Here is a 115343-nt window from a genome sequence, read left to right as displayed (position 1 = left end):
ATCACGCGGAACAGGACCAATTTCACGCCACTGCTCGTGGTATTTCTGAAGAATATTGAAGGCTTTAATCACCGAGGGCTCAACCAGCAACTCCTCTGCTTTTTCGCAAATCGTTATTTTGGCTTCCATGTTTTTCTTCAAATCAAGATCTCTCAACTCCTTGTTGATCTTGATGTAATCGTAGAAATTCTCAACATGGTGATGGTAGGTTTCCCACAAATCTTTCAGCTTCGCTTGTGGCACCAAACCGGTATCGCGCCACTTCTGCTGCAAATCACGAAACTCCTGGAACGTTTTATTGATCGACTCGTCTCGATTGACAAGCGACTTAATATCTTCAATAATCTGGTATTTTATCTCAAGATTTTGCTCCTTCTCTTCCTCCATTTCTTTCGCCCGATCACCTCTCAACTGGCGATATTCGCGGAGAAGATTTTTCAGGTCATCTTCATATGGAGCGTTTCCGGGCTCAAAGTCTTCTTCTTTTCCACCATCGGCCAGGTAAGCTGCTTTCTCAGTCTCAACATTTGCCCGGTGCTTTTTAAAGAAGTTTATTTTGATACGATCAACCTCGTCTTTGATGTCTTCGTCGGTAGTCTCGGCTAACAAATCGCGCAGCGCATTGATCAGTTCAACCTCGGTGTATGAAGAATAGTCAATCTTTCCGGAAGCGATTACAGCATTCGCTGTTTCCTCGTCCATCTCCTCCTCTTCTTCATCTTCGGAATCGGATTCATCCTCCTGATCTTCTTCCTCTTCTGACTGTTCTACTTCATCGCCCGAATCCGTCTCCGACACGACTTCTTCAACAGGTTCTTCCGACGCTTCTTCCTTAGAAACCGGTTCTTCCGGCTGCGAATTCGTTTCTGCAATCTCTTCCTCAGGGACATTTTTCACAGAATCCTGGCTCTCTACTGGCGTAGCTGCATCGCCGGTCGCTTCCGGGTTTGCATTTAACTCATCATTTGAGTTTTTCAGATCTTTAGGCTCCATACACTTTAACGGTATTAAAATTACTGAGTAATTTTCAGATATTTAGGTCTCTTTATTGTACTACGAAAATATAATTTTCATAACGAATACTCAAGCAAATACCCGACTATTTCTACAAATCACGAGGATAAGTTACAAAAAAAGCCGCATCCTCGACGAATGCGGCTTAGTGTTTTAATAATCCTTTAAAATTAAGCAATTTCAATATTTTTGACCACCGGCTTCTGTTCTTCTTTCTTGGCAATCGTCAGAATCAAGATACCGTTCGAGAAATTTGCCTGCACCTTTTCAGCGTCCAATTCATGGTTCAATTTAAACTTCTTCTCAAAATCTGAAACTTTAAATTCAACTCTCGAATAGTTGACTTCTTCTTTTTCCTCTTTTGCCATTTCTCCCTTCACGATCAACACGTCGTTGTCGAGGGTGATTTTGACCTGTTCTTTGCTGAATCCCGGGATTTGCATTTCAATTTTCACAAATTCGTTGTAATCGAAAATGTTTGTTGCGGGTTGAACCTTGATTTCATTCTTCGCATAACGGTCATTCTTCAAACCTTCCTGAAAAAAGTCGTTCAACAAACGATCAACTGCATTAAAGCTGTAAGCCGGATTTACTTTTACTAATTTCATGTTTTATGTCCTCCTTAAATTTTTATTTCTGATGTTTTGTTTTCTATTCTGACTTTCCTCTAGCCAAGTTCCGTTCCAACTCACTTTTCGCGACAAAAAAGCTCAATCAAACGCTCACGAGGCTGTCATTATTTCCGAATCAACGCAAAACGTAAGCCACATCGTCATCTTATCTAATTTCCTGGATGTGTTTTTAGCCTGAAAAATATCGTCCGGCATTCACGATTCTTGTTACTTTTGCAGAAAATTTTCAAATTATGCGTATCGATATTCTTACCGTTGTACCCGAATTGCTGGAAAGTCCGTTCAAGCATTCTATTTTGAAACGCGCCCAGGACAACGGCGTGGTTGAAATTCACGTGCACAACATCCGCGATTTTTCAACCGACAAACACCGGAAAGTTGACGACTACGCATTTAGTGGTGGCGCTGGCATGGTGATGACCATCCAACCGATTGAGGACGCGATCAATCATTTGAAGTCGCAGCGCGATTACGACGAAGTGATTTACACCAGCCCTGACGGAGAAGTGTTCAACCAACGGATTGCCAACCAGTGCTCGCTTTATAAAAACATCATCATCCTTTGCGGACACTACAAAGGAGTTGATCAACGCGTGCGCGACTACCTGATTACCCGCGAAATTTCAATAGGCGACTACGTACTAACGGGAGGAGAAATGGCGGCCGCCGTTATGGTCGACGCGATCGTGCGCCTGATTCCGGGAGCCATGTCAGATGAAACTTCCGCTTTAACAGATTCATTTCAGGACAACTTACTGAGCCCACCGGTTTACACACGCCCGGCTGACTACAAAGGCTGGAAAGTGCCGGATGTTCTACTGAGCGGAAATGACCGGCAAGTGGACGAATGGAAAGAAAAGCAAGCGTGGGAGCGCACCAAGCGACTTCGCCCCGACCTGTTGGAAGGACACGAATAAACCGGATTCATACGCGACGACAAATCACATTGTAGGGACAACTCTCACATTTTCGTTTTTTGGTTGTCTGATCGAAACAGTTATCCGGACTGAAGATTTCCTGAAGCAATTCCTGCAGACTCTCGACAAAAGGCTCCGAGATCAGATCGTAAGTCAGCGACTGCCCTCTCATTTTCACCGTTGGATCGAAATCACCAGTGAAGAACGTGTCAATTTTATAGATTGATGGCTGAATCGCCGTTGTTCCGTTCATGCGGCGGTAGATTTCAGAATAAACGAGCGTTTGAAAGATTTCCTTGGGTCGGTTATCTGCATCGCGGCGATAAAAATCTTCAAAATTATTGAAGGCCAACACTAAGCTTCTTCCGGTTTTGTAGTCAATAATTCGCAAACCGTCTTTGGTCTGATCAATCCGGTCGACAATACCGCCCAGCTTAATTCGCTTTTCACCGGCTTCAGTCTCTATTTTAAATTCAGCCTCGCAGTTTCCTTCCAACTCAACAATTTTGAAAGGTGCAAATTCCTTATCATTCTCCAGCATTCGCGTCAGATAAGTGTGCAGGTTTTCCGCAATCAGAATATTCTTCCCGGTAATCTTCACCTCTTTCAGAGCCTTATCCTTATAATATTCCCGCACAAAAGCGTCGTGTATCGCTTTCCGGATCAGCACATCGTTTTTGAGCATCGCATCCAAATCCTCTTTTTGAACCTGCTTACCAACAAAATTGCTGTAAATCAACTCCGATGCAAAGTGAAAAAGGTTACCAAACAGACGCGGATCGACTTCTTCCAGCAGTTCATCTGTCTCTTTGATGCCCGCAATGTATTTGAAATAGAATTTCAACTTGCAGTCCAAATAGGCGTTCAACGCACTCGGACTTAGCTTGCGTTCGGAATAGCGATTCAATAAAACATCACGGTGCTTTTGGGTTGAAGCAATGGCGATCGGCTCCGCCTCTGTCGATTTAAAATCGAAGTTCAGCTGAAACACTTCCGGCTTTACAGGCGAGTCGTACAACAATTGAAACAGGTATCGACTCATTTCTCCGGAGTTCATCCCGTCGCCCGACGAATCGTAAACCATCACCACCTCCTCTGCCCGATTAATCAGCCGGTAGAAATAGTAGGCATACATAGCATCGTGCTCCTCGTAAGCCGGAAGACCAAATGCCTTTCGCAAATTGTACGGAATGAAAGAGTGCGTTGCCGAACTATTGGGCAAACGTCCCTCGTTGACCGAAAACATGAATAGTCGCTTGAAATCGAGATTCCGGGTTTCGAGCACCCCCATCACCTGCAGGCCGGAGAGAGGCTCCCCTTCAAACGGAATGCTGATGCGTTGCAAGTGCTGCAACAAAATCCGGAAGAAAAGCGCCAACGAAATTTGCGCAGGATGATGCTCCCGCAGGGTTGCCTGCAAACGCTGAATGGCCAAATAAACCTGGTACAAATACTCCGCTTCCAAAGCAGGGTCTGCTTCATTTTCGGCAGTAATCGCCAACCTTCGGGCCAACTGCTCAATCACCGTCATCAAATAATCGGCTGCTTGCTCCCACGAGCTGAGCTTGCTAAAAATCACTTTCAACAGGTCATCCTGAGCCAAATCGCTCACCCGAACATAGATTTTGTTCTCGCGATGAATGCTGCGCACAATTTCCTTGGTCACCGGATTAGCCAGTAACTGGTGATTCAGCAAAGCCAGCACCGGTTTGTAATAAAACGAATCTTCGTTACCATAATAGCGGTAATTCTTCTGCAGCTCAATCAGCAAGTTGATAAAACTGTAAACTGGCGTATTTTGAATGGGGTAGCCCATTGTGATGTTGATTCTGTTGTATTGCGCTCCCGCCGCCGAAACCAAAGGCACCAACAAGCCCTCGTCGGCCAGCACCATCGCGGTTTCATCAAAGCGGGGCTTGGCTCCGCTTGCTCCGGCAAACTTCGGATGGTTGAGCACCTGTGTCTGCGCCACTTGCCCGGGCACCGAAACGATAGTCATCTTCCGAAGCGCTGAATCTCCACCAGTCAGTTCAAAACCTTCAGGCATCGGAAACTTGACAAGATTCCGGCGAATGAAAACGCCCGCCTCGTGCTGAACGTCGTCCAGAAATGCCGGATCATAATCCCAAAAGAATTGTCCTTTCCCGGATTTCTTGAAATAGCTCAAAAGCTTTTCTTCTGCCGCATTCAACGCGTTAAAGCCAACGAACAAATATCGTTCAGCCTCGAGTAGTTTTTCAGTTTCCTCGCGCCAGTTTTCAACCAGATCACGATAAAGCATCCCGGTGTAAGCCAATCCTTCCTTTTTCAGTTCATCCCGGAAACGATTATAAACCGAAGCCAGTTTATTCCAGATCTGCATAAACTTCTCGCGATTCACAGAAGCGCCGGCCTTCCCGATGGTTCCCCAGAATTTTTCAATCGCCTCTTTCTGCTCCGCGCTCAAATACTCAAAACGCCGTTCAATATCCTTCAAATCTGAAATATTCCGAAACAAGTCGTTGGCATCCAGCAAATACTTATCGATATCATTGAAATCGTTCAACAAAATCTCACCCCAGAAAAAGAAGTCATCGAGACTTTCATCATGTCCGGTTTCGGCTTTGTAAATTTGATGGAGCGTCAGAATCTGGCTGATGTGGTCTGATATTTGCACCCCGGAGAGTTTCGAAACAAGTTCATTGATCGTAATAGCTTGAGGGCCCAAAATCGGTTTCTCAATCAACTCGTTCAAATAGGCATTGAAGAAAACCCCCGAACGACGGCTCGGAAACACGACCGTCACACGATCGATTTTTTCATGCTGAGATTGGTACAAATGACGAGCAACTTGCTTCAGAAAAGGCTCCATGAAAATTGTTTTTTGCTAAAGATAAGAGATAAATCAGGCTTGCGGGAAGACTTTTATTAACAAGAAAGAACAACCCACTAAAAATGAAGAAATTAAAATTTAAATTTTGAACCATGAAAACAATCTACGCACTACTGGCATTTTTGCTGATCAGCCCTTTTGTAAAGGCGCAAACAACCGTTAATCCACTCGAGTCGACACCTTACATTGAAGTTACCGGCGACGGAGAAATGGAAGTCATCCCGGATGAAATTTACCTCCAATTCACTTTGCAGGAGCGCTATGAAGGACGCAGCAAATCGGATCTGAACAAGCTGGAGAGCGAATTAAAAAAGAAACTTTCGGCCGCCGGGTTCGACATCAAGAACCTGTCGTTGGCCGACGCGAGTTCGGACTACGTGACCATCAAACGCAAGCAAAAGGATGTTTTAGCCTCGAAAGATTACCAAATGAAGATTGCGACAACCGATGAATTGGCGCGGCTTTGGGATATTCTGGATAACGTGAAAGCTGAAAATGCTTTCATTAGCCGGGTTGACCACAGCCAGATGGAAGAGCTTAAAAAGGAAGTAAAAATTATGGCCGTGAAAAATGCGAAAGAAAAAGCCGACTACCTGCTTGGTGCACTTGATGAGCAGACCGGTAAAATTTTATTTCTTCAGGAACGCGAGAGCTACGTTCAACCTTACGTGCGCAAAACTATGGCAACAATGACAATGATGGACGAAAGCGCCGATACAGCACCTATGAAAGAGCCTGAAATTGGTTTTCAAAAAATCAAACTGAATTACAAAGTGTTTGCTCGTTTCGCCATTCAATAAATTACTGAATGAAAAAAAAAGGTGCTTTGCCACGACTAATAAGTCAGCAGCAAAGCACCTTTTTTTTTATCGGGCAGCCTGCACTTCTTCCGCCGTCACCGACTCCAGCTCATTGCCAAAATTAGAACGAACGTACGAAATCACATCTGCAATTTCCTGATTCGTCAAATGGCTGTGCGGCGTCATCAACCCGTTGTAAGTTTCACCGTCAACTTCAATCTTACCCTTCATTCCATGCAGCACAATGTCAATCATCTTCTGCTTATCCTTGATAAACTCGTTCGGTGAAAGCGGCGGAAAAATTGAAGCAACGCCCATTCCGTTAGTCTGGTGGCAGGCTTTGCAATATTTCGTATAAACTTTCTTCCCCGGATGTTCTGCACCTTGCTGACTTTGCGGGGCAGGCGCTTTTTCGTCCAATTCTGACGTACTCAATGCCTTTGGTTTCTCAGTGGGAGATCCACAAGCGGAAAGAACGACAACTGCCGTCGCGAAGAGCAGTTTCTTCAAATTTTCAGTTTTCATCTTTTGTTTGTTTGGCTTTTAAATCCGGGGCACACAATCAAAACGTCCCGGAATAACTTCTTGCATTATTTTCACCATTTCAACATGCAAATACAGTGTAAAGTTGTGCTAAATCTGCGGCGATTAAATCTTTTTTCATAAGATTGCTGTTTCAATTATGAAAATTAAAGTCTTACTTTAGTAAACAGTATCTCCGTTACCAAACAGGCAGCATGGGTGAAAAGAGAAAGGTCATACGAAAGAAAAAATTACGTCGGATTATTACCCTAATTTTAGCAGTAATTGCTGTGGTTTCGGTATGGCTGGCGCTTGCTGCTCCCGGCTACATTCACCGACACATTAACGAATACGTACTTGAATCCACAAACGGAGAATACGAACTTTATTTCTCCGACATTCGTGCCAATCTTTACACACAAACCGTGCGGATTGACTCGCTAAGACTGATTCCGCAAAAGACCGATGAAGACCATTATTCAATCTCTGCGACTCAATTAACTGCATCCGGGATTTCTGTTTTTGATTTCTTCCTGCACAAAGAATTACGAATCCAGTTGCTTCGGATTCAAAAGCCTGAATTTGAAATCTACGGACGCGACGGTCAAAAGCGGGATGCCCTGGACAAACAGGCACTGTTTGCCAAGTTAAAACCATTCTTCAGCAAGCAACTGAAACTGGTCACTATTGATGAAATCAGCCTCGAACAGGCGCACTTCGACCACTACCGTCTCGACGAGCAAGTCAAAACGTTGAGTTCTATCAAAGACTTGGATGTTGGAATCCAAAATTTCACCATGGACTCGGATATTCTAAGCAGCGAGAATGAGTTCTTCAATGCTGACGACATTTATATCAAAATCAAAGATTTTAACCGGGCATTGGGCGACAGTATCCACCGGTTGCAGGTAGCAGAATTGACCTATTCGATCGAGAAAAACAGCATCACCGGGAAAAACATGAGCCTGGCTCCGGTAGATACCACAAACCGAAAATCCAGCCTTTACTGGATTAATATTCCTGAAATAAAATTAAGCTCCGAAAAGCTCCGGACGATCCTCGGCAACGATTCGGTCAATATTGATTCGGTGCTGATTAAAGATGCCGACATTCGGGTGAAGCCCGGCACAGAAATCAAACGGATCAACTTTCGCGAACTCAAAAAATATGATCTGTTCGAACTGGTCAAACACGACTTCAACTTTGTTCGCGTTGGCCAACTCGACCTCGAAGCGAAACGCCTTTTCTTCGAACCCAAATCAGCGGAGGTTGACAATTCCCAGCTCTACGAAGGCGTTGAAGTCAAAGCAGCCAATTTTCAACTCGACTCGATCGACAATACCCGGCTCGAGAAAGTACTTTATTCCGACAATTTTGAGCTTTCAATTCAATCCTATTCACTGAAACTGAATGATAAAGTCCACTTATTTCAGGCTGAGAACATTCTGGTGTCAAGCAGCGATAGTCTGATGAAAGCAGAGTCGATCAGTCTTAAACCTCAGGAAAACAGTCCGACAATTCCGGTAACCGTCCAACTGAACTGTGACAGCCTGGTAATGCAGAAGGTTGATCTCCCCCGACTTTTTCATTTTCGTGAACTGCCGCTCAACCTGCTATCGGTGTACCACCCGCAGATTACGGTTAATCAAAAAATCGACAAAGACGACGACGAGGACATCGACGAGCAAAGTATGCTCTACAACTTTATTCGCGATTACATTAAAGGTGTTTATGCGAACCTGATTGCCATCGACAGCGGGCACATTGAATTTAACGACCTGCGCAAGAAAGTCGATGAAGGGCATATTTCCACTGATTTTGATTTCCGGCTAACGGATTTTTCGCTCGATTCAATCAGTGCGCGACAAACCGACAAATTGTTTTTCGCCACCAATCTGGAGCTTAATTTTTCGAACTACCAAATGAAACTGGCCGACCAGCTGCACATCTTAAATGTTGGGAAAATAGAAGTTTCGAGCTTAAAACAGTCGGCAACAATCAGTCAACTAAGACTTTCACCTGATAAAAAACAGAATCTGGAACGAGCACTGAAACGCCTGAATCGCTCTGAATTGTATGATATTCGGATTCCCCGGTTAACCTTACTGAACACCGACATTCATCATGCGTTTTTCAGGAAAAAACTCAACATCAACAAATTCAATATTCTTAAGCCTAAAATCTACCTGGAGGTTTTTGCACACAATCGCACTCAGAATAAAAAGCTCAATATTGACGAATTCTACGACCTGGTCAGCGACTACATCACGGATATCCGGATTGAAAATTTCAATGTGGATGACGGCGATTTCCAATTCGTCAATCACAGTCGGAAAGGGAAAACCATCAACCTGACCAACCGTTTCAGTTTGAACCTGGATCATTTTTTACTGAACGCAGCAGAGCTTCACTCGAAACGAATGCTCTTCTCCGATAATTTCGAGCTGAAAATTAAAGATCACTTGTTCAAGCTGTCGGATAACGTGCATTATCTGAAGGCGAGTGAGATCAGTTTCTCGTCCAAAAACTCGACAGGGACAATCAAGAACGCACTGCTGTACCCTGAAATCACCAGCGAAGCTTACAGCTCTTTGCCCTGGCACCTTCAAATTAGTATCCCGCAAATCAACCTGAAACAGGTGAACCTTGAAAAAGCGATTTTCAACGAAACGCTCAACGTGGGAGCTGTTGAAGTGGAATCGCCGTTGATGAAATTTTACAAGAACAAAAAGGAACAAAACAAATTCAACTTCAAGGACCTGAGCATTCCGCTGCCTGAGGAGCTCAAAGAGTTGAGTCTGGGTAAACTGACCCTTCGAAATGGCAAATTGGTCATCAATAATGTTGTTGCTAATAAAGATGAACAACTTGCCGAAGCTTCTGTCGATTTTGAATTGGAGCAGGTGAATCTGAAACGCTCAGAGAATAACAAAACGGCTCGTTTCTCATCAGGAGCGATTGAAACAAATTTCAGCGATATCCGAATTTCACCAAAGAAAATCCCGTACACCATCGGGATTAAGCGCATCCGGTATTCGTCAGTGGATCAGTTGCTGGATTTAACGGATCTGAACATTAAAAACGAACAAAACACAGCCGCCCAAATTCAGTCGATTTCGATGCCACGCTTGAAATTTGAAAAGCTGAATGCAACTGATGCCTTCGACCACAACCGCTTCCATGCATCCAAACTAATTGTCACCAACCCGGTATTTACCCTCAAGAAAACAGAACGCGACCAATCCAGAAACCCGTTTTACATCAGGCTTTCTGACGACTTGAGCGCCGTTATGGACGAACTGTCTGCTGAGGAAGTACTGGTTGAAAATGCGACCTTGAACCTGATCGGCAAGAAGCGAACAACCAAATTCGATCAGGTCGATATTACCATGAGCGACGTCAAACTGGACAGCATTCAATCGACGACACCGCTGGGAGCAAAAGACCTTTCGATCGTTCGCCGGAACATTCAATACACCGATAAGCAAAAACTCTACGATCTGCTGATCGACCAGTTTGCCTACTCAACGCAGGACAAAAACATTGTACTGAAAGGGCTACACGTTATTCCGCGCTACGGCCCCGACAAGTTCCAACAGTTTATTGATTTCCAGCAGGATTACTATTCGGGCGATATTAACCAAGTGAAATTTGAAAAGATTGACATCGACCGATGGTTTGAGGAGAAAGAATTTACGGGCACCGTTATTGACATCGACCGTTTGAACCTTTTGATATTTCGCGATAAACGACTTCCGTTTAACATGGATCGTTATCCGCCGATGCCGCAAAATCTGATTCGAAGTATTGATTTGCCGTTTTTCTTCGACACCTTGAAAATAAGCAATTCAAACTTTATTTACACTGAACAACTTGATGAAATTCCCGAGCCCGGACGGGTTAGTTTTGAACGATTAAACGCCAAATTGTACCCATTTACGAACCTGGAAACGGTTTTCGCGCAACACCCCGACCTGCGGTTGAAAGCGTCAACATACCTGATGGGTGTCAGCCAAATGGATGTACAGGTGAAATTCAACATGCAGTCGCCGGCCAATCGTTTCGAAGCGAAAGGATCACTGAGTCCGTTTGATCTGACAACCATGAACCCGATCACAGAGAATGCGGCGTCAATTTCGATCCGATCCGGACAACTGAACCGCTTTGAGTTTGAATTTGAAGGAGATTCAACGGTGGCAAACGGCAAGCTTCGTTTTGCCTACGACGATCTAAAGATCACCATCCTGGCGCACAAAAACGGGAATACCAAGGAAGCCAAATTCCTGAGTTTCCTGGCCAATAGCTTGATGGTAAAATCGAAACATCCGCGAACCCGCATTCTGCTTCCGGACGATATTCATTACTACCGCGATCCGAATAAATCGACGTTGAACTATCTGTGGAAATCCGTTTTCAGCGGGGCGAAAAATACCTTCGGCGTCAAAGAAGACTCGGATTAAAGAATGTCAGATACCCGGATGCCGGATAAGCAGATGCACGCACATTTGTATTTCAACTACGAACACAAACGCCAACCTCTGAGTCCACGAACTCTCGACTCAACAATTCAACGCGTCAACAATTCAACAACTATCCCACAGTTGTCACCTTGCGAATGCGGTAGGGTTTCTTTTGTTGTGATTCAAAGTAAGTACGCATCAGCATTTCGGCAATAATACCGGTCGTGATGAACTGAATACCGGCAACCAGCAAAATCAGACCAAGCACCAACAGGGGTTTCCCCCAAATATCGTGACCAAAAATCTTCAAAATCAACAAGTAGAAATTGATAAGTGCACCGATTCCGAAAGTCACCAATCCTAACTTTCCGAAAAAGTGCATCGGGCGCTGCAAATATTTGCGCAGGAAGAGCATCAGCACCAAATCACTGAATACACGGGTGGTGCGGCTCAAGTTATATTTTGAACGGCCAAACTCGCGGGCACGGTGGTTTACATCGACCTGGGTCAGGCGTGTTGAACCTTCGAATGCCAGCAACACCGGGATGAAGCGGTGAAGTTCGCCGTAAATATGAATGCTTTTTACAGCCTCGGCGGTGAAAACCTTGAGGGTACAGCCCAAATCACGCATTTGCGTTCCGGTGGATTCGCGAATGATGTAATTGGCAATCTTACTTGGGATTTTGCGCAAAAAAGCACCATCCTTCCGATTTGCACGTACTCCGGCAACCATGTCCCACTCGCCGTCTTTCAGCATTTTCAGCATCATCGGGATATCAGCCGGGTCGTTTTGCAAATCGCCGTCAATCAGGGCAACATATTCACCGGCAGCCTGATCAATACCTGCCTGAAGCGCCGAACTTTGCCCGTAATTACGTTTCAGTTCCACCAATAAAAAGTGTTCATCGGCGATTGCACGAATCTCGTCGCGGGTGCGGTCGGTGCTTCCGTCGTCAACGAAAAGGACTTCGTAATTAATACCTGCCAAGGCAGCTTTAATCTGCTCGCTAAGTGGCTTAATATTCTGCTCTTCGTTGTAGACGCAAACAACCAGACTTAATTCTTTCATCTTCTTGTAATTGTTTCTTTTTGCCAAAATGCGGTACGAATTTATAAAAAAGAAGCATAGCCGACAGACTTTCGATCCCAATATCAGTTCCAAATGAATGACGGCTAACATAATATCATATTCCAGATGCCAAAACACTCTCAGAATCCACTCATTTCGAGAAGCTTCAGGCCGAACATAAGACCAGAACGATCGGATTAATTTTCAACCACAATTCCAATAGTTTTCAATTAATCCGGAAATCACGCGTCGCCATTATTTTACATTTGCCCTCGTTTTAAACAATGGAATGCTGTAAATTAGAAACGATGTTGATTAACGTAAGTAAATGGAAATATTTACCACTACTGGTATTTGCTCTTGCCTGGGCACTCTATCTGGCCAATAGCGGCGGCGTGAATATTTACATTCTCGACGAAGCAAAAAATGCCGAGTGCGCTCGCGAAATGTTCGAGCGATCCGATTTAATTGTGCCCACCTTCAACCAGGTGCTACGCACCGATAAACCTCCGTTGCATTACTTTTTCATGATGCTCAGTTACTCCGTTTATGGCGTAAATCCGTTTGCAGCGCGATTTTTCTCAGCTCTGTTCGGCGCGCTCACCGTACTAACCACTTTCCTCTTTGCCCGGAAATATGCCGGATCGAAAACGGCGCTGCTGACAGCCATGGTACTTTTAGCCTCGGTGCATCTGAGTATTCAGTTTCACCTGGCAGTGCCCGACCCCTACCTGGTGTTTTTTATGACAGCAGCCATTTTCTCGTTCTATCTTTTTTTAAAAGAAGAAAAAGCACTGTACGGCTGGACACTTTATGCCGCTTTGGGTTTTGGAACACTGGCCAAAGGTCCGGTAGCCATTGCCCTGCCGGGACTGATTTTCTTGCTTTACCTTATTTTCAGCAAGCAATTCAAGTGGGCGATCATCGGAAAACTTCATCCTTTTGCAGGAGCTTTGCTGGTTTTAGCAATTGCGCTCCCCTGGTTTCTTTGGGTACACATAAAAACTAACGGCGCCTGGACTGAAGGCTTTTTCCTGAAACACAACCTCGGACGTTTCACCGAGGAAATGGAAGGACACGGCGGCACGTTCATGGCTACCATTCTGTTTGTGCTGGTAGGACTATTCCCGTTTTCGGTGTACATGCCGCAGGCCATTGTAAAAGCTTTCAAAAAAAGGCATAACGAATTTGTTCTTTTCAACCTCATCGTCGGATTAACGATCATCGGCTTTTTCATGCTCTCGAAAACCCGTTTGCCCAATTACACAGTTCCGGCACTGCCCTACCTGGCTGTTTTAACCGCTTTGTTTTTGAATGAAAAGCTGCTTGAACAAAAGGCGCTTCGTACTGGTTTGTGGGTGGCAGCAGGGATTTCCCTAATTCTTGTTCCGGCTCTTTTAATCGCACTACAAACCGACCCGGCGCTGTATGAAGTGAAGAATGTTGGTTGGTACTTTTTGCTTTTCCCAATACTGATGCTGGCCGCAGTCGTTTTCCTCTACCAACAGAAAACCGAAACAGCTTTAAGCCTGATGCTGGCGGGTGGAATTTCGGTTGCCCTAGTCTTCTTCGGAATGGCTTTCCCTAAAATTGACAGCCAAAACCCGGTTGCCAAAAGCATTCATTTATTGGAAGGAAAAGAAGTCCGTTATTTCCAGAAGTTCAACGCATCCTATTCCTTCAACCTGAAAAGGGAAATTAAGGAAATTGAGGCAGAAGAAATGGCTGCATTTTTTGACGAGTATCCGGACGGGGTGATCATCTCGACAAAAAAGAAAATCAGTGCCATTGACCTTCCGGAAACGGCCGAAGTTAGCTTTTCGGCGCAGGATACCTTCGAATCGCCGGTAACGGTACTGATTACCAGAAAAAAGTAGAAAAACTGCGACGCAGTTGGTAAACGAGGAAAGGGTGATCGAACACTCGGCGGGAACGAAGCTTCACAATATAATCGCCCAACCAAATCGTGGTAAAGGTGCAAGCTATTCCCAACAGCGACCCCACAAAAACATCGACAAAAAAGTGTTGCAGCAGGTAAATGCGGGTCAACCCAACAATAACAGCTACGTAGACGGAAAGTACTCCGGCATATTTTTTACCGGCAAAATAGGCCAGCAGACTCATCATGGCAAAAATAGTCATGGAGTGCCCCGAAGGAAAACTATGAAGCAGGTTATAATCAAACAGGCGCACCATACGATGAAAAACCTCCGGGTCGAAATATTTCAGTGGACGAACCACATTGGGGAAAAGCAGGTTCTTGCAAATCCCGGTGACGATACCCACCAAGGCTAAGTTAAAAAGAATCATCAAGGTATAGCGCAACTTGTAAAGTGCAAATCCCAAAGCAACGATCACCGCTGTGCTGCCCAATCCAATCCGGGTAATCCAGTCAACCGCCCTGTCCCACTCCATCCGCGAAAATTGGTTGATGTACAACACCACATCACCGTAGTTCGTAGTTGCCAGCACGAATAAACCTGCAATCAGAAAAAAGATATAGGAGAGAAGAAACCAGCGTAAACCGTTATTTTCGAGAAAGTGAAACGTTTTGTTTGAGCCTTCCATGATTTTGAATTTTGGGGAATATCTTAACTCCCCCAAAGCTACGAAGCTCAGATTACAGTCTGACTAACATGCTTTTACGTTTCATTGAAGTTTGCCGGGAAGAATTTAGTGGTCAATTAATCAACTTAATCGGCTTGCAACCAAACTTAACCGTTTTGTTAACGGCTAATCCCACTGCCAACAGTAAGCAAAAGTAAACTTGGTGTAAGTCCAGTCGCGCAGGCCATAAGTCAGCTGAAAACGAAGGGCGTCCCGTTTGAGCTGTCTTTTCAGCTCGAAATTATAAACCATCGGTTGATCACGCTGATTTTTGTAACCGTTGTAACCAGCCAGCGAATTGGAGAAATTCCATTTCCCCTTCGCCAAATCAAAACCGGCACTGTACATCCAGGCATCATTTTGCCAGTTCATATCATCGTTGGTCTGCCACGAGTAGAAGCCAAGCGAGCCGAATGGCAAAAGCACCCAACCATTATTTAAATTCGCAAAACGCTTGGAAAAACTCAGATCGAAAAAATAGCCGGGACTATCCGTGTAGCGCGCTGCATCCAGCGCTCCGCCCGACGCTGTCTTCATGGTAACCCGAAGTAAAGCATCCGGAAATTTGCGGTCCTTCCACAACTGCAGCTGGGTGCTGAAATACAAATCGCCGATCGTGGTTCCTTTACCATCTTTGTCGCGGGCCGCACGTTCATCACGCACTTCTTCGGAAAAAGCATAGCGTTCAAACATCACCCCGTAAACCTCAACGGCAATCTTGTTACCGGCAAACGGATAATAAAATCGTCCGGATACATCCTGCGTATTATCGCCTTTTCGCAAATGAACATTCCCCGCAATTTCAACCTGCTTTTTGCCCTCCACAAATCCTTTTTTCACCTCCGGAACGGGCAAAGCATTCGGCCCCAAGTAACCGGGACTGATGGTCAAAAAGGTTCGCCAACTGGGCATCCCCGGTTCCCAACCGTTAATTTCATTCCACCAGGTCCAATCCTCTTCCTGGGCAAAAGTCCCAACAGTCAGCATCGAAAAAACAAACAACAAGAAGATCGATCTCATCTTTCAGGCAATAATCAAGCTTTTGATAAACAAACCAAAGAGGTCATAAAAAAACCTCCTAAAAAAGGAGGCTTGCATTTCTTATAAATTGAGCTTTTCGCGAATGGCTTTCGGAATAGCGTCTTTGTGCACCATAATGCTGATGGTTTTATACTCCACATAAGGTTTCGAAGCATAAAAGAGACCATCATATTTATTGTAATCGCCCCAGGAGTTTTTCACCTTGTAGTACAAATTACCGTCCTGGTCTTTTGCTGTTCCAACGATCAGCATACCGTGGTCATCAGTCGTTTCATAGTCGTCGAAACCAACCTGACGCATCAGCTGCGTAATTTCTTTTTCTTTTCCGGGCTTGTCCAATTTGTAAAGCTCGGCGCTTTTCTCTTTATCCGACAGGCTTTCCCATTTGGCAATCTCCGCGTCCGACATTTCGGCTTTGTCAACATCCGGCACAACAGCCACTCCCTGACGTGAAGTGCTGAAACCTTTTTCGCTCACATCAGCCCCCCAGGCAACGGTGTAGCCGGTGTTGATTGCGTTGTCGATCACTTCCATGAACTCGTCCAGCGGCAGGTTATAAACTTCTCCCCACATCCAGTTATCCGGAATTTCGATCACAAACTTGTCGTAAAACGGATGATGTGTAAACGAACTCAATTCCACGTAATCATCCATATTCAAGCCAACGTAATCTTTGGCAAAACTCTGTGGCGTATATGTTTTTCCTTCTACTACAAACTCTTTCTTTTTATTTTCCGGAGCTTGCTTAAAAGCCAATTGTTTTTCGGGTTCAGCATAATTGAATTCATCAGGCAGCTCTCCCAAATATGCGTTCAGCGTTCCTTTGATGCTTTCCGTCCAGGCAGAACTCAGCTTTTTATTGCCGTTCTCGACCACCGATTTCACCTGCTCCAACAGCATCCGGTCAAGTTCAGCGTGAACATGTTTCTCTTCGCCGTAATTCAATCCGTCATAAACCGATTCGGGCACAATACCATATTCTTTAATCATCTGCGTTACATCGTGAAAAGCACCACCCGCCGCAAAGTTGATGTTTCCATGCAGGCGAACATACTTCACGGCCTTTTCCATATAAGTATGCCAAACAATGTACATCTCCGATAAATCGGTAGCGGGTTTGCCCATCCGCAACATCTCCGATTCCAAAAAAGCTATTGTTGAAAAAGACCAGCAAGTACCTGAACGATTTTGATCTTTTACAGGTGTGTATGGTAATTCGATTAGATCGGTAAAATGATAGCCATTTTCAACCTGAACCGAATCATTCTGAGCCCAGGCTACCGAGTTAAAAATGAAAATACTAACCAGCAGAAATGCTAGTTTTTTAAAATTCTCCATAACTACAAATATTAATAATTCCCCCTTTATTAATGCCGAAGATAATAATAATGTTTTAACCGTTTTAGGAATCTGATTTGGAATACCCTAACTTAAAATTAATCCAGATTACACCTTCAGCACACTGAATACGCTATCAGTCATTCCGATCTCAAATTCATTACAACATGATCTGATTTTTTGAGACAAAAAATGAAATGATTCATCCATTCGCGGTCTGCCGAAACGGAAGAATTCCCGGTCCAGCCATGTCTGAAATGTTTCTATTTGGGGGAGCTTTTGTAAAATGGCTGTGGTTTGAAACGCTTTATCCTTGCGGTCATCAGGGAGTTTTCTATTTTCAACACCGAGTGTAAAACAGCTCCCAACAAGTTGGTTGCTCACACGACTTTTTGTACTTTTAACAGTTGCTTTTACGAGCCGACAAACCTGATTAAACAATGAAGAGACTTACTCCGCTACTGATGCTTTTGGTATCCGTTCTGGCCATTCAATCCTGCTGCAAGCAGGTTCAGCCAGTGCGCGAAACGGAAAAGATTACCCGCAATTGGAAATTCATTTTAGATGATCAACCCGATTTTAAAAATCCGGATTTTGATGATGCTGACTGGCGAACTTTAAATGTTCCGCACGATTGGAGCATCGAGGGCGAATTCAGCGAAGACAATCCGGCATCACCGGGAGGCGGCGCTTTACCTGGCGGAACCGGTTGGTATCGCAAATCAATTTATCTCGATCAAGCCGATGCCAACAAGCAAATCTTCATCGATTTTGACGGGGTTTATATGAATAGCGAGGTTTACATCAACGGCCATTTATTAGGCAAGCGGCCTTTCGGATACATCTCGTTCCGTTACGAGCTAACCCCCTGGATTAAATTTGGCACAGAAAACACCATCGCTGTCCGGGTCGACAACTCGCAACAGCCCAACTCGCGCTGGTACTCGGGTTCCGGCATTTACCGCAATGTTTGGTTGGTTAAAACCAAGCCCTTGCACGTGGCACATTGGGGAACTTACATCACAACACCCCATGTGAGTAAAGAAAAAGCCACAGTAAATGTTGAAACGACAATCGAAAATAACTATCCGGAACAGAAGAACGCCGAACTCAAAACCCGCTTGGTTGATGCGGACGGAAATTCCGTTGCTGAATCGACGGTACCCTTCCTACTCGAGTCCGGCATAGACACAACGTTGAGCCAAAAGCTGGAGGTGACAACTCCGCAGCTTTGGTCAACCACAACACCTCATTTATACACGGCTGTCAGCGAAGTTTATGTAGACGGACGATTGGTTGACAACTACAAAACAACCGTTGGCATCCGTTCATTCCGCTTCGATGCCGAAAAAGGTTTCTTCCTGAATGACGAGCATCTGAAAATCTTAGGCGTTTGCAACCACCACGACTTGGGTTGCCTGGGAGCAGCCATCAATACCCGCGCACTGGAGCGTCAACTGGAGATACTGAAGGCGATGGGCTGCAATTCCATCCGCACATCGCACAATCCGCCGGCTCCGGAACTGCTCCAGCTCTGCGACAAAATGGGCTTCATTGTGCAGGACGAAACCTTCGACATGTGGCGCAAGCGCAAAACGACTTACGATTACTCGCAGTATTTTCCGGATTGGTACGAAAAAGACTTGACTGATCACATCCTTCGCGATCGGAACCACGCTTCGGTGATGATGTGGAGCATTGGCAACGAAGTCTTGGAACAATGGACCGACGCCGGTGCCGATACGCTGAACGCCCAGGAAGCAAACCTGCTGCTGAATTTTCAGCGCGATCCATCGAGCCTCGCCAGTGGCGATGAGATGAGCGTCAATTCGATGCTGACAAAAAAACTGGCAGACATCGTTCATACGTTGGACCCAACACGCCCTGTAACAACCGGCAACAACGAACCCAATCCGAACAACCATATTTATAAATCCAACGCGCTCGATCTGATTGGCTACAACTATCACGAGAGCTGGTTTTTGGACGTTCCCAAGAACTTTCCGGGCAAACCGTTCATTGTCACCGAAAGTACGTCGGCACTGATGACCCGCGGCTACTACCGCATGCCGAGCGACAGCATTTACAAATGGCCAGTGCGCTGGGATGTTCCGTTCAGCGATCCATCCTATAAATGTTCGTCTTACGACAACTGCCACGCCCCTTGGGGAAGCACACATGAAGATGTGTGGCGCATGGTGCGCGACAACGACTTCATTAGCGGACTATACGTGTGGACCGGCTTCGACTATCTGGGCGAACCAACGCCCTACTGGTGGCCGGCACGCAGCTCTTATTTCGGCATTATCGACCTGGCAGGTTTCCCGAAAGACATTTATTACCTGTACCAAAGCGAATGGACTGATAAAGACGTTCTGCACTTGTTCCCACACTGGAACTGGGAGCCGGGTCAAACGATTGACCTCTGGGCCTACTACAACAACGCCGACGAAGTGGAACTCTTCGTCAATGGTGTTTCGCAAGGGGTGAAAAAGAAAGAAAACGGCGCCATGCATGTGATGTGGCGAGTCAAATTCGAGCCAGGTACAATCAAAGCTGTTTCCCGCAAGGACGGGAAAGTGGTCCTCGAAAAAGAAATTCATACGGCCGGCGACCCCACGCAAATCCGCCTGACTGCCGACCGAAATCAAATCGCTGCCGACGGATACGACCTCTCATTTGTTACCGTGGAGGTGCTGGATGCTGACGGAAACCTGTGCCCCAACGCCATGAATCAAATTCAATTAAAACTGGAAGGCGACGGCTTCATTGCCGGTGTGGACAACGGCGATCAAACCAGCCACGAACCTATGAAAGGCTCTACAATTAAAGCCTTCTACGGCAAATGCCTCGCTATTGTGCAGGCCAACGAAAATCCGGGCACTTTAAGCTTAACTGCTTCTTCTGCGGGATTGACCGATGCAACCATTCAAATCGAAATAAAATAACACCAATAAAAAAATGAAAACACGCATTCTAATCATTCTTCTGGCCTTTGCAAGCCAAATTACATCTGCTCAACTCCTGTCGAAAGACCAGGAAATGGAGCAAAAAATAGATCAAATCCTCAGCCAGTTGACGCTGAAAGAAAAAGTAGCGATGTGCCACGCGCAATCCAAGTTCAGCTCGCCGGGTGTTCCGCGCCTGGGTATTCCCGAAATCTGGATGTCGGATGGCCCGCACGGTGTTCGCGGCGAAATTAACTGGGACAACTGGGGCTATGCCGGCTGGACCAACGACTCTATCACCGCATTCCCGGCACTCACTGCTTTGGCAGCCACCTTCAACCCCGAACTGGCACACGAGTACGGTGTTGCCATTGGCGAAGAAGCCCGCTACCGCCGCAAAGACATTCTGCTGGGGCCAGGCGTCAACATTTACCGCACGCCTTTGAATGGACGTAACTTCGAGTACATGGGCGAAGATCCATACCTGGCGTCCAAAATGGTGGTGCCTTACATTCATGGCGTTCAGGAAAACGGCGTTTCAGCCTGCGTGAAACATTACGCGCTGAACAACCAGGAAGAATGGCGCGGACACATCGACGTGCATGTTGACGACCGTACGCTTCATGAAATTTACCTGCCCGCTTTCAAAGCTGCTGTTGAAGAAGGTGGCGTTTGGTCGCTGATGGGTGCCTACAACAAATACAACGGTCAACACGCCACAACCAACAAGGTATTGATGAACGATATTCTGAAAGGCGACTGGGATTTCGACGGCGTTGTGGTTAGCGACTGGGGAAGTGCTCATGACACGGATGAATCGGCACTCTATGGCCTCGACATTGAGATGGGTAGCTGGACAAACGGGCTGACAGCATCAAAAGACTTCGCCTACAACGATTACTACCTGGCCGACGCTTTCTACGAAAAACTGAAAAGCGGCGAAATCGACGAGTCGGTTGTGAACGACAAAGTGCGCCGGATTCTGCGCCTGATGTTCCGCACCACCATGAGTGACAATCGTCCGTTGGGCCGAATGAACAACCAGGAACACCATGATGTTGCCCGTAAAATTGCGACAGAGGGAATTGTGTTGCTGAAAAACGACAACAACTTCTTCCCCATCAACCCAAATGAAAAACTGACGATTGCTGTAATTGGCGAAAATGCCACCAAGTCGATGACTGTTGGTGGTGGTTCATCGGAGCTGAAAGCTCAATACGAAATATCACCGTTGGAAGGGATTCAAAAACGCTACCCCAATGCAACGATTTTATACAGCATGGGCTATTCATCCGGTCCTTCAGCCTACGGACGTGTGATTCCACCCAAAGAAGATCAGGACAGCCTGCAACAAGCTGCTATTGAAACGGCCAAAAAAGCGGATATTGTTCTGTTCGTTGGTGGCCTCAACAAAAACCACCACCAGGACTGTGAAGGTGGTGACCGCTTGTCGTACGATTTGCCCTATAATCAGGACGCCTTGCTGGACGGTATTATTGCTGCCAACCCGAATGTCGGTGTTATTTTGGTGAGCGGAAATGCCGTTGCCATGCCTTGGCTAAACAAGGTGAAAGGATTGATGCAGGCCTGGTACCTCGGCAGTGATGCCGGTTACGCTTTAGCCGATGTCATCAGCGGCGATGTCAATCCTTCGGGGAAATTGCCATTCAGCTTCCCGGTAAAACTGGAAGACAACGCAGCACATTCGTTTGGCGAATTGTCCTACCCGGGCGACAGCATCAACCAATATTACAAGGAAGGAATTCTGGTAGGCTACCGCTGGTTCGACACTAAAAAGATTAAGCCGCAGTTCCCGTTCGGATTTGGTTTGTCGTACACAACATTTGAGTACAGCGATCTGAAAACCAATAAAACAGAATACGCAAAAGACGACAGCATCACCGTCAGCTTCACCCTAAAAAATACAGGGAAAGTGGCTGGTGCCGAAACAGCCCAACTGTACGTTTCCGACCCGAAATGTTCGGTTATGCGCCCTGCCAAAGAGCTGAAAGGCTTTGACAAAGTGCTCTTGCAAGCCGGCGAATCGAAAGAGGTATCGATTACTGTTCCGGTTAGCTGCTTTGCTTTTTATTCAGAAGAAGGCAAAAACTGGGTTGTTGAACCGGGCGACTTTGTGTTGCAGGTGAACAGCTCATCGGCCGACAACAAGCTCAAACAAAAGATTAAAGTGGAATAGCCAGCGCCATCCGTCATTGCGAGCGGAGCGAAGCAATCTCTTCAACCTTAGATTGCTTCGTCGTACCTCCTCGCAATGACGAGTCCTCTGGAATTTCGAAAAACTTAACCTATAAAAATAAACCCAAACAGTATATACCATGCATCTATCAAACCCAACAAGCGCATGGAAGACAAAAATGCTTGCACTGGCCTTCGTGGCCGGTGCAGGCATTTTTTCTTCGCAAGCACAGGTCCCCTACGCTTCGGGGCCGGCAAACCAGTACCTGCTCAATCAGCCGATTGACATCAGTGAAGACTTTACGAACTTCACCAACACCTACTTTGTAGCCGACTCGCTCGACAGTTTCGACCCGGCAACCGGCAAGGGATCGCTGAACTACAAACGCCACGTCTACCAGACGCGGCAAGCTTTCAACAACATGCTTGCCTTTTTGCAACCTGTCGGCGGAAACGAATTCCCGACAACCGAGTACGAAGCCAACCCGACGATGCCATTTTCAATCCAGTTTGTTTCGCCCAGGTCATTCCGCATCCGTATGGCCAGCAGCACCATTGAAAAGCCCGACGAGCCTTCATTGATGCTGGTCGACGGTTTTGCACCGCAGGATAAAAACGACTGGAAATACAGCAAGATTGACGGCGGCTATCAGTACCAAAGTGAATTTGGAAAGTTGATCATTCGCGAGCATCCGTGGCGGCTCGAAATCTACGACGAAGACGGGAAACTGCTGACGCAAACCATCAACCGCAAGGATAATGATGAGACTTACACGCCGCTGATGCCTTTCAGCTACGTGCGCCGTTCATCGGATTACTCGCGAAGCTTCTCTGCTTCGTTCCGCCTGTCGCCGGGAGAAAAGATCTTTGGCTGTGGCGAGAGCTTCAAAGCTTTGGACAAACGCGGGCAAAAAGTGATTTTATGGACCGACGACGCAAACGGTACTCAAAACGAAACGATGTACAAACCGATTCCTTTCTTTATGAGCAGTCGCGGTTACGGGATGTTTATGCACACGTCGAGCCCCATTACCTGCGATTTCGGGAAGTACTACAGCGCCGAAACCAATTTGATGATCGGTGACGAATCGCTCGACCTGTTTGTCTTCCTGGGAGAACCCAAAGACATCTTGGACGAATACACCAATCTGACCGGAAAGTCCAGCATGCCTCCGCTCTGGTCGTTCGGATTGTGGATGAGCCGCATCACTTATTTCTCGGAGGCTGACGGCCGTCGCGTGGCTAAAGAGCTTCGCGAAAACAAAATCCCCAGCGATGTGATCCACTTCGACACTGGCTGGTTCGAAACCGACTGGCGTTGCAACTACGAGTTCTCCCCTTCACGCTTCGACGATCCTGAGCAGATGATTGCCGACCTGAAAGACGAAGGTTTCAGAACCTGCTTGTGGCAACTGCCCTACTTCACGCCAAAGAACACGCTCTTCAACGAAATTATCGACAAAGGGCTATATGTGAAAAATGCCAAAGGCAACCTGCCTTACGAAGATGCCACACTCGACTTTTCGAATCCGAACACAGTAGAATGGTACCAAGGAAAAATTGCCGGCCTGTTGAAACAGGGCGTGAGTGTCATTAAAGTTGACTTTGGCGAAGCAGCTCCGGCGAGCGGTATTTTTGCGTCGGGCAAAACCGGCTTCTACGAGCACAACCTCTACCCCTTGCGCTACAACAAAGCGGTGGCCGACATTACCAAGGAAGTAACCGGCGATGCCATCATCTGGGCCCGTGCAGCCTGGGCCGGCAGTCAGCGCTACCCACTGCATTGGGGCGGCGACGCGGCCAATACCAACGTGGCTATGGAAGGAACGTTGCATGCCGGTTTGAGCATGGGTCTGTCGGGCTTTTCGTTCTGGAGCCACGACATTGGCGGCTTTGTGCTGCAAACACCCAAAGAACTGTATCGCCGCTGGACGCCTTTCGGCATGCTGACCTCGCAAAGTCGTTGCCACGGAGCGCCACCGAAAGAGCCCTGGGAATACGGCAAGGAATTCCAGGATGAATTCCGCAAAAGCGTTGATCTGAAATACGAGCTGATGCCCTACATTTTGGAGCAGGCCAAGGAGTGCACTGAAAAAGGATTGCCGATGATGCGCGCCCTGTTTGTCGAGTATCCAAATGATCCGGGATCCTGGCTCATCGATAACGAATACCTGTTTGGACGCGACATCCTGGTGGCACCGCTGTTCGAGGAGATTGCGCCGCGAGCGGTTTACCTGCCCGGCGGAGAGTGGATCGACTACCAAAGTGGCAAAACCTACAGCGCCGGCTGGCACACTATTGCTCCGGGCGAAATCCCAATTGTGATGTTGGTACGTAAAGGAGCTGTAATTCCACACATTAAACTGGCACAGAGCACCCAGTTTATGGACTGGTCGGAGTTGGAGTTGATAGTATTCGGAAAAACCGGCAAGAACACAACGGCAGAAATCTATTTACCCAACGACAGCGAGCGACAAAGAGTTCAACTTATTTGGGATGGAAAGAAATACGTGGTTGAAAATAATCCTTATCAAAAAACTATTTTTAAGGTAACAGTAATCGAATAATAGACAAGAGGGAATTGGCACTTATTTTATTTCCAATTCCCTCTTTTTATGCCTATTAATTTTTGTTAAAACATAGATACATTATGAAACATGAACAAAAAAATCATAATTTCACCTCAAAAACCGTAAAACAATAACGATGAAAAGAGTCCTGATTTGCCTGTTGTTTTTAGCAGCTGGTTTCGCTGTCCAAGCCCAGGAGAGTGAAAAAATTCACGAGGTTGGTCTTTATTTTCAAAACGTTGACCAGTTTGGTCTTCGATATAAAGTCGGTCACGACGATATTCGATACCGTTTTACAACGACCGCATTGAGCTTCAACAAATCCGACTATCCCGACAGTCAGGAACAGAATTCAAACAGCCATTGGGGAGTTCAGCTTGGTGCCGGTCTTGAAAAACACAAACCGTTAGCCGATAATTTTGGATTCTACTATGGTCCGGAAATTAATTTACTGTACACTAGGGACAAAAACAAAACGGAGGTTCCTGCGAACGAGACTATTCAAAACCAACACGGTATAGGCTTGGGAGCTATTATTGGCTTTCGCTACCAATTGGCAGAAACGTTGTCACTGTCTGCTGAATTTGTACCAAATATTTACTACCAAAAAACGACTGGGAGCAGCGAATCTGACTATTGGAATTTTTACCTGAACACCAACCAGGTTGGTCTAACACTAGCCTACCAATTTTAACAACTAACCACAGCACCAGTATGAATTCAAAAAATATCGTTCTTATACTAATTCTCATCGGCTGTAGCTTCCCTTTAAGCATATTAGCTCAAGACACCCAAAAACACAACGAAGTAGGTTTGCGTTTTAGCAATCTCGACAATTTCGGATTAACCTATAAATTTGGAAACCAAGAACTACGCTACAGACTATCGGGCATAAGAGTTAAGCACACCAACGCAAACATAAACGACACCTATGAATACAAAATGAATAGTTGGGGAGCCGGTTTGGCATTTGGTATTGAAAAACCGGTAACAATCAACCAGCAACTCGATTTTTACTATGGACTCGAGTTAGAGGGCATATACGACAAGTACAAGTATGACAATGAGCCGTATGCCTCTGGAGAAGTCAAAAACTACTGGGCTTACTTCAATTTCATTGCGGGACTTTCGTACCGTATTTCAGACCAGATAAAGTTCTCCGCAGAATTAACACCTGCTTTCTATTACAATAAAAGCGATACCTATGACGATGAACAAACAAGAGAATCATTCGGATTTGGATTGTCAAACGATGCAGCAGTATTAACACTTAGCTATTGCTTTTAATCTAAAAATATTTGTTTACCGGGTGGCTTGAAGTCACCCGGTAAATTCAGTTGATCAACGTATTATCATTTGTGCGCACATATTCCTTCACATTTTGCTGAAATTCCTGCGGCGTTTGACGGGTTAGTTGTTTGAAGAACCGGCTGAAGTACGAGCTGTCTTTAAATCCCAGGTTGAAGGCAATTTCCTTAATGGTATTTTCGCTGTGAATAATTTGCCGCTTGGCTTCCAGCACCACCCGGTCGTGAATCAGTTGCACCGCTGTTTTATCCAGTTTCTCCTTCAATATTTGATTGAGTCGCTTGGCACTGATTCCCAATTTATCCGCATAAAAATCAGCCGTGCGTTCGTTCAGGTAATTCATTTCGAGCAGGAGCATAAACTCGTAAATGCGTTTCTCGTTGATGTCCTGCCGGGTAAAATGCTCCTCTTTCAACTGAATCAATTTCAGTAGAAAGACCTTCAGCAAAGCTTTTATCATCACGAGCTGCATTTCCTTCTTTTCATATTCTTCCAGCAACAACCGGAAAACAGAAGCCAGCCCCGCGGAAGTTTGCTCGTTCAACTGCAAACAGGAAAATTCGCCCTGGATGTTAAAGATGCGAAACACATCGAGCAGGAACTCCTTCAAGTCCCCTTCAACCAGTTCACGTTTAAACGAAATAAGCACTCCCTTTTTGCCGGCTTTATTGAGCTGGTGCACCCGGTAAGGTGGGATCAGGTAGATCCAATCGCCGCGTAAAGTTTGAAACGAATGCTGCGGTACATGCAAAGCCTCTTCGTCGCGCAACCAAACAATCTCGAAAAACTCTCTTCGGGCCGGATCTTCCAAATACGAAGGCGGACAATTATCCAAATTACGGATGTATAAAACCTGGTTCCCTAACATCTTTTCCTCCATTCTTTTTTGCGGAGAAATTACCGCATTTCCAAAATGTACCACAAAAGTACCAGATATCACCATGAGCTGTATCGTTATGGGCAAATTATACCAGACATCTGTCAAATAGTGTACCTACAGGTCCTTTTTTGCCACCTAATTTTGCTTCGTAAACAAATGAATGCAATGGAACACACAGAAACACTTACAGAAACAGCTGCCATCCACGAAGCACTGGAGATGATTCTTTCCGAACATCAACAGCTGTTCAGTCAGCTTCAGTTTGAAGAAGTACCGGGCATTGTGAAAGCAATCCGCGAAGCAAACGCAATCTTCCTGTTGGGCGCTGGTCGTACCGGCTTCATGATTAAAGCCGCAGCCATGCGTTTGATGCATCTGGGCTACAAGGTACATGTGGTAGGCGAAACAACCACCCCGGCCATTGGCGAGGGCGACTTACTGATTGCCGGATCTGGATCGGGCACAACGGGCAATATTGTGAAAGCCGCCGAAACCGCTCGCAAGTGCGGCGCTGCGATCGTTTGCTTTACGACGAACCCGGCATCGCCGCTGGCACAATTGGCCAATCACTGTGTTACCATTCCGGCGGCCGGAAAGCAGCAACAAAACGAAACGGTTTCGCAGCAGTATGCGGGCAGCCTGTTCGAGCAATCCTTCCTGCTGCTTTTCGATGCCATTATTCAGCATTTGTGGCAGGGATCGGGCGTGAGCCGCGACGAGTTATGGAAACGTCACACCAACCTGGAATAGCAAATAGAATTCAATATTATAAACAATTAAACAACGATTATTATGGCAAAATTACAAGTAGCAATCGACTTGCTGAATACAGAAGACGCAATTGCATTAGCGACAAAAGTGGCTCCTTACATCGACATCATCGAGCTGGGTACACCGCTGATTAAAAGTGAAGGACTGCGTGCAATCACCGCTATGAAAGCCGCCTTCCCGGACAAAAAAGTATTTGCTGATTTTAAAACAGCTGATGCCGGTGCGCTGGAAGCAGAAATGGCGTTTAAAGCCGGAGCGGATTACATCACCATCCTCGGATCGGTAGATGATGCCACCATTGTCGGAGCTGTTGCCAAAGCAAAAGAATACAACTGTGGCGTTGTCGTAGATACCATCGGGATTGCCGATCGTGTAAAACGTGCACAGGAAGTCATTAAACTGGGGGTTGAATTTGTAGAACTGCACGCCGGATTGGACGAACAAGCAAAAGAAGGTTACTCGATCCAGGTACTAATTGACGAAGCTGCCAGAGCTGGCGTACCCGTCTCAATTGCCGGAGGTGTAAACCTGAACAGCATTGAAGGCGTGAAAAACTCAGGAGCTGTTGTTGCCGTAGCCGGAGGGGCTATTTACGGTGCAGAAGATCCTGCTGCTGCTGCCAAGGCTTTGAAAGAAGCGTTGATCTCAGCGAACTAAAACTTGCACTCCCGCGAGAAGCAAGGAAAGCCTGGAGAATCTCCGGGCTTTTTTCGTTAAAGGATCGATCCGATGGCGTTAATTTATTCGCAAATGCCTGCAGTAAATTTCGTCAATTTAAAATTTGAGCGTTAATCGCTGACAGGATCTTTGCCGGTTTCTTTCAGTTCCTTGTTCATCCTCAGGTATAAAATGAAACCAACGACGAGGGTCCCCAACGAAACCGGCAACAGCATCCAACCGATGATGACCAGTGACTCGTCGGCCGAAAACAACTTGATAAAGGTAATGCCGGTGGCGAAAACCATAATGGCTGTGCGGACAAAAGCCAGGAAAGTACGCAGGTTGGCCAGCCTTGTCCGATCCTCTGCTAATTGATCACTTCTACTCACAATCTTTTCTTTTAGTCTAACAAAGCTAAAGGTACCACTTTTCAACCAGCACAATTAATCTTTTTTAAATCCCAGCCTGTCAACAAATCAGATCACCCACCTGTTTCAATACCAAACAACTAAATCGATAAGTTATGGCAAAAGTAAGTGTTTACCTCAACTTCGACGGCCAGGCCGAAGAAGCGTTCGAATTCTATAAATCAGTCTTTAAAACAGAATACTCGTTCGGGTTTTCCCGTTTTTCAGATGTCCCGCCATCCGAAAACATGCCTCCCCTTTCCGATGAAGATAAGAAACTGATTATGCACGTCTCATTACCAATCATGGGCGACTTCGTCCTGATGGGCTGCGACATGCCCAAATCAATGGGGTTGAAAGTTAACATGGGCAACAACGTGAACCTCAATCTCGAGCCCGACTCCCGCGAGGAAGCCGACCGCCTGTTTACTGCTTTATCCGACGGTGGGAAAGTACATATGCCCATGGCTGATATGTTTTGGGGCGCCTATTTTGGCAGCTTTTCCGATAAGTACGGAATCCAGTGGATGGTGAATTATACGACAAACGCTTAAATCATGGGAACACAACAAACCATAATTACGGTGCAAACCAAAGTGAATGTACCGGTAGAGAAGGCTTGGTTTTATTTCACAACACCAAGCGCGGTTACGCGCTGGAATCATGCATCGGACGATTGGCATTGTCCGGCAGCCACAAGCGAACTAAAACCGGGCGGCAAATTTTGCTACACCATGGCTTCCAAAGACGGGAGTATGAGCTTCGATTTTGAAGGCACCTACACCGAAGTTATTCCTCACAAAAGCCTGAAATACGAAATTGCTGACGGAAGAAAAGTTTCCGTGCTTTTTAAGGAGACAAACGGGGAAACGGAGGTTCTAACAACATTTGACGCTGAAAACCAAAACCCGGCGGACATGCAACAAGCGGGCTGGCAAGCCATTCTGGATTCGTTTAAAGCGTTTGCAGAGAAATCGTACGGTAGAGGGTAAAAAATGATGTAATGAACGTCCGCATCGGCTAATTGTGGCAGGAATTTTGTTGTATTTAACGCAACGTTTTTAAACAGTTTGCATCGATCTAATACAGGCCAACCGAAACAATTATGAAATATTTCAATTTTCTCTTTGTCATTCTTCTCGTTACACTTTGGGCGTGTGATGAAGATACACCCGAATCGACCAGCATTAAAGGAGATAGCGGAATTACGTACGACGAAAGCTTCAGCCGCTGGGAAAATCTGAAATTAAAAAATGGAACATCATATGTCTATTCCGTCACTTCTGAATCGTGGACGGGATACCGCTCGGTGACAACCTTAACGGTTACAGATGGGACCGTTAGCCAACGATCATACCAGGCTTTTTCAATGAATAATCCGGAAAATGAAGAAGTTGTTTACGAGGAGTGGACTGAAACAGGCGACAGTCTCGGAAGTCATACAGCCGGTGTGCCTTTATTTACCATTGATGATTTGTACGAAACCTGTGTAAAAGATTACCTGGTTGTTGATGAGTCGAACAATAGCCTGTATTTCGACACCGATGCCTCGGGAGTAATAAGTTTATGCGGCTACACACCCGACAACTGCGCCGACGATTGTTATGTCGGCATCAATATTCAAGCGTTTAGTTGGGTAAAAGACGAATAGTAACGCTATTCGTGCACATGTAACGAAAACTGATCGGGATTCTTTCCGCGAACATCTTTGTAAATATCACTCAACTGGGCAATCACTGCGTTAAAATCGGACGTATCGTGAATCACTTTTACAACACCCATTTCTTTTTTTTCGTAGTCGAGCGTGGTTACAACAATCGGCACCTTGGCTTTCTGAGCCATATACAGAAAACCTTTATTCCACTTTGTTCTACGCGTAATCCAACCTTCGGGCGAAATAACGGCGTGCAATTCATCGGCCTTTTCAAACATTTCAACGATCTGAAAGATCGCATTCTGTCCCTTGACACCACGAACCGGGACAGCACCAAGTGCCCTCATGATGTAACTCATTGGGAAAAAGAACATCTCCTTTTTCGTCAACAGTTTAAACTTAATTCCCAAACTAGTAAAACCAAGCTTTCCGTAGTAAAAATCAACATGGGCCGTGTGTGGTGCAAAAACGGTAACCGATTTCTTTAGTCCGTTATAATCTCCAACAACCTTCCAACCTTGCTTTTCCAGGACCTTCCCGGCTATTTTCCGCATCATAAAATTGAAATTGAGCGGGCGAAGATAGGGATAAAAATTTGATCGCTAAAAATAAAATAACCAAGGCGTTACTGCATTTCAGCAAAAATTTAAAAACTATGTTTTACTTGCTATTCCCCGGTCGCCAACTCTCCCACAAAACAGCAACAGTCAAAACAAAATTAGACGTGGAACGCAACAAAAGAAATCCTGTAGAATTATGATTAAAATTAGCTTCATAAAAACAAGACAAATCATCATTAACATCTTGATCTCTATATTAAAATAGCAACAGTAATAAATAAAGACTACAACCTGTTTTCATTCTATTTTGATAAGGATAAAAATATCGATTGTTAAGTAATAATTAAATAGATCCAAAAGTGCTATATCTCTAAATCTTTTAGCGTTTTACGACTGTTACTGTTCAATATTTTTTCTAAAAGCAAGTTTAACCCCTGGTACCTTCTAACTATGACTATTGACGACAATCTTTTAAGTATTTACGACGAGGTTTTCCAAAGCAATAGCGAACTGGAACACGGAATAATTAAAAACCACATCATGAAGATCAAGGAAATGGATGAATTTATGCCCCCCAGCCTTTCATTCTTTATTCTTACAAACACCACCCTCAGTCATTTTCCTTTTGTGAGTAAGAACTTCAGTTTAAACCTGGGCCTGGATCCTCAACTGATGAAAACAGTCGGTGCCGAATATTGGCTAAGTCATTTTCACCCGGAAGACCTGCCTGTTTGGATTGGCGTTTTAAACGATCTCATGGTATTTACAATGACGGAAGTTGAGCCTGAAAAACGCATGCACCTCTCATACACCTGGAATTTCAGGGTTCGCACGGCAAAGGGAAATTATGTCAACATATTCGAACACCAGTCGCCGCTACTGCTCGATGATATCGGCAAACCAGTCATTGGTCTAGGACACCTCACCATCATCGGACAGGGTGAAGCACTCCCTATAAAGGCAACCGTCAAATGTTTGAACGAGGAAAAGGAGTACGAAACCCTATACAGCCAAAACTATTCTCAACGCGCAATATCCAACGGGTTGTCGAACAGGGAAAATGATATTATCCGTTTCCTCTCGATGAAGAAAACCAGCAAAGAAATTGGAAACATTCTTCATATCAGTTCACACACGGTAGATACCCACCGTCGAAATATTCTGAAGAAACTGAATCTCGGCTCAACCGGGGAATTGATTGCATACGTTCGAAGCCATCAACTCTACTAATTATCGTTCAACCAAACCGGTAATTCCCGAATATTTTTTTTACCTGACAATACTCAAAATACTCAAATTGAGTATTGCAGGTACTTATTTGGAATCGTTCTTTTGAAGTAACAATTGGAGAAGACCAATTTTCAGTTGTAACTGGTATTTAACGCAACAAACCAAAACAAGAAATAGCCCTTTAGGAAGGGCAACACCGTACCTGATTTCAAAACACCATGAAATCAGGCTGGTATTGTTTTGCACAAAACGAAGAGCGATGGAAAATATTCTAAAAAGCAAAACCGGACTTAAAATCCTATTCCTGACAATTGCCACCGCAATAGGGATAAAACTTTACGGCGATTACCGAAAAATCGCCGCATTAGAAACCTCGTTTCGGGAACAAACGGAACAGGAACGAGCAATTCATTCCAGATTCCCCAACCCGGTATCCCACAGCCGATTTTCGCAGCAGCCTTATTGCGGTTCCGGCTATGTCTTCGATGTTCGCCCCCAATAAAACATTCATTTCCTACACCCAAACTTGATCACACACCAAAACCCCATTCAATGAAAAAACACCTTTACTGCACGTTGTTCATGTTGCTGGCATTGCCACTCATGGGTATGTCACAAACAACTTGTTTTGTACTTATTAAAGAAAAAAAACTAAGCTGGGCTTGCAAAACCGATGCGGGATACGAAACCTTTCACCTCCCATCGAAACTACCGTACGAAACCCGGAAAAAGATTTTGGAAGTAAAAAAGAGCCACATTACCGCCAACTCGGAAAATACTGTTCGGATTAAAGATATCAACCTGAAACCCGATGACTACCTGATTATTTACCAGGAAACCTACCAAAACAAGGAATGCGGAAACTACAGCATGTATTTCGCATTTCCGGTTAAAGACCCATCGCTGGCCGAGCAGAAAATTGCGGAAAGGCAAAAGACATCCTTACTGAAGGAAAGCTACCAAAGTCACAAAATCGTTGAAATCATTCCGCCTTACAAATCCGACGAACCAGGCTTTTTTCAACAAATCAACAACAGCATCATCAAATACCTCAAAGAAAACGGAGAAGATGATCTTGAGCGGGAATATCAAAAGAGTACCGCAATTGGAGTGAGAGGATAACCCCAATTTTCCCACAAATAATCAACTCAAATAAAAATCTCTATGAAAAAAACATTACTCTTTCTGTTCATCGTATTCGGGATAAACGCCTTTGGACAAGAGCGCCTGACGCTTAAGGTAGATTATGAACTCGGGGGAGAACCTCCTAAACAATGGACAACAGTGCAAGGCTATACGCCGACATGTTATCAGTTTTTAAACCTGGATGTCGCAGTAAAACGCGGATACAATTATAGCAAAGACAAACCACAGGTGATGTATCGACTCACCATCAAGAACAACGCACCAACAGCAATGTGGATCAGCCTCCGCTGGAGTTTCGAGGGAAGTGGCGGTGCCAAAACTGTTGAATCAGGTCAATCCGTTTCTTTCGAAAGTCTCCAAACGCTGGAAAGTCACCCTTCATTTGAACTCTATAACATGCGACTAAAGTTCAGTCAAGCCGATCGTGACCGATACGGCGTATACGCTGAGTCGAATATCCTAAAATGCGGAGACACCTTCCAGTCAATCCTAAACGAGGCGAAGGCAAAAAAAGAGAAAAACTTAAAAATAGCTGCATTAAGGGCTGAAATCAATTCGTTGGGCGACAACTGGGAAGGATTAGTTCAGAAAAAATCGGCCTACGAGTCTTTAAATAAGCTAGAAGGAAACAATAAGTATAGTAGTCAAATTAGCAAGATTGACGAACAGTTGGCGGAACTTAAAAAGAAGGAGACCGCTAAAAATGCGAAAATAAAATCGCTAAAAACAGAGATTGCCCAATTACCCAATACTTCAGAAGGTCTCACGAAGAAGAAGAATCTTTACCAGGAATTGTCAAAGGTTGACGAAGCGAACAATTACAGTAACGAACTTAGTCAAGTGGACGAACAATTGGCCAAGCTTCAGTCAGCCGCAGACAAAGAACAAGGAACGAAAACAGTGAGTTCGACCGCGAATAATAGCAGTTCGGATAATAACGCTTTGGGGAGCGATTCCGGTAGCTCCTCCAAGAGTACAACCAATTCTTCCACGCGTCAAACAAACAGTTCCATCTCGGGAACAACGGCTGCCAAATCTGAATCAAGTTCAAGCGGCCAGTCAGGCTCCACTACAAGTGCTTCGCAACAAAAATCAGCTCAAGAACTGGAGCAGGCACGCAGACAAGCAGCATATGACGCACAAATGGCCAAAGTGAAACAACAGGAAGCACAAATGGAACAAACGTCGAAACAGATAGCAAAATTTTCGAATACGTATGCTCCAGCAGTGGTTGAAGGCGTTCAGAGTGGAGTGATTACACACTTCGGAGGAACACTTGATTTATACAGCAGTGAAAGCGAAGCAGACAGTGAATCGACCATGTTCATGCTTTACGGTGTCGGACTAGGAATTGCTGATGCAGTAAACTGGGACCTCGCTTTTGGGAAATTGGACGAAGGCTTTTCGGAAGAGATGCAGTCCTCGTTTGCCTGGAGCACCGGACTTGATGTAAAAGTTTTTAAAGGACTTCAAGCCGAGCCTGGAAAATATTGGTTTAAAGTGTATTTAGGAGGCGAAGTAGGTGGCTACAGCAGTGAGTATATTGTAGAAAACTGGAAAAATGAAATTACTTATAACAACGATGGATTTTTCTATGGAGGCCGGGCAACAGCAGTCTTGTTCAACTTATTTATGGTCAGGTATGCTATCGGCGTTGAAAACAAAACTGTATCCAGCTACGACAGTTCAGTTGAAGATCAGGAATTTGAGTTGGACTACAGCAAACTCGGATTCGGCCTTCTAATCCATTTTTAGGTATACCTCTCCGATCTGCAATACCAAGCAAAACGCGTTTTTGACAAATATACTCGCGACCAGGTCGCTACTATCTTCCCCATAAATAAAGGGGTGCCTCCGCTTAAACACGGAGAGCACCCCTACTCATAAAACTAAAATCCAATATGTCGCTTTGATCTTTAATTCAGCAAATGAACTTCGTCTTTTATTGCCGGTAAAACTTCTACATCTTTTTCGTTCAGCGTATAACCAGCCATATTCAGTTTTACGTTTTTTGTGGTTGTCCCACCAATTTTGAACAGCTGTTCCGCACCCGTCGTTTCAAAAGCATCAAAAGTCATATCCTGGCTGTTCGATAAAGTTGCCGCTACACCGCCTTCGTCAAGGTGCAGGGCCACATTTTTAAAGCCAATTTTTGACGCGTAATTGATACCGATACCTTTGTCGGCTTTAATCAGCATATCTTCGAACTGGATATTTTCAACCGGCATTTCAGGGATCCCCACAATTTTGACAGCTTGTTTCGCACCGTCGCAATAAATGTTTTTAAAGTACATGTTGCGGAAAGCAGGTGTTTCTTCGCTAACAGGAGCCGATTCAATAATCAGGTCGCCCGTGATCGGATCTTCTGATGGCGACTTGCCGGCGTAGAACAGGTTGAAACGAATGGCTTCGGTCGGGATGTTGCTCATGCGGATGTCTTCCATCCAAATATTTTCGACCACGCCACCGCGACCCCGCGTACTTTTAAAACGCAAACCACAATCTGTGCCGATGAAGGTGAGGTTTTTAGCGTACAGGTTACGCACACCACCCGACATTTCGCTACCCAACACAAAACCACCGTGACCGTGGTAAACCACGCAGTCTTTAATGACAAACAGCTCGGTTGGTTTGCCACGTTCGCGGCCATCTTCATCTTTACCCGATTTAATACAAATCGCGTCATCCCCCACATCGAAGCTACAATTTTCGATCACCCCAATGCGGCAGGATTCCAAATCCAAGCCGTCGCCATTTTGCGAAAACCAAGGATTGCGAATGCTCAGGTTGCGCAAAGTTACATGCTCGCACATCAGCGGGTTCACGTTCCAGGCCGGTGAGTTTTGGAAAGTCACACCTTCCAGCAACAACTTCTTACAATTCACGAAACTCACCATCACAGGGCGCAGGTAGTGTTTGAAAGGCTCCATATTTTCCAGCGTCCATTCTTTCGGCAACTGATCTTTGTGCTCGTTACCAATCATCGATGCTTCAGACGGGTACCATTTGCGGTCGTCGACAACCACACCTCCGGAGTTCACAAACTCCTTCCACTGGTTTGCCGTCAGTTTTTCTTTTTTAATCTGACGCCATTTGCTGCCATCGCCATCAAAAATCCCCTGCCCGGTAATCGCAACATTTTCCAAATCGCGTCCCATGATGGGCGACTCGCAACGAATTTCGCTCAGTCCTTCAAAGAACGAGTCGATTAATTTATACTGATTTAAATCTGCTGTAAACTGAATGTACGCACCATTAGCTGTGTGCAGATTCACATTGCTTTGCATGTAAATCGGACCGGTTATCCACAAGCCTGCCGGAACTAAAACGACACCTCCGCCCGATTCCGAACATTTTTTAATGGCCGAGTTGATGGCTACAGTACTCAGGCTGTGATCGTTTGGTACTGCTCCAAAATCGACGATATTAAAAGTATCAGCCTTAAAAGTTGGCACTTGTATCTCAGGCATTTCAAAAGGCAGGTTCATTCCTGCGATCGATGAAGGCTCCTGCTTCGTTTCCGTTGTTGGGCATTGACACGCCACCAACATGCTCATTAACAAGCTTCCGGTCAAATAAAGAAATTGCTTTTTCATATAAAATAGTGATTGAGTATTCGTCTTTAAATGAATGTCGTCATAGATGGTCATTTGATTGTCATTCAGTAGTCATTTTATTGCAAGCACTCTCTTCTCCAATTGTCCACGAAATAACTATTAATGACAACGAATGACTTATTCCGCTGGATTCCAGTTATCAGTTCCGCTTTTAACCCGATTTCCGGGGTTGAAAATATTTTCAATCGTGTACGCTTTTGCTTCTTTGTCGCTCAGCTGATGCGACCAACTAATGCGCTGTTCTGTATTTGCACCCGCTCCTGAACTTTGGTATTCGGCATAATAGGCAGTTTGGTCGCGCTGCGTTCCGCCCCAGTTCGACCAGCCTTCGGGAAGAATATGGCCTCCCAACTCGCAATTCAGGTAAACAACTTTCGCATAATCGCGCCAGGGACGTCCCAGGTAACATTTCGAAACACCTTCATCAGCCGTTAATTTGCAGTTCAGGAACACATAGCCAAAAGGTTGATTTTCGACAGTACTCGCAGCAGTTACGTACGAATCGCTTTTGCTGTTAATAGTGCAGTTGTCGAAAACAGCAATCGCTTCACCGAAAATAAAATCCGTGGTTCCTTCAATGAAACAGTCTTTGTAGTATTGACGACTCCCCTCGCCGGCTGCGTAAAGCGTGTCCTGGTGTCCCAAAATACGACAGTTCCGGAACTGGCAACGATCACCTTCAACATGCAAAGCCACCGCCTGCCCAACCGGGCCCGATGAATTAATGATGGTCAGGTTTTCGGCTATAAAATCATTCGCTTCAACTTTTAGGGTATAGGTATGAAAAGTACTGTTGCGTCCCAGGTTCAGTTTCTCGAAATGATCGTCATAGGTAATGATCGTTTCGTTTGCGTCTTCGCCCTTCAGAGTCAACTTCGTATTCCAGGAATATACCCGAACTTTTTCGATGTAAATACCTTTTTGAATGTGAATAACGATTGGCTGATCCGGAAATGCTTTGGTGGCATTAATTGCTTCCTGAATGCTGGTGAAATCGCCGCTTCCGTCCTTCGCTACAGTCATTTCGTATTTGACGTCGGCAAAGCTGCTGCCAATCATTCCCATGACAGCGATTAAAATCAAAACTAGTTTTCTGACAGTTTTCATTCTCTCTTATTTTTTTAGTTTCTGTAATCCTTCAAATACTAAGCCGGCAACGGCTTTCGCTCCTTCCGGCTGAAAGTGAGTGTTATCGTTTTGTCCGTCGGGATAAGCTTCGTAAACTCCTGCCGGCAGGTTCATAAAAAAGTGATCATTTACATATTCCTTCCCGATTTGCGTAAACAGCTCGGCCGAGGTGGATGTGAGATCGATGAGATAAACATTCAGTTCATCCGCCACCTCTTTCATTGCCCGGGGATAGTCGCCGTGAACAGTTCCCAACAAAATGTCATTTTCCCAGGGATAGTTGCGGGTTACGGGAGTAATCAATACCGGGATACCGCCTTTCTGCCGGGTTTGGCCCACAAACAAACGCAAAAACTCCTTGTATCCCTGGATATTCACATAACGCTCCGGTTTATTTTCGGCAGCATCATTGTGCCCAAATTGCATCAGTACAAAATCCCCAGGTTGCATTTCGTCGTAAACCGAGCGCCACCGCCCTTCCTGTAAAAAAGTACGTGTGCTGCGACCTCCTTTTGCCCGGTCGTCCACAATGACAGAATCGGCCGGAATAATTTTGATTTTTGCCAGGCTATCTTTGGTCATAATCGCCTGAAACACCTGCCCCCATCCGGTGATCGGGAATTTCTGTTGCTTGTAATTTTCTTCCAAACTGTAGTCGGCAACCGTTGAGTCGCCAATCAGAAAGATCTTCGTCGGGCGTTTGTTTTCGTCTTCCTGTGACTTGGGCTGACATCCAAAAGCCAATAGGGCCAGTGCAAATACGATAATTTTTCTGTTCATTTTCAATTTCATTTAGAGTTCCGGAATCCAGTCGTCAGCAAAAGCCGGAGAAACTGACTCCGAACCGAAAATGTTTTTCAAGGTGTACTGATCGGCTTCTTCATCGGTCAGCTGATGAGACCAGGCCGCACGTGCTTCCGCATTTGCTCCCGGACCGGTACTTCTATATTCGGCATAAAAAGCAGTTTCCTCGTTGCTTTCTTTTCCCCAATTGTTCCAACCTTCCGCTTTAATTTGCGCTCCCAGATTACAATTCAGGTAAACCACATTTGAATACGGACGCCACGGACGTCCCAGGAAAAAGGTGCTGTCTTCAGCATCACCCGTGATATTGCAGTTCCGGAAAACAAATCCGTATTTGTTGGTTTCCTGGGTTGAAGCTGCTGTGACGTATCCACTCGTTTTACAGAAGATTTCGCAGTTATCGAACACCGCAATCGACCAACCAAAAATGAAGTCGACTGTTCCTTCGATGTAGCAATTTTTGTAATACTGCCGGCTACGATCGCCTTGCGGATACAGTGTATCCTGATTTCCCAGGAAGCGACAATTGTTGAAAATGATTTTGTCGCCGGATATGCGCACTGCCACAGCTTGCCCTACCGGACCGGACGAATTTTCGAAAGTGATATTTTCGGCTTTAAAATCATCGGCGAAAATGAAAAAGCCCGATGAACCGGTCGTTCCTTTTTCTTCGCCAAAAACATTCATTTTTTGCGCGTAATCGTCGTAGGTGATGATCGTTTTCATTTTATTCTCGCCAATAAAAGTGACCTGGCGTTTGCTGGTTGGTAAAACCAGTTTCTCTTTGTAAATCCCGTTTTTAATGAGAACGACCGTTTCATTCTTCCGAAAATCGGGAACAGCATCAATGGCTTCCTGAACCGTTTTAAAATCGCCAGTGCCCGACTGATCCACGATAAAGTCGGCTTTAACATCCTTCGCCTCAACCATAAACCCCGCCAGCAAAGCGAGCAGTAAAATTTGTAATCTTTTCATAATTGGGATGGAATTCTCGTTTTATTCCTTTGATTATTTAGTTGCAACTAATTCGTTTAAGTACACTTCCAAATTCGTATAGTCATCCGACAATTTATAGGCTGAGCCATCTGCTGCATCTTTCGGATTTAATCCTTTTTGCTCTTCCCATTTATCGGGTATGCCGTCGCCATCGGTATCTTTCGGCGCGGGTTTGGATTTCAATTCAGGGTAGCCACCAACATCGGTTTGCGAATCGATAATTCCGGGCAAATTTCCCCGTGAGCCACGAAACGTCGCCGTTCCGGTCTCCACTTCTTTTACGATCCGCTGATCCACCGCATCGCGGACAAAGCTATCACCACTGCCTTTTAACACCGACAGATAAGCTTCCTGTGCTGTTTCCTGCTCAATCGGGCAAAACGGAAAAGGATTGTCCGATTTCGCCTTTTCCAGAACGGCTCCCTCATCCAGATCAACACCTCCGTTCCAATTGTCCTTAGTCACCTTTTCATTTTCAAACACGTAGTTATCGGCAATGTAGAACTGACCAAAGGGCAAATCGTCCTTCGCCCTAAAAACATTAAAAATGCGATGTGAAAGCTTTTCCGGAGTCGCCGGACCGGGTTTGTAATAATTGGCGACCATATTTTGCTCGGCCTTTTCGCCGGCATAAGTGCTGTTTACTTTCCAGTTGTAGATGACGTTATTGCGGAAGTCGACCACATCGGTCCAGGGCACATTGTAGCGCGAACCGTTGAAGCGTGGGTTTCGACTCGAATTGTGTGCAAACAGGTTGTGATGGAAGCTCACATTTTCGCCTCCCCAAATACCACCGTAACCATGTTCTCCTTTGCGGTGAACCGAGTTGTTCAGTGCTTCCGAAATAATGCACCATTGCACGGTTGACTCGTGCATCTCGTAAAGCGACGCACATTCGTCGGTTGCCCAACTGAAGCTGCAGTGGTCAATCAGAATATTTTTTGAATGTCGAATCGACATGGCGTCCGCTTCTACCTTATTTTCATCGCCCAAGCGGAAGCGCATGTAGCGGATAATCACATTGTCGACATCAATCAGAACGGGGTAGCCCGCAACGCAAATACCATCGCCCGGGGCAGTTTGACCTGCCAGGGTAAAATTGCCGTAGCGAACCCGCAGCTCCGATTTCAGCGCTATTGTTCCGGACACTTGAAAAATGATTGTCCGTATTCCTTCTTCGTTTAGGGCAGCCCGCAGGCTTCCTTCCCCCGAATCATTCAGGTTTGTGACGGCAATCACTTTTCCGCCACGACCTCCGGTGGTATATTTCCCACAGCCTTCAGCACCAGGAAATGCAATTTGTTTTTCTGAAGATTTCAAAGGGACAGCTGCTGTAGCTGCGACTGTGGTCCCCAAAAGCAGTGTTACAAATAACAGTCTAAAACGATTTGCGATGTGATTCATTTCTTGGTTTGTTAGTTGTCTGTAAAGGTACCAACAGCGGTGAGAACAGGGGGTGGCATATTGATACAACAGCGGGGATAAAATGACAGAGACGTGCTGCTAGTAGTGATCAGTCGCAGTGACCAGTATTCAGATTACACTTCATCTTATTAGGAGCACCGGCATTGCCTTGAATAACTCAGACCGACTTATCATCGCCAATTTACATTCCCTTAAAAGGACACAAAACGGTGGTACAAAGCCCGAATCTTATTCTTCCTTTTTTAGAACTTTGTCGAGGAATTTTTCGATGTAAACAACCGTTTCGTCAAACCAGGGTTCAACCAACCAAAACGCGTGGTATTTGATATCGAAAGTGTGCTTCTCGTGGTAAATTCCCCAGTAGTCCATCATGGCGGTAAGTTCGTTCATTCCGGCTGTAAAGCGCGGATGGGGACTGGTTAGAAAAAGCATGGGCGGCATCTTTTCGTTTGCCCAAAAGATTGGGGAAGCTTCTTTCCAGCGATCCGGTCGTTGGTAAAAGTCGCCTTCGAGCCAGCGCACATCATAGGAGTCCGGCTTCCGCTCACTTTTCAACGACCACGGTGCCATGAAATCAATCACACCATCCATATCAACAATAGCTTGTACGGAAGTTGAAAATCCTTCATTCCCCTGCTCTCCTTCGAACTTCTCAAGGTCTCCCGTCAAACCGACCAGACACGCCAACTGCCCACCGGCAGAGGAACCGCCAATTGCTATTTTGTCAGGATCGATATTCAGTTTTTCAGCGTTAGCCCGTAAGTAACGGATCGCAGATTTGATGTTATAAACCGCTGCCGGATAAGTTGCTTCAAGCACCAATTGGTACTCAACCGCTACCGCCACATAACCTTTCGACGCCAGGTACGCCGCAATCGGCGCCTGATTGGCTTTGCTGCCGGTTGCCCAGGCACCTCCGTGCACCAAAAGTACGGCCGGATACTTGCCATTCTGTTTCGGACTGAAGATATCCATGTGCAAATCACGATCGCCGTAGGGAGTGCCTTTCAGTGTTGTATAAACCACATCGTAGTTGGCCTGCACGTTTTCGGCAATAACCACTTTCGCAGGTTTAGCATCGGGATAGCTCTTTTTCCACTTCTGCCAGTTACTGTAAATCGTAAAACTGGTATCACGGGGAATCGCCGGGTTCCAGGTTTGAGCACTGGCTAAAGTTGAAAGAAAAGCAAGAAAACTAAGGGTGATTAAGATTTTCTTCATGACTATTCAGGTTCAAGCAATAATTGATTTTGATTTAGTTAATCAAAGCTACGGAAGATTAGCTGACAAAAACGTTGACCAATCAACACATTCGGGGGGACAAATCACCAGTCCGGACTTAGGTGAAGTCACTTCACTTTAACTCAAATACAAACTGGTTATTTCGATAGGTTCGTCGCGTCAAACCTCGTACTATAAATTACCAAAGGCAGCGAATATTACAACAATTCGGTGAAGGTCAGGCGCCAAAAGCAACAGAGGACCGTCCGATTAAAGACGGCCCTCTGTGTTATGCCTAAATTGAATTTTAATATCCCGGGTTTTGCACCAGGTTTGGATTGTTTGTTATTTGAATGTCGGGGATTGGATAAAGACCTCTCCAAGCATCCGCAACCGGATCTTCAACGTTTTGTTTGTAGAACCAGGTACTTGTAAAATAAGTCCCAAAACGGATCATATCCGCCCGGCGTTTTCCTTCCCAAATCAATTCACGTGCTCTTTCCTTGTCAATGTCGTCCAATGTCAGACTTGTTAAAGCAACACAATTGCTTCTTTCCCGAATTTGGTTTACAAGACTTAATGCAGTAGTTGCATCCTGCCCTAGTCGGGTCAGGGCTTCTGCTTTCATCAGCAAAACGTTCGCATAACGGTCAACGACATAATCATTATCCGCATTATAGCTTGTGAAGGTGGCACCGACCGGTGAATACTTCAACACTTTATAACCTTCATTATCCGCAATTGCCATACGGGTAGGCTCAACCAATGTGATTAAATTCAACTGAACGCCTTTCGAGTCGGCAAGCGGAGTCACGCCATCCAGGTAGTATTGAGGACCGTATTCCAACAACAGCAACCGGTCGTCGCCATCTTCATAGCGTTCCAAAGCTGTATCATCAAAGCAATAACCATTGGCAGGACCGAAACCCAAGCCATATTTTTGCTGGTCGAGGGCTGGTTGAGCATACAAGATAAACTGGTTACCGCCCACTCCTTTGGCTGGATCTACCGAAATGGCTGTGATCACTTCCGAATTATTTTCGTTGGATGATAGGAAACAATCTCCAACACTTGACTGCAGCGAAAAGGCATTCGTGCTAATCACATTGTTGCACATCTCTAAGCAACTGCTATAATCTGCAGTCCCCGAATAAATCTCGGAATTTAGATAGACTTCAGCCAAAGCAGTATAAACCGATTCTTTTGTCAAACGAGGGTAATAGGCATCTCTGTCAACTGTTGTAACCGATGGAAGATCGGCAGCAGCTGCTGTAAATTCGTCAACAACAAACTGGTATACTTCGGCACGCGTATTTGTGCTTGGCAAATTGGTTGACTCAACCCGTGCATCGGTAAAAATTGGCACATTACCCCAGAAATCCATGGCACGCATATACCCAAAAGCTCTCAGAGCCCGAACTTCTGCAATCATGGCCGTTAAGTCATCAGCATTAGGTGAAGCTTCCAAGCTTTCCAAAACAGCGTTTGCTGCGCCGATTTCCTTAAAAATCGTATTCCATGCAGTTACCATACGACCGTTGCTTGAAGTACAGTTATGAGTCATAACCTCGTCAACGCCTTGATCATACCAGCCACCACTTGCTTTACCCGGGCAGAAGAACTCATCAGTTCCGTATTCGGTAAAACGCCAGCCATCGCCTCCGGCGGAATGTAGATTGCCCAAAAGGCTGTATACACCAACCACAGAAGAAAGGGCTTCAGTTTCATTCTGATAATATGTCGTTGGTGAAAGTTGGCCATAAGTAACTTCATCCAGATCGGTGCACGAAGTATAAACCAAGCTTGCACAAGCTAAAGCTATTAATATTTTGTATGTTTTCATTTTCAATTATTATTTAGAATGACACATTAATTCCAAGCGTAAATGTTCTTGCTTTTGGATAACTCAAATAATCGATACCCAGAGGTGCAGTTCCTGTACTCGATATTTCCGAGTTTACTTCCGGATCTAAACCCGAATAACCGGTAATAACAAACAAGTTCTGCCCGGATACATAAACTTTCGCATTCGACAGGAATGTGTTCGTTGTATTGAAAGTGTAACCTAAAGTCAGGTTATCCAAACGGAGAAATGATCCGTCTTCGATAAACCGCGACGAATATGCTTTTGCCTGGCTCCTGCTTACGCCACTTGTAACCGCTTCCTTAAATACGTTACGACCAGGCAAATTGCTCAGGTAGGCCTGATTGTTTCGTGTACCATTATAGATGTCGTTGCCTAAAGTACCATGGAAGTTCATGGCTAACGACCAATTTTTGTAACTAAAGTTTGATGCAAAACCAAAGCTTAAGTCGGGTTGGGCACATCCAATCACTTCACTTTCGCCATCATTGGCATATTGTTCTAATCCGTCTTCATCGAAACCAATAAAACGCTTACCGTAGAAAGTTCCCAAAGGTTGGCCTGGCGTAATCAACTGAGCGTAGGTACCTGATAGCCCCTGTCCCTGACAAGGTGCAGTTTGCATATCCTCACCAACCCATTTGTCGTTAGCCAAACTCAGCACTTTGTTGGAGTTGTGGCTAACATTGATATTTGCATTCCATTTGAAGTTTCCGGAACGAATCAAATCGGCATTTAAAGTAAATTCAATCCCGGAGTTGCGCACAGCTCCGACATTTGCAACTTGTTTGGAGATATAGGACGGAGATGGAATATCAATAGAAAGCAACAGATCGGAAGTCTTTTTAGAGTACCAATCTAAGCTCCCCTGCAAACGGCCTCCAACAAATCCAAAGTCAATACCAATATCAACCTGAGCAGTTTCTTCCCATTTCAAATCCGGATTAGCATATTGGGCAGGCATTACAATCGTAACTTTCGAGCCACCAACGATATAACCACTACTACTTGCACTTAAAGTACTTAATGAATTGTAGTTTCCGATTTCCTGACTACCGGTCACACCATAACTGGCGCGGAATTTCAAATCGGACACCAGGTTGCTACTATAGAAATCTTCGTTTGAAACACGCCACGAAAAAGCTGCTGATGGGAATAACCCCCATTTGTTATCGGCACCAAACCGGCTCGAACCATCACGACGCAGCGTGGCTGTGAACAGGTATCGGTCGTCATAGTTATAGTTTGCACGTCCGTACATGGAGATCAATTTGTTCTCCTCGGCATAGCTTGTTGGAATATTGATTGATGTGGCTGCCTGGATACTGTACCATTTGAAAACATCTGAAAGGAAGCCGGAAGCACTTTGATTAAAGCCTTCATTGTAGAAATATTGGTATGAATAACCGGCCATTGCATTAATTCCGTGTTTTCCGAACTTCTGATCATATTTCAGGATCGTTTCGAGCAATTTATTGTAATCGCCTAACTTCTGGATATTAACATAGCCATCATTACCATTACCGAGCAGGTTGCTTTTTGAAATGTAGGAATTACGGTCAAGCTGGTTGACATTGTATCCTCCATTAACCTGGAAAGTAAGCGGTTTAATGAAATTATACGAAGCGCTGATGTTCCCCAGGAACTTGGTACTTTTCCGTTCGTCAAGCAGGTCGGTGGTGTACGAAACCGGGTTAACACGATAAGGCGGCACATTGTAATAATCTCCGTTCTCATCGTAAATCGGATAGGTTGGATTGAACACGTAAGCTTCATAAAGAATACTACTACCCATTTCACTACCTACGGTGTTCGACACGGGAGCCTGATTGGTCGTTTGCTGACCGTAACTCATGTTAACGTCGAATTTCAATTTGCCGTCAAGTTCGGTGTGCGTCAGATTAACCCGACTGTTAAAATTCTTCGCGCCTGAACTTTTGATAATACCTTCCTGGTCACTGTAACCAACCGATACGCGGTAGTTGCTTTTCTCAACACCACCTGTCAACGACAGGAAATTACTGGTTGTAAGAGCTGTTCGCTCAATCCGGTCTTGCCAATTCGCATTATCCCCTTTATCATCCAGCGTTAACCCAAGTTCGTTAACAATCGACCGATATTCATCACCTGTCAAAACATCCAGCTGTTTTGATGCATTTGAGAATCCGGTGTTGAACGAATAATCCAGTTGCGTTCTGCCGGCTTTGCCTCGTTTGGTGGTGATCATGATAACACCATTGGCACCGCGTGAACCGTAAATTGCAGTGGCCGACGCATCTTTCAAAATGTTGATCGACTCAATATCATTCGGGTTGATACTCGACAAAGGGTCCACAGCCTCCTGGTCAAAATAGTCGTAAGTACTGCTTAATTTGGTAGAGCTCACACCTGCTGAAGTAGAAATAGGAACACCGTCGATAACATACAGAGGTTCGTTGGAAGCCGAGATTGACGTACCGCCTCGAACACGGATTGTGTTGGTACCTCCGGGTTTACCCGAGTTTTGACTGATACTGACACCGGAGATCGACCCTTTCATAATCGCCTGCGGAGTTAATCCAGCCCCCACCTGAAATTTATCGCTGTTGATGGAGGAAACAGAACCGGTCAAATCACTTTTCTTCATGGTACCATAACCAATCGCAACAACTTCTTCCAAACCAATTGATTCTTCTTGCAGGACCACGTCGATCTTGCTTTGGCCGGCAACAACAACTTCCTGAGCTTGCATCCCCACAAACGAGAATACCAAAGTCGCATCACCCGGAATGTCGGCCAGTGAGTAGTTTCCGTTGAAATCGGTTACCGTACCGGTTGACGTTCCTTTCACAACGATCGTCACCCCGGGCAGGGCCTCGCCCTTTTCGCCGGTCACTTTACCACTTACTTTTATCTCTTTTTGTTGATTTACAGTGGCGCCTTTTTCGGATACTACTATAAAACGGTTGACCAATTCATATTTTAGATTTTGTCCTTCAACAACCTGATCCATGATTTCCTTGATCGAAGAGTTTTCGGTTACAACCGTGATATTTCGACTCACGTCCAAAACATTGTTATCGTACATGAATGAATAATCAGTCTGACGTTCAACCTCTTCGATGACATCTTTCACTGTTCCTTGTTGAATTTTCAGATTTAGGCGGGTACTTTGAGCATTCGTCTCAGCCATTGAACTCAACAGCCCGACAAACAGACATAAGACAAGTGTCAATTTCATAATTAACAATCTTTTGTACCAAGAGGCAATACTCGCAGAGGAGCCTCCGGCGTTCAATTTTTTTTTCATAAGTTTGTGATACATTTTGTGCATTACTGCAAGCTCAATGGGTTGGCGCTTATCGACTTGCAGGAACGCGATTAAACAAAATTCATTTGGAAGGTTTGCTGTTAGCGCAGCAAGCCTTTTTGCATTTTTAATCCGATTCTTTTATTTCATTGGTTTCATTTTGAGAGTTCAACATTTTTACCTTCGATTCGATATTTGATTGATGTTAAGTATCCGATAGTTGAAAGCAGTTCGGGCAGACTTTCAGTTTTAACTTTGAAACTCAGACGCTGCTGCAAATCAATGCTCTTGTCGTAGTGAAACTCGACGCCGTACCAGCGTTCCAGGTATTTCAAAACTTCGCCGAACGACTGGTTCTCAACAACCAGTTCATCGGTGCTCCACGATACGATCATGTCCATATTTTCGCTGCTAACTTCCAGTTTATTTGTTTCCGGATTCAGGTTCGCAACTTGCCCCGGAGTCATCTTGGTCAGCAATTTATCGCGGTTGAACAAGCCCACACTTCCCTCGATCAAAGCCACTTCAGCATTCTGATCATTTGAGTAGTGTTTAAAATTGAATTTGGTTCCGTATACTTCGACCTTCACATCGCCGGAACGCAAACGAAATACGTTACCGGGATCTTTGGTCACCTGCAGCAATGCTTCTCCGGTTAATTGCACATCCCGCGAATGCTCAAAATTTGTTGCATATTTCAAGGAGGAGTTGCCGTTGAGCCAAACGACAGATTGGTCGGGTAATACGACTTTGGTTTTGTGGCCATAAGGTGAAAACACTTCAGCATATTGTACCTCCTGGTGCTGCATAAGGTAGTAGCCTGCCAGGCCACCGACAAAAAACAGGAGTATGGAAGCTGCAACTTTTAAGAAAACCGGATTCAATCTCACCCTCCGTTGCTTTGCTGCAATCCGGTTTTCAATTTTGCTCCAAGCTACTTTTTGATCCGGCTCAAACTCACGAGGGAGTTCGCCCGAGATCAGATAAGTCAGTTTAACTTCTCCCCATAATTTCCTGTTATAATCCGATTTTTGTAGCCATTGCTGAAGCTCTTCATCCGGCTTTTCATCCGAATGAATCAGGTAATATTGTATTTTCCCCCAAGGGATTTCGTTTTCCATGTTTAGGCCGCTTTTACCATTAAGTAACAGCAACACGTAAATACCCCTAAAAGAATTTCATTTTTTTTATTTGAAAAAATCGAGCAGGAAGAGTAGAAAGATTTTGTCGCGGTGCGGCTCCAGACAGCTTCGCAACTTTTTCAACGCGATTGTCATCTGATTTTCAACTGTTTTAACGGACACCCCCAGTTGTTCGGCTATTTGTTTGTTGGATAGTTCCTGCTTTTTGCTGAGTAAAAAAATCTCGCGACATTTTTCAGGAAGTTGCAATATCGCATCATTCAGTATTTGTCGAAATTCCTCGATACCGGAGAACTGCTCCATCGGAATCTCGTCGATATAACTTTCGCTCGCCTCAATGGCATCAAACCAAACCAGGTTGTCTTTCTGCGAACGAAGCACGTTCAAACTTTTATATTTCGACGCACCGAACAGGTAGGCTTTAACTGAAGAATGGATTTTTATTTTTTGCTTGTTTTCCCAAAAGTAAACGAAGATATCCTGCACTACCTCTTCGGCAAGCATCTCGTCTTTCAGGTAAATATTGACAAAATTACAGAGCTCGCGGTAATACTTGTCAAAGAAATATTTGAAGGCCCGTTTGTCGCCTTCAATCATTCGTTGAATAATAAATTGCTCTTCTTGATTCCCCGATCCTGCCAATTTCGTCAAATTTTTAGTCTGCCTAAATTAGCAGATTTCGCGTAATAAAGGTAAAAAAAGAGGGCTGCTATCGTCATAGCCTCCCTCTTTGGTTTGAAAATCTATTTTCTGATCCACTATTATTTTTTGTCGATATCTTTTTGCAGTTCAATTGCCGCCATAACAAATGGGCCAACACCCTTCGGATCGTTATCGCGAATCTCTGTCGAAATGTAATATTCGTATGACCCGTCGCGATAAGGATTTCCACCCAAACCGGCAACAGCGCAACATTGTGTCAGCGAGATTTTGCCATCATCTTCTGTTTTGATGAAGGTCTTCAGCATGCCGTCGAAGCCTTTTTTGGCAGCTTCCATGTACGAATCATCCACGTATCCCATGCGGTTTGCTTTGGCAAAGGCGTAAACAAACATACTGGAGCAGGTAGATTCCAGCCAGTTTCCTTCGCGAGCAGGCTCATCCATGACCTGCCACCAAACACCTGTCGCCGGATCCTGAGCTTTCAGGATAGCTGCATAAACCGTTTTCAAAACATCCAGATATGCTACTCTTTGCGGGTGATCTGCCGGTATAAAATCCAGAATGTCAACCAGTGCCATGGCGTACCAGCCCTGCGCACGTCCCCAAACATGTTGTGAAAGTCCGGTAATTGAATCGGCCCAGGCTTGCTCGCGGCTTTCATCCCACCCGTGGAAATTTAAACCGGTAATGGTATCGTGTGTATGTTTTTGAATGGTGAAAACCTGGTGCATCGCATCGTCGATAGCCTCTGGCTTATTAAACACTTTGCCGTATTGCGCATGGAATGGGTCAGCCATGTAAACGCCATCCAACCACATTTGAAACGGGTAAACTTTCTTGTGCCAGTATCCGCCGTCGGAAGTTTTTGGTTGGTTTTTGAGCTGCTCATTCAGCAAATCCATCGCTTTTGCAAACCGCTCGTCACCTGTTTTCTCATAAATTTCGAAAAGGATTTTTCCGGAATTCACCAGGTCGAGGTTGTATTTCTCCATGTTGTACGATACGATTGAACCATCTTCGTTGATCATTTTATCAGCGTAAGCAAAACCATAATCGTAATATTTTTGATCACCGGTTTCGTTGTATAAACGTTGAAGTGCCAGGGTTACCAATCCTTGCGTATAGCTCCACTTTGGTTCTTTTGACCAGTCCAGCATCGAAGCATCCGGGAAACGCGCCATATCAGAATCGGCCATTTTGATTCCCCATTGGATTGGCGAAATTTCTTCTGTTTTTTTAGTTTGGCTACAGGATGTACCCAAAAGCATTAAGGCAGCGAGCAGCGCCAGAGTGATAGATTTGATCGTTTTCATCAGTTCTTGCTTGATTTATTAATCTGTTACCGGACACAAAAATAAATCCCAGCAAGCTGACAGACTCCCGACAAACTATCCGTTTTAGGGGGTTAAATCGTCAGACTGACTCCTTCAATCTCCCTAAAAAACGCCCAAAGAGCCAACTACATAAATAAACCCATAGAATGGTGCTCATGCTTTTCAGCGACTAACAGTGAACGAATAATTACCGGAGCCTAATTTTACGACCACATAAACACCTTCCTGACCAATGACCTCAACTTCGCGGTGTCCTGTCAAGCTTTTGCCGCTTTCTTTCACCTTGTCGATCGATGAAGCCGGGACATAAACTTTCGCCGAGGTATTAATCGGAATTGACACATTTAAAATTAGCTGGCCTTGCGACCAACGCCATTCCGATACAACTTTTCCGTAATAGGTAAGCAAATCTGCCTTCACAAAATTCAGTTTCTGCGTAACGATCGGCTTTATTAGAATCGCCTTGTAGCCGGGAACATCCGGATCGGTCTTAATGCCAGCGGCTTCGCGATACATCCAGTTACCAATGGCGCCGTACGCGTAGTGGTTGAATGAATTCATGTTGGGCGTTTGAAACGATCCGTCGGGTTTTATACCATCCCACCGTTCCCAAATAGTTGTTGCGCCCATCGTAACAGGGTATAACCACGATGGATACGATTTTTCCAGCAGCAGTTTATACGCCAGTTCACTTTGCCCGTTTTCAGAAAGTACGTGACACAGGTACGGTGTTCCCAAAAATCCGGTAGTCAGGTGATCATCGTATTCGTGAATATTGGTAACCAAACGAGCCACCGCGTCATCGCGCAGGCCCTCCGGCAACATGTCAAATTCCAGTGCCAGCACGTAAGCGGTTTGCGTGCCTGAAACCATTCGCCCGCTCGGTGTCAGGTACTCATGCACAAAAGCTTCTTTCACTTTGGTCAGCAAGGAATCGTACACATGTACATCGTAATCCATCTCCAACACTTTTGCTGCATCAATCAGCAGTTGAGTTGAGTGAGCATAGAAACATTGGGCAATTAAATCTTTATCAGTCGATGCAGCCCTCCCGCTGTTATCGTCATCAGGACGGAAAAATAACCAGTCGCCGAAAGATTGTTTCGGGCGCCACAAATTATTTTGCGCCGTATTCCGAATGTAATCTACCCAAGCCTTCATGCTAGCATACTGATTTTCCAACAGCACCTTGTCACCGTATGAACGGTAGATTTCCATCGGCGCTATTGTGGCCACATCGCCCCAACCCGGACTACACTCGTCACCCAATACATTGGGCACCACGTACGGAACACTTCCGTCCTCGGCCTGATCGGCAGCCACATCTTTCAACCACTTGGCATAAAAGCTATTTACATTGAAGTTGAAAGCGGCAGTCGAAGCAAATGCCTGCGCATCACCGGTCCAGCCCAAACGTTCGTCGCGTTGCGGGCAGTCTGTTGGAACATCAACGAAATTACCTCGCTGGCTCCATTGTATATTTTTTTGCAAGCGGTTTACAAAATCATCGGAACATGAAAAGTTCCCTGTGGGTAACAAATCCGAGTAAAGCGCGATGGCCTTGAAGTTTTCCGGATTCAGTTCACCAGGATATCCTTCCACCTTTATGAAGCGAAATCCCTGGAACGTAAAGTGAGGCTCGAAGGTTTCCTGTCCTCCGCCCTTCAAAATATAGGTATTTGTTTGTTTGGCAGTCCGCAGGTTTGCCGTGTAAAAATTCCCGTCTTTGTCCAACACCTCTGCATGCTGAATTGTAATCTTGTCGCCAGCTTTCCCGGTCGCTTTTACCTGCACCCATCCAACCAGGTTTTGTCCAAAATCAATCACCTTTTCACCCTTGGGCGTCGTAATTATTTTCGCAGGCTTAAACTCTTCCTGCTTCCTCACCGGTTCATTCTCGGTAGTCACTAAATTAATTACCGGGAAGTTGGCCAATTTTATCGCCGACCAGTCCACATCGACAAAACCAGGTTCCGACCAACCTTTCAACGCCAACCGAGCGTCGAAGGTCTCTCCGTCGTAGATCTCAGAATCAAGGATCGGCCCCAGTGCCGAACGCCAGCTCCCGTCCGACAAAATATTTTCGGTCGTTCCATCCTCGTAAATAATCTGCATCTGGAAAAGCAAAGCCAGGTCTTCTCCGTAGAAACCGGTTTTGGGATTGAAACCAATTTTGCCGCGATACCAACCATTGCCCAATGAAACACCAATCGCGTTTTTACCGTCCTTTAGAAAGTCGGTTACATCGTATGTCTGATATTGCAGGCGTTTGTTGTAGCTGGTCCACCCCGGAGTCAGGTACAGATCGCCAACCCGCTTTCCGTTAATTTCAGCCTCGTACATGCCATGTGCCGTAATAAAAACTGTCGCCATCCTAACTTTCTTTTGCAAAGCAAACTCTGTCCGCATCAATGGCAATTTTTGGCCATCGCGCTCACTCACTCCGGGACGAATCCACTTGGCCCGCCAATTTTCGGGGCCCATGATTCCCATGATCCAGTAGTTCGGAGCACTCCACTTGGACACCCGATCGTTCTGATCCCACACCCGAACCTGCCAGTAATATTTGCGGCCGGGTTTGAGGGTATTTCCTGTAAACTGAACGTGAACAGACTGGTCCGAAGGAATCTTTCCGGTGCTGAAAATCAGATCCACTCCCTTCTGAAGCGATTCGAGACTTTCACTTACCCGAATATCAAAAGCCGATTGGCTGACGTTTCGTTTTGAGGACTCCAAAGTCCACGAAAGCCTCGGGTACATGACACTAACCCCAACCGGGTTAATCTTATTTTCGACAAATAAACGGCTTACTTCAATTTGTGCAAATGCAGCAGAAAACAGGCACAACACAGTAAAGAAAAGAAATAGCAATTTCTTCAAAACTGATCGCATAAGTTATTTCGTTTGATAGGTTTGGCAAATTCCCCGTCTTAAATCGCAGATCACAAAATACCGAATTAAGACGATTTTTCAAAAACAGTCAAATGTACAAAAGGAAAATTTCTTTTTGAAACCTTTGAGGTCTTTCTTGCAATTATTCAACGGAACACCAACGCTGCAAACGCTATTTTCAGAATTCACCCGCTTTATACCGACGAAAATAATCAACGGCTGCCCTCCGTACTTTACCCGAAAGAAGCAAAGCACTAATCATCGTTGGGAAAGCCATCAGGGCGAAGGCCAGATCGATAAACGCGACGATAACGCGCATCTGAGAAACTGCACCAACCACCACCAAAACGACTACAAAGTAATGGTACAGATGCTGGTATTTGGCGCCAGCGACAAAGCTTAAACATTTGCTGCCATAATACGGAAAAGCAAACATGGTTGAGAGTGAAAAGAAGATTACGCACACCAACAAGACATAAGATCCGTAAGGAATTGCATCATTGAAAGCCTCCGCTGTCAAGGTAATTCCGTCGGACGAACTGTGCGTCCAGACTCCTGTTATAATGATTGCTAAGGCAGTCATTGTACAAACAATGATGGTATCGATAATTGGTCCCAACATGGCCACCAATCCTTCGCGAATCGGCTCGTTGGTTTTGGCAGCTCCGTGTGCCATTGGAGCTGTTCCCATACCCGCTTCGTTTGAAAAAGCGGCACGGCGCACACCGGTGATGATGATCGCACCAAGCGAACCACCCACCACTGCCTTTCCGGTAAATGCGTCTTCAAAAATGAGTCGGAAACTCGGAATAATTTCCGAGGGGTGTGAGAAAATGATGTATAATACAGCAACAATATAAACGACAACCATCACCGGAACCATGCGCCCTGTTACATTTCCGAGCCGCTTTACGCCACCAAGAACAACAATCGCGACAATAATCGCCATCACGGAGCCGATAATCATATCTGTCATCACCGAGCGGTGAATTCCGTTGGGAACCAAAAACACGTCGCGAATAACCTGGGTGAGCTGATTCGACTGGAATATTGGCAACACCCCCAACATGGCCATCACCGAAAAAAAGATAGCCAAAGGTTTCCAACGACGTCCCAGCCCTTCAGTAATCACGTACATGGGACCGCCTTGAATTTCGCCGGCACTGTCCTTTCCACGATACATAACAGCCAGCGAACAGGTAAAAAATTTGGTGGAGACACCGAGTAGTGCCGAGATCCACATCCAAAAGATGGCTCCCGGACCGCCCATGGTGATGGCCACAGCAACGCCGCTGATATTCCCCATCCCCACTGTTCCGGCCAAAGCCGTCGACAATGCCTGGTAGTGTTTCAGCTGGCCGGCCTCGTTCGGGTCATCGTATTTGCCGCGTATGATTTGAATGGCGTGGCCAATGTATTTAATTGGTGCCAAACGTGTAATTACCAGAAAATAAAAACCTCCTCCTAATAACAACACCAAAACCGGAATTCCCCACATGAAGTCGGAAGACGTTACAATCAGTTCACCAAATTTTTCAAGCATCTTGTGTTCTATTTCCGGTCAAGATAATCATTCTTTTTGTTTAGCAATAGCGGCTCAATCTGACTTCAGGATGAATTAAACTTGATTTATCAATCAACATGTCCGAAAATTGTTTTGCGAAGTACGGCCCCAGCATGCAACCTTTGGAACCCAAACCATTAAAAATGCCGACTTGCGAAAATTCGGGATGAAGTCCCAAAATGGGCCGCCGGTCGTGCGTGGTAGGCCGAATGCCGGCTACATGTTCCGTGATTTTATAATCGCCGGAAAATACCTGTTCCAACTTTTCGCACAATTCTTCTCTGGCATCAGAGGTTGTAATTTCGTTCAGGTTATTCCAATCATAGGTTGCTCCCATTCGGAATTCGTTATTCCTAACAGGCATTAAAAAGAAAGCTTTATTCAGAATGAAGTCGGCATTGTAATTATTCGCCTGCACCCGAAATACCTCTCCTTTGGTGTGTTTAAACTGAATTTGTTGAAAGAAAGGATTCTGCGATGCACGGTGTCCTTCGCAAAAAATGATTTTGCCTGCTTCGAGATCGCCATAGTCAACGCGATCAGAATGAATGACCAATCTGGAATAATCGAAATTCAGTTCATGCAGACATTCCTTTTGAATCAGGTATTCCCTGAATCCATTCAATAGACTTTGTAAATCAACACGGCCCGCTTTTTCAACCCAACCGCTTCCGTGCTCTAATTTCAATCTGTTATAGGGTGAATCATCCGGAGTGATTCTCAAATAAGACGAAAGTCCATTCTCCGCCGATTTCTTTTGCCAAAAGTCGGCCTCGCCCGAACCGAAGACCTTGCGGATTTTCGTTGGGTAATAAATCTTCGTCACTAAGAGCGCTTCCAATTCGGCGTAAGTTTCCTCGAGTTTCGGAAACAAATCATCAATCAGCCAGCTTTTAGTCAATCGGCGAAAAACCACGGGATTGATCAAACCCGCGGCAACTGCAGATGCTTTTTGAAAGTTTGGTGAATCAATCACCTGAACGGATTGCCCCGACTTGATCAGCTCGTGAGCCAACAACGTACCGGCAAGCCCCTGCCCTACGATAATGAAATCAGTTTTCATACCCGACAGGACAGTTTGCCTCGGAATTTGTTCAGCTGAAAGGAAAATTTTGAGCTACTTAAACCAAATCTCCACGAAAACCGGCAAATGATCCGACGGATATTTCTGATCGTACGAGTCCTTTAAAACGCTATATTTTCGAACAGTTTCTACCTTGCGGTTCACAAAAATGTAGTCGATCCGTTTCTCCAGCGGACTGTTGAAATCGAATCCGTTGAAGGTTCCCTCTGGTCCCTCAGGCGCTGCTTCCGACATATCGCGGGTATCGTGCATTTTGCGCATTAACCATTTCATCGGATCGGCGTCGGGCGTCAGGTTAAAATCACCGGTCAGTATAACAGGAAGTTTATCTTCATTCAACTCCTTCATTTTATCGAAAATCAATTTCGCCGCTTCCTTCCTCGCCTCTTCACCAACATGATCGAAATGCGTGTTGAATACCCAAAAATTGCGTCGGCTATCGTACTCTTCCAGTTTGATGTAGGTGCAAATACGCGGGAAAGCGGCGTCCCATCCTTTACTGGGCACACCGGGTGTTTCCGACAGCCAGAACCAACCCTGTTCTTTCAACTGAAAACGGCGCGAATCGTAAAAGATCGGAGAATACTCCCCGGCGTTAATGCCGTTATCGCGACCAACGCCAACCCAATCGTATCCCGGCAAGCGAGACGCAATATCGTTGACCTGCCCGAGCAAAGCTTCCTGCAAACCGAAAACATCAGGTGCGCGGTCCAAAATCAAATCGATCACATGGTCTTTCCGAAGCGGCCATGCATTTTCCCCATCCCCCGGGTTGTTGTAACGAATGTTCCAGGTCATCACTTTCAAGTCGATGGCCTGAACGGAATCGGCGATCAGAATCGCCAACAGAATCAGCAAACTCTTATTCTTCATTGCTTTCTTGTTTTTCCTGCGTACAGAAATTGTATTCCGGATAATCGCCTTTGTGCTCCCCGTCAATAATCGTATGAATCTGCTTCTTCTCTCCTTTCAGCACAAAATCGTAACAAAACTCGATGATCTCATCAAAATATTCCGTCTTCGGTGTACCCGCAATGGCATGATTCCCACCGCAAGTGGTGTGCAGCCAATAAGGTTTGCCCAATTCACGCAAACGTTCTGCCATTGAATAAGAACCATACAAGATCAAATATCCTGGGCTTCCTTCGGAACAGTAGTGATGTGGTGCCGTTGCATAGGGCACCAAGTTATCGGATGTTCCGTGGAAAAACAGTGCAGGCACTGCTGATTCCTCGTAAATGGCATTGATATCAGAAATAGCGCCTGCCATGCTAATAACACCAGCGTACGATACCGGTCCTGAGTCCAGTCCGTAGCAATACGGTGGTTGAAAAGCGGCCTTCAGCACGGTTTCGGCACCAGCGCTGCTACCAGCTAAAATTATTTTATGCGGATCGATGGCAAACTGCTCCCATCGTTCAATCAGGAAGTAAGTCGCATCCTGCAAATCATCAACTGCTGCCTGAAACGTTTTCAGCTTCTCGTCGGCCGGGCAATCGCAACCAAAACCGGTAGCTGTTCCTTGCCGCGTCAGGCGGTAACTGACTGAAACTGCCACGTAACCGTATTCCGCCAGCCGTTTACAAAACTTCTGATTCTCGGGTGTATCTCTTTTCCCTCCGGAAAAACCGCCACCATGAACAAATAAAACAACGGGGCGATCAACAGCACTGTCAAAAGCAGGCTGATAAATATCCAAGTCCAGTTTTTGATTGTCTTTCTCTGCATAGGTGTAAGTGTCAACCATCACAGAATCGACTACCTGTTCGGCATAGCGTTCCTGCGCTGATACATTTTGCCAAATAAAAAGGAGGAATGAAAAAAGGAAAATCGTGTACTTCATTTTGTAAGTTATTGTCGTTGATTGAGGTTTAGTTTGTATACTTTGCTAATTTAGGAAAAAAAAGTGCCGGGGCAACTGCAGTTTTGTCACCCCACTTGTAAAATGACTTCTTAATTTTAGGCCCATGAAAGCGTTTCCTGTTTTACTTCTGGTTTCTGTTATTCTCCTTTCCTGCCAGCCGGAAAAGAAAGCCGAAAACCTGAAAAAGATGCAACATCCCAGCCATCAATACACCTTCGTTGAACTGGATTCGGACGCTGTCAAATATTTGGAAACCGACTACATACCGGTTTACTCAGACATCTATCATATGGATGGAACAAAACGCTTCTTGCTGACTTCAACGCTCAGCGTTCGAAATACGTCACTAACAGATACGGTGTATATTTTCAGTGCAAATTACAATGACTCATACGGGAAACAGTTACGAAAATACATCGACTCGACCATCCTCCTAAAACCGCTGGAGTCGATTGAATTTGTCGTGGAATACGAAGAAGACAAAGGGGGTGCCGGTGCCAGTTTCCTGGTTGAATGGGGCGCCGATGAAAATGCAAGCCAGTTGCTGATTCAGGCTGTAATGACCGGAACCAGCAACCAACAAGGGCTTTCCTTTTTAACCGAAGCCAAAGTCGTAAAACAGGAATTCCGGGATTAAACGGCCTTATTACGAAGACATTCCGATGCCTTCAACAACGCTTGATCAAAAGCGGGCAACACATTTTCGGGTGCAATCAGTTCGAACAGCTTTCCTTTTTCCATATCCTTCGCTACGTTTGGGCGAACGCCAGACAAAAATACGGTTGTGCCGTTGCTTTGAATCTGCTTCACGACATCTTTCAAATTGTGCAATCCAGTTGAATCGATAAAAGGAACGTGACGCATCCGGATAATCAAAACCTCTGATTTCAACCCGATTTGCTTTAAGGTTGAGCTGTATTGTTTGGCAGAGGCAAAAAAGAACGGGCCACTAATTTCGTAGATACCCAACTCCTTTGGTAAGTTTGAATAATTTTCGAGAACATCCGAGTCCACTTCAAATTCGGGCTTGGTGCCCGCGTCAGCCATGCGTTTCATAAACAATAAAGCCGAAAGCACAATGCCTATTTCAATGGCGAAAGTCAGGTCAACCAAAACAGTTAAAAAGAAAGTCACCAACAGAATTAAAATATCGAAGGCGGAACCTTTCATAATGGAAACGAACGAACGCCATTCACTCATGTTGTAAGAGACAACAATCAGGATACCCGCCAAACAGGACATCGGGATCAGCTTTGCCCATTGCCCGAAAAACAACATGATAAACAGCAAGGTAACCGCATGAACTGCTCCGGCAATCGGCGTACGGCCACCGTTTTTCACATTAGTTGCCGTGCGGGCAATAGCGCCGGTTGCCGGAATTCCACCGAAAAAGGGAGTCACGACATTGGCAATCCCCTGCGCAATTAATTCCGTGTTGGAACGGTGATTTCCGCCAATCATACCGTCGGACACAACTGCCGACAACAAACTTTCAATTCCGCCCAACAAAGCGATGGTTAAAGCCGGAGCAAGGTAAACATGTAACTGGCTGAAATCGATTGACGGAACGGTGAGACTAATGCTTTGCGGAATATCGCCAAAAACAGTTTCAATGGTCGACACCGGAAGTTTAAATATCTGCACTACTGCCGTCACCAATATAATGGCAACGAATGATCCGGGGATCTTCGTTGTAATCTTTTTAAAATAGACTGATATCAGGATCGTCACAATGGTGATGACCAATGCGACAAGGTTCACATCGCCCAGATGTGATATATAGGTTCCCCACTTGGGCAAAAATTCCGAAGGCAACTTGTCCAGCTGCAGCCCGAGCGCGTCTTTAATTTGAGTTGTAAAAATGACCAGTGCAATGCCACTGGTAAAACCAACCACCAATGGGTGTGGAATAAACTTCAGCAACGAGCCTAATTTCAAGAGGCCGAAAGCGATCAGGAAGATGCCGGCCATAATTGTTGAGATGATCAGCCCATCCAACCCGTAGGTTTGAAGTATACCATATACAATGACGATAAAAGCGCCGGTTGGGCCACCAATCTGCACCCGACTACCGCCGAGCAATGAAATAATCAAGCCAGCTACAATAGACGTAATCAACCCTTTTTCGGGCGATACACCGGAAGCCACGGCAAAAGCAATGGCCAGGGGTAAAGCAACAATGCCGACAATGATGCCGGCAAATAGGTCTTTCGAAAATTGTTCTTTGGAATATCCCTGCTTTAGAACACTCACCAGTTTGGGGTGAAACACCTTATTCATAAAACATTGTTATAAATGAAAGTGCAAAATTAGGGACAATTAGCTCCCGTTATTCTCCAGAATAACGTTTTAGGTCTAATTTATACGCAATCAGAATAAGAAATCGATTAGGCCAGAGATCTTGATTGCTTAAGTTCCGCCACCATAACAGAAACCTGTTTGTAGGATTCGCGATAACGAGTCTTGAAATAGCCTTTCGACATTTCTTCCAACTCTTCTTTCACGTTATCCATGGACGACAGAATAGTTTTACGGAATAAGGCAGCACAGTTGGCGCAGCGTTCAACTTTAATATCGTCAGCCACAGCTAAAGCCTCTTTCATTTTATAAATTGAGCGGCCGTATTCCTTCGTAAAACGACTTTGTTGTGCAGTTGACAACAAACGATTTATTTCACACAAATTTTGAGTGCAAACGCTTCCGTTAGTCGGACAGCTTACGAGTTGAATGATGTCTTCATTCACTCCTCTCCTTGCACCTTTTCCTTCAGTAAAATTCAACAACTTCATACCGTTAACATTCTTTTTGTTAATACTTACTCATCCTTCCCTACCTGAAGTTACCGTCAGTCTGACTCTTACTTTAGTAATATTCGAATAACACTATCACGAAAGTATTAATATTAATTTAACCTCCAAATAATTTTAAATTCTTTTTGTTACCAGTACACTGTTCATAACTGCCCTTCAAAATTGAAAAAAGCGGCGAAAGAGCCGCCACATAAGTCTTTCAAACACTTCAAATTGCACAAGTGTACATATTAAATTTTGAAAGAAAATTATTTTATGAGGCTCCAACGGCTCGACAAATGGAAAAAAAGAAAAGAAAATGGGGAAAAACCGTCCAAAAAGATGATTTTATATTCAGAATTTTAACTCTTATAATACCAATTGAATTAAACAGGTTAATTATTGGATTTTTTTTCATATGAACAAAAGGCTAATACTTTCCAGCATTAGCCTACCGCTCACCAATCAAAAATTGAAGGATTATTGCAAACAAATAAAATGGGGGTTAATTACTTGGCAACTATCTGCATCAGCAAGCCACATATCCAGGCTCCGTAAGTTCCCAAGGCGTAACCCAACACCGCCAACAGCACTCCAACCGGAGCCAGCGACGGGTGAAAAGCAGCAGCAACAACAGGTGCACTGGCCGCACCTCCAATATTAGCTTTACTGCCCACTGCCAGGAAGAAGAATGGCGCTTTTATGAGTTTGGCTACAATGAGCATCAGGCTGACATGAATTGCCATCCAGATCGCACCAACGGCGAACAAACCGATATTATCGAAGATTTTGGAGATGTCCATTTTCATCCCGATGGTAGCCACCAACACATAAATAAAGATGGTCCCGATTTTCGACGCACCGGCACCTTCATAATTCCGCAGCTTGGTAAACGACAATCCGATCCCTCCAGTAGTCGCCAAAATAATCAGCCAAAAGAATTTCGATGTCAGGCTGAATTTCTTCAAATAATCAGCGTGCACTTCAATGTAAGGAGCCACAAAATCGGCAATCAAATGCGACAGGCCTGTTACTCCCAATCCGATCGCCAGGATGACCATCAGGTCTGTCGTGCTCGGAATTCGGGCAATCTTCTGACTAAAGTCGTGCATCTTTTTTTGCAAGGTTTCAACGCTTGATGCATCAGCATTGAAGAATTTATCGATCCGATGTGATTTGCCGACGCCAATCAGCAATACGGCCATCCAAACCTCAGCTACCAATACATCTACCGTAATCATGATTGAATATAAGTGATCCGACGGCTTGAAAATTTCGTACATGGCCGCCTGGTTGGCCCCACCACCGATCCAACTGCCGGCAATCGTGGTGAGCCCTCGCCAAACAGCTTCAGGGCCGGCACCACCAACCAAATCGGGATTAACGGCCGAAGCAATTAAAATGGCCAGCGGACCGCCAATAATTACGCCAAGCGTACCTGTGAAGAACATGATCAGTGCTTTACTCCCGAGCTTAAAAACCTCTTTCAGGTTAATGCTGAGCGTCAGCAAAACCAAACTGGCAGGCAGCAGGTAACGGGAAGCAACATAGTACAGATTGGAATTTTCGCCATCAACAATCTTAAAAGTCGTCAGCAAGCTGGGCAGAAAATAGCACAACAGCAGCATGGGGACAACCTTGTAGAATTTGGCAAAAAAAGGAATCTTGGAGTTACTGGTATAAAAAATTCCTGCCAAAAGCAGGAACAGTAAACCTAATGTAACGGCGTCGCTCTGAATAAGGGCGCCGGCATGTTCTGTACTATTCATCTGTAATTGTTTTCAGGATTGTGAAGCACATCTAAGCTTCGGTTTTGTCAACAGAAAAACTGGTATGACAAATATAGTAATATCTGCTTTCCGGTCAACTGAGAATGCTCAATCTACCGGCAAAAGTGCACAATGATTGTTAATTAGACCTTTTCTTTCAGGATATCCTGCAAGCGATACATCTCGTCGCGAAGACGGGCTGCCTCAATAAAATCGAGTTCTTTTGCCGCCGCTTCCATCTCTTTCTTGGTTTTCGCAATCGCTTTTTCCAAGGCGGGCTTGCTCATGTGCGCTACCACCGGATCAGCTGCAACATCCAGCGGACGGTCGTCCTGTTGGTAGCCCTGTGGCTTATTGCTGCGGTACTCGTAACCAATAATCTCCCGGGTTGGTTTCACAATTGGTTGCGGCGTGATGCCATTTTCCTCGTTAAACTGCATTTGACGAATACGCCTGTAGTTCGTCGAATCGATCGTCTTTTGCATCGAATCGGTAATCTTGTCGGCGTACATAATCACATGCCCGTTGATGTTACGCGCGGCTCGGCCTGCAGTCTGTGTCAATGAGCGCTCCGAACGCAGGAAACCTTCTTTGTCGGCATCAATAATGGCAACCAGAGATACTTCCGGCAAATCGAGCCCCTCCCGTAGCAAGTTGATTCCAACCAAAACATTGAAAACACCTTTCCGCAGATCTTCCATAATCTCAATCCGCTCCATCGTATCAATATCCGAGTGAATGTAACGTGTTTTGATTCCCATATTGATCAGGTACTTGCTCAACTCTTCCGACATGCGTTTGGTCAGTGTCGTCACCAGCACCCGTTCGTTCTTTTCAATACGAATGTGAATCTCGTTCATCAGGTCATCAATTTGATTACCCGACGGACGAACTTCGATGACCGGATCCAGCAGCCCGGTTGGGCGAATAATCTGCTCCACCACAACACCTTCTGATTTTTCGAGTTCATAATCGGCAGGTGTCGCACTAACAAACAACATCTGATTAATCAGATTCTCGAATTCTTCAAACTTCAACGGACGGTTATCGATCGCTGCCGGCAGGCGGAAACCATATTCCACCAGGTTCACTTTTCGGGAATGGTCGCCACCGTACATGGCCCGAATCTGCGGAACGGTTACGTGGCTTTCATCCAAAATAACCAGGAAATCGTCCGGGAAATAGTCGAGCAAACAGAAAGGACGTGTTCCGGCATCTCGGCCATCGAAATAACGGGAATAGTTCTCCACACCGGGACAATAGCCCAACTCCCGCATCATCTCTAAATCGTATTCCACCCGTTCTTCAATTCGTTTAGCTTCCAAAGGCTTGCCGATTTCGCGGAAAAACTCAACCTGCTTTACCAAATCGTCCTGAATTTCACGAATCGATTGTTGCATGCGCTCTTTGGTCGTCACAAAAATATTAGCCGGATAAATAATCGCTTTCTCCAGCTTTTCGATGATGGCTCCTTCAACCGGATCGAAGCTGTAAATCTCTTCAACCTCATCTCCCCAAAAAACAATGCGAACTGCCGAGTCTGCGTAGGCCAGGAAAATATCAACCGTGTCGCCTTTTACCCGGAAATTACCACGCTGAAAGTCAACTTCGTTGCGCGAATAAAGCGCATCGACCAATCGGTGTAACATTTGATTCCGGTTCACCACCTGTCCCACCGTTACTTCTGTAACATTCGCATGAAAATCCTGCGGGTTACCAATACCGTACAGGCACGAAACCGAAGACACCACAACCACATCACGACGACCGGACAGCAAGGCCGAAGTCGTACTCAATCGCAGTTTCTCAATATCCTGGTTGATCGACAAGTCTTTTTCGATGTAAGTATCCGATGAAGGCAGATAGGCCTCGGGTTGGTAATAGTCGTAATACGAAACAAAATACTCAACCGCATTATTCGGGAAAAACGCTTTCATCTCGCCGTATAACTGGGCCGCCAGCGTTTTATTATGACTCAGGATTAAGGTTGGACGTTGCACCTTTTCAATAACATTGGCCATGGTAAACGTTTTTCCCGAGCCGGTAACTCCGAGCAGGGTCTGGAAACGAACGCTATCTTCGATTCCCTCAGCAATCTGTCGGATTGCTTCGGGCTGATCGCCCATGGGCTTGTAGGGTGCAACAACTTTTAAATCCATAATTGAGTTTCAAGTTTCGTGTTTGAGGCTCCGGAATTAGCCGAAACCCAAATTCAAACATCGTCTATTTTTCCATTTCGAAATACACCGGAAAATGGTCAGAAACGCCACCATAATAGTTGGGGCCGCCGTAAGTCCGGTTGGGCGATATTTCGCCGTCTTTGTTGGTGTATTCCATCCAAGGCTCGCTAAATATAAAGCCGGTTGGCGGAGTAACCTTGTAGCCTTTAGCATCGAGCAAACCCGATGAAATCACCAAATTGTCCAGCATATTCCAGGTACCACGATAATTGTAAGTTCCCTTCTTTTCCAACGCCAAAGGCATCATCAGGTTCACCAATTCAGAATTGCTATCAGGACTACCCGCTCCCAATACCTCCTGCAAACTTTTGTTCTGCGGCTCATCGTTCATGTCTCCCATGACAACGATGTTGGCATCCGGATTCTCAGCCAAAATTGAATCGACTTTCTTTTTCAAAGTCTCAGCAGCAACCACACGATTTGGTTCCGATTTCTCCAAACCTCCGATTCGCGAAGGCCAGTGATTGACAAAGAAATGAAATTCCTCTTTCTTGAACTGTCCGTAAACATGCAGAATATCGCGGGTAGCGAAACCGGGGTCAACCGGAATCGCCTCAAATGAAATCAGTTTAAATGCATCCGGCCGATACAACAGCGCCACATCGATCCCCCGTTTATCCGGGCTATCCTGGTGCGCAATTTTGTAATTACCCGGCGCCAATGCTTCAGTTTTCACCAAATCTTCCAACACCTTTTGATTTTCGATTTCCGCCAAACCGATAATTTCCGGTAAGTCATCCGGACTAATTTCGTGCAAAACACGCGCAATATCATTCAGCTTTCTCTCATACCGCTCGGTTGTCCACTTTTTATCACTTCCGGGCAAGAACTCGTTATCGTTGATGTGCGGATCATCTTCCGTATCAAACAGGTTTTCTACATTGTAACTCGCCACTGTAATGTGTTTCAGGTCTTTGCTGCTTTGGCAGGAAACCACGAACAACACCAGTACAAAAATCAGCCAATTCTTTTTCATATTTTAGTTATTTTCCGGTAGTGACTTCGTAGTATTTTGTCACATCAACAACCATCATTCCCGCTGTGTTCGCGGCCTGCATCCCCAAAATACCGTCTTCAAACACCTGGCAATCCGTCGGAGACACTCCCATCAACTCAGCACAACGTAAAAATGTTTCCGGGTGAGGTTTATAATTGTTCACGTCTTCGTACGCCACAATAATATCGAAGTATTTATCCAGATCGATCAGCTCCAGCGACTTTTTCGCCAAACGTTTCAACCCTCCCGTTCCAACCGACATTGGAATCTTTCCATGATATTTTTTGATAACCTCGACCACCGGCTCAACTGGTTTGGCCAGGTGCATATTATTCTCGTACTCCTCCTCTTTCGCATCACCCATCTCCTTGGGATCAATATTTTTGTTGAAAATTTCGTTGAGTTTTTCTACCGTTGGATACAGCGGAATACCCGCCAGTGAATCAAACAACTCAACGGTAAAATCGATACCGTAACGCGCGGCAGCATTACGCCACGCGATGTAATGAATCGGCATTGTGTCCGAAATCGTCCCATCCAAATCAAAAATCAGCCCCTTGGCTTTCGGATCAATATCTAATAACATTCCTCTTGATTTAAAATTAATCAGCAAAAGTAAGTAAAAGGCATCAACTCAATCTATTTTTTACTTTACCAAAAAATTAACACATTTGCCGAAAACCGGACAAATATGGACAGACAAGTATTCTTAGCTATTACATCAAGTGCGCAGTGGGCCTTATTCCTGGCTTTAGCGCTCATTATTTATTCGTGGATTGAACGGAAACGCTGGATTCAGTTTACCGGGCAAGGCTTGTTTGTAGCACTGGCGTTGTATTCCGTTTGGGTATTGACCAGCGGGATGATTGTCGTTCCGGAAGTTCCGGAGGGAGCCGTTCCCCCGTCCGAAGCCCGTGCGCTGACATTTTTCTTTGGGCTGTCGATCCTGGGCATTGTTGCTGCAATCGGACTGGTGCTAAACTACCTGAAATCTACTCTGTCGAAAATTCCGAATTTAATTCTGGTACCGATCGGCATTTTGCTTTTCTTCATGGTTTACCACCTGCAACGTTTCTAAAACAAAAGCCACCCTCCTTGCGGAAAGTGGCTTCAAAATATGTATTGCAAATGACTGCTTAGTTTTTTGAATCGATGCAGGCATTGTAAATTCCCTCGAACAATTCTTTTGCATCCGATGCAGCCATGGCCGCAAATGCCACGCGAATCACGTTGTTCAGGTTGATGATGCCAATGCTGTACTTCTCGATCAGGATTTTGCGGATCTCTTCCCCATCCAAACCTTCCGCCAATTTCACGCACATGAAATAGCCTGAGTTGTATGGTAAAGCTGAAAAATATTCGCTGTACTTTTCGTCTTTCAACGCTTCTTTCACAGCATCGTAACGACGCTTCATGGTAGCGAACTTGCGCGCTTTTTGCTCTTTGTAGGCCGGGTCTTCAAAAGCCGACAGCAACAACGATTGCGAAATATTGGCCGCGTTCGAGATGTTACCACGAACTGCACCTGCCGTTTTCGCTTCCAAAGCGGTGTAAAGTTCCGCATCGCCACCTTTCACACCGTAAGAAATAAAACCAACACGAAATCCCCAAACGTAGTCTTCCTTCGTCGGTCCGTCGATTTTAACAGCAAGCACGTGCTCGTGCAAATCCACCAGGTACGTGAAGATGCTTTGTTCTTCGATACCCTCTTCGTAAACCAAACCGAAATAAGCGTCGTCGCAGAATACCACGATCTTATTACCAGCTTCGGCTGATTCTTTGATGATTGCTGCGATTTCCTGTGCTTCTCCAATTGTTGGTGAATAACCGGTTGGGTTATTGGGGAAGTTCAAAATCACCATTTTTTTTCCAATTCCGCCTTCTTCCAAACTCGCTTTGAAAGAAGCCATATCCAGCTTCTCGCCGTCGAACAATCTATATTTTTGAAGCTCTGCGCCGTAACCGTGATTCAAAATGAGGTTGTAATTTCCCCAGAACAAATCGGGAACAATAATCTTCTCACCTTCGTCGGCAAACATGTAACCAGCCATGCTCACCCCGTGAGTCAAGGCATTGGTAACTACCGGCAAGCTGATAACTTTATCTTCCAAACGTGGGTTCTTGTCGTAAATCATGCTTTTCCAGCGTGCACGAATGTCCGGACGACCGAAACTTGGTGCATATGGAAAAACAAGCGAAGGATCGATATTCACCTTACTTTCCAGGCTTTCCAATCGCATCGGACTTCCATTATCTTCCACGGCAGCGCCGATGGTTGCATTAATCCGGGTGCCCTTAGCATCAGCCGTTTGTCCCAAAATTCCTTTTTTCGGGAAGAAGATGTTTTTACCGCGTTCCGAAAGTAATTCAAATACGACCGGATTTTTCTCACGAATGACTTTGTTTAACTCTTCAGCTTGTGGATTCATTATTAACCTTTTAAAAACGACAATCTATATTTGTTCTTCTTACTCAAAAAATCGGGGCGCAAGATATTAAAAAATCGGTTTCGAAAACCGCACTTCTTTTAAATTGAAACTTTTGTTGCTATTATTTTTTCAATTTATAAAAATATCCCGCCATTTTCATTCTTTAACCTAATAAATCGTAACTATCGCATCAAATCTTCCAATTCAACTCGCTCAATTTACCAACAGCTGATTACCCGCAGTGATAAACTTACCGAGATCTTACTTTTCAATCACTAAAGACATTGCAAAGATAATGGAAATAGCAGGTTGACAGATACTGCCGGCACCTTGAAATTGACGAATCAGTGCGCATTTATTTTGGGTTTATTGAAAAGCTATTCGACTAATGGCAAAGTAAAGGAAACTGAAGAACCAACCCCCAAAGTACTTTCGGCGCGAAAAGTTCCCCTGTTCTTTTGCAAAAACTCCTTTGCCAGAATCAATCCAATACCGCTTCCGGGTTCGTCGAGCGTTCCCGGAGTGGAAAATGCAACCTCGGAATTCACGCGGAATAGGTTTTCCTCCGACATACCAACACCGGTATCCGAAACCGTAATCCGCATCTGGTCTCCTTCTTCCTCTGCCGAAATCCGCACTTCTCCCCGCTTTTTCGAAAACTTGATTGCATTCGACACCAGGATGCGCAGAATCGCACCAGTCATATCCGCATCTGCGTAGATTTCGGAATTGCTTTTCATTTTTAAAAAGAAGGACAGCTTCTTCTCTTCGATCAACGGGTTAAAGAGATCAACAACATCGCGATAAATTTTTTCCAGTTTCAGAGGCTGCGGATCGTATGAAATGGTGCCCGTCTGGCTGGTCGACCATTTTACCAAATCGCGCATCAAACGGAAGTTTTGCTCCGAGAAATTCGCCAAACTGCGAATCAGTTCTCTCTTCTGATCGTCCGTCAGATGATCATACTCGTCATTCAACAGATTCGCAATACCTGCAAAACTACCAATGTGATCGCTCAAGTTATTGGAAATAAGCGAAACAAAGTGCTCTTTATTAACCGCCAGGTTTTTATAACTCTGCTGGCTGTATATCAATGAATCAGATAACTTTTTAATGCGGGTATAGAGGAATTCGAACACAAACTCGTTCGAATAGGCCATTACCGTAATCAGAAAAAATACAATCCCCAAACGGCCTGCCTTCGCCACGGTATAGTGCGGATACCAATCTTCGTTTTGAAAAATGATAAATCCGAGCAGATTCAAAAGCGTGAAGACAACCAGGAAAAACAAACCATTCCGCTTTCCCACCAATAGAATTGACGGCAATGGAATCAGAATCGCAAAATAAAGTCCGGTCTTGTTGATCCCCCCTGTTTGGATGAAAAAGGTGGTGAGCATCATGATGACCACCACGAAGAAGGTCGTCACAAAATGAAGCATCTGCTTTTCCTTGTAGAGGTAATAAAGAAAACCTCCAACACTCAGAGCTAATGAATTCGCAATCAGGAAAGAAAAATCTCCGGTTACCCCATTATAGATAATGAATCCGATCATGAGGATTAAAAAATAATAAGAAAACAGATGTAATAAAATACACTTTTTCTTATCCTCAAAATTGGAATAAGCATTAACGTCCGCACTTGTTATGAGGATGCTAAGAAGACTCTTGATTTGTTTCACAGCGCTTTGATTGAACAGCTAATTTAAAGCATTTGCACCAACTAACAACCGAAAAGCGACCAAAAGATATTAATATTCTCCTGACACGTCGCTCAGTACTTCATAACCATCTGAAGTAACTAAAATTGTGTGTTCGAACTGCGCTGAAAGTTTCCCGTCGCTGGTGCGTGCAGTCCAGCCATCGTACTTGTCAACGCGGGTGCTGGCTTTGCCTTCGTTGATCATTGGCTCAATGGTGAACGTCATTCCGGGAAGCATAACCGGCCCTGAATTTCTCCGGGCAATGTGGTCAACCTGTGGTGCCTCGTGAAAATCGACACCGACACCATGTCCGCAGAATTCGTAAACCACGCTGTATTTTTGAGCTTTCGCGTAACGACCAATTACAAAACCGATGTTTCCAAAATGGTTTCCGGGACGAACCTGTTGAATTCCCAAATCGAGACAGTGCTTAGCAGCCTCTACAATTTTTTGTGCTGCCGGGGAAGGCTCACCAACCATGTACATGCGGCTGGTATCGCCATAGTAACCATCCAAAATTGTCGTAATATCAATATTCAGAATATCACCGGGTTTCAAAATCGTTTCCGTGCTCGGAATTCCGTGGCATACAACTTCGTTGAGTGAAATACAAGACGACTTGGGATAGCCATTGTAACCCAGCGGCGCCGGAATTGCACCATTGTCCTGAATAAATTCGTGAATAATTTTATCAAGATATTCGGTATTCACTCCTTCCTTCACATAATCACCTATCATAACCAACGCTTTACCAGCCAGTTGACTACTTTTACGAATACCTACAATCTGTTCCTCTGTTTTTATTATAATCTCACTCATTGAAAAAAATTTGCGCAAATTTGGTTATTGCTTCTTTATTTTCAAAGCTGAACAATAATTTTGTGCAAAAAGTTTAGGACCGAACGGTTTATTTTTGTCCGGCTTTTTAGTCAACCAAAAGCATGAAAACAAAAAATGAAATGTAACCAATTGAATTAATTTCATTTTGCAATTAGCACTCCATGAACAGACACACAGAAACAATTCAGATTAATTCCTACCAAACCAATCATTTCGCCGAAGCTACCATCCCCTCCGTGATGAACTTCCTGCTCGAAGCCGCCTGGGCCCACGCTCAAAAGCTGGAATGGGGATACGACTTACTTCAAAAGAACCACATGTTTTGGGTGCTCTCCCGGTTTTATGTCGAAATTAAACAGCTTCCCAAGTGGCAACAGCAAGTTAAGCTGAATACCTGGTCGGCCGGAACCGACGGGATGTACGCCTACCGTGAGTTTGTTCTGCAAAACGAAGAGGGAGAAACAATATTGACCGCCAACTCGGCCTGGCTGATTTTAAACACCGAGACCAAAAAGATTGTGCTGTTGCGGGACCACAAAGAAACCTTTCCCCGGTTTAACGGCGAGGGTGTTTGTCGCGAACCGAAGCGACTGCGATTCAAAAAATCGGATGCCGAACTGCAGTTCAACCCGGTCGTTTACAGCGATATTGACGTGAACCACCATTTCAACAGCGTAAAAGCTCTGGAACGTGTACTGGATGAATACGGCATCAACTTCCAGGACGAATTTGAGCCGGCAAGCGTTGAAATCAACTATTTAAAAGAAGGGCTACCCGGCGACAATCTGGCAGTAACCAGAAATGCCGTTGGTGACAACAAATTTCAATCGGCAATAATTCGCGAAAGCGACAGTGCAGAGTTGAGCACTTTTGAAATTGAATGGCGCAAGAAAGCGACTACTTTTTAAGCCAGTCGTTAATCCGCTCCAGTTTCTCTGCCAATGGCATATAGCCGTCCAACCAGCGAATATCGGTTCCCTGGCGCTCCATGCGCCGGAACCATGTCATCTGGCGCTTGGCGAATTGATGAATGGCTGTTTCAAGTCCGCGGAACATTTCGTCAAAGGTCAATTCTCCGGTCAGGTGCATGGTCAGATACTTGTATTCCAAGCCGTAATAGATCAGCTGTTCGGGCTTCAGTCCTTTATTCAGCAAAGCCTGCACTTCGCCGAGCATTCCTTCATCCAAACGTTGCTTCAGGCGCTCGGTAATTCGCTTTCGTCGGCTTAACCGATCGTATTTCACTCCAACAACCAGGCTTTTTATCTCCGGAATCGTCCGTTCAATTTCCGGGTGCTCCAACATGTAGTCTTCAATTTCGATGGCCCGGATTGCCCGCTTTTTGGTTTCCAAGTCAACCGTGTTGTGCAAATCGTCTTTGTACGACTTTAAAATTTCCGCCAGTTCGTCCAGCTCCTTCGTCGCCAGTTTCTCGCGCAACTCCGGGTTAGGCGGAACCTGTATCAACTTGTAATTCTTCAAAACGGCCTCCAAATAAAGCCCGCTCCCCCCGCACAAAACCGGAAATTTACCGCGCATGCAAACATCCTCGTAGGCTTTAAGGAAATCACTTTGGTATTCAAATACATTGTACTCGTAACCCGCATCCACAACATCAATCAGATGATACGGAATTTGTTTTCCGTCTAAAATGTAGTCAGCTAAATCTTTTCCGGTTCCCAAATCCATCCCGCGATACACCTGTCTGGAATCAGCTGAAATAACCTCCCCGTCAAGCATTTGAGCCGAATGCGCGGCAACTGCCGTCTTTCCGGATGCGGTTGGCCCGAGAATCGTGAGCATCTGATATTTTGTATCTGACATTGGGATGAAATTTTGAGATTAGCAAAATAATGTATTTTTGTAACGCAAATAAACGAAATATGGATTTTAAAGCACAATTCAATTGGCTATTTCAAGAATCCTGGACCCTACTTGGCGAACCCAAAAAATTCTGGAAAAAGAAATTAGCTGAAGGATTTTCTCAATCGATTGTTGTTACATTTTTTATTCCACTGGTCGTACTGGCTGGTGTTGCGATCCTTTTAGGCGAAATATTCTGGAACGAAGAATTGCTTTGGTCTTATGCCATTTTTAAGTCGCTGCGCGAAATCTTCAGCTATCTGGTCCAATACTTCATCACTGCATTGGTGATGATCCGCTTGCTGGAGAATTTCAAGGGAACTTCGAATAAAACAGTCCTGTACAACGTGCTGGCCTACTCGTTGCTACCTTTCATCATCGCGTCGATTGTCACCGGGCTTTTCCCCGGGCTGTATGTACTTGGAATCATTGGATTGTACGGATTTTACCTGCTGGTTTTAGGTATTCAAACCTGCCTGGAAATCCCCAAGGAAAATCAATCCCGCTTTATCATCCTTTCAATCTTGCTGATTGTTTTTATTTTTGGAACAGTCAACGTAATCAGTTGGAAAATTTTACAGTCAATCTTCCCATATGGCGCATAAACCAGTCAATATCAACATCAAAAACAAACGGGCTTACTTCGAATTTGAAATTCTGGAGAAATTCGTTGCGGGAATCCAATTGGTTGGCACCGAAATTAAATCCATTCGTAACAGTAAAGCCAGCATTGTGGAAGCGTTTTGCCGCTTTGCCAAAGACGAGCTTTACGTGGTGAACATGAATATTTCGGAATACGACTTCGGAAACATCAACAACCATGCTGCACGCCGAGACCGGAAATTATTGCTGAACCGAAAGGAACTGGAAAAACTGCAGAAGAAGATCAAAGAGAGTGGTTTAACGATTGTCCCACTGAAGCTTTTCATTAGCGAAAAGGGAATCGCCAAACTGGAGATCGGACTGGCAAAAGGAAAAAAACTGCACGACAAACGTGAAACCCTGAAACAAAAAGATGCCAGCCGCGACATGGATCGGGCCATGAAGTTCTAGCGACATCTATCATAAAAATAAAGGACAAATCAGACTTTTATCGGAGATTACCTATTGACTGTCATAGGAATGATGTTGTATATTGCTTTTTCATTGAAAAAATCCGATCATAATGAAAAAAGCGATTCAACTCATGGCTGCTATCACAGCCCTACTCTTTCTTTCCGCACAACCAGCAAAAGCACAACTTTTAAAAAAACTCCAGGACAAGGTCAACAAGAAAATTGAAAACCGGATCGATCAGGAAGCTGACGAACAAATCGATAAAACCCTCGACCAGGTTTTTGAAGGCGATTCAACTTCGGCACAAACAAACGACGACTCCAGTGACCTTAGCGACCAGCAACGCATGAGCAACATCATGAAAGGCCTGGGCATGAGCGGCGAACCAGTGCCAATTGCCGACAGCTACCACTTCCAATCCAAGATACAGATGCATATTGAAAGCTACGACGACAAAGGTAAACTGGAGAGTGACGGAGAGTTTATCACCTGGGTGAGCCCGTCGATGAAAAACTTTGCCTACGAATTTGTTTCCGGCAACATTGCCCGCGACGGGAAAGGCCTGATCATTATGGATGTGGAGAATAATGCCATGATCATTTTGAGTGAAGAAGATTCAAAAAAGACGGGAATTGTTTACGGGTTCAACCCCGATGCATTTTCGAGTTGGAGCGATTCGCTGGCCGACTACGAAGATTATGAACCGGCAAATGTCAACCTGAATCCCTATCTGGAAAAAACAGGACGGACCAAAACCATTTCGGGCTATAGCTGCGACGAATACCATTACAACAACCCGGAGGAAGATACCGAAGCCAATTTCTGGCTCAGCAAAGAAGCCGATTTTTCAACAAAAGATATGATTAGCTCCATCTTCAAGACAGCCAGCTATTCGAATGGCATGCCGTGGGGCTTTATTATGGAATCGGAATCGTGGAACAAAAACACGAAGGAAAGAAACCTGATGAAGGTGACCGAAATCAATAAAAACGCCAATACCCGCTTTAACCTATCCGACTACCAGATTACAAACCTGGGAAGTATGAATATTCCCGCAGGGAACTAAAAAGAATGAAAATCCTCGTTTGTTCGAAAGTGCACAAACGAGGATTTTCGCCCTTAAGGAACGATTTCCATCTGATCCATCGAAATGATGTCCTCGCCCTTGTAACGCAACATGAGGTTGGCAACCGCCAAGGTATCCTTTTCGCAATAACGAATGATCCGGTCGATATCATTCTCCTCGAAATAAACCGAAGCCACCTGGCTTCCGTCAATATCATCCTTTGGGGTCGGAATGTCGAAAGCGGCGCACAACAAACTTAGTGAGGTGTAATTTTTAAAATCACCGAACTTCCAAAGCTGCAGCGTATCTAGCAACTTGTCTTTCACATCCCAGGGTTTCATGCCGGCAATGTTCAGAATTCGAGGCAAGCGCACTCCCAAAATCAACGAGCGTCGCGCGATGTACGGATAGTCAAACTCCTGGCCGTTGTGGGCACAAATACAACGTGACGTGTGCGAGGTAAATTTATCGAGCATGTTATTGAAGTCGGACAGCAATTTTCGCTCGTCGTCATCATAAAAAGATTTTACCCGAAACACCCGATCGCCGTTCTTCTGCACGACAAAACCAGCCGAAATACAAATAATACGCCCGAACTCGGCATAGATACCGGCCCGCTCGTAAACTTCGCCCGGCGTCTGATCCTCCTTCCGGAAGAAAGTGGACTTGCTTTCCCAAAGCTTTTGAAACTTTTCGGGCACCTCGCTGAAAGCCGGGTATTGAGGCACCGTTTCGATATCCAAAAAAAGAACGTCTTCAATATTGAGGTTGTACAGCATTGCTTATAAAATTTGCTTGATGAAATTGGTCAAAATACGAATGGCCACTTCGTTGTTTCCGCCCTCCGGCACGATGATGTCGGCGAAGCGTTTGGTCGGTTCAATAAACTGCAAATGGCTCGGACGCACCGTTTCTTCGTAGCGGGTCAATGTTGACTGAACGTCACGTCCACGTTCAATAATGTCGCGCTGAATAACCCGCGACAGCCTCAGATCCGAATCGCAATCCACAAAAACCTTGATATCCATCAGCTTGCGGAGGCTGGAGTTAGCCAGCACCAAAATCCCCTCGACAATGACAACGGGCTTGGGTTGAACAGTGGTTGTTTGTTCGGAACGGGTACAAGTCAGATACGAGTATTCCGGTTCTTCAATCGGCATTCCCTTTTTCAATTGCTCCAAATGTTTGTTCAATAAGGAAAACTCAATCGAATCCGGGTGGTCAAAATTCAGCAAACGTCTCTCCTCGAGTGTTAAGTGACTGTTATCTTTGTAATAGGAGTCCTGCGATAAAATGGCCACTTCTGACTCGGAAAACTGATTTGCGATTTTGTTAACAACAGTTGTTTTGCCTGATCCAGTGCCACCTGCAATGCCAATGATGATCATATTATCTTTTTACGCCAAAGATAAAAGATGAAATCTTAATTCGGGAAATGATTTTGCAGCTTTATGGCAGCTTGATTTGAAAGTATTAAATTCGCGCAGTAATTAATCATTCAATACAGCAAGATCATGTTGAATCACGTTGTGCTATTTAAATTCAAAGCATATCCTTCCGACGAGAAACAAGAAAAATTAAACCAACTAAAAGCTGCTCTGCTTGGACTGAAAGAAAAAATCGCTGAATTGAAGTACATTGAGGTAGGCACCAACTACGAACTCGATGCAAAATCATTCGATCTTTGTTTGATTACTCATTTCGAGAACGAAGCCGACCTGAAAACGTACGCTGTTCACCCCGAACACCTGAAAGTTGTTGAACTGGTAAAAGAGTTCACCGAAAATCGGGCTGCGGTAGATTTCGAATTTTAATTTTTAATTTATATAACCTATTCCATGCAGAACCTTTATCCTCTTAAATTCACACCACTTTACCACGACAAGATCTGGGGTGGTCATAAGTTGAAAACAGCCCTTGGCAAAGATTTCGGCGACCTGCCCAACTGTGGCGAAAGCTGGGAACTTTCGGGCGTTACCGGTAATATTTCGGAAGTTAGCAACGGCTTTTTAGCTGGCAACAACCTCGAAGAACTCATCGAAGTTTACATGGGCGACCTGGTTGGCGACAAAGTATATGAAAAATTCAGCGTTGAATTTCCATTGCTGATCAAGTTCATCGACGCCAACGACGACCTGTCGGTTCAAGTTCACCCGAACGACGAAATGGCCAAAGAACGTCACCAGGCGTTCGGAAAAACCGAAATGTGGTACGTGCTGCAGGCCGACAAAGGCTCCAAATTGCAGGTTGGGTTCAATGGCCCAATGGACAAAGAGACCTATTTGAAAAAGATGGAGCAAAAAGAAATCATGGACGTGCTGAACTTCGTTGAAGTTGAAGCTGGCGATGTTTTCTTCATGCCGGCCGGACGTGTCCACGCAATTGGCAAAGGAATTATGGTGGCTGAAATTCAACAGACATCAGACATCACTTACCGTATTTACGACTACGACCGTAAAGATGCCAACGGCAACGAACGCGAACTGCACACCGAGTTGGCAGTCGACGCCATCGACTTCACTTACAACGACAGCTACAAAACCGATTATACAATCGAAAAAAATAAACGAACTGATGTTGTCAAATGTAACTACTTCAATACCGGCATCCTCGAATTCGACGCCACCATTGAAAAAGACATTTACGGTTTAGACTCGTTCGTTATTTATATTTGTGTTGAAGGCGAATATGAAATCAGCACCGCCGACTACACGGAAAAAGTAAAAATGGGCGAAACAATTCTGGTTCCCGCTTCTGTACACCAGTACAAACTGAAACCACTTAGCCCGAACGTAAAAGTATTGGAAGTACATTTATAGAAGTCCTGAGTAGTGAGACATGAGTATTGAGTTCTTTGTACTCACGTATCGTGTCTCACGACTTTTACCAAATAAATCAAAGCTTTAACGCAGCCACAAATAATAATGGAAATAAAGACTGCCCGTTTTTTGATGAGTAACTCCAGCGTACAGAAGTGCCCGGATCCCAACATGCCCGAATTTGCTTTTATCGGACGTTCCAATGTTGGCAAATCCTCGCTCATCAACATGCTGACAAACCACAAGAAACTGGCAAAAACTTCAGGCCGCCCCGGCAAAACACAGCTCATCAACCACTTTGTCATTAACGATAATTGGTACCTGGTCGATTTGCCCGGATATGGCTACGCCAAAGTGTCTAAAAACCAACGCAATAAATTCCAGGCCTACATCTCCGACTACATCATCAACCGCGAAAACCTCTATTGCCTTTTCGTATTGGTCGATTGCCGTCACGAACCGCAAAAAATCGACATGGAGTTTATTGAATGGCTGGGTGAGAAGCAAATTCCATTCGCCCTGATATTTACCAAGAGCGACAAGCTCGGAAAAAACCAGCTGCACAGCAATGTAGCTGCCTACAAAAAACAACTTCGAAAAACCTGGGAAGAACTTCCCCCCATTTTCATGAGCTCGGCAGAAACCGGCTTTGGTAAGGAAGAAATTCTCAATTTCATAGCAGAAACCGACCCCAGCCTTGAAAACATGGTCTAATCGTGAAAATCAAATTCTTCAGTCGTGAACGATTCCGAAAAAAGCGAAAGTTGAAAGTCGATTTTTTCACGATAATTTGAAGTTTTTTTTACCTTTGCGACCATCTCCAAGGCACTTAATTAAAAACGTAAATATGGGAAGCAAGAAACCCCTTAAAATTTTTACAGGAACAGCCACAACGTATTTAACTTCAAAAATTTGCAACAGTGTCGGAGTAGATCTTGGTAAGTCAAGCTGCCCCGTTTTCGCTGATGGTGAATTTGAACCATGTTACGAAGAGACCATCCGCGGGTCTCATGTTTTTATTGTCCAGTCTACTTTTCCGCCAAGCGACAACCTGATGGAATTGTTGTTGATGATTGACGCTGCCAAACGTGCTTCAGCATACAAAATTATTGCTGTGTTGCCATACTTTGGTTTTGCCCGTCAGGACCGTAAAGACAAACCGCGTGTTTCAATTGGTGCCAAATTGGTTGCCGATTTGTTGTCGGCCGCCGGTGTCGACCGTGTGATCACGATGGATTTACACGCCGACCAAATTCAAGGATTTTTCAATGTCCCTGTTGATCATCTGTATGCTTCGTCACTCTTTATCCCGTTTATTAAAAAAATGGGCTTGCGCGACGTCGTAATCGCATCGCCTGACGTAGGTGGTACAAAACGGGCCAACACTTACGCCAAGATGTTGGGTACCGACATGGTTATTTGCCACAAATCGCGCGCTAAAGCGAATGTGATTGGCGACATGACCCTGATTGGTGACGTTCGCGATAAAGATGTAATCATCGTAGACGACCTGATCGATACTGCCGGTACAATTACAACTGCTGCCGGCCTGATGATCAAAGAAGGAGCGAACTCGGTTCGTGCATTTGCTGCTCACGGTTTATTATCGGAACCAGCTTACGAACGTATTGAGAATTCAGCTCTGCAGGAAGTTTATTTTACCGATTCAATTCCTCCAAAACGCGAGTCTTCAAAAATAAAATACATCTCTGTAGCAGGTGCTTTCGGCGAAGCGATTATGCGAGTATATAAAAATGAGTCAATCAGCTCGTTGTATTTCAAGTAATTTTATATCTTTGCACCGCTTTTTCCGCACGGCATGAAGTTATGTATGCTGTTTGCCCTTTCACCGAAAAGGGAGGACTGAGTACCATAATTATTAATTTAAGATTTATAAAAAGATGAAATCAGTAGCAATTAATGGCGAATTGAGATCAGCCATTGGTAAAAAAGATTCAAAAAAATTAAGAGCTGAAGAAAAAGTACCTTGTGTACTTTACGGTGGTGAAGAACCAATTCACTTCCAGGCTGACGCTGCAGAGTTCCGTAAAATCGTTTATACTCCGAACGTTTACCTGATCAACCTGACAGTAGACGGTAAAGAGCACACTGCGATTATGCAAGACATTCAATGGCATGCGGTTGAAGAACAAATCCTTCACATCGACTTCCTGAAAGTAGATCCTACAAAACCGATCAAAGTTGAAGTTCCTGTAAAAGTTGAAGGTTACGCAAAAGGTATGCGTGCAGGGGGTAAAATGAAATTGAACCTTCGTCGTTTGAAAGTAAAAGGTTTGGCAACAGATCTTCCGGATTCAATCAAATTGAACATCGACCACCTGGAGTTGGGTCAAAGTATTAAAGTAGGTCAAATTTCTGTGGACAACCTGGAAATTATGAACTCAAAATCAATTCCTGCTGTAACAATCATGATTACACGTGCTGCACGTGCTGCCATGAATGCTGCCGCTGCTGCAACTCCGGCAAAAGGAAAGAAAAAGTAATTCTTCTTTTCTGCCTCGCAGCCTGAGCTGCACCGTATCAATTTGATTTAAAAACTGATACTATTTGTAATGAAATATCTGATAACTGGATTAGGAAATCCGGGGAAGGAGTACGAAAACACCCGGCACAACATCGGGTTTAAAATATTGGACGCTCTGGCAGATGCGTCCAATATTGTTTTTAGCGACCGCCGTTACGGCTATGTGGCTGAATTCAAATTCAAATCCCGGACATATATTCTGCTGAAACCGACCACCTACATGAACTTGAGTGGTCAGGCTGTACGATACTGGTTGAAAGAAGAGAAAATACCAATCGAAAACCTGTTGGTGTTGACCGATGATTTGGCTCTCCCTTTCGGCACCCTGCGCCTGCGCGCTAAAGGCGGCGATGCCGGTCACAACGGGCTGAAAAGCATTCAGGAATGTTTGGGCCGCAACGACTATGCACGCCTTCGCTTCGGCATTGGCGACGATTTCCGCAGAGGTCAGCAAGTGAACTACGTTTTGGGCGAATGGAGCAAGGACGAAGCGCTCGACCTGCCCTTGAAAATTGATACCAGTATTGAAATCATCAAAAGTTTCGGGACAATTGGAATTGCCCAAACGATGAACGAATTCAACAAGCGTAAGTAATGGAGCACCAGGTACGAATCGATAAATGGCTTTGGGCTGTGCGCCTGTTCAAAACGCGCAGCCAGGCAACCGAGGCCTGCCGCAAAGGACGGGTCATGGTCGACAAAGTACAGGTAAAGCCTTCACGAATGATCAAGCTGGGCGACATTGTCCAGATCAAGAAATCGCCCATTACCTACAGCTTTAAAGTATTGGGGTTGATTGAAAAACGCGTAGGTGCCAAACTGGTGGCCGAGCACATGCTGGATGTGACTCCGAAAGAAGAACTGGATATCCTGGAGACACAAAAACACATGTTTATCCTGCAGCGTGATCGCGGAACCGGCCGGCCAACCAAAAAAGAACGTCGCGACCTGGATGATTTCTTTGAAACCGACGAACACGACTGGGAAGCCGATTGGGATTTTTAACTGACAAATCCCTGTCGCAAAACGAAGCTCAACTTTGGAATTTGGATTTTGAAACTTTGGATTTTCATCATATGCTGATTGCTCAAGAAAAAAGAAAAACAAATATCGCAGAATACATCCTGTATATCTGGCAGCTGGAGGACTTGTTTAGAGCCTTGAACTTCGATATGGAGAAAGTGGGCTCGGTACTGGTGTCTCAATTCAATGTTGATGAAAACACCCGCCTCGACATCTACCAATACTATAAAAATATGGTGTTGATGATGGAAAAGGAGCAGGTCAAAGAAAAAGGACACATCCAGGCCATTAAGAACGTGACCGACGATTTAAATCATTTTCACCTTTTGCTGCTAAAATCTCCGGACGATCGCCAATACAAAGCGCTCTACCAAATTGCCAAGCCGCTGCTCGACGAGTTCAGGCTGAAAAGCAATGATGTGAATGCGCATGATGTGCAGGTGATGCTTCAAGCGCTCTACAGTGTGATGTTGCTGAAACTTCAGCAAAAGCCGATTACAAAGGGAACCGAACAGGCAACCGGACACATCAGCAAGCTGGCCGGCCACCTGGCAGCACGGTTCAAACAAAACGAAGAAGGTGATTTCGATCTGTACGAATAAGTTTCGAGGGAACTACAAAAAGCGATCTTTCAGCGAATCATCGGGCAACCAACAAGCGCTGCGACGCCCGAACCAATGCATCCGATTGCGGGCAATCCAACGATAAATTGCATCCCGCCAGCTTTTGGGCAACATGTAGCCAATTTGAAAAATGCGCCAGATTCCTCCAAGCTCTCCGGCAATTTTCAGCGCTGCGTCGGCATAAATAAAAGCTTCTGATTTTTCGATGAGGATAATGGAATCGACTGAATCCGGAATCTGAAAATGGGCTCTCCATTTCGTTCCGACTTCACTTTCCAATGGAGCGAACACAAAAATTCGTTTTGAGTCGAACTTAAGGATTCGCTGAACGACTCCGCTGCATAAATGACAATACCCGTCAAACAAAATCAGACTCTTGCCTTCGGGTAGTTCAATCATTTGTTGTTATTAAAATCTTTGACCAAGCCGTCGCAAAGCCAGTTAGCCAAAGCCTGACGGTTGTTTTCCATCATGAAGCGCTGCTGATCGCGACCGTGGTTAATATTACCAAGCTCGATAAAAACCGCTGCCGGATAGGAGTATTTCAGCATAAACAAGTTCCGGTCAGAAACGGTTCCGTGGTAGCCGCGGTTGGGTTGATGATAATCGTATTTTTCTTTGAAGGTCTGCTGCAGGTTCCAGGCCAATTTACTGCCGGTCTTACTTCTCTTGTCGTGGTAGAAGAACACATCGATGTTCTCTCCTTTACTACGCGAATCCACGTGGATGACCACCAAACGTTGAAATTGGCCTTTATTCGCTGTATACAATTTATTCACCGCATCTTTACGCTGACGAAGCCGGCTCATTTGATTTCGCGGAATGGCATCTCCCGGATAACACACTTCATCCTTATCCGGCTTCAAAATACTTTCATCACGAATACCATCCTTTTTATCCTGTATAATCATATAGACTTTTGCGCCGCGTTCTTCCAACGCCTTCGACAAACGCAGCGTGACATCGTAAGCATATTCGTCTTCACACAATAGGCTGTTTCCCAAATGCCCGATTGCGCCCGGGTCGGGCCCGCCATGCCCGCTCACCAAGTAGAATATGGCACCTTTCAAACTGGAATCTACCAATTTGAAATTTTCGTACTTATCACCATATAAACTGTTACGCATTGATTTGCCGCCTGAAGACGATGTAGCTTTCACTTCGGTAGTTGACGTCGGAGCCGGAGCACTCTCCTCTCCTTTTACAATCGGTAGCTTGTAGGTTTGCCCAACAAAAACAGAATTGTCCTTTCCAATTTTGCCCTTGTTCAATTCAAGAAACTCATTCATGTATTCGCCCGGCGAAAGGCCATTTCGTCTCAGAATCGTGTAGATACCGTCGCCTTTTTGGGCTTTTACTGTCGGGTAATCCTGCGCATGCAGGTGGGGAAGTGAAACTAGATTGAATAAAATAATTGCAACTATCTTGGTTAGTTGGTTAACAGAAAACTCTAACTTTAACTCTTTCATGCATTCGTTTGTTTCAGTAAAAACCACGGGAATAATTGGAAAGTTTAAAAAATTCCCTGATTTTTCGGATTCAGTTTACAATTATTCAATTTTTTCGAAATCGATAAAACCAGATGCGTAAAATAGTTCTCCTAATTGCCGCTTTATCAGTCTTATTGTCCTGTAAAACTAAACTGATTGTACATGATTTCAAAGCTGATAATATTCCAAATTATCAAAACATTTCAACGATCGACTCGTCAATTGTGAATTTCGTACAGCCCTATTCAGCTGAACTTGACCGCGAAATGCATGAAGTGATCGCAGAAAGTAGCGTTGAGCTGATCAAGAAGAAACCCGAAAGTTTACTTACCAACTACCTGTCGGACTTAATCTTACACGAAGGACAGATGTTCGCTTCAAGGTATCCCGGACGCCCTATTCCGGACGCCGCTTTCTTAAATTACGGCAGCATTCGCATCAACCTTCCGAAGGGCAAAATAACTGTTGGTAAAATTTTTGAAATGATGCCGTTTGAGAATGAAATTGTTATTCTGAAACTGAAAGGAGAAGATCTTTGGAAGATGGCCGATAAGATTGCTGAAAACGAAGGAGACTGCGTGGCGGGTATGAAACTAACCATTAAAGATGGAAAAGTGGAAACCTTCGAGATCAACAATAAACCGGTGAACAGAGGAATTAATTACTGGCTGGTAACAATCGATTACGTAGCCAACGGAGGAGACGATATGACCATGTTTCAAAACCGGGAGACCATTATTAATACCGGAATCAAACTTCGGGATTGTTTTATTGAACACATGCAAAACGAATACGACGCAGGGAGAACCATTTCACCAAAACTGGACGGGAGGATTATGTATGAGTAACAGACGCAAATTTTTGAAACGACTAACCGCTGCCTCTGCTGGATTGGCATTGACCAACTTGCCCGAATTGGCTTTGGCGAAAAACGACTTACTGAAACTGACCATTCTGCATACGAACGACGTTCACTGCCAAATCGATCCGGTTTCGGCAGATGATCCCAACTATGCAGGCCGCGGTGGATTGGCGCGTCTTTCAGGTTTCATCAACCAAATCAGAAGCCAGGAAGAAAATGTGCTGCTACTCGATTCCGGCGACAGCTTCCAGGGAACGCCTTATTTTAACTTTTACAAAGGCGAATTGATTCTGAAAGTGATGTCGGAAATGGGATACGATGCCTCTACTTTAGGAAATCATGAGTTCGACAACGGGCTAGATGCGTTGAACCGGGCACTCGACTACGCCAAATTCCCCTTTGTAAACAGCAATTACGACTTCTCGCAAACCAAGCTCTACGACCGTTTCAACCGCTTCGTTGTTTTTCGGAAAAGCGGGATCAAAATCGGGGTGTACGGTTTGGGTATTGAATTGAAGGGCATTGTCAATAAAAAGAACTACGAAGGAACCGTATACAACGATCCGGTGGAGACAGCGCTTGAAATGGAATCCTACCTGAAACTGGAGAAGCAATGCGACCTTGTTGTCTGTCTCTCTCACCTGGGACTGCAATACAAAAACGACAAAATATCGGATATGACACTTGCACCCAAAACCAGCTACACCGACCTGATTTTAGGAGGGCACACACACACCTTCCTCGAAAAACCAATCGAACTGAAGAATGCGCTTGGCAACCAGGTACGAATCAATCAGGTTGGATACCGCGGATTAGTGTTAGGGCGAATCGATTTGATATTCGATAAATCAGGAAGCGGATCACCACTCGCTCTTAGTCAATCAACATACAATCACGTATGAAACAAGGCTTAAAGTATAGTCTTTATGCTTTCTCTGCCGCATTCCTGCTAAGTCTGCCCTGGCTGGGCTGGCTTCCGGCCTGGATTCTGTTGGTTGCTTTGTTCCCCGTTCTGCTGCTCGAAGACGAATTGTCGGCAAAAGTACCGGACAATCCTTACCTCATATTTAACTACTCGTTTCTCGGCTTTTGGCTCTGGCACCTGTTTACCATTTGGTGGGTTGTAAAAATTACAGTCTGGGGCTTCCTGTTTCTCTCAATCATGAATGCCATGTGCATGGCCTTCGTTTGGTGGATCTTTCACCGAATGAAACAGAAGTTCGGGAAAACACTGGGCTACCTCATTTTGATCTCGGGCTGGCTTAGTTTCGAATATTTTCATCATCGCTGGGAAATTGAATGGCCGTGGCTGTGCCTGGGAAACGGTTTGGCCAGCCAAAACAAGATAATACAATGGTACGAGTATAGCGGAATGCTAGGCGGAACCTTGTGGATCCTAATATCCAATCTTTTGGTCTTTTCAATTTGGAAGAAACTGAAATCCCGAAATGGAATCGCTGTCATTGGCAGGCTAACAATGTGGCTGCTGGTCGTGTTCATCCCTGTTTTCTGGTCACTAAACCTATATAATAATTACAACGAAGGAGGTAAGAAGGTGGAGTTCGTCTTGCTTCAGCCCAATGTTGATCCGTTTACGGAGAAGTTTTCCGGACTTTCGCCCGAACAGCAGCTCGATCGTCTGTTACATTTAAGCGACTCACTGGTTACGCCACAAACAGAATTTGTAGTAGGCCCCGAAACCTGCCTACCTGAAATTTCTGAAGATAGTAGCTGGAAGGACAATCCCTTTATCAAACCGTTCATGGCAAGAGCAAGGCATCAACAAAACCTCAAGTTTATCCTGGGCGCCATGACCCGAAAAAATTGTGAAGCTGGTGCTCCCCTACCCGATGCCGCTCGTTACGATGAGCTACAAAACCAATGGTACATGCTTTATAACTCTGCGCTTCAAATTGATAGTTTCGGCGTTCAGGTCTACCACAAAAGCATCTTGGTTGCAGGAGTTGAAAAGATGCCTTTTCAGCATTACCTGAATTTCATGAAAAACCACAGCCTCGATCTTGGCGGAACTGCCGGAAGTTTGGGCTCACAATCCGAGCCTTCCGTTTTTCACTCGGATTACACCGTTGCTCCGGTCATTTGCTTCGAGTCGATGTTTGGCCAGTATCTAACTGAATTTATCCGAAAAGGAGCCGATTTCCTTCTTATTATTACAAACGATGGCTGGCTGCAGCGATCATCGGGTTATCGCCAGCATTTGGATGTGGCCCGAATCCGCGCCATAGAAACACGAAGAAGCGTTGCCCGATCAGCAAATACGGGTTTATCAGCACTTATTAATCAACGTGGAGATATAACGGAGAAAACAGCCTGGTGTCGGGAAACCGGGATCCGTGGACAGATCCAGTCCAATCAAAAATTAACTTTCTATGTGCAGTATGGTGATTACTTGGGGCGTATTTCGGCTTTTACAGCCAGCCTTCTGCTTCTTTTTTACCTGGCCCAGTCGCGAATTCGAAAACGGAAATAAAAAAATCCGCACCAATTCGATTGCGCAAAATCCCTGAATAACAGGATTTGAGTGCCGAAACGCTCAGACTTCCACCGGTAGTAAACTACTCACCCCGATATTTATCGGGACTACAAGGCCTGTCTTTACATTCCAAAAGCTTTCTCGGTTTAATGTAAACTGTTGAATTTGCCAATTGTGAATTAATGCGGAAATATCTTTGTTTAGAACGTTTTCTGAATTCAAAGATAGAAGCAAAAGCCATTTACTCCAAGCAAAATCGCTGTTTTTACAACATCGGAATAATATGTAATTGATTTAGAACAACATCTGACAGGCCGCGGCTTTCAGCGCAAAACCTTCCCCATTTTTTGGCGTAGAAATGCCTTGAAAATTCTTTTTACACCTTTCATTCTGAAACTCAGCACATCACCAAAAACATTCAAAAAAAGAGCTATTTTTTTGCATTAATTGTTTTGCAGAAGTAAAAAGTAGTTCTATATTTGCACGCACGTTCAGAGGAGCTACAGAGACAGTAGCCAAACATATTGAGAAAAGATAGCGAGAGATTAGCTGCTTCAACGGAGAGATGGGTGAGTGGCTGAAACCAGCAGTTTGCTAAACTGCCGTACGGGTAACCGTACCGGGGGTTCGAATCCCCCTCTCTCCGCGTTAAAATAAAATCGGGATGTAGCGCAGTCCGGCTAGCGCACCTGCTTTGGGAGCAGGGGGTCCCAGGTTCGAATCCTGGTATCCCGACAGATTAGTAAACTAAAGAAAACTAAAAGCCTGTAAGTCATATGATTTACAGGCTTTTTTGTTTTTAGCATAGTCAGTTTATATCAAATAATATCAAGTTTCTGGTGAGTTAAACGGTGAGTTCAAATTTAGTTTACCTTTGAACTCACCAGAAGCACCTAATCACCGAATATACAATGAATTACAAAGCTCTATTTTTGTAATTATTTCCGTATAATTTGCTCCGTTTTGACTTATTCCGGTGAGTCTTTTTGACTATTTACACAATGAGTTGCTCCAAAAACAATTCAAATCATTTTAAAAATTATTTGACTATGAAAACAACTCACACATTCGGCATTCGATTCATTTTAAGAACTTTAAAGAACGACAAAGAAAGCGGGCTGGTCTACGCAAGAATCACCGTTAACACGAAAAGAATTGAAATATCGTTGAAAAAGACTGCCCTCGTCAACGATTGGAACCTTTCAAAAGGTGTTTTAAAAGGCAATGGAGCAGAAGCCAGAAAGTTCAACAGCTACCTGGAACTTATTCGTTCCCAGATCACAGATGCTTATCGGGAACTCCAAATTAATAAAGAGGACATAACCCCGGATAAAATCAAATCTCTCTTCCTTGGAGAATCAATCGATTCACATTCATTATTGGAACTGGTCGAGTACCATAACACGACCCAAGCCACAACACTGGCCCCCGGCACTCTGAAAAACTATTTCACGACAAAACGCTACCTGGAACGCTTTGTCAAAAAGCAATTCCGTAAAAGCGATGTAGACCTGATCAAGTTAAACTTCAAATTTGTCACCGATTTTGAGTTCTTCCTTCGGGATTTCCAACCAATGGATCACCAACGACCGCTGGACAACAACGGGGTGATGAAACACATGGAGCGATTCCGCAAAATGACCTCCTGGGGCATCAAGCTGGGATGGCTAAAGCAAAACCCGTTTGAGAACTATAAACTAAAATTCAAACGATCAGAACGAGGCTTCCTCTCAGAAAAGGAATTACAAGCGATTGAAAACAAAACGTTCAAAATTGAGCGCCTGCGTCAGGTACAGGACATGTTTATATTCGGTTGCTACACTGGCTTATCCTATACAGACGCCAGCAATCTATGTCCACACGAAATACAGGTAGGTATGGACGGGAATAAATGGATTATATCAAAACGGCAGAAAACAGACACCTCTCTAAAAATACCACTGCTGCCGAAGGCACTGGAAATCATCCGAAAGTACCAGGACCATCCCAAAGCCCTAACCCGGGGTAAAGTGTTTCCCTTAATCTCCAACCAAAAAGTGAACAGCTATCTTAAGGAGATTGCAGATCTATGCAATATCAACAAGAACCTAACTTTCCATATTGCTCGTCACACCTTTGCCACGACTGTTACCCTGAATAATGGTGTACCTATTGAAACGGTCTCGAAAGTAATGGGACATACTTCTTTAAAAACAACGCAAATCTATGCGAAGATTTTAGACCATAAGATCTCGGAAGATATGGGACTGTTAGGACAAAGACTTATGGAGAACAAATAACAAGCTGACACATTTTCGTTATCTATTTGACAGGTCTTCCAAGACAGTTCGAAATAAAAATCATCCGGAATACAAATTGACAGCCCCCTAAGACAGAGAAATACTTTCCGCCGCTAAACGAACAAAAAAAGCCCGATTTGGGCTTTTCTTATATCTCTCCATTGTCTGCCATGCTATAATATTCAAAGGATGAAATAATCAAGTGATCGAGAAATAAGATATCAATCACTTTACAGGCTTCTTTGAGTTTGGAAGTTATCTTCCGGTCTTCCTGGCTTGATTTTAAGTTTGCGGAAGGATGATTATGGACACAAATGATAGCACTTGCATTTGCTTTTAAAGCTCCCTGGAGAACAATCTTTACATCAACAACAGTCCCTGCACAACCGCCCTGGGAAATCCAATTTAAACCCAGAAGACGATTGGCTCGCGAGAGATACAGCACTGCAAAACTTTCCCGGTAATCTAGATCAGGCCATCCATCAACAACTGCAGAATAAACATCTCCTGACGAAGTAATTTGCAACTGCTGTTTTGGATCGACGCGGTGAGAATAACTGATTTTAATTTCTGCGATCTTACTTGTAAAAATCGTATTTCTATTCATTCTATTTACCCATGCCCTTGGGTTTTGTGTTGGCTACTGGCTCGCCGGTTAAACTCAAATCTGAGTTTAGTACCATTGAGCTGGCACGGATAAAGGCAAGGGAAACGCGCTAGCGGAGTTCATATACCCTTGCCTGTTCCGGGGAGCGATCAATAACTTTCGGTGGATTTGAGTGGAATGGGTGCCTCTACTTCAAATAGTAATTGACACTTTCATCAACGCTCCTGAAAACAGAGTTGGCTATTCTAACACACCGTCATAAAAAAGCTGTTTCGTTTTCTGTGTTCATCCCGGTTTGGCTCCCTGATTTGTCTGAGTGATCCCGTGCATCCGGATATTCTCTCTTAGCCTACTGATTCGTTCTGCCTGGTAAAAATTAATCGCAATTGAGACTATCATAAAGAACAGGAGAAAAAGCAGCAAATGAATAACCGATCTACGCCTGATCTTCAATTTCGATTGTTGCTGTTCTGCTTTTATGAAGTTGTCCAACTTCTGCTCCAACCTTATCTCCATCTGCTTTAACGTTGAGCCGGAAGCGCTTTTATCTTCCTTTATCATCTTCAGGTGCTCGCTTATTCGCTGCAAAATACGTTCAAGGACCTGTCGACTTTGTCTGAGCTGGTTTACTTTTTCATCATCTTCAGTAAAGCCGTTCGCTCCCGGATGGCTTATCTTTTCATCTATTTTTTGGAGCTTCTCTTTCAGCTCCTCAAACATTTCATTTATTGTCGCATTCGTTGTCATTTCGTCTCTTCTGCTTTCAAGTTTCTCGTTTTACATTGTCGGTCCTTTTCTGCGCTTGGCTTTCTTAGGAACGATTTGACGCTCCTTTCTTCTCTCACACTCATTCTGCTTGTCTATGGCTCGAATTAAACTTGTTAAATAGTTACCGGGCACATCTGTCTGGTTCCCTCCATGTTGCACTTGACCTCTTTGGTTTTGCAGCTCAATTTTTCGGTTGCTTTCCATTTGAGCTGTAATCATTGAAAAGCTGAATTGGCGATCCACCTTTGATCCGCTGAAGCTGTATCCGTTCATCGCAAAAGTCACTCCCTGGACTTCTGATGTCTTTCCCCTGAATTTGAATTCAACAGTGATTTGAACATCTTTAAGCTTATCGATTAGCTCATCCCAGTTTTTGCATCCCGGCAGACTTATCTTCAACGCTTCATAAATCCTGTACTTCGTTTTATCCGGCTCCTTTAACCGGTGCGAGTTGACCTGTTCTTTTCCCTTTGCGAAATAAAGACCAAACTGATGAGTCAATTCCTTGCAAATCTTCTCACTCCGGTAGCGATCATTCTTATCCGAAATTGTCTTTCCTTCATCATCAACCCGGTTAAACACAAGGTGAACATGGGGATGTTCTTTGTCGTAATGTCTGACCAAAAGGTACTGCGTGTTTTCAATCTCCATGGCTTTCCTATAAGCGTCCGCGATCTCTTGCATTCTTTCGCTGGTCAAAGTGGGTTTATCTTTCGGGGAGAAATCAAGGGAGATATGCCCTACCGGACTCTTGATTCGACTGTTCATCCCGGCCTGGATCCGAAAGCTCTCGATGATGCTCTGATGGTCCTTGGTTCGTAGTCCTTCAATTTGCAGAAGCTCTGCCTGCTTTTCAGGATTCAGCACGTAGTTGACCACCCCGCTGAAATCTTGCCCTTTGACAATCTTAGCAATCATGAGTGATCTGGCTTAGAAGCTTATCAATTCCTTCGGCCAGTTGCAGGTATTCTCCCCTGGCGCCATGGTAACCTCCTGCATTTGCTTTTTTGGCAATCTGGTTCAGGTTATTGGCCATCCCGGTTAGTTTCCGGATTTGGATATTCAGATCGGGACTAACTCGCTCTTTGACTTCAACCGTCCCAACTGCCTGGCGAACAAATTCACTCAGGTTCATCCCGGCGCTGCGTGCTTTTCCTTTCAACTGGTAGTACTCACCTGTATTCAGCTTGACGTTAATCCGGTAAGTTCTCTTTTCCGATTTTTGCTTGTGGGGGCGTCCTGTTCTTGTTGTTTCACTCATGGCTTTGTTCTCGTTTTAGACCAGCGGGATGGACTTTCCGGTTTTGGTATGACCAAACCATAAACTTGCTAAGCCCCTTCGCTCTGATTGGTATTCTCTCTTGTAAAGCTAGGTCGAAAAGAACAAAAACAAAAGAGTCAAAACAACTCAATATGAATCAATTGAAATGACATCCATTTTTCAAAAGAAGAAGAAAAAACAGTCAAAAAAAGAAAAAGAAAGGCAAAAAAAATGCTGCCTGGTTGAAAAAGCAAGGTTGTTCTGCTCAGATCAAATTAAATCGCATCAAATACAACTGACAAAAACAAACGGCTGAACACTCGCCCCCGACCTTGATTTTTCAAATTCCCAGGCGGCTAAATTGACTTTTCTTTTTGGTCTTTGACGGAAACAACCATCTCCGTGGTTCGAAAAAAAAACAGGTGGGGTGTTGGTGCAGCGATAGCGAAACCAAACATCCCGCCTTTGTCGCCGAGGCTTTATGCCGGACTGAAAGGGAAGGCATAGGGCCGCAGGAGAATCTCAAAAAAACTCCGTCTCCAATGTCTCCCAATTAGCCCCGAGGAAAATCAATCGGACTTTCAGAAGAAACGCCCCTACCCGAAGGCTTCTTTCAAATCCTTCTTTTTCTTTTCAGATTTTCTTTTTCTTCTTGTTTATATCTGTTTATTCTGTTTATAAAGAGTGTATCACTTGCTGTATCACTTCCAATATCACTATTGATACAGGCAAGGTGAATTTTTCCGTCTCCGGTATCACCTGCGGTATCAGTTCTGCGACCACTTATGATACCGGTATCACCAGCAGTATTTCCTGCCGTATCATTTTCGAGACAGCCGGAAGTACCGGTATTGTTTGCTGTATCTGTTGCTGTATTTCTTGAAGTATCATTTCCGCTATTCCAGGAAGTACCAGTATCAGCAGCAGTATCACTTCCGGTACCGCCAGTAGTTCAGATACAAGCTCGTCTGTCTTAATATTTTACTTTTCTCTGGCAAACAGCGCTCAACTCGAGCTGAAGTGTCTCCAGAATCTCGTCCAATATCGCCAATTTCTCTTCTGTCAATCGGGAAATATCATGATGGAACCGGTTGTTGTGCGCGACCAGTTGAAAGAACTTTTCTCCTCCTAACTTTTCAAAAAGGAATTCCATCTTCTCTAGTTTTGGTTCAGCGTAGACACAAAGCTTCCAAAAACTTAGGGCAGGAAGGTAATTGGGCAGATAGCTTAGTCTTGTGTAAACAAAAGTCCAGAGAATTCTAAGCACGGACTTGCTAAACAGGCCTTCCAAGCCAAGCAAGCTTTTAAACAATAAAACAATAAGCCCGACCTATGGGCCGGGCTTGCTTTCTATTTGGTTTTAAATTTACGGTTGCATTTCAAGTCTATCGAATTGCGCACTGATCAAAGATCAGCGTGAGCAGTGGAAATCCCAACGAAACCTTTAAAAAGGAGTTTTACGGAAACCGGAAAGTTCAGCAGCTATAGGGAGCCCATCCGTTCCCATATCACCCATCTTCCAGTTCCTACAGTGGAGGAGCCAGCATAGATTAATACCCTCTCTTCTATTTTCCACCAACGTATCATAGTCGCACACTTCGCCCGACTACTATTTTCAACGTTTTTTTTTATTTGATTGAAAATCGGGTTGATAAGATTCAACATACTCCTTGTGTGCAAACCCCAACTCTGGTTATGCAAAAAGACTATCACTAGTTGGATTTTTCTTTAATACCGTTGACTATCACCAAGAGGAATTATCTCGATAATACCTTCCTTGGGTAACAATTCAATTTGATCTATGTCGATATTCCTCATTGTTTCAAAAAACAAAAGTTGATTCCAAGATGCATCCTCATTTTTTACGACCATAGTAACATCAATAATATCATTTGATATAGTAGTGTTCAAATTGTACACGTAGAGTGAGTAGCCGTTAACATCTAAAACAAATCGATTGAATAAATACTTCTTTTCGTCTATCTTTATCAAAAATGAGTCTACTCCTAAAACAATCCAGTTTTCAACAACGGTACTTTTATATCTACCATTATAGTTTGCAAGAGCATTTTCTTTAGTTAAACTATGCTTCATTACCGTAAAGTAATCTTCAGTTAATGCTTCCTTCTCAACGCGTGGTTGTAAATCAAAAGTCACTATCCTATTACTGTCTTTGACCTCGACTGGATTCCAAGCTTCAGGATAAACAATATTCAAATTAGATGAACTAAAAACATCTTTGTTCCAGTTAATTTCTATTTCTCTATTGGGTGATACATTATATCTCCATTTTCCAACTGCCTTTCGATGTGAATAATATCCTTTCTTACATAAATTTCCATCAATTTTATAGATAAATTCACCGTTGAAAATTTTATCTAACTCAATATTCGTTGAGTCATTGATTACAACAACCTGTCCATTATTTATCACTATATTATTTAATGTAATAATTTGATTTTTACAACCAACAACAACTAAAATCAGAATGGCAAAATATTTTAATTTCATATTATTAAAAATTAATTACTGCTTCTTTCACTGTACCAACAGAATAAGTAGTCTTTCCGTCTTTTGCAATTGGGATTTCCACAGCCAATCCAATTGCTGCTTCGTTTGTTTTCTCTCCGCTACTTTCAGTGGAAGAAGAAACTGAAATATAAGCCTTTGCGCTCACATTCTCGTTGTCGACTCCAACACTTACCTCCCCTTTAGTTGACACATCTCCGTTACCATCAACTTCAGTACTAAGTGTCGTATTTACAGGCATTCCGTCACCTGTCTCGAAAAAAAAAAAAACGGCTATTTTATTGCGGCACACATCAAAAGTAGGATGATCATTAACAAACCGACGTCAAAGGTCTATTTAATTCCTCAAAATCCCGCCCCCTTTCAACTAAAAGCTTAGAAAGGTTTGTATTAGACCACGAACATTAATCAATCCACATCCAGGAGATTCACCCATTAATTCAATCCTCTGGCCTTGTAATACTCAAGAGGTCCTATCCACCTAAATACCAGCAGCGTTATCACCGTTATTGTCGCTGCCCTCATCACAACAGATAAAGGTGAATTGAATTTTTTTAATTTACCGATATCCCCTACCAGAATCATTTTCGATACCGACAAAGTAAGCTCGAACACCCAAAGATAGAACAACTTAATCTGAGTATGCCCTATCCTATCGCTTTCCTTTGACAAACAGATTTTAACTCGAGATTAAGAATCATTAGAATCTCGTCCATCAACTCCAATTTCTCTTCTGTCATTCGGGAGATATCATGATGAAACCGGTTGATGTGCGCTAAAATTTGAAAGAACCTATCTCCGCCGAGTTTTTCAAAAAGAAACTCCATTTTCTCGAGTCTCGGTTCAGCATACAGACATAGCTTCCACAGACTTCCGGCTGATAAGTAATTGGGCAGATAGCTGAGTCTTGCAAAAACAAAGGTTCGAAAGATTCTAAGCATCGATTTGCCAAACAGGTCTTCCAGCCCTTCCATATTGTCCTGTGCTGAGTTCTTTCGAAGCGTAAAATACTGGGACGTCATCTTAGCTGCAGAGCTGTAGTAATATTCCAGGTCCGGGTATTCAGGCGTATGTCTATGTTCCCAATGAAGAAGGTTGGAGTGTGATGAAAACAGAAGGTTCTCCGGTCGCATTATTTCCCGGAAGAAGGATTGATAGGCAAACAGGTTTGTTTGAATCCAAATACGACTATGACCGATCAAAACCAGGTCAAACTTATCCCCCAGCTTTGCGGTCGCAGTTTGTTGTAACCGCCCCAGGTTTTCCGTGCCAAGCCCTTCCCCAATTAGCAGTATGAAGTAAGTTGTCCGTCGATAACTATCTAGCCGGTCAAAAAAATAGATCTCTTCAACCTCCTTTGTCTTTCTAATTGTTACTACAATCTCTGATAGCTCTTGCTCGATTGGCGAAGCGCAACTTTCTTTGTTGTCGGTCTTCACTTTCCCAAAGGCTTTGATCTTCTTTTTAAGTGCCGCAAATCGAACTGCTACCAACTCATTCATTTTTAGCTCTGTCTCAATAATACTCTCCTGAAGATTCTCATTAAGCCGTGTTTCGTCACCATTTTCGCCTGTTTCTTTTGCTCGCTCCAGCTCTGAAACCAGGTAGTACTCTCTCCCATTTTTTTTGACAAATAGTCCTTCAATTTCCGGTATGTACCCGGTTAGTTGTTTTATCCGTTCGTGTAGATTCACTTTTTCAAAATTGCATCCTATGTAAAGCATCTCCAGGTGACGAACAGCATGTAGAAAGATAGAAAGGTAAGTTAGAAATACTCCGGTTAATGAATCGTGCCGACCAAAGCCATTAGCCTCTGCAAGCAACGTATCGCGATCGTGATAATAGCTCTCCTGGTTTCGCTTGAATTTCTTTTTATAGGATGACCAATCCGCATTTGGACATTCTTCGATCAGTTGAGACCGGTAAATAACGCCGGATCTATGGCAACAGGAAGCAATAAAAGGATTACCCATTTTGTATTCGAATTCCATCTTCCCTCTGAAAATAACATGAAATAGACAATTACTATTCTCCCGACTGTTTCGAATCCATTTTCGGGATCTTATTGTTTGAACGTCCTTAAGTTCTGATGTTACAATGATAAGATGTTCAGGTGTTAGCTCGCTCTCCTGATGATAGAAGATATAAGCAATCTGAAACTCACGGGTTAACTGCTGCAGTTTTTCACTGATAGCTTTGTTCTCCAGTTTCGGGATATCCAAATTTAATATTGTTCTCATGTGTCGATCATTTTAAGGGTACAACACTAATTTCAGATAGTACATGAGCATAATCAATTCTGCATGAGGATAAAATATCTCATCCAACGACAGAACCTACGCAGATTATGAATCTGAATTCACCCAAGAATTGCTTAGAATCCTAGAATCAGGAGCGAATCAAGTCATTCAGATGTTAGGTATATTTTACCGATCCTATTAGCCACCTCCATCTTTTAGTTAACCAAAATTGTTTTATCTTTGAGATAGTTGAAAATATCAAGGTAATATGGAAAGTAAAGTACATGAAGGTCGCAATGTGAAAAGGTTTCGTGAGATGCTGGGAATAAAACAAGATGCGCTTGCTTACGAACTTGGCGAAGGATGGAATCAAAAGAAGATCTCGCTCTTGGAACAGAAAGAGACCATTGAACTGCCCCTTTTGCAACAGATCTCCAGTACTTTGAAAATCCCGGTAGAAGCCTTTCAGAATTTTGACGAAGAAAAGGCTATAAATATCATTTCCAACATCGTGAACAATCATGACAACGCTACAGGAAATTCTTTATTTAGCTACTATCCAACTGTCAATCCAGTTGAGCAAATCATCAAGCTTCACGAAGAAAAGATTGCTCTTTATGAGCGGATGCTGAAAGAAAAAGATGAGATGATGGAACGATTAGAAAAGCTGCTGAAAGATAAATAGTCATTTTCCCTTCATTTAAAAGCTTTCTTAAAGCTTCCGGACCTCCAATACGACAAATGCCCCGAAGCAATCCTGTTCAAAAAACGCAGCAGGTATCAAATACGCGTTTAGCTTTGTTGATAGGCCTAATAAAACCTTAATCATCGCCGGAATCCTTTATGCTCCGATCTATTTCGAATACTATTCAACTGTTGAATATCTAAAAAATCTTTCGGCCGCCCTGCTTTAATCTTACTTGTAATAAGATCCTCATAAGACAATACATTCCACTTTTGGACCTCCGTGCCCTCTATACAGGCAACAACACTATCTTTAAAAGCTTGCTCGAAAGACTTGTTTATTGAAAAATTAGTGATAAGCTCCAAGTCTAAATCAGTTGGTGAAAACTGGACGGATATGTTCTGTCTTTTTTCTTTTACCTCTTTCGGAAAATCGTCAATCTCGTAGCCCATTTCCTTGAAAACCAAAAGCAGATTCTTGAGATTTTCATCCTTCGTACTTATCCAAAAATCAACGTCTGCGGAGTGCCTTTGATAACCATGAAAATTGACCGCTCCACCGCCAACCATTATCATTTGAACCTTATGCTTACTTGCCAACTGGATAAAGGTTGAAATTTTTTCATCCCAGTTATTTTGCATCATACAAATGAATTACGAAGTCTGAAGAATGGGATTGTTTCTTATTTGTTCTGTTAACCGGCAATTTTAAGATCTTCCGACTAAGGCTTAGGAAGGACAAAAACCTTTCTTCCGGAGATAAAGCCAGAAAAGCTTTTTCCTGTTCCTCGTTTGCTTCTTCCTTGGTACGGTATAGAATCTTCATGTTAAGTCCATTTATTCTACCCTGCTAAACTAACAGAATTAACCGATTTATTAACCCATTTATCCCGAAAAAAGTTGGTTCACACGACCTCCACTGAATGCAACCATCTTAAACCATCTGATAAATCTAGTGAATAAGTCCGGACTGGCGGGGTCTAGCGGAGCTTTGCCCAACAGCGAAGATAAAACCGAAACCCGGCTTCCGAAACACAAATCCGCCTCAAAAACAGACTTTTTTTAATAGGAGAATTATGTGTCTAGACTTGCTTTTTAGCTCAGTTCCTTGTTACCAACCGTTTTTATTTTTTTATTCCAAAACTTTCTCCAAATATCAGGTCATCATTGTCATTCCAAGAATACGTGAAATAATATCGTGGAATATCATTTGATTCCTGATGAGTTATATCAATGCAAATCGAATCAGATTTATCTCCCTGTTCATCTATTTGAACACGCACGTCATAAGTCAATCCGTATGCTCTTAACTTTCCATTCACGAAATCTTTCTCAAATTCCTCTTTTAGTGCTTCAATCACTGTCTGGCTTTCAGGAAAATCAGTTTCAGTGTTATTGTAGCCAACAGCAACTAATTTCCCATCATTTCCGATTTTAGCGCCAAATGGATAAAATTCTTTTTCATCATTCAGCATGTGTTCTGCAAATCGATGAGAATAGTCGATTATGGCTTGTATGTCCTTTTCAATGTTCATTCGTCAAATGGTTGGTAACGGGAAGTATATGCAAAGTAGGCGATTGCGGGCTTCAATCGTATCAAACCGTTACAACTTTGAAGCGGACTACAACCCTTGAATTTACTACAATCTCGCCTATTTTGTATATACATTGTTAGGCTGCGTTTTTAATTTAAATTCATATAACTTTTGTACTTTATCTACTCTTTGATACCAATCATTAAAAACCAAATCCAATGAATCAACTGTAAATGTACCAAATTCATAGTTTTTATATTGCTCAATTAAATCAATAAATTTATCCTTTGCAATTAAATTGTTCCGTAGTCGAAATATTGTAGAATGAGCAGTCTGAATAGCGTAGCGTTTGTCTATAGAATGTTGCAAGTCTGAGCTTTTGAAATTGGTTCTCAAATTATCCCGAATTTGTTTTAATGTATTATCTATTAAAAAGCCTTGCACCATTACACAAGATGGTGATGCTGTCAGTCCTTTAAATTGTATTGAAAAAGAAGGAATACCTGATAAACATTGATGAATCATTTCAACATAATTATTTGTTTCAATTTGCGATAACTCAAATCCCTGATAACATGAAATTATAGACATTACAGTAATGTGTATGTCTGATTTGGGATGATAATATTGATTTGGTTCTATCTTTTTAAGATTCGATAAAAAATTATCTATTTCATTCTTTATTTTTTGAGGAGGCCTAATCAGTAACGTTATTCCAAATCTATTATCAGCAGGTGAGTCAATTAGTTTATCAAGGTCATAATTGTCATTTTTATATTTTGTTATGGATTCTTGATATAGATTATTGTAATGTTGCTTTAAATCCATTAGTTATTATCTATTTTGCGAATTACTTTACAAGGATTACCAACAGCTACAGAGTTCGCTGGAATTGATTTTGTAACAACACTTCCTGCTCCAATAACAGAATTTTCACCTATTGTAACTCCAGGTAATATTATTACACCGCCACCAATCCATACATTATTTTCAATTTTTATGGGTAGTGCAAATGTTCTAAAATAAGGTAATCTGGAATCTGAATCCCAATTGTCAACAAGTCTTTCATTTACATCGGTTGAATGCGTTGCTGTATAAATCTGAACATTTGAAGCAATTAAAACATTATTGCCTATTTCTATTTTATTGCAATCAACAAACGTACAGTTGATATTTATAATAACATTATTTCCAACTGAAATATGTCGACCATAATCACAATAGAAAGGAGTATCAATATTTACATTGTTTCCAATATTCCCAAATAGTTCAGTTAATATCTTGCGACGTTTCCCTGAATCAGTACTTATTGTAGAATTGTAGTCTTTAGCTAATTTTCTAGCGTTATGTATTATTTTTTGAATTTCTTCATCAGATGTATTGAATATTTCGCCATCTAAACATTTTTGTAATTCAGTCTTCATAATTCAAATTCTTTTAATGCAAAAATAGAATGGTTAATCCAACATTTTTTTCATCTATCTTAAAAATTAACCTTCAGCCCGAATTGCACTAAGATGTTGCTGAGTCATACCCAAATACGAAGCAATATAACCAAGATTAATACGATTTATTAAATCAGGATTTTCGCTTACAAACTTTTCATATCGTTGTTTTGATGTTAATGTCAAACGGTCAATTCTTAAGTTCTGCATTTTTAATAATACCTCTTGATGAATCGTGCGAGACCAGTTGGCAATATCAATGTCTGTTTTATATAATTCGTTTAGAGAATCAATTGGCATAGAAAATATTATTGAATCTTCTAAAAGTTCTACTAAATCCAATCCTGCTTTTCTGTGATATAAAGAACTTGATGAAAATGTAATATCACCTTCCTTACTAAGCCAATTTGTTACTTCCTTTCCATCAACTAGAAAATAAGTTCTTGCACATCCTTGTTCTATAAAATAAACTGAATTGTCTTTTGTCTCTGCTTTAGTTAATAAGTGATGTTTTGGCAAATGATTTTCTCTTAGTGAATTTGATAATCTTTGAATTGATTCATCAGATACAGGATAATATTTTTTAATTCCTTGAATGATATTTTTTATTTTACTCAAATCCATACACAAAAATATCGAATGATTCTGGTTCGTTCAAATGCAGCCTAACGGCCACTTGCAAGTTGTCGTTGCGGATTTCGAAGAGCGTCAGTGTCCGCCAGGACATGACGGTCAAGAAAGGTGCAGAGACAAAGCACACTACTGCACCCGCAATGCAATTTGCAATTTGTTGGGCACTGTTTTTTTTTAAATTCTATTCAAATATCAATTCAATTAAATGTAGAACTGTCAGTAAAAAACAGGTACTTTCTTGTAAAAACATATTTCTATTTCTTTTCCTCTTTTTTCTAGGCCAATCAAATTCATTTTTTTATTAATTAATTCGAAACTAACAACTGGACTGTCATTAATAGCTATACCTAAATTATTTATATGTACAACATTCCCAATTTTTACAACATCTGCTAGTCCAGTTGATAAATCTGTTTTTACAGAAAGTTGTTTGTTTGGTTTACCATTAGTGTAAATCTCTAACACGTCATTGTTAAAGTTTTCTTCAATAAATAAGTATAACGTATCAATAGAATATTTATCTCTATACACATCTTCTCTCAATGAATCAGCACTTGAAAATTCATATAAGATGGAAAAATTATAGTTTTCTTTATTTATTCTATTCGAATCTGTCTGGCACCCCCATGCACCAAATGCCGAAGAGATTATTAAGTAAATAAGTTGTTTGTACTTATTTGTCATTTTTCGAATCTATTATGTATTTATCAATTGTCATTTTCTTGGTCAAAATGGTGCCCAACGGTTGGTACATGTTGTCGGGGCGGATTTCGGAGAGCGTTCCTGTCCGGAGGACACGGAACTGCGATGCGAGAATCCGCAGTTGGCGTACCACCAAACCCCGCGCTGCAATATGTACTGTGTTAGCGGTAGTTTTTCATTTTATTTAAGGTAGTTCTCCAGACTTTTTAAATATGAATCTCGGAACTCTTCTATAGCAGTTGAGTCTTGAATTCTCTTTTGGGGAGAAAATGGATAAGCCTCATCATCGATAACTATTTCGTAATCGGCAATTTTTGAAGGATTATTAATTTGTTCGGGACCAAATAAAACTCTCAAGCAAACGCTATTCTCAACCTTGTAATTCACAACCGTATCTTGCCCGATAAAAATTGGAAAATCAACCTTATACGGGTAGATAAAGTCATTTTTGTCAACGATATAATTACAATGAGAGAAGTCGGGCGTTCCATATTTATCTATAATTTTCTGATAAATTTTAGATTCAAACGTGATTCTTTCTGTATCTCTCCCTGCACTGTTTCCATTTACTAATAATCTATTTAAATTTTCAGATTTCCCCTCGTCAAGAAGATAGTGAACTTTTTTCGCCGTTTTTATTTGCTTGGATTCGAGTGAACCACAGGATTGCAATACAACTAAGCATAAAAGTAAGATTCTAAAATTGGTCATGTTGTTCTGTTTTTAAATTACCGCTAACGGTTGGTACATGTTGTCGGGGCGGATTTCGGAGAGCGTTCCTGTCCGAAGGACACGGAACTGCGATGCGAGAATCCGCAGTTGGCGCACCTCCAAACCCCGCCCTGCAATATGTACGTTGTTACACACAGTTATTTCTTGCTATATTTTTGGATTAGTCTCTCTAATTCTGGTTGACTCTCCGATTTTATATACAAAGTGTCATTTGAAAGCATATCCACAAATTCTGTTGCTTCCGATTTGTTTTGGCTTTTGCAGTCTTTAAAATATTGGATAAAAACATCATAACTGTCATAACCAAAGAAATAGTCGTAATCACCAATTTTGTCTTTATATTTTTCATGGACAGCACGACCAAAAAAAGAGTTGATTCTATCTAATAAACTCGATTTCTCTTTGTTGTATAATTCTTGATATTTCTTATTTAGCTTGAATAATTCTTTTACAAAGTCGGCAAAAACGGGATTTTCAAATTTTGTCTGCGCGACTTTAAAATCATTCATTGATAATGAAATACCAGCTTCTTTTTCATCTCTTAATGGGGTTGAAAATATTAGAGAAATCTTTTCGGAGTTCTTATTTTCGATCAATTTATATTTATATATAACATATTGCCCAACCTGTCCAGCAATGATGTGGTTAAAGTATGTTGAACTGTCAGTAAAGTAGATTTTAATATTTTGCTCACTGTAAGTTATTGAGTCAATTTTTATTGAATTAAAATCTGTTTCGTAAGTAATACTTTGTCCATTTTTTTTAATATTCTGATTACATGAAATTGTCAATAAGAGAACAAGCCCAATTATTATATGTCCAATTTTGTCTTTCATAATTGTGTGTAACGTTCGCGGGTATGAAACGTACCGGATTGCGGAGCTGCGAATGTATCCCCCGTGATAAACCACGATGCGGGAGGAAACGCTTGAAAACCCACTGAAACCGGTATGTTTTATGACCCGTTGTTGGCGGTATGTGCATTTTTATCCTTTTAATAATTCATCAAATTTCTCCTGATAAACAGTTTCTCCAAAATCACGTGGAGACTTTCCATGCTTATTTTTTGTCTCAATGTCAGCGCCTGCTTTATAAAGCTTATGAACTATACTAAAATCACCTTTTGCATTGAAAATCGCAGTCCAAATCGGTGAATTACCATGTTCATCTCGAATATTTACATTCGCTCCTTTTACAATCAATAAATCAGTTAAATCTGAATTTTTATTTAAGGCGCAAAAATGAAGAGATGAATAACCTGATTTGTCTTGAAAATCAATATCAGCTCCATTATCTATAGCAAACTTCGCAATCTCAAAATTCCCTTTGGCAACAGAATTTATCAGAATTGTTCGTCTGTATTCGTCAAAAGCATTGATTCCATATTTATTAATCAACATCTGAAGCACTTTTTTATCATTCTGAGCAATATAACTATCAATATTACTCAATTCTGAATCTACTTTTAATGGTCTACCTGCTCTTGCCATATTTAATTTTTATTTTTTTTCTGGTGTGGAGGAGGGGAATCGAACCCCTCTTGCCCTAATCCTAAATAAGATTACCTGTAATCAATAGTCTCCATGCCATTCATCGGAGTTAATCCTATCTCCACATGAGGGCAAATGCTCCAACTACTATTAAATTAAAAGAATCTTTCATAGTCATCAAAATTAAATCAATTAGCAATATTGTATTTGCAGAGAAAGAAATAACTCCGACTATGGACATAGCAAAACTAATTGTCATAGTAATCTTTAAATTTAGGCTCCTTTATCTCTTATCGAGATTATTTTATCAAAGAACTATCATATTGCCGAGGCATTTTTTGCATTACCGCCAACGTTAAATGTATGAGTAGTAGCGGACTTCAAAGCGGTTTCGTATCAAGTTACAAAGTAGCCAAAGCTGCACCTTAGCTAAATAGTCAATTCGGCAGATTTGGCGGGGATGATTAAAGCTACAAACGCCCGAATACCAACAGAAACCGCTATTACTTATACATATTGTTGTGCTTTCGTGCTTTATTATTTGTCTTTCCATCGTTTAATAAACCATGATTCAAAATAATCATTTGTTTCTATGATTTCATGAGAATCAGGTTTGGTTTTATATAAATCAATCAGTCCTTTTGGAATAATTGCATAATCAAATTGCCATAGCTTTGTTGGGTCAGGTATTCTAATTCCGTCAAAGTCTTCACCGTCTTGCGCTTCGTCAGTGAAATATGTCCCTGTTTGGCAAAATTCGGTCGCTAATTCTTTCGTCAGGGATTTTACAAGTCCGTATGTTTCAGCATTAAATTCTCCAGTCCTAAAATCTCGTAATCTCTCAGCCTCAATTAATAAGTCAGCAACAATCCAGTTGTCTCTGAATGTCTTGTCCAGTCCTTTTGTATAAACCATAAAAAGAGGTCGAACTGGAATGTCCGAATATTTTGTTTTATAAAATCCAGTTTCCGTTAATGATGAATACACAAATCCATTATCTTCTACTTTCCATTCAAAAGAATCGAATGCAGATTTCACTTCATTATTCCATAAGTCAATTCGCTTTAAAACATTAGCAAACTTATCAAGTGTTGGATTGTAATTTTCACCTGATAGTTTTTCAAAAGTCTGTATGTTACTCAATTCTGGCATTTCAATTATTCTGTTCTAAAGTGGTCAAATTCGACCAATTTACATATCAAATCCGAGTTGTTTATTGGTTTGCACTGTCTTTCTTGCATGAAGCACAACGGTCACTTGTATGTGGTCGGGCGGGATTTCTGGAAGAAATCATGTCAGACCTGCAGGAAGTAGCAACACTGGTTTGACAAGTCAAACCGAGATGACACCCGCCTGCCATATTACAAATTGTTATGCATTGTAATTTATTTTCCAATCATTTTTTATCATTACTTTCTGTTGCAGGGTCTTGGTCAAATTAAGTAATTGCTTGGCATGTTCAATTGATACCAGCTTGAAATAATTGCTTATCAATGTGTCATCAAAAAGGCGAATGGTAATTCTGTTCGTCTCGCCATTTTTCTTAAAATTCCCTTCTGAGAAATTCCAGTCTTTTGAACCATAGATGTTGTCATAGACAATTTGAATAGATTTTATCTCATCTAAAAAATATTTTCTGTCTGAAATTTTTACGCCAGATTCATCGATTACAATTTCATCTGTGAAGAAACCATTCAAATCTTGCTTTCTTCCATATTTAAAGTCTCCGTAACGATTGTACCAATTTAGGACACCTACTCCTACAGCACAAATCATGTAAATCCAGAAATTGTTAAATCCCGAAGCATAATTCAAAAGCATAATCCCTAATAGTCCAACGATTATCCATATTAAAGGAAACTTCTTTGGAGGCTCAACCTTCTCAAAAATGTATGATTTAAATTCAGCCATTATTTATTCCTGGGTGTCCTTTCATTATTATGCATAACGGTCACTTGTATGTGGTCGGACGGGATTTCGAAGAGAAATCCTGTCAGACCCGCAGGAAAGTGGGCGAAAGGTCTGACTTGTCAGACCGCTAAAACCCCCGCCTGCCATATACAATTTGTTGTGCGTTCGTGCTTTTATTTTTAGTCATTTAGTTTTATACTTTATTTTTAAATCGTTTGGTAATTTCACCCATATATGATTTGGAAGTCCAATTTCTTTCTTTTCATTCAACTTTTTGTCTCCGCTCCAAGTAGTTACAAATTCCCAGTAAACAAGAAAAAGGTTTTCGTTATGTATAAATTCCATCCAACCTTCTGCCACTAAATTTTCCATGTTGTCAAAGACGGAGATACCAGAAAAATTCTCTACTTTCCCATCAAGAACATTTGTGTCATGCCCTTCAATACAGCTTTCTGACCAATCGAATTTTAAGTCAGGTTTGTCCACCCCGTAAAATTTTAAGTCATTAAGAAGCTGTTTTTCCACTTCATTTTTCAGTTTAGGTCCCATTTTATCTGCAAAACCTAAATCCATGTAATTGGGTTTATTATGGTTCATGAGTTAGGAATTTGATTTATAAATTCAATTCCTCCAATTCTTCCGTCTTTAAGTATATCAAGTACAATAGTTCCTTCCTTTTCATGTTCGAGGACTATGTTTTCCTCAATTTGCCATTCAGAACCGGGTTGATTTGGTCGCTCTCCTGACACAAAACTGATATATGGTTGCCTTATCCATTTTTTTCTTTCAGACTTTTTCAATTGGTCAATCAGGTCAACTCTGTCAGGTTCTTGTTCCTTTATCATTTCAATTATCCATTCAATATCAAAATAAGGCTCAATCATTTGCAGTTCTTTTTAGCATGACGCACAACGGTCACTTGCAAGTTGTCGTTGCGGATTTCGAAGAGCGTCAGCGTCCGCAGGACGAAGACGGTCAAGAAAGGAGCAGAGACAACGAACACCACTGCAACCGCAATGCAATTTGCAAATTGTTATGGGCTGCTTTTTCATCTTGTGTAATAAAACCAGTTACTTTGATAGTTATTGTCAAAATTTTCTTTACTGTCAAGTTTGATTTTAAAATCTTCTCTTTTGATATAATCAAATTCATCATACTCTTTAAGTAAATCAAAATAGCAGTCAGCTAAATATTTCTCAATTCCTTTTTTCGAATATTCTTCTATTTGTTTGTCTGTGTAGAAAAAGAATGTTGTATCATACCAAAGTCTAAATATCTTCCATAAGTCATTGATGTCAAGGTTTTTTATCAATTCCTCAATCCTGTATTCTGGAATCAGATTGTTGGCTTCGTCTTTTGCAATACTCTCAAAATCTTTAATTACAATGAACAGGTTGTCCAAATCCAGTTTAGACCCTAAATTAGTTTTTAACCAGTTAACTATTGTTTTCTCTTTCTCGCTGTCGAGGAAGTACATATCCCGATAGAACGCATTCTTTTCCTTTTCACGTTCCAAAATTATCATGACTCGAGGTCGCTTTGTGACTTCAATTATTTCGTATGTCACATTGAGGGGACTTATAGAATATGTTAGAACCATCCAATTCGCAAATTGAATAAATTCCTTCTTTATACTCGATTTTCCCTGTCTAATAAGTTTCGATTCAATGTATTCTTTGTCAGAAGAAACAATCATAGTTCAATTCATTTAAAGTTGCCCATAACGGTGAGTATATGCAAAGTAGGCGATTGCGGGCTTCAAACCTATCAAACCGTTACGATGTTGAAACGGGCTACAACCGTTGAATTTATTACTATCTCGCCTATTTTGTATATACATTGTTGTGGGTAGTTATTACTTCAATCTTCATTTTTCATAAAGTCTAAAACCTCATTAAAGTACTGGTTTAAATCATTATATGGTTCTTCTCCTGGAATCCATGAAGCAAATTTCCAGTATCTCCAATTAGTGTTTTTTGAATCAGGTGGAATTATTAAAAATAGTTGTTCTTCACCAATTCCCGCAATAATAATACTTTGTTCTAATATTTCTCCGATTTCTACATTCCCTGTCTGCTTCCAGATTTTTATCAATTCTGGGTCAATATTTTTTAGATAATCAATCTTGTTAACAGGGTGAAAGGTTGGTTCAACTGTATTGAAGGCATGGAATCCATTTGCAATCAATAAGAAATCCTTGTAATCTTCAGGTAATTTTATTTCTAGTCTTTTTTCATTCTCCTCAATTATATTCAGTGTAGCTGGTTCATTACCAAACCACTTTAATTTAATTTGGCTTTCTGAATATTCAAATTCTGCTAATCTTAGCATTTGTTCAGCTATTGAATTTAAAGTCATTTTCATACCTTTCGAACTGTTTTTTTGGAGTTTAAAACTGCAGAAACTATTAAGCTTATTGGCTAAGTCTTGACATTCCTTAAATTTATTAAGTTGACATCCATGACAAGGTTTTAAAAAGTAATAAAACCCATTTCTTTCAAAACTTTGAAAAAAGGGCTGATTTGTATTGATAAAATCAAGACAAGACTGTACCAATAGAAATTGAAATAGATTCTTTGTCAAAGTTGTGTCATTATGGGAATAATCGAATACTATATATCTCACTTTATGGTCTATTGAGTCATTCTCATAAATAAAATTCAATACACCAACCATCTCTCGGTCAGCATAAGTTAAGTATTGAATCTTCTTCTCAATGTTAATATGCCAACCAATCGGGAGCTTATAATTAGTCCAATCAGATTCAAAATCCTGTCCTTTTGTGGTGAGGACAAAGGATGTAGAAATCAAAAGTAGTATGTATCGTAGTATCTTCATTTTAATTACCCACAACGGTCACTTGCAAGTTGTCGTTGCGGATTTCGAAGAGCGTCAGTGTCCGACAGGACATGACGGTCAAGAAAGGAGCAGAGACAACGCACACCACTGCACCCGCAATGCAATTTGCAAAATGTTAGCCTTTCGTTTTTTTATTTTCCCATTCAAGGTCTTCAATTTTCCAAGTATATTTTTTTACCTCATCTGCGACTTCTTTTAATTCCTTGTCATCGTTGACAGTCATTAAAAGCTCGTCACTAATTTTGTAAAGTGTTTTGTAGGCATAAAACGCTCTTTTTCTCAATTGCTCAAATCTTTCTGAGTCAATCTCTGAATTGATTTCTTCAAAATTTTCATCGTCCCAATTGAAATCGGTTTGTCTCAATTCAAATTCGCTCTCCGCTTCGTTTGTTGCCTTAAATCCGAGTTTTATAGCTACGCTTTTAGAGTTTATATAATTTGTTTCTCCAATTGCACCTTTTTCAATTGTTATTCTTTGAGTTTCTCTTTCGTCATAAAACAAATACGGAAGAATTGATTCTTTTAATGCGGTTGTCAGATAACCTTGTTTTCTCTTTTTAGGAACTATATACCAATGTAAATCATCATACATGTCAAGCACTGCTCCGACATATTCATTTGTTTCATTTCTTATGAAAAAGAAACGATAAGAACCAAAGTTTCCTGTAACCTTGTCTGTCATTTTAGGTTGTTTCGACCATACTTTTGCAACGTCAACAGTTTTACTTATTTGTCGAGTGAAAATTGATTCACCTGCTTTTCCGTTATTAAGTCGGTCAATATATTTTCGAATTTCTCTTTCTGTCATCTAAGTGGCTGTTTTTCTTTCTTTTAAAATGAAGGCTAACGGTCACTTGCAAGTTGTCGTTGCGGATTTTGAAGAGCGTAGTCCCGACTCGTCGGGATGACGGTCAAGAAAGGAGCAGAGACAACGAACACCACTGCACCCGCAATGCAATTTGCAATTTGTTAGCAACCGTATTTTTTTATTTATCAATTATTACCTTAAAATATTTCATCTCATATTTAAAATCACTACCAACATTTAAAATCTTTCCTTCATATTCCAAGGAATCATAATTCTGCATTTCTGTAATTTTAATATTGAGAGTTAGTTTTCTCTTTTGTTTACTAATAATTTGCCCTGTAATTACGTAATCATAATCTTCTTCCGTGCAGTCTTTACAAAGTGAATAATGAGTACTTATTCTTTTTCCTGTTGTATCTATTCCAAATGGGATTTTTACAATGTCTCCTTTATTTAAAGCGTTGAAGTCTTCTTTATTCATTTTTCGTAATTCCTTCAATTCTCTACTAATGTTATCAAGGGCAGGTTTGTCAGGTGTAAATTCTCTGTCATAACAAATTGCATTTGTTTTAAAGATTCCTTTCGAATAAGCATCAGAATGAATAGTAGGGATTTTATCATATCTTTCTTTTCGAAGTCTATCAATTTTTCGAGAGGTCATAAAGTCATAAATAACATAGTTCATCATTACAACTTCGACAGTATCACAATCTTTCCTCAATTTAATTTCAGCCCACTCCATACCGATATAGCCAAACAACAAACTTTCTGTTTCTTGAGGAATGCTAATTATAAATCGACCATCCATATCAGTTTTTCCAAGAACTACATTATCGGAGTTTTGAATATTAGCCATTGGCAGTGGTTCTAAATCCTCAGAAATCACTCGTCCTATTATAGTTCGGGTTTGTCCATTGAGGTTTAAACTTAAAAGGAGTGAGGCTAATATCAATATTTTAGACATTCTCATTTTCGATTTCAATATGGTTGCTAACGGTCACTTTTATGTGGTCGGGCGGGACTTCGAAGAGAAATCCTGTCAGACCCGCAGGAAGTGGCAACACTGGTTTGACTTGTCAAACCGAGACTCCCCCCGCCTGCCATATTACAATTTGTTACCGCCAGTAATTTTATTTTTTAATTTCAGTTCCTTTATATTGTCGAATCGTTACACAAATTACTGTTTGTCTGACACTTGTTTTAGTCAAATTTATATTCGCTATTATTCAGAGGAGCAAAGAATTCCACTTTTCCACATTTGGGGCACACATATAAGTCAAATGACTCTCGATTAACAAAAGCCTCAAATATATTTCCCAAGATTCCAATTTTTGGTCCCTCATGAAATTTGTATTCTCTAGTGAATAACATAGGCACATTGCACCTTAAACAGTCAATTTGTTTTTTATTCTCGTTTAAATCTTTTATGTCAATTATTCCTTGCTCAGTCAGGCTGTAGTTACAATTCCAACATAGTTCGAAATTATCTTCGATTTCCGCGTTGCAATTTGGACAGTTCTTCATTGGTTTATTCGTGTTTGTTTATCGTATTTTATTCATTATTGGCGGTAACGGTTGGTACATGTTGTCGGGGCGGATTTCGGAGAGCGTTCCTGTCCGAAGGACACGGAACTGCGATGCGAGAATCCGCAGTTGGCGTACCACCAAACCCCGCCCTGCAATATGTACTGTGTTACCGCTAGTGTTTTATTCATTTGTTATGTTACAATAAAATGCTGCCTTTCTTAAAATATGTCACGTTACAATCTTTTATAAACTCTCCAAGCGAGAAATCTTTTTTTGCTTTCTCGTTAGTCAATTCAATAAAGCAAATTTGAGGGTTCATGAATCCAAGTCTAAACAAGTAGAATTTAAATCGTCTTTGTTTTGGTGACTTTTCAATGGACTTTAGTTCTTCAAAGTCTGATATTCTCAAACTGTCAGTTCGAGACATATTATAAAAAAGCCTTTGTGATTCAGATAAAGAATCAAGTTCCTGTTTTGTTTTTGTCACAGTATCAATATTCCCAGTTATGATGCCTGGATAGAAAATTCCGTTCTCTAAAAGATATTTTAATTCATCGCTTGGATTATCAATGATTAGAGTCTTTTCGTCAAATTTGTATGAGTTGCTGTCAAGTTTGATAATCTTTCCAGTAAATCTTGGATATAATTGAGTTTGATAGTTTTCTTTAAAATTTTCCTTTGCCCACTTTAATTCCAACTTCGCCTGAGTTTGAGCATTTATTTCATTGTCGAGTCCAAATAAAGTCAGACACGTAAGTAGAATTGCTGGCAATGTTTTAATGAGTTTATTCATCTCAATATGCTTTGGCTTTTTTCAACATTAGCGGTAACGGTGGTGGTATGAGGTCGTGGTGGTCAGACGAGAGTCTGACAGTCCGACCGAGACGGGGCAGAAACGAGATTCGACCGTGTCGAATCGAGCCGAACCCCGCCATGCCTTATACCGCGTGTTGTGCTTTCGTACTTTCATTTTTTATTTTTATCAGTCAGGGTATCTTCATTGTCTGAGATGTCAAATCCCTTAAAAAATCCTTTTTTTATTGATTCTAAAGTCTTTTCCTTCGTGTGAACAGGTCTATCATAATGCTCTGATATAATATTTGCAAGCCTATTAATTTTCTGGAATCTACTTGATTTTGCTATTTCAATCATATTCGAGTTTTTGTCTAGCGCCACCAACTCGAAAGTTTCATTCTCAATTAATCTGTCTGCCTTGCTTCTAGATGCAGTACCAGGAATACTCACTAATCTTTTATTAGTTGTGATTTGAAATTGGTCAATCTCTTTCAAATGGATTATTGACGAATCAGTTTTTATCAAATGGTATTCAATTACCGAAAGTTTCTCACCGTCAATCCGAATTGTCGTAAAATTTCGAAGAACAAAAAGCAATACAATTATTATCCACAAACCAGTCCAAACAGATTGTCCTTTGTAAATGAAAATAATGGTCAATATTATTAATGTCACTATGCTAAAAAGTAATAGTGGAAATGATAGATTGCTAATTCTTCTTGTCATTTTGTCTTTTTTCAGTATGAAGCACAACGGTGGTGGTATGAGGTCGTGGCGGTCAGACGAGAGTCTGACAGTCCGACCGAGACGGGGCAGAAACGAGATTCGACCGTGTCGAATCGAGCCGAACCCCGCCATGCCTTATACCGCGTGTTGTGCTTTCGTACTTTCATTTTTTATTTTTATCAGTCAGGGTATCTTCATTGTCTGAGATGTCAAATCCCTTAAAAAATCCTTTTTTTATTGATTCTAAAGTCTTTTCCTTTGTGTGAACAGGTCTATCATAATGCTTTGATATAATATTTGCAAGCCTATTAATTTTCTGGAATCTACTTGATTTTGCTATTTCAATCATATTCGAGTTTTTGTCTAGCGCCACCAACTCGAAAGTTTCATTCTCAATTAATCTGTCTGCCTTGCTTCTAGATGCAGTACCAGGAATACTCACTAATCTTTTATTAGTTGTGATTTGAAATTGGTCAATCTCTTTCAAATGGATTATTGACGAATCAGTTTTTATCAAATGGTATTCAATTACCGAAAGTTTCTCACCTTCAATCCGAATTGTCGTAAAATTTCGAAGAACAAAAAGCAACACAATTATTATCCACAAACCAGTCCAAACAGATTGTCCTTTGTAAATGAAAATAATGGTCAATATTATCAATGTCACTATGCTAAAAAGTAATAGTGGAAATGATAGATTGCTAATTCTTCTTGTCATTTTGTCTTTTTTCAGTATGAAGCACAACGGTTTGCCGGTATGAAACGTTGCGCATTTCGAAGCTCTTTCGTACCAAGCCGTTGCTGCCGTTGATTAATTGTTATGTTGTTCAAATTTACCACAATCCGCGCAATGTTTTATGACCGGCTGTTAGGGCGCGTTATTTATAGTAGCTGCAATCACAAATGAAATTATTAGTAATCCTGTTAAAATTAACAAAGCAGCAACCGTAATAATATTATCCCAAACACTTAATTTTTGTTTATGCTGATTTAACCAAGATTCTAGGCTGGTATTAAATTGAAAGTCTCTATTTTGATACTTAAAACTAATAAACATAAAAAATCTGTCAATTGCTGTAAATATTAATGGAGTTATCAATGTGATACTAGCTGTTGTATTGTCAAAATTAAGTTCATTTATTAAAAATAATCCGAATAGTCCAATTACTGCAAGACCAATAGAAATCTGCCAACGAAGTCTGTAAGTAAACCATTTTGCATTACGTAAATGAGTCGCAAATAGATTGAAAAAAAACGCAATCATTGCAACTATGTATCCAGGTATAAAACTTTCCATTTATTTGACTTAAATAAAATTCTCTTCTTTCATTAAATTATAAGCAATATCTGTTTCCGATTTACCTCCAGTTAATGTACCAGGTAGCATAATCAAGCGTTTTTTAGTTTTTCCTTTATCATCAGTAAAAATCACTACAAATCTGGCTCTTGTCAAACCAGTAATTCCTTTTACAAATTTTGTATGCTGAATCGATTGTCTTTCAATTACTGGTGTTGCAGAATTATTCAAACTATTAAAAATCCCATAAATCAGATAGATGGAAAATAACAACAATAATATTGCACTAAAATCGTCATGTTTATTAAAATTCTCAATCGCAAAATAGATTAATGCAATCGAAATCAATACGTAAATTATTAAAATCCGATTTATAGTATTACCAACCGTTACATTTGCAATATTTCCTATAATCCCGTCCCTTGTTAAAACAATCTTATCCGCTAAAATATGACAATATCCAGTTTTCGTCTTAAATCTTTTCTCTGTCTCCATAGTTGCAGTGTGTCTGTTAATGCGCCCTAACTAGTATATAAATACACCCGTAGGTGTTGTTATTTTGTTTATCTCGAAGTCGTAGGTGTTGTTATCCCCCCAAAAACGGTAGTATAACAACACCTATTATGTTGAGTCGTTGAAAATTTCATCTAGTGGGTTTTTGATTCCTTCAATATGCTGTTTGGAAACGTGAGTGTAAATTTCAGTTGTTTTTGATGACCCATGCCCCAACAGTTCTTGAATATATCGCAAATCAACACCTTGCTCCAACAGGTGAGTTGCAAAAGAGTGTCGTAGCATGTGAGGTGTTACGTGTTTTCGTATACCAGCTTTGTTGCATGCCTCTTTTAAAATTTTTGCTATACTAGAGGCACTGTATGCTTGCCCTGGATCGGGACCTTCAAATAACCAATATTGGGGGCGGTATTGTTTGTAATAATCTCTAAGATGCTTTATTAATCCTGCTGACAATAAGGAGTATCGATCTTTTTTCCCCTTGGCTGCCTCAATCCGAATAAGTCCGCGGTCTGAATGAATATCACTTAGTTTAAGATTAATCAGTTCGCCTCGCCTTAAACCGGCTGAATAAATTAGCGACAAAATACATCGATGTTTTAAATTGTTCGATTTGCCAATGATTAATTTTATTTCGTCTTTGCTTAATACCCGGGGTAACGGCTGCGATTTTCGCGGGCGATCAATCGAAAATCTCATCCGTTCTTGATCTAGAACCTTTTCGTAATAGAACTTAATGGCATTGATGCGTTGGTTCTGTTGGCTGGCCGAAATTCTACCATTTTGAACAAGTTCAAGAATATAAGCATTTACTTCTTCTTCCGTAATTTGGGCAAGGTCATACTCCCGAAAATGATAGGCGTAGTCTTTAAAATATGCCTCATAAGTTCGAACAGTACTAGGAC

110 protein-coding genes and 3 tRNA genes (2 of these 113 cut by a window edge) are annotated in these 115343 nt (G+C 43.0%); 39 read left to right on the top strand and 74 right to left on the bottom strand.

The window, feature by feature from the left end; genetic code table 11:
* Together BC643_RS20665 and BC643_RS20660 are read right to left on the bottom strand one after the other, a co-directional pair.
* On the bottom strand, positions 1 to 993 hold the start of the coding sequence (locus BC643_RS20665) for a DUF349 domain-containing protein (protein WP_120275185.1). It extends 1065 nt beyond the left edge of the window; only the first 993 of its 2058 coding nucleotides appear in the window; it begins with the start codon at positions 991 to 993; the stop codon falls past the left edge of the window.
* A gap of 191 nt (positions 994 to 1184) precedes the next feature.
* Positions 1185 to 1622, bottom strand: a complete 438-nt coding sequence (locus tag BC643_RS20660) for an Hsp20/alpha crystallin family protein (RefSeq protein WP_120275184.1) — start codon at positions 1620 to 1622, stop codon at positions 1185 to 1187.
* A gap of 257 nt (positions 1623 to 1879) precedes the next feature.
* Between BC643_RS20660 and trmD the strand changes: the two genes are divergently transcribed.
* On the top strand, positions 1880 to 2563 hold the full coding sequence (gene trmD, locus BC643_RS20655) for a tRNA (guanosine(37)-N1)-methyltransferase TrmD (RefSeq protein ID WP_120275183.1): 684 nt from the start codon (positions 1880 to 1882) through the stop codon (positions 2561 to 2563).
* A gap of 7 nt (positions 2564 to 2570) precedes the next feature.
* Here trmD and BC643_RS20650 read toward each other — a convergent pair whose 3' ends face one another.
* Complete coding sequence (locus BC643_RS20650) at positions 2571 to 5414, bottom strand: PD-(D/E)XK nuclease family protein (protein ID WP_120275182.1); 2844 nt, start codon at positions 5412 to 5414, stop codon at positions 2571 to 2573.
* 113 nt (positions 5415 to 5527) lie between these two features.
* Between BC643_RS20650 and BC643_RS20645 the strand changes: the two genes are divergently transcribed.
* A complete protein-coding gene (locus BC643_RS20645) occupies positions 5528 to 6235 on the top strand; it encodes an SIMPL domain-containing protein (protein WP_120275181.1) in 708 nt (235 codons plus the stop codon).
* Between the two features lie 66 nt (positions 6236 to 6301).
* On the opposite strand, the gene BC643_RS20640 is transcribed toward BC643_RS20645, so the two are convergent.
* Complete coding sequence (locus BC643_RS20640) at positions 6302 to 6760, bottom strand: c-type cytochrome (RefSeq protein WP_120275180.1); 459 nt, start codon at positions 6758 to 6760, stop codon at positions 6302 to 6304.
* Positions 6761 to 6972: 212 nt separating this feature from the next.
* On the opposite strand from BC643_RS20640, the gene BC643_RS20635 reads away from it, so the two are divergent.
* Positions 6973 to 11217: an AsmA family protein gene (locus BC643_RS20635; RefSeq protein ID WP_120275179.1), complete on the top strand. Its 4245-nt coding sequence runs from the start codon at positions 6973 to 6975 to the stop codon at positions 11215 to 11217.
* 130 nt (positions 11218 to 11347) lie between these two features.
* On the opposite strand, the gene BC643_RS20630 is transcribed toward BC643_RS20635, so the two are convergent.
* Positions 11348 to 12286, bottom strand: a complete 939-nt coding sequence (locus BC643_RS20630; protein WP_120275262.1) for a glycosyltransferase family 2 protein — start codon at positions 12284 to 12286, stop codon at positions 11348 to 11350.
* Positions 12287 to 12594: 308 nt separating this feature from the next.
* Between BC643_RS20630 and BC643_RS20625 the strand changes: the two genes are divergently transcribed.
* The gene (locus BC643_RS20625) at positions 12595 to 14163 is read left to right on the top strand and encodes an ArnT family glycosyltransferase (RefSeq protein ID WP_170154644.1); all 1569 of its coding nucleotides are present in this window, start codon (positions 12595 to 12597) and stop codon (positions 14161 to 14163) included.
* Here BC643_RS20625 and BC643_RS20620 read toward each other — a convergent pair.
* The 3 genes from BC643_RS20620 to BC643_RS20610 all read right to left on the bottom strand — a co-directional run bounded on the left by BC643_RS20620 (position 14147) and on the right by BC643_RS20610 (position 17272).
* Positions 14147 to 14854 (bottom strand): phosphatase PAP2 family protein, encoded by a 708-nt coding sequence (locus BC643_RS20620; protein ID WP_120275177.1) that lies wholly within the window; start codon positions 14852 to 14854, stop codon positions 14147 to 14149. The two genes, BC643_RS20625 and BC643_RS20620, sit on opposite strands and share 17 nt — an antisense overlap.
* Positions 14855 to 15019: 165 nt before the next feature.
* Positions 15020 to 15913 carry a hypothetical protein gene (locus BC643_RS20615; protein ID WP_120275176.1) on the bottom strand — a complete coding sequence of 298 codons (894 nt, stop codon included), beginning with the start codon at positions 15911 to 15913 and terminating at the stop codon, positions 15020 to 15022.
* An 81-nt stretch (positions 15914 to 15994) separates the two neighbouring features.
* Positions 15995 to 17272: a C1 family peptidase gene (locus BC643_RS20610; protein WP_120275175.1), complete on the bottom strand. Its 1278-nt coding sequence runs from the start codon at positions 17270 to 17272 to the stop codon at positions 15995 to 15997.
* A gap of 440 nt (positions 17273 to 17712) precedes the next feature.
* Here BC643_RS20610 and BC643_RS20600 point away from each other — a divergent pair, with 440 nt between their 5' ends.
* The 5 genes from BC643_RS20600 (at position 17713) to BC643_RS20580 (ending at position 26273) form a co-directional block, all read left to right on the top strand.
* Positions 17713 to 20220, top strand: coding sequence for a glycoside hydrolase family 2 TIM barrel-domain containing protein (locus BC643_RS20600; RefSeq protein ID WP_120275173.1), 2508 nt, complete (start codon positions 17713 to 17715; stop codon positions 20218 to 20220).
* Between the two features lie 13 nt (positions 20221 to 20233).
* Positions 20234 to 22417, top strand: coding sequence for a beta-glucosidase (locus BC643_RS20595; RefSeq protein WP_120275172.1), 2184 nt, complete (start codon positions 20234 to 20236; stop codon positions 22415 to 22417).
* Positions 22418 to 22556: 139 nt separating this feature from the next.
* Entirely contained in the window at positions 22557 to 24983 is a 2427-nt protein-coding gene (locus BC643_RS20590; RefSeq protein WP_245995036.1) for a glycoside hydrolase family 31 protein, read from the top strand.
* Positions 24984 to 25122: 139 nt separating this feature from the next.
* Positions 25123 to 25680 (top strand): hypothetical protein, encoded by a 558-nt coding sequence (locus tag BC643_RS20585; RefSeq protein ID WP_120275170.1) that lies wholly within the window; start codon positions 25123 to 25125, stop codon positions 25678 to 25680.
* Positions 25681 to 25700: 20 nt separating this feature from the next.
* The gene (locus BC643_RS20580; RefSeq protein ID WP_120275169.1) at positions 25701 to 26273 is read left to right on the top strand and encodes a hypothetical protein; all 573 of its coding nucleotides are present in this window, start codon (positions 25701 to 25703) and stop codon (positions 26271 to 26273) included.
* Between the two features lie 46 nt (positions 26274 to 26319).
* Here the strand turns inward: BC643_RS20580 and BC643_RS20575 are convergent, their stop codons facing one another.
* A complete protein-coding gene (locus tag BC643_RS20575) occupies positions 26320 to 27174 on the bottom strand; it encodes a helix-turn-helix domain-containing protein (protein WP_211338160.1) in 855 nt (284 codons plus the stop codon).
* A 165-nt stretch (positions 27175 to 27339) separates the two neighbouring features.
* Here BC643_RS20575 and hxlB point away from each other — a divergent pair, with 165 nt between their 5' ends.
* Complete coding sequence (hxlB, locus tag BC643_RS20570; RefSeq protein WP_120275260.1) at positions 27340 to 27924, top strand: 6-phospho-3-hexuloisomerase; 585 nt, start codon at positions 27340 to 27342, stop codon at positions 27922 to 27924.
* A 42-nt stretch (positions 27925 to 27966) separates the two neighbouring features.
* Positions 27967 to 28602 carry a 3-hexulose-6-phosphate synthase gene (gene hxlA / locus BC643_RS20565; protein WP_120275168.1) on the top strand — a complete coding sequence of 212 codons (636 nt, stop codon included), beginning with the start codon at positions 27967 to 27969 and terminating at the stop codon, positions 28600 to 28602.
* A gap of 131 nt (positions 28603 to 28733) precedes the next feature.
* Here hxlA and BC643_RS20560 read toward each other — a convergent pair whose 3' ends face one another.
* Positions 28734 to 28994: a DUF202 domain-containing protein gene (locus BC643_RS20560; protein WP_170154643.1), complete on the bottom strand. Its 261-nt coding sequence runs from the start codon at positions 28992 to 28994 to the stop codon at positions 28734 to 28736.
* 134 nt (positions 28995 to 29128) lie between these two features.
* On the opposite strand from BC643_RS20560, the gene BC643_RS20555 reads away from it, so the two are divergent.
* The 3 genes from BC643_RS20555 to BC643_RS20545 all read left to right on the top strand — a co-directional run bounded on the left by BC643_RS20555 (position 29129) and on the right by BC643_RS20545 (position 30663).
* Positions 29129 to 29566, top strand: coding sequence for a VOC family protein (locus tag BC643_RS20555; protein WP_120275166.1), 438 nt, complete (start codon positions 29129 to 29131; stop codon positions 29564 to 29566).
* A gap of 3 nt (positions 29567 to 29569) precedes the next feature.
* Entirely contained in the window at positions 29570 to 30004 is a 435-nt protein-coding gene (locus BC643_RS20550) for an SRPBCC family protein (RefSeq protein WP_211338159.1), read from the top strand.
* A gap of 113 nt (positions 30005 to 30117) precedes the next feature.
* Positions 30118 to 30663 (top strand): hypothetical protein, encoded by a 546-nt coding sequence (locus BC643_RS20545; protein WP_120275165.1) that lies wholly within the window; start codon positions 30118 to 30120, stop codon positions 30661 to 30663.
* Between the two features lie 5 nt (positions 30664 to 30668).
* Here BC643_RS20545 and BC643_RS20540 read toward each other — a convergent pair whose 3' ends face one another.
* A complete protein-coding gene (locus tag BC643_RS20540; RefSeq protein WP_120275164.1) occupies positions 30669 to 31223 on the bottom strand; it encodes a 1-acyl-sn-glycerol-3-phosphate acyltransferase in 555 nt (184 codons plus the stop codon).
* Between the two features lie 453 nt (positions 31224 to 31676).
* Between BC643_RS20540 and BC643_RS20535 the strand changes: the two genes are divergently transcribed.
* From BC643_RS20535 to BC643_RS20520, 4 genes are all read left to right on the top strand, one after another.
* Complete coding sequence (locus tag BC643_RS20535) at positions 31677 to 32456, top strand: LuxR C-terminal-related transcriptional regulator (protein ID WP_211338158.1); 780 nt, start codon at positions 31677 to 31679, stop codon at positions 32454 to 32456.
* Between the two features lie 259 nt (positions 32457 to 32715).
* Positions 32716 to 32958: a hypothetical protein gene (locus tag BC643_RS20530; RefSeq protein ID WP_120275163.1), complete on the top strand. Its 243-nt coding sequence runs from the start codon at positions 32716 to 32718 to the stop codon at positions 32956 to 32958.
* A gap of 50 nt (positions 32959 to 33008) precedes the next feature.
* On the top strand, positions 33009 to 33578 hold the full coding sequence (locus BC643_RS20525; RefSeq protein ID WP_120275162.1) for a hypothetical protein: 570 nt from the start codon (positions 33009 to 33011) through the stop codon (positions 33576 to 33578).
* Positions 33579 to 33620: 42 nt separating this feature from the next.
* Positions 33621 to 35357, top strand: coding sequence for a coiled-coil domain-containing protein (locus BC643_RS20520; RefSeq protein ID WP_120275161.1), 1737 nt, complete (start codon positions 33621 to 33623; stop codon positions 35355 to 35357).
* A 161-nt stretch (positions 35358 to 35518) separates the two neighbouring features.
* Here BC643_RS20520 and BC643_RS20515 read toward each other — a convergent pair whose 3' ends face one another.
* The 16 genes from BC643_RS20515 to BC643_RS20440 form a co-directional block, all read right to left on the bottom strand.
* On the bottom strand, positions 35519 to 37198 hold the full coding sequence (locus BC643_RS20515) for a glycoside hydrolase family 28 protein (RefSeq protein ID WP_120275160.1): 1680 nt from the start codon (positions 37196 to 37198) through the stop codon (positions 35519 to 35521).
* 138 nt (positions 37199 to 37336) lie between these two features.
* Positions 37337 to 38326 carry a pectinesterase family protein gene (locus tag BC643_RS20510; protein ID WP_120275159.1) on the bottom strand — a complete coding sequence of 330 codons (990 nt, stop codon included), beginning with the start codon at positions 38324 to 38326 and terminating at the stop codon, positions 37337 to 37339.
* A gap of 6 nt (positions 38327 to 38332) precedes the next feature.
* Positions 38333 to 39127 carry a rhamnogalacturonan acetylesterase gene (locus BC643_RS20505; protein WP_120275257.1) on the bottom strand — a complete coding sequence of 265 codons (795 nt, stop codon included), beginning with the start codon at positions 39125 to 39127 and terminating at the stop codon, positions 38333 to 38335.
* Between the two features lie 12 nt (positions 39128 to 39139).
* Positions 39140 to 40126: a pectinesterase family protein gene (locus BC643_RS20500; RefSeq protein ID WP_120275158.1), complete on the bottom strand. Its 987-nt coding sequence runs from the start codon at positions 40124 to 40126 to the stop codon at positions 39140 to 39142.
* A 33-nt stretch (positions 40127 to 40159) separates the two neighbouring features.
* Entirely contained in the window at positions 40160 to 41551 is a 1392-nt protein-coding gene (locus BC643_RS20495; RefSeq protein WP_120275157.1) for a pectate lyase family protein, read from the bottom strand.
* Between the two features lie 249 nt (positions 41552 to 41800).
* Positions 41801 to 42793: an alpha/beta hydrolase gene (locus BC643_RS20490; RefSeq protein ID WP_120275156.1), complete on the bottom strand. Its 993-nt coding sequence runs from the start codon at positions 42791 to 42793 to the stop codon at positions 41801 to 41803.
* 307 nt (positions 42794 to 43100) lie between these two features.
* Positions 43101 to 44636, bottom strand: coding sequence for a RagB/SusD family nutrient uptake outer membrane protein (locus BC643_RS20485; protein WP_120275155.1), 1536 nt, complete (start codon positions 44634 to 44636; stop codon positions 43101 to 43103).
* Positions 44637 to 44649: 13 nt separating this feature from the next.
* Complete coding sequence (locus BC643_RS20480) at positions 44650 to 47877, bottom strand: TonB-dependent receptor (protein WP_211338156.1); 3228 nt, start codon at positions 47875 to 47877, stop codon at positions 44650 to 44652.
* 224 nt (positions 47878 to 48101) lie between these two features.
* Positions 48102 to 49067: a FecR family protein gene (locus BC643_RS20475; RefSeq protein WP_147377294.1), complete on the bottom strand. Its 966-nt coding sequence runs from the start codon at positions 49065 to 49067 to the stop codon at positions 48102 to 48104.
* 66 nt (positions 49068 to 49133) lie between these two features.
* Entirely contained in the window at positions 49134 to 49739 is a 606-nt protein-coding gene (locus BC643_RS20470) for an RNA polymerase sigma-70 factor (protein ID WP_120275153.1), read from the bottom strand.
* Positions 49740 to 49849: 110 nt separating this feature from the next.
* On the bottom strand, positions 49850 to 51064 hold the full coding sequence (locus tag BC643_RS20465; protein ID WP_120275152.1) for a glycoside hydrolase family 88/105 protein: 1215 nt from the start codon (positions 51062 to 51064) through the stop codon (positions 49850 to 49852).
* A gap of 183 nt (positions 51065 to 51247) precedes the next feature.
* Positions 51248 to 53977 carry an alpha-L-rhamnosidase gene (locus BC643_RS20460; protein WP_120275151.1) on the bottom strand — a complete coding sequence of 910 codons (2730 nt, stop codon included), beginning with the start codon at positions 53975 to 53977 and terminating at the stop codon, positions 51248 to 51250.
* Positions 53978 to 54155: 178 nt separating this feature from the next.
* Positions 54156 to 55520 carry an alanine/glycine:cation symporter family protein gene (locus tag BC643_RS20455; protein WP_120275150.1) on the bottom strand — a complete coding sequence of 455 codons (1365 nt, stop codon included), beginning with the start codon at positions 55518 to 55520 and terminating at the stop codon, positions 54156 to 54158.
* Positions 55521 to 55560: 40 nt separating this feature from the next.
* On the bottom strand, positions 55561 to 56604 hold the full coding sequence (locus BC643_RS20450; protein ID WP_120275149.1) for an NAD(P)/FAD-dependent oxidoreductase: 1044 nt from the start codon (positions 56602 to 56604) through the stop codon (positions 55561 to 55563).
* A gap of 54 nt (positions 56605 to 56658) precedes the next feature.
* Positions 56659 to 57498, bottom strand: a complete 840-nt coding sequence (locus BC643_RS20445; protein ID WP_120275148.1) for an endonuclease/exonuclease/phosphatase family protein — start codon at positions 57496 to 57498, stop codon at positions 56659 to 56661.
* Complete coding sequence (locus BC643_RS20440; protein ID WP_120275147.1) at positions 57488 to 58468, bottom strand: alpha/beta hydrolase; 981 nt, start codon at positions 58466 to 58468, stop codon at positions 57488 to 57490. The genes BC643_RS20445 and BC643_RS20440 overlap by 11 nt, the downstream gene beginning before the upstream one ends.
* A gap of 124 nt (positions 58469 to 58592) precedes the next feature.
* Here BC643_RS20440 and BC643_RS20435 point away from each other — a divergent pair, with 124 nt between their 5' ends.
* A complete protein-coding gene (locus BC643_RS20435; protein WP_120275146.1) occupies positions 58593 to 59126 on the top strand; it encodes a DUF3124 domain-containing protein in 534 nt (177 codons plus the stop codon).
* On the opposite strand, the gene BC643_RS20430 is transcribed toward BC643_RS20435, so the two are convergent.
* From BC643_RS20430 to BC643_RS20405, 6 genes are all read right to left on the bottom strand, one after another.
* Entirely contained in the window at positions 59123 to 60769 is a 1647-nt protein-coding gene (locus BC643_RS20430; RefSeq protein ID WP_120275145.1) for a SulP family inorganic anion transporter, read from the bottom strand. The genes BC643_RS20435 and BC643_RS20430 overlap by 4 nt on opposite strands.
* Positions 60770 to 60876: 107 nt before the next feature.
* Positions 60877 to 61278 carry a hypothetical protein gene (locus tag BC643_RS20425; RefSeq protein ID WP_120275144.1) on the bottom strand — a complete coding sequence of 134 codons (402 nt, stop codon included), beginning with the start codon at positions 61276 to 61278 and terminating at the stop codon, positions 60877 to 60879.
* Positions 61279 to 61787: 509 nt separating this feature from the next.
* Entirely contained in the window at positions 61788 to 63047 is a 1260-nt protein-coding gene (locus BC643_RS20420; RefSeq protein ID WP_120275143.1) for a DUF819 family protein, read from the bottom strand.
* A 143-nt stretch (positions 63048 to 63190) separates the two neighbouring features.
* Positions 63191 to 65206, bottom strand: coding sequence for an excinuclease ABC subunit UvrB (uvrB, locus tag BC643_RS20415; RefSeq protein WP_170154642.1), 2016 nt, complete (start codon positions 65204 to 65206; stop codon positions 63191 to 63193).
* 64 nt (positions 65207 to 65270) lie between these two features.
* Entirely contained in the window at positions 65271 to 66263 is a 993-nt protein-coding gene (locus tag BC643_RS20410) for an endonuclease/exonuclease/phosphatase family protein (RefSeq protein WP_120275141.1), read from the bottom strand.
* Positions 66264 to 66270: 7 nt separating this feature from the next.
* On the bottom strand, positions 66271 to 66870 hold the full coding sequence (locus tag BC643_RS20405; protein ID WP_120275140.1) for an HAD family hydrolase: 600 nt from the start codon (positions 66868 to 66870) through the stop codon (positions 66271 to 66273).
* A gap of 105 nt (positions 66871 to 66975) precedes the next feature.
* On the opposite strand from BC643_RS20405, the gene BC643_RS20400 reads away from it, so the two are divergent.
* On the top strand, positions 66976 to 67362 hold the full coding sequence (locus BC643_RS20400; RefSeq protein ID WP_120275139.1) for a hypothetical protein: 387 nt from the start codon (positions 66976 to 66978) through the stop codon (positions 67360 to 67362).
* 58 nt (positions 67363 to 67420) lie between these two features.
* On the opposite strand, the gene BC643_RS20395 is transcribed toward BC643_RS20400, so the two are convergent.
* From BC643_RS20395 to map, 3 genes are all read right to left on the bottom strand, one after another.
* Entirely contained in the window at positions 67421 to 68713 is a 1293-nt protein-coding gene (locus BC643_RS20395; protein WP_120275138.1) for an aminotransferase class I/II-fold pyridoxal phosphate-dependent enzyme, read from the bottom strand.
* 377 nt (positions 68714 to 69090) lie between these two features.
* Positions 69091 to 70269 carry a sensor histidine kinase gene (locus tag BC643_RS20390; RefSeq protein ID WP_120275137.1) on the bottom strand — a complete coding sequence of 393 codons (1179 nt, stop codon included), beginning with the start codon at positions 70267 to 70269 and terminating at the stop codon, positions 69091 to 69093.
* A 195-nt stretch (positions 70270 to 70464) separates the two neighbouring features.
* A complete protein-coding gene (gene map, locus BC643_RS20385) occupies positions 70465 to 71235 on the bottom strand; it encodes a type I methionyl aminopeptidase (protein WP_120275136.1) in 771 nt (256 codons plus the stop codon).
* Between the two features lie 182 nt (positions 71236 to 71417).
* Between map and BC643_RS20380 the strand changes: the two genes are divergently transcribed.
* Positions 71418 to 72164 (top strand): acyl-[acyl-carrier-protein] thioesterase, encoded by a 747-nt coding sequence (locus BC643_RS20380; RefSeq protein WP_120275135.1) that lies wholly within the window; start codon positions 71418 to 71420, stop codon positions 72162 to 72164.
* Here BC643_RS20380 and miaA read toward each other — a convergent pair.
* Positions 72154 to 73080 carry a tRNA (adenosine(37)-N6)-dimethylallyltransferase MiaA gene (gene miaA, locus BC643_RS20375; protein ID WP_120275134.1) on the bottom strand — a complete coding sequence of 309 codons (927 nt, stop codon included), beginning with the start codon at positions 73078 to 73080 and terminating at the stop codon, positions 72154 to 72156. The two genes, BC643_RS20380 and miaA, sit on opposite strands and share 11 nt — an antisense overlap.
* Positions 73081 to 73139: 59 nt before the next feature.
* On the opposite strand from miaA, the gene BC643_RS20370 reads away from it, so the two are divergent.
* The 3 genes from BC643_RS20370 (at position 73140) to BC643_RS20360 (ending at position 75241) form a co-directional block, all read left to right on the top strand.
* Entirely contained in the window at positions 73140 to 73724 is a 585-nt protein-coding gene (locus BC643_RS20370) for a Yip1 family protein (protein WP_170154641.1), read from the top strand.
* Complete coding sequence (gene smpB, locus BC643_RS20365) at positions 73714 to 74172, top strand: SsrA-binding protein SmpB (RefSeq protein WP_120275132.1); 459 nt, start codon at positions 73714 to 73716, stop codon at positions 74170 to 74172. The genes BC643_RS20370 and smpB overlap by 11 nt, the downstream gene beginning before the upstream one ends.
* A 112-nt stretch (positions 74173 to 74284) precedes the next feature.
* Positions 74285 to 75241 carry a DUF4412 domain-containing protein gene (locus BC643_RS20360; protein ID WP_120275131.1) on the top strand — a complete coding sequence of 319 codons (957 nt, stop codon included), beginning with the start codon at positions 74285 to 74287 and terminating at the stop codon, positions 75239 to 75241.
* A gap of 53 nt (positions 75242 to 75294) precedes the next feature.
* Here the strand turns inward: BC643_RS20360 and BC643_RS20355 are convergent, their stop codons facing one another.
* Together BC643_RS20355 and udk are read right to left on the bottom strand one after the other, a co-directional pair.
* Positions 75295 to 76020: a ribonuclease H-like domain-containing protein gene (locus tag BC643_RS20355; protein ID WP_120275130.1), complete on the bottom strand. Its 726-nt coding sequence runs from the start codon at positions 76018 to 76020 to the stop codon at positions 75295 to 75297.
* Between the two features lie 3 nt (positions 76021 to 76023).
* Positions 76024 to 76629 (bottom strand): uridine kinase, encoded by a 606-nt coding sequence (gene udk, locus BC643_RS20350; RefSeq protein WP_120275129.1) that lies wholly within the window; start codon positions 76627 to 76629, stop codon positions 76024 to 76026.
* Positions 76630 to 76755: 126 nt separating this feature from the next.
* Between udk and BC643_RS20345 the strand changes: the two genes are divergently transcribed.
* The 8 genes from BC643_RS20345 to BC643_RS20310 all read left to right on the top strand — a co-directional run bounded on the left by BC643_RS20345 (position 76756) and on the right by BC643_RS20310 (position 82230).
* Positions 76756 to 77055 carry a Dabb family protein gene (locus BC643_RS20345; protein ID WP_120275128.1) on the top strand — a complete coding sequence of 100 codons (300 nt, stop codon included), beginning with the start codon at positions 76756 to 76758 and terminating at the stop codon, positions 77053 to 77055.
* 24 nt (positions 77056 to 77079) lie between these two features.
* The gene (locus BC643_RS20340) at positions 77080 to 78060 is read left to right on the top strand and encodes a type I phosphomannose isomerase catalytic subunit (RefSeq protein WP_120275127.1); all 981 of its coding nucleotides are present in this window, start codon (positions 77080 to 77082) and stop codon (positions 78058 to 78060) included.
* Between the two features lie 105 nt (positions 78061 to 78165).
* Positions 78166 to 78774 (top strand): ribosome biogenesis GTP-binding protein YihA/YsxC, encoded by a 609-nt coding sequence (gene yihA / locus BC643_RS20335; RefSeq protein ID WP_120275126.1) that lies wholly within the window; start codon positions 78166 to 78168, stop codon positions 78772 to 78774.
* A 133-nt stretch (positions 78775 to 78907) separates the two neighbouring features.
* A complete protein-coding gene (locus tag BC643_RS20330; protein WP_120275125.1) occupies positions 78908 to 79846 on the top strand; it encodes a ribose-phosphate pyrophosphokinase in 939 nt (312 codons plus the stop codon).
* A 115-nt stretch (positions 79847 to 79961) separates the two neighbouring features.
* A complete protein-coding gene (locus tag BC643_RS20325; RefSeq protein ID WP_120275124.1) occupies positions 79962 to 80564 on the top strand; it encodes a 50S ribosomal protein L25/general stress protein Ctc in 603 nt (200 codons plus the stop codon).
* Between the two features lie 69 nt (positions 80565 to 80633).
* Positions 80634 to 81200: an aminoacyl-tRNA hydrolase gene (gene pth, locus BC643_RS20320; protein WP_120275123.1), complete on the top strand. Its 567-nt coding sequence runs from the start codon at positions 80634 to 80636 to the stop codon at positions 81198 to 81200.
* A complete protein-coding gene (locus BC643_RS20315; protein WP_120275122.1) occupies positions 81200 to 81610 on the top strand; it encodes an RNA-binding S4 domain-containing protein in 411 nt (136 codons plus the stop codon). Before pth ends, BC643_RS20315 begins: the two co-directional genes overlap by 1 nt.
* A 71-nt stretch (positions 81611 to 81681) precedes the next feature.
* Positions 81682 to 82230 carry a DUF4924 family protein gene (locus tag BC643_RS20310; RefSeq protein ID WP_147377293.1) on the top strand — a complete coding sequence of 183 codons (549 nt, stop codon included), beginning with the start codon at positions 81682 to 81684 and terminating at the stop codon, positions 82228 to 82230.
* A 12-nt stretch (positions 82231 to 82242) separates the two neighbouring features.
* On the opposite strand, the gene BC643_RS20305 is transcribed toward BC643_RS20310, so the two are convergent.
* Positions 82243 to 82650, bottom strand: coding sequence for a thiol-disulfide oxidoreductase DCC family protein (locus BC643_RS20305; protein ID WP_120275120.1), 408 nt, complete (start codon positions 82648 to 82650; stop codon positions 82243 to 82245).
* Positions 82647 to 83720, bottom strand: a complete 1074-nt coding sequence (locus BC643_RS20300) for an N-acetylmuramoyl-L-alanine amidase family protein (protein ID WP_120275119.1) — start codon at positions 83718 to 83720, stop codon at positions 82647 to 82649. The genes BC643_RS20305 and BC643_RS20300 overlap by 4 nt, the downstream gene beginning before the upstream one ends.
* Positions 83721 to 83833: 113 nt before the next feature.
* Between BC643_RS20300 and BC643_RS20295 the strand changes: the two genes are divergently transcribed.
* The 6 genes from BC643_RS20295 to BC643_RS20270 all read left to right on the top strand — a co-directional run bounded on the left by BC643_RS20295 (position 83834) and on the right by BC643_RS20270 (position 89376).
* Positions 83834 to 84589 (top strand): 5'-nucleotidase C-terminal domain-containing protein, encoded by a 756-nt coding sequence (locus tag BC643_RS20295; protein WP_120275118.1) that lies wholly within the window; start codon positions 83834 to 83836, stop codon positions 84587 to 84589.
* A complete protein-coding gene (locus tag BC643_RS20290; protein WP_120275117.1) occupies positions 84582 to 85505 on the top strand; it encodes a bifunctional metallophosphatase/5'-nucleotidase in 924 nt (307 codons plus the stop codon). Before BC643_RS20295 ends, BC643_RS20290 begins: the two co-directional genes overlap by 8 nt.
* Entirely contained in the window at positions 85502 to 87094 is a 1593-nt protein-coding gene (gene lnt, locus BC643_RS20285; RefSeq protein ID WP_120275116.1) for an apolipoprotein N-acyltransferase, read from the top strand. Before BC643_RS20290 ends, lnt begins: the two co-directional genes overlap by 4 nt.
* A 562-nt stretch (positions 87095 to 87656) precedes the next feature.
* Positions 87657 to 87743, top strand: a tRNA-Ser gene (locus tag BC643_RS20280).
* Between the two features lie 14 nt (positions 87744 to 87757).
* A tRNA-Pro gene (locus BC643_RS20275) sits at positions 87758 to 87832 on the top strand.
* Positions 87833 to 88146: 314 nt separating this feature from the next.
* Entirely contained in the window at positions 88147 to 89376 is a 1230-nt protein-coding gene (locus tag BC643_RS20270; RefSeq protein WP_120275115.1) for a site-specific integrase, read from the top strand.
* A 148-nt stretch (positions 89377 to 89524) separates the two neighbouring features.
* Here the strand turns inward: BC643_RS20270 and BC643_RS20265 are convergent, their stop codons facing one another.
* The 8 genes from BC643_RS20265 to BC643_RS20225 all read right to left on the bottom strand — a co-directional run bounded on the left by BC643_RS20265 (position 89525) and on the right by BC643_RS20225 (position 96781).
* Positions 89525 to 89983 (bottom strand): JAB domain-containing protein, encoded by a 459-nt coding sequence (locus BC643_RS20265; RefSeq protein ID WP_120275114.1) that lies wholly within the window; start codon positions 89981 to 89983, stop codon positions 89525 to 89527.
* A gap of 285 nt (positions 89984 to 90268) precedes the next feature.
* A complete protein-coding gene (locus tag BC643_RS20260) occupies positions 90269 to 90703 on the bottom strand; it encodes a hypothetical protein (RefSeq protein WP_147377292.1) in 435 nt (144 codons plus the stop codon).
* A 57-nt stretch (positions 90704 to 90760) separates the two neighbouring features.
* Positions 90761 to 91669, bottom strand: a complete 909-nt coding sequence (locus BC643_RS20255) for a relaxase/mobilization nuclease domain-containing protein (RefSeq protein ID WP_120275112.1) — start codon at positions 91667 to 91669, stop codon at positions 90761 to 90763.
* The gene (locus BC643_RS20250; RefSeq protein WP_120275111.1) at positions 91659 to 92012 is read right to left on the bottom strand and encodes a plasmid mobilization protein; all 354 of its coding nucleotides are present in this window, start codon (positions 92010 to 92012) and stop codon (positions 91659 to 91661) included. Before BC643_RS20250 ends, BC643_RS20255 begins: the two co-directional genes overlap by 11 nt.
* Positions 92013 to 92985: 973 nt before the next feature.
* Positions 92986 to 93165 carry a hypothetical protein gene (locus BC643_RS23330; RefSeq protein ID WP_147377291.1) on the bottom strand — a complete coding sequence of 60 codons (180 nt, stop codon included), beginning with the start codon at positions 93163 to 93165 and terminating at the stop codon, positions 92986 to 92988.
* A gap of 575 nt (positions 93166 to 93740) precedes the next feature.
* The gene (locus BC643_RS20235) at positions 93741 to 94523 is read right to left on the bottom strand and encodes a hypothetical protein (RefSeq protein ID WP_120275108.1); all 783 of its coding nucleotides are present in this window, start codon (positions 94521 to 94523) and stop codon (positions 93741 to 93743) included.
* 4 nt (positions 94524 to 94527) lie between these two features.
* Complete coding sequence (locus tag BC643_RS20230; RefSeq protein ID WP_147377290.1) at positions 94528 to 94782, bottom strand: hypothetical protein; 255 nt, start codon at positions 94780 to 94782, stop codon at positions 94528 to 94530.
* A 406-nt stretch (positions 94783 to 95188) separates the two neighbouring features.
* Positions 95189 to 96781, bottom strand: coding sequence for a hypothetical protein (locus tag BC643_RS20225; protein ID WP_120275106.1), 1593 nt, complete (start codon positions 96779 to 96781; stop codon positions 95189 to 95191).
* A 268-nt stretch (positions 96782 to 97049) separates the two neighbouring features.
* On the opposite strand from BC643_RS20225, the gene BC643_RS20220 reads away from it, so the two are divergent.
* Positions 97050 to 97466, top strand: coding sequence for a helix-turn-helix domain-containing protein (locus BC643_RS20220; RefSeq protein WP_120275105.1), 417 nt, complete (start codon positions 97050 to 97052; stop codon positions 97464 to 97466).
* Positions 97467 to 97606: 140 nt separating this feature from the next.
* Here the strand turns inward: BC643_RS20220 and BC643_RS20215 are convergent, their stop codons facing one another.
* The 25 genes from BC643_RS20215 to BC643_RS20095 form a co-directional block, all read right to left on the bottom strand.
* The gene (locus BC643_RS20215; RefSeq protein WP_245995034.1) at positions 97607 to 98110 is read right to left on the bottom strand and encodes a nucleotidyl transferase AbiEii/AbiGii toxin family protein; all 504 of its coding nucleotides are present in this window, start codon (positions 98108 to 98110) and stop codon (positions 97607 to 97609) included.
* A gap of 479 nt (positions 98111 to 98589) precedes the next feature.
* A complete protein-coding gene (locus BC643_RS20205; RefSeq protein ID WP_120275102.1) occupies positions 98590 to 99000 on the bottom strand; it encodes a hypothetical protein in 411 nt (136 codons plus the stop codon).
* Positions 99001 to 99117: 117 nt separating this feature from the next.
* Positions 99118 to 99828, bottom strand: a complete 711-nt coding sequence (locus BC643_RS20200) for a 2'-5' RNA ligase family protein (protein ID WP_120275101.1) — start codon at positions 99826 to 99828, stop codon at positions 99118 to 99120.
* On the bottom strand, positions 99828 to 100424 hold the full coding sequence (locus tag BC643_RS23690; RefSeq protein WP_120275100.1) for a sugar O-acetyltransferase: 597 nt from the start codon (positions 100422 to 100424) through the stop codon (positions 99828 to 99830). The genes BC643_RS20200 and BC643_RS23690 overlap by 1 nt, the downstream gene beginning before the upstream one ends.
* Positions 100425 to 100490: 66 nt before the next feature.
* Complete coding sequence (locus tag BC643_RS20190) at positions 100491 to 101069, bottom strand: Crp/Fnr family transcriptional regulator (protein WP_120275099.1); 579 nt, start codon at positions 101067 to 101069, stop codon at positions 100491 to 100493.
* A gap of 225 nt (positions 101070 to 101294) precedes the next feature.
* Positions 101295 to 101762, bottom strand: a complete 468-nt coding sequence (locus BC643_RS20185) for a hypothetical protein (RefSeq protein ID WP_120275098.1) — start codon at positions 101760 to 101762, stop codon at positions 101295 to 101297.
* Positions 101763 to 101960: 198 nt separating this feature from the next.
* Entirely contained in the window at positions 101961 to 102491 is a 531-nt protein-coding gene (locus BC643_RS20180) for a hypothetical protein (protein WP_120275097.1), read from the bottom strand.
* Between the two features lie 158 nt (positions 102492 to 102649).
* Positions 102650 to 103348, bottom strand: a complete 699-nt coding sequence (locus BC643_RS20175) for a hypothetical protein (protein WP_120275096.1) — start codon at positions 103346 to 103348, stop codon at positions 102650 to 102652.
* Positions 103349 to 103498: 150 nt separating this feature from the next.
* Positions 103499 to 104002: an ankyrin repeat domain-containing protein gene (locus BC643_RS20170; RefSeq protein ID WP_120275095.1), complete on the bottom strand. Its 504-nt coding sequence runs from the start codon at positions 104000 to 104002 to the stop codon at positions 103499 to 103501.
* Positions 104003 to 104023: 21 nt separating this feature from the next.
* Positions 104024 to 104127, bottom strand: a tRNA-Ser gene (locus BC643_RS23440).
* A gap of 412 nt (positions 104128 to 104539) precedes the next feature.
* Complete coding sequence (locus BC643_RS20165) at positions 104540 to 105154, bottom strand: hypothetical protein (protein ID WP_120275094.1); 615 nt, start codon at positions 105152 to 105154, stop codon at positions 104540 to 104542.
* 219 nt (positions 105155 to 105373) lie between these two features.
* A complete protein-coding gene (locus BC643_RS20160; RefSeq protein ID WP_147377289.1) occupies positions 105374 to 105913 on the bottom strand; it encodes a hypothetical protein in 540 nt (179 codons plus the stop codon).
* A 183-nt stretch (positions 105914 to 106096) separates the two neighbouring features.
* Entirely contained in the window at positions 106097 to 106510 is a 414-nt protein-coding gene (locus BC643_RS20155) for a hypothetical protein (protein WP_120275092.1), read from the bottom strand.
* Positions 106507 to 106797, bottom strand: coding sequence for a hypothetical protein (locus tag BC643_RS20150; RefSeq protein ID WP_120275091.1), 291 nt, complete (start codon positions 106795 to 106797; stop codon positions 106507 to 106509). Before BC643_RS20150 ends, BC643_RS20155 begins: the two co-directional genes overlap by 4 nt.
* Before the next feature lie 164 nt (positions 106798 to 106961).
* Entirely contained in the window at positions 106962 to 107609 is a 648-nt protein-coding gene (locus tag BC643_RS20145) for a hypothetical protein (protein WP_120275090.1), read from the bottom strand.
* A gap of 164 nt (positions 107610 to 107773) precedes the next feature.
* Positions 107774 to 108277, bottom strand: coding sequence for an SMI1/KNR4 family protein (locus tag BC643_RS20140; RefSeq protein ID WP_120275255.1), 504 nt, complete (start codon positions 108275 to 108277; stop codon positions 107774 to 107776).
* Between the two features lie 610 nt (positions 108278 to 108887).
* Positions 108888 to 109580, bottom strand: coding sequence for a GNAT family N-acetyltransferase (locus BC643_RS20135; RefSeq protein ID WP_120275089.1), 693 nt, complete (start codon positions 109578 to 109580; stop codon positions 108888 to 108890).
* A gap of 178 nt (positions 109581 to 109758) precedes the next feature.
* Positions 109759 to 110544, bottom strand: a complete 786-nt coding sequence (locus BC643_RS20130; protein WP_147377288.1) for a peptidase associated/transthyretin-like domain-containing protein — start codon at positions 110542 to 110544, stop codon at positions 109759 to 109761.
* Positions 110545 to 111139: 595 nt separating this feature from the next.
* Positions 111140 to 111295 carry a hypothetical protein gene (locus tag BC643_RS23435; RefSeq protein WP_170154640.1) on the bottom strand — a complete coding sequence of 52 codons (156 nt, stop codon included), beginning with the start codon at positions 111293 to 111295 and terminating at the stop codon, positions 111140 to 111142.
* An 8-nt stretch (positions 111296 to 111303) separates the two neighbouring features.
* Positions 111304 to 111900 (bottom strand): hypothetical protein, encoded by a 597-nt coding sequence (locus tag BC643_RS20120; RefSeq protein ID WP_120275086.1) that lies wholly within the window; start codon positions 111898 to 111900, stop codon positions 111304 to 111306.
* A gap of 173 nt (positions 111901 to 112073) precedes the next feature.
* Positions 112074 to 112628 carry a hypothetical protein gene (locus BC643_RS20115; protein ID WP_147377287.1) on the bottom strand — a complete coding sequence of 185 codons (555 nt, stop codon included), beginning with the start codon at positions 112626 to 112628 and terminating at the stop codon, positions 112074 to 112076.
* 163 nt (positions 112629 to 112791) lie between these two features.
* Complete coding sequence (locus BC643_RS20110) at positions 112792 to 113346, bottom strand: hypothetical protein (RefSeq protein ID WP_147377286.1); 555 nt, start codon at positions 113344 to 113346, stop codon at positions 112792 to 112794.
* 150 nt (positions 113347 to 113496) lie between these two features.
* Positions 113497 to 113925: a hypothetical protein gene (locus BC643_RS20105; RefSeq protein ID WP_120275083.1), complete on the bottom strand. Its 429-nt coding sequence runs from the start codon at positions 113923 to 113925 to the stop codon at positions 113497 to 113499.
* Positions 113926 to 113934: 9 nt separating this feature from the next.
* On the bottom strand, positions 113935 to 114420 hold the full coding sequence (locus tag BC643_RS20100; RefSeq protein WP_120275082.1) for a phosphoribosylaminoimidazolesuccinocarboxamide synthase: 486 nt from the start codon (positions 114418 to 114420) through the stop codon (positions 113935 to 113937).
* Positions 114421 to 114546: 126 nt separating this feature from the next.
* A protein-coding gene (locus BC643_RS20095) for a tyrosine-type recombinase/integrase (protein ID WP_120275081.1) crosses the window boundary here: on the bottom strand, positions 114547 to 115343 show its 3' portion. It continues 340 nt past the right edge of the window; only the last 797 of its 1137 coding nucleotides appear in the window; its start codon lies off the right edge, out of view; its stop codon occupies positions 114547 to 114549.

Origin of the sequence: Mangrovibacterium diazotrophicum (assembly GCF_003610535.1) — a bacterium.
GTDB classification, from domain to species: Bacteria; Bacteroidota; Bacteroidia; order Bacteroidales; family Prolixibacteraceae; genus Mangrovibacterium; species Mangrovibacterium diazotrophicum.
Note: the sequence above shows the minus strand (reverse complement) of the source record. Positions and strands in the feature narration are given on the sequence as shown.

What these genes read in the sequence shown, in the direction of transcription:
- BC643_RS20660 (WP_120275184.1), bottom strand. Translation starts at nt 1,622, where the DNA reads ATGAAATTAGTAAAAGTAAATCCGGCTTACAGCTTTAATGCAGTTGAT.
- trmD (WP_120275183.1), top strand. Translation starts at nt 1,880, where the DNA reads ATGCGTATCGATATTCTTACCGTTGTACCCGAATTGCTGGAAAGTCCG.
- BC643_RS20650 (WP_120275182.1), bottom strand. Translation starts at nt 5,414, where the DNA reads ATGGAGCCTTTTCTGAAGCAAGTTGCTCGTCATTTGTACCAATCTCAG.
- BC643_RS20645 (WP_120275181.1), top strand. Translation starts at nt 5,528, where the DNA reads ATGAAAACAATCTACGCACTACTGGCATTTTTGCTGATCAGCCCTTTT.
- BC643_RS20640 (WP_120275180.1), bottom strand. Translation starts at nt 6,760, where the DNA reads ATGAAAACTGAAAATTTGAAGAAACTGCTCTTCGCGACGGCAGTTGTC.
- BC643_RS20635 (WP_120275179.1), top strand. Translation starts at nt 6,973, where the DNA reads ATGGGTGAAAAGAGAAAGGTCATACGAAAGAAAAAATTACGTCGGATT.
- BC643_RS20630 (WP_120275262.1), bottom strand. Translation starts at nt 12,286, where the DNA reads ATGAAAGAATTAAGTCTGGTTGTTTGCGTCTACAACGAAGAGCAGAAT.
- BC643_RS20625 (WP_170154644.1), top strand. Translation starts at nt 12,595, where the DNA reads ATGTTGATTAACGTAAGTAAATGGAAATATTTACCACTACTGGTATTT.
- BC643_RS20620 (WP_120275177.1), bottom strand. Translation starts at nt 14,854, where the DNA reads ATGGAAGGCTCAAACAAAACGTTTCACTTTCTCGAAAATAACGGTTTA.
- BC643_RS20615 (WP_120275176.1), bottom strand. Translation starts at nt 15,913, where the DNA reads ATGAGATCGATCTTCTTGTTGTTTGTTTTTTCGATGCTGACTGTTGGG.
- BC643_RS20610 (WP_120275175.1), bottom strand. Translation starts at nt 17,272, where the DNA reads ATGGAGAATTTTAAAAAACTAGCATTTCTGCTGGTTAGTATTTTCATT.
- BC643_RS20600 (WP_120275173.1), top strand. Translation starts at nt 17,713, where the DNA reads ATGAAGAGACTTACTCCGCTACTGATGCTTTTGGTATCCGTTCTGGCC.
- BC643_RS20595 (WP_120275172.1), top strand. Translation starts at nt 20,234, where the DNA reads ATGAAAACACGCATTCTAATCATTCTTCTGGCCTTTGCAAGCCAAATT.
- BC643_RS20590 (WP_245995036.1), top strand. Translation starts at nt 22,557, where the DNA reads ATGCATCTATCAAACCCAACAAGCGCATGGAAGACAAAAATGCTTGCA.
- BC643_RS20585 (WP_120275170.1), top strand. Translation starts at nt 25,123, where the DNA reads ATGAAAAGAGTCCTGATTTGCCTGTTGTTTTTAGCAGCTGGTTTCGCT.
- BC643_RS20580 (WP_120275169.1), top strand. Translation starts at nt 25,701, where the DNA reads ATGAATTCAAAAAATATCGTTCTTATACTAATTCTCATCGGCTGTAGC.
- BC643_RS20575 (WP_211338160.1), bottom strand. Translation starts at nt 27,174, where the DNA reads ATGGAGGAAAAGATGTTAGGGAACCAGGTTTTATACATCCGTAATTTG.
- hxlB (WP_120275260.1), top strand. Translation starts at nt 27,340, where the DNA reads ATGGAACACACAGAAACACTTACAGAAACAGCTGCCATCCACGAAGCA.
- hxlA (WP_120275168.1), top strand. Translation starts at nt 27,967, where the DNA reads ATGGCAAAATTACAAGTAGCAATCGACTTGCTGAATACAGAAGACGCA.
- BC643_RS20555 (WP_120275166.1), top strand. Translation starts at nt 29,129, where the DNA reads ATGGCAAAAGTAAGTGTTTACCTCAACTTCGACGGCCAGGCCGAAGAA.
- BC643_RS20550 (WP_211338159.1), top strand. Translation starts at nt 29,570, where the DNA reads ATGGGAACACAACAAACCATAATTACGGTGCAAACCAAAGTGAATGTA.
- BC643_RS20545 (WP_120275165.1), top strand. Translation starts at nt 30,118, where the DNA reads ATGAAATATTTCAATTTTCTCTTTGTCATTCTTCTCGTTACACTTTGG.
- BC643_RS20540 (WP_120275164.1), bottom strand. Translation starts at nt 31,223, where the DNA reads ATGATGCGGAAAATAGCCGGGAAGGTCCTGGAAAAGCAAGGTTGGAAG.
- BC643_RS20535 (WP_211338158.1), top strand. Translation starts at nt 31,677, where the DNA reads ATGACTATTGACGACAATCTTTTAAGTATTTACGACGAGGTTTTCCAA.
- BC643_RS20530 (WP_120275163.1), top strand. Translation starts at nt 32,716, where the DNA reads ATGGAAAATATTCTAAAAAGCAAAACCGGACTTAAAATCCTATTCCTG.
- BC643_RS20525 (WP_120275162.1), top strand. Translation starts at nt 33,009, where the DNA reads ATGAAAAAACACCTTTACTGCACGTTGTTCATGTTGCTGGCATTGCCA.
- BC643_RS20520 (WP_120275161.1), top strand. Translation starts at nt 33,621, where the DNA reads ATGAAAAAAACATTACTCTTTCTGTTCATCGTATTCGGGATAAACGCC.
- BC643_RS20515 (WP_120275160.1), bottom strand. Translation starts at nt 37,198, where the DNA reads ATGAAAAAGCAATTTCTTTATTTGACCGGAAGCTTGTTAATGAGCATG.
- BC643_RS20510 (WP_120275159.1), bottom strand. Translation starts at nt 38,326, where the DNA reads ATGAAAACTGTCAGAAAACTAGTTTTGATTTTAATCGCTGTCATGGGA.
- BC643_RS20505 (WP_120275257.1), bottom strand. Translation starts at nt 39,127, where the DNA reads ATGAACAGAAAAATTATCGTATTTGCACTGGCCCTATTGGCTTTTGGA.
- BC643_RS20500 (WP_120275158.1), bottom strand. Translation starts at nt 40,126, where the DNA reads ATGAAAAGATTACAAATTTTACTGCTCGCTTTGCTGGCGGGGTTTATG.
- BC643_RS20495 (WP_120275157.1), bottom strand. Translation starts at nt 41,551, where the DNA reads ATGAATCACATCGCAAATCGTTTTAGACTGTTATTTGTAACACTGCTT.
- BC643_RS20490 (WP_120275156.1), bottom strand. Translation starts at nt 42,793, where the DNA reads ATGAAGAAAATCTTAATCACCCTTAGTTTTCTTGCTTTTCTTTCAACT.
- BC643_RS20485 (WP_120275155.1), bottom strand. Translation starts at nt 44,636, where the DNA reads ATGAAAACATACAAAATATTAATAGCTTTAGCTTGTGCAAGCTTGGTT.
- BC643_RS20480 (WP_211338156.1), bottom strand. Translation starts at nt 47,877, where the DNA reads ATGAAATTGACACTTGTCTTATGTCTGTTTGTCGGGCTGTTGAGTTCA.
- BC643_RS20475 (WP_147377294.1), bottom strand. Translation starts at nt 49,067, where the DNA reads ATGGAAAACGAAATCCCTTGGGGGAAAATACAATATTACCTGATTCAT.
- BC643_RS20465 (WP_120275152.1), bottom strand. Translation starts at nt 51,064, where the DNA reads ATGAAAACGATCAAATCTATCACTCTGGCGCTGCTCGCTGCCTTAATG.
- BC643_RS20460 (WP_120275151.1), bottom strand. Translation starts at nt 53,977, where the DNA reads ATGCGATCAGTTTTGAAGAAATTGCTATTTCTTTTCTTTACTGTGTTG.
- BC643_RS20455 (WP_120275150.1), bottom strand. Translation starts at nt 55,520, where the DNA reads ATGCTTGAAAAATTTGGTGAACTGATTGTAACGTCTTCCGACTTCATG.
- BC643_RS20450 (WP_120275149.1), bottom strand. Translation starts at nt 56,604, where the DNA reads ATGAAAACTGATTTCATTATCGTAGGGCAGGGGCTTGCCGGTACGTTG.
- BC643_RS20445 (WP_120275148.1), bottom strand. Translation starts at nt 57,498, where the DNA reads ATGAAGAATAAGAGTTTGCTGATTCTGTTGGCGATTCTGATCGCCGAT.
- BC643_RS20440 (WP_120275147.1), bottom strand. Translation starts at nt 58,468, where the DNA reads ATGAAGTACACGATTTTCCTTTTTTCATTCCTCCTTTTTATTTGGCAA.
- BC643_RS20435 (WP_120275146.1), top strand. Translation starts at nt 58,593, where the DNA reads ATGAAAGCGTTTCCTGTTTTACTTCTGGTTTCTGTTATTCTCCTTTCC.
- BC643_RS20430 (WP_120275145.1), bottom strand. Translation starts at nt 60,769, where the DNA reads ATGAATAAGGTGTTTCACCCCAAACTGGTGAGTGTTCTAAAGCAGGGA.
- BC643_RS20425 (WP_120275144.1), bottom strand. Translation starts at nt 61,278, where the DNA reads ATGAAGTTGTTGAATTTTACTGAAGGAAAAGGTGCAAGGAGAGGAGTG.
- BC643_RS20420 (WP_120275143.1), bottom strand. Translation starts at nt 63,047, where the DNA reads ATGAATAGTACAGAACATGCCGGCGCCCTTATTCAGAGCGACGCCGTT.
- uvrB (WP_170154642.1), bottom strand. Translation starts at nt 65,206, where the DNA reads ATGGATTTAAAAGTTGTTGCACCCTACAAGCCCATGGGCGATCAGCCC.
- BC643_RS20410 (WP_120275141.1), bottom strand. Translation starts at nt 66,263, where the DNA reads ATGAAAAAGAATTGGCTGATTTTTGTACTGGTGTTGTTCGTGGTTTCC.
- BC643_RS20405 (WP_120275140.1), bottom strand. Translation starts at nt 66,870, where the DNA reads ATGTTATTAGATATTGATCCGAAAGCCAAGGGGCTGATTTTTGATTTG.
- BC643_RS20400 (WP_120275139.1), top strand. Translation starts at nt 66,976, where the DNA reads ATGGACAGACAAGTATTCTTAGCTATTACATCAAGTGCGCAGTGGGCC.
- BC643_RS20395 (WP_120275138.1), bottom strand. Translation starts at nt 68,713, where the DNA reads ATGAATCCACAAGCTGAAGAGTTAAACAAAGTCATTCGTGAGAAAAAT.
- BC643_RS20390 (WP_120275137.1), bottom strand. Translation starts at nt 70,269, where the DNA reads ATGATCGGATTCATTATCTATAATGGGGTAACCGGAGATTTTTCTTTC.
- map (WP_120275136.1), bottom strand. Translation starts at nt 71,235, where the DNA reads ATGAGTGAGATTATAATAAAAACAGAGGAACAGATTGTAGGTATTCGT.
- BC643_RS20380 (WP_120275135.1), top strand. Translation starts at nt 71,418, where the DNA reads ATGAACAGACACACAGAAACAATTCAGATTAATTCCTACCAAACCAAT.
- miaA (WP_120275134.1), bottom strand. Translation starts at nt 73,080, where the DNA reads ATGTCAGATACAAAATATCAGATGCTCACGATTCTCGGGCCAACCGCA.
- BC643_RS20370 (WP_170154641.1), top strand. Translation starts at nt 73,140, where the DNA reads ATGGATTTTAAAGCACAATTCAATTGGCTATTTCAAGAATCCTGGACC.
- smpB (WP_120275132.1), top strand. Translation starts at nt 73,714, where the DNA reads ATGGCGCATAAACCAGTCAATATCAACATCAAAAACAAACGGGCTTAC.
- BC643_RS20360 (WP_120275131.1), top strand. Translation starts at nt 74,285, where the DNA reads ATGAAAAAAGCGATTCAACTCATGGCTGCTATCACAGCCCTACTCTTT.
- BC643_RS20355 (WP_120275130.1), bottom strand. Translation starts at nt 76,020, where the DNA reads ATGCTGTACAACCTCAATATTGAAGACGTTCTTTTTTTGGATATCGAA.
- udk (WP_120275129.1), bottom strand. Translation starts at nt 76,629, where the DNA reads ATGATCATCATTGGCATTGCAGGTGGCACTGGATCAGGCAAAACAACT.
- BC643_RS20345 (WP_120275128.1), top strand. Translation starts at nt 76,756, where the DNA reads ATGTTGAATCACGTTGTGCTATTTAAATTCAAAGCATATCCTTCCGAC.
- BC643_RS20340 (WP_120275127.1), top strand. Translation starts at nt 77,080, where the DNA reads ATGCAGAACCTTTATCCTCTTAAATTCACACCACTTTACCACGACAAG.
- yihA (WP_120275126.1), top strand. Translation starts at nt 78,166, where the DNA reads ATGGAAATAAAGACTGCCCGTTTTTTGATGAGTAACTCCAGCGTACAG.
- BC643_RS20330 (WP_120275125.1), top strand. Translation starts at nt 78,908, where the DNA reads ATGGGAAGCAAGAAACCCCTTAAAATTTTTACAGGAACAGCCACAACG.
- BC643_RS20325 (WP_120275124.1), top strand. Translation starts at nt 79,962, where the DNA reads ATGAAATCAGTAGCAATTAATGGCGAATTGAGATCAGCCATTGGTAAA.
- pth (WP_120275123.1), top strand. Translation starts at nt 80,634, where the DNA reads ATGAAATATCTGATAACTGGATTAGGAAATCCGGGGAAGGAGTACGAA.
- BC643_RS20315 (WP_120275122.1), top strand. Translation starts at nt 81,200, where the DNA reads ATGGAGCACCAGGTACGAATCGATAAATGGCTTTGGGCTGTGCGCCTG.
- BC643_RS20310 (WP_147377293.1), top strand. Translation starts at nt 81,682, where the DNA reads ATGCTGATTGCTCAAGAAAAAAGAAAAACAAATATCGCAGAATACATC.
- BC643_RS20305 (WP_120275120.1), bottom strand. Translation starts at nt 82,650, where the DNA reads ATGATTGAACTACCCGAAGGCAAGAGTCTGATTTTGTTTGACGGGTAT.
- BC643_RS20300 (WP_120275119.1), bottom strand. Translation starts at nt 83,720, where the DNA reads ATGAAAGAGTTAAAGTTAGAGTTTTCTGTTAACCAACTAACCAAGATA.
- BC643_RS20295 (WP_120275118.1), top strand. Translation starts at nt 83,834, where the DNA reads ATGCGTAAAATAGTTCTCCTAATTGCCGCTTTATCAGTCTTATTGTCC.
- BC643_RS20290 (WP_120275117.1), top strand. Translation starts at nt 84,582, where the DNA reads ATGAGTAACAGACGCAAATTTTTGAAACGACTAACCGCTGCCTCTGCT.
- lnt (WP_120275116.1), top strand. Translation starts at nt 85,502, where the DNA reads ATGAAACAAGGCTTAAAGTATAGTCTTTATGCTTTCTCTGCCGCATTC.
- BC643_RS20270 (WP_120275115.1), top strand. Translation starts at nt 88,147, where the DNA reads ATGAAAACAACTCACACATTCGGCATTCGATTCATTTTAAGAACTTTA.
- BC643_RS20265 (WP_120275114.1), bottom strand. Translation starts at nt 89,983, where the DNA reads ATGAATAGAAATACGATTTTTACAAGTAAGATCGCAGAAATTAAAATC.
- BC643_RS20260 (WP_147377292.1), bottom strand. Translation starts at nt 90,703, where the DNA reads ATGTTTGAGGAGCTGAAAGAGAAGCTCCAAAAAATAGATGAAAAGATA.
- BC643_RS20255 (WP_120275112.1), bottom strand. Translation starts at nt 91,669, where the DNA reads ATGATTGCTAAGATTGTCAAAGGGCAAGATTTCAGCGGGGTGGTCAAC.
- BC643_RS20250 (WP_120275111.1), bottom strand. Translation starts at nt 92,012, where the DNA reads ATGAGTGAAACAACAAGAACAGGACGCCCCCACAAGCAAAAATCGGAA.
- BC643_RS23330 (WP_147377291.1), bottom strand. Translation starts at nt 93,165, where the DNA reads ATGGAATTCCTTTTTGAAAAGTTAGGAGGAGAAAAGTTCTTTCAACTG.
- BC643_RS20235 (WP_120275108.1), bottom strand. Translation starts at nt 94,523, where the DNA reads ATGAAATTAAAATATTTTGCCATTCTGATTTTAGTTGTTGTTGGTTGT.
- BC643_RS20230 (WP_147377290.1), bottom strand. Translation starts at nt 94,782, where the DNA reads ATGCCTGTAAATACGACACTTAGTACTGAAGTTGATGGTAACGGAGAT.
- BC643_RS20225 (WP_120275106.1), bottom strand. Translation starts at nt 96,781, where the DNA reads ATGAGAACAATATTAAATTTGGATATCCCGAAACTGGAGAACAAAGCT.
- BC643_RS20220 (WP_120275105.1), top strand. Translation starts at nt 97,050, where the DNA reads ATGGAAAGTAAAGTACATGAAGGTCGCAATGTGAAAAGGTTTCGTGAG.
- BC643_RS20215 (WP_245995034.1), bottom strand. Translation starts at nt 98,110, where the DNA reads ATGATGCAAAATAACTGGGATGAAAAAATTTCAACCTTTATCCAGTTG.
- BC643_RS20205 (WP_120275102.1), bottom strand. Translation starts at nt 99,000, where the DNA reads ATGAACATTGAAAAGGACATACAAGCCATAATCGACTATTCTCATCGA.
- BC643_RS20200 (WP_120275101.1), bottom strand. Translation starts at nt 99,828, where the DNA reads ATGGATTTAAAGCAACATTACAATAATCTATATCAAGAATCCATAACA.
- BC643_RS23690 (WP_120275100.1), bottom strand. Translation starts at nt 100,424, where the DNA reads ATGAAGACTGAATTACAAAAATGTTTAGATGGCGAAATATTCAATACA.
- BC643_RS20190 (WP_120275099.1), bottom strand. Translation starts at nt 101,069, where the DNA reads ATGGATTTGAGTAAAATAAAAAATATCATTCAAGGAATTAAAAAATAT.
- BC643_RS20185 (WP_120275098.1), bottom strand. Translation starts at nt 101,762, where the DNA reads ATGACAAATAAGTACAAACAACTTATTTACTTAATAATCTCTTCGGCA.
- BC643_RS20180 (WP_120275097.1), bottom strand. Translation starts at nt 102,491, where the DNA reads ATGACCAATTTTAGAATCTTACTTTTATGCTTAGTTGTATTGCAATCC.
- BC643_RS20175 (WP_120275096.1), bottom strand. Translation starts at nt 103,348, where the DNA reads ATGAAAGACAAAATTGGACATATAATAATTGGGCTTGTTCTCTTATTG.
- BC643_RS20170 (WP_120275095.1), bottom strand. Translation starts at nt 104,002, where the DNA reads ATGGCAAGAGCAGGTAGACCATTAAAAGTAGATTCAGAATTGAGTAAT.
- BC643_RS20165 (WP_120275094.1), bottom strand. Translation starts at nt 105,154, where the DNA reads ATGCCAGAATTGAGTAACATACAGACTTTTGAAAAACTATCAGGTGAA.
- BC643_RS20160 (WP_147377289.1), bottom strand. Translation starts at nt 105,913, where the DNA reads ATGGCTGAATTTAAATCATACATTTTTGAGAAGGTTGAGCCTCCAAAG.
- BC643_RS20155 (WP_120275092.1), bottom strand. Translation starts at nt 106,510, where the DNA reads ATGAACCATAATAAACCCAATTACATGGATTTAGGTTTTGCAGATAAA.
- BC643_RS20150 (WP_120275091.1), bottom strand. Translation starts at nt 106,797, where the DNA reads ATGATTGAGCCTTATTTTGATATTGAATGGATAATTGAAATGATAAAG.
- BC643_RS20145 (WP_120275090.1), bottom strand. Translation starts at nt 107,609, where the DNA reads ATGATTGTTTCTTCTGACAAAGAATACATTGAATCGAAACTTATTAGA.
- BC643_RS20140 (WP_120275255.1), bottom strand. Translation starts at nt 108,277, where the DNA reads ATGAAAATGACTTTAAATTCAATAGCTGAACAAATGCTAAGATTAGCA.
- BC643_RS20135 (WP_120275089.1), bottom strand. Translation starts at nt 109,580, where the DNA reads ATGACAGAAAGAGAAATTCGAAAATATATTGACCGACTTAATAACGGA.
- BC643_RS20130 (WP_147377288.1), bottom strand. Translation starts at nt 110,544, where the DNA reads ATGTCTAAAATATTGATATTAGCCTCACTCCTTTTAAGTTTAAACCTC.
- BC643_RS23435 (WP_170154640.1), bottom strand. Translation starts at nt 111,295, where the DNA reads ATGAATAAAACACTAGCGGTAACACAGTACATATTGCAGGGCGGGGTT.
- BC643_RS20120 (WP_120275086.1), bottom strand. Translation starts at nt 111,900, where the DNA reads ATGAATAAACTCATTAAAACATTGCCAGCAATTCTACTTACGTGTCTG.
- BC643_RS20115 (WP_147377287.1), bottom strand. Translation starts at nt 112,628, where the DNA reads ATGACAAGAAGAATTAGCAATCTATCATTTCCACTATTACTTTTTAGC.
- BC643_RS20110 (WP_147377286.1), bottom strand. Translation starts at nt 113,346, where the DNA reads ATGACAAGAAGAATTAGCAATCTATCATTTCCACTATTACTTTTTAGC.
- BC643_RS20105 (WP_120275083.1), bottom strand. Translation starts at nt 113,925, where the DNA reads ATGGAAAGTTTTATACCTGGATACATAGTTGCAATGATTGCGTTTTTT.
- BC643_RS20100 (WP_120275082.1), bottom strand. Translation starts at nt 114,420, where the DNA reads ATGGAGACAGAGAAAAGATTTAAGACGAAAACTGGATATTGTCATATT.